This window comes from Streptomyces sp. NPDC091282, from assembly GCF_044757385.1.
GTDB classification, from domain to species: domain Bacteria; phylum Actinomycetota; class Actinomycetes; order Streptomycetales; family Streptomycetaceae; genus Streptomyces; species Streptomyces gramineus.
The window spans coordinates 172,033-283,393 of record NZ_JBIVUX010000007.1 but is presented as its reverse complement, the minus strand read 5'-3'; the positions used below and the strand labels follow the sequence as shown (position 1 = coordinate 283,393).

Annotated in this window: 107 protein-coding genes and 7 tRNA genes (1 of these 114 cut by a window edge); 73 read left to right on the top strand and 41 right to left on the bottom strand. The window is 73.1% G+C overall.

Going from position 1 to position 111,361, the window contains the following annotated elements; genetic code table 11:
* A protein-coding gene (locus ACIQOE_RS30860) for a 5'-3' exonuclease H3TH domain-containing protein (protein WP_401415083.1) crosses the window boundary here: on the bottom strand, window positions 1–820 show its 5' portion. Its footprint begins 125 nt before the window's first position; only the first 820 of its 945 coding nucleotides appear in the window; it begins with the start codon at window positions 818–820; the stop codon falls past the left edge of the window.
* Window positions 821–1,001: 181 nt separating this feature from the next.
* Between ACIQOE_RS30860 and ACIQOE_RS30855 the strand changes: the two genes are divergently transcribed.
* The 4 genes from ACIQOE_RS30855 to ACIQOE_RS30840 all read left to right on the top strand — a co-directional run bounded on the left by ACIQOE_RS30855 (window position 1,002) and on the right by ACIQOE_RS30840 (window position 6,549).
* Entirely contained in the window at window positions 1,002–2,075 is a 1,074-nt protein-coding gene (locus tag ACIQOE_RS30855) for a betaine/proline/choline family ABC transporter ATP-binding protein (protein ID WP_351320382.1), read from the top strand.
* Window positions 2,068–3,855 (top strand): ABC transporter permease/substrate binding protein, encoded by a 1,788-nt coding sequence (locus ACIQOE_RS30850; RefSeq protein ID WP_401414928.1) that lies wholly within the window; start codon window positions 2,068–2,070, stop codon window positions 3,853–3,855. The genes ACIQOE_RS30855 and ACIQOE_RS30850 overlap by 8 nt, the downstream gene beginning before the upstream one ends.
* A 1,408-nt stretch (window positions 3,856–5,263) precedes the next feature.
* Window positions 5,264–5,833 carry an XRE family transcriptional regulator gene (locus ACIQOE_RS30845; protein ID WP_351320378.1) on the top strand — a complete coding sequence of 190 codons (570 nt, stop codon included), beginning with the start codon at window positions 5,264–5,266 and terminating at the stop codon, window positions 5,831–5,833.
* Window positions 5,833–6,549, top strand: coding sequence for a helical backbone metal receptor (locus ACIQOE_RS30840; protein ID WP_399013012.1), 717 nt, complete (start codon window positions 5,833–5,835; stop codon window positions 6,547–6,549). The genes ACIQOE_RS30845 and ACIQOE_RS30840 overlap by 1 nt, the downstream gene beginning before the upstream one ends.
* On the opposite strand, the gene ACIQOE_RS30835 is transcribed toward ACIQOE_RS30840, so the two are convergent.
* The gene (locus ACIQOE_RS30835; protein ID WP_401414925.1) at window positions 6,461–7,579 is read right to left on the bottom strand and encodes a TDT family transporter; all 1,119 of its coding nucleotides are present in this window, start codon (window positions 7,577–7,579) and stop codon (window positions 6,461–6,463) included. The genes ACIQOE_RS30840 and ACIQOE_RS30835 overlap by 89 nt on opposite strands.
* A 70-nt stretch (window positions 7,580–7,649) precedes the next feature.
* On the opposite strand from ACIQOE_RS30835, the gene ACIQOE_RS30830 reads away from it, so the two are divergent.
* Window positions 7,650–8,579 carry a LysR family transcriptional regulator gene (locus tag ACIQOE_RS30830; protein ID WP_351320372.1) on the top strand — a complete coding sequence of 310 codons (930 nt, stop codon included), beginning with the start codon at window positions 7,650–7,652 and terminating at the stop codon, window positions 8,577–8,579.
* Window positions 8,580–9,076: 497 nt separating this feature from the next.
* On the opposite strand, the gene ACIQOE_RS30825 is transcribed toward ACIQOE_RS30830, so the two are convergent.
* A complete protein-coding gene (locus ACIQOE_RS30825) occupies window positions 9,077–9,763 on the bottom strand; it encodes a gamma-glutamyl-gamma-aminobutyrate hydrolase family protein (RefSeq protein ID WP_401414923.1) in 687 nt (228 codons plus the stop codon).
* A gap of 95 nt (window positions 9,764–9,858) precedes the next feature.
* On the bottom strand, window positions 9,859–10,593 hold the full coding sequence (locus ACIQOE_RS30820; RefSeq protein ID WP_351320368.1) for an FCD domain-containing protein: 735 nt from the start codon (window positions 10,591–10,593) through the stop codon (window positions 9,859–9,861).
* 95 nt (window positions 10,594–10,688) lie between these two features.
* Here ACIQOE_RS30820 and ACIQOE_RS30815 point away from each other — a divergent pair, with 95 nt between their 5' ends.
* From ACIQOE_RS30815 to ACIQOE_RS30805, 3 genes are read left to right on the top strand one after another with little or no spacing between them, the layout of a single operon-like run.
* Window positions 10,689–12,047 carry a glutamine synthetase family protein gene (locus tag ACIQOE_RS30815; RefSeq protein WP_351320366.1) on the top strand — a complete coding sequence of 453 codons (1,359 nt, stop codon included), beginning with the start codon at window positions 10,689–10,691 and terminating at the stop codon, window positions 12,045–12,047.
* A gap of 8 nt (window positions 12,048–12,055) precedes the next feature.
* Complete coding sequence (locus tag ACIQOE_RS30810; protein ID WP_401414920.1) at window positions 12,056–13,435, top strand: aldehyde dehydrogenase family protein; 1,380 nt, start codon at window positions 12,056–12,058, stop codon at window positions 13,433–13,435.
* Window positions 13,432–14,223 (top strand): 3-oxoacyl-ACP reductase, encoded by a 792-nt coding sequence (locus ACIQOE_RS30805; RefSeq protein ID WP_351320362.1) that lies wholly within the window; start codon window positions 13,432–13,434, stop codon window positions 14,221–14,223. Before ACIQOE_RS30810 ends, ACIQOE_RS30805 begins: the two co-directional genes overlap by 4 nt.
* A gap of 48 nt (window positions 14,224–14,271) precedes the next feature.
* On the opposite strand, the gene ACIQOE_RS30800 is transcribed toward ACIQOE_RS30805, so the two are convergent.
* Window positions 14,272–15,474 (bottom strand): amino acid deaminase/aldolase, encoded by a 1,203-nt coding sequence (locus ACIQOE_RS30800; RefSeq protein WP_401414918.1) that lies wholly within the window; start codon window positions 15,472–15,474, stop codon window positions 14,272–14,274.
* Window positions 15,475–15,736: 262 nt separating this feature from the next.
* On the opposite strand from ACIQOE_RS30800, the gene ACIQOE_RS30795 reads away from it, so the two are divergent.
* A complete protein-coding gene (locus tag ACIQOE_RS30795) occupies window positions 15,737–17,794 on the top strand; it encodes a hypothetical protein (protein WP_401414916.1) in 2,058 nt (685 codons plus the stop codon).
* Window positions 17,791–18,954, top strand: coding sequence for a type VII secretion-associated serine protease mycosin (mycP, locus tag ACIQOE_RS30790; protein WP_401414914.1), 1,164 nt, complete (start codon window positions 17,791–17,793; stop codon window positions 18,952–18,954). Before ACIQOE_RS30795 ends, mycP begins: the two co-directional genes overlap by 4 nt.
* Before the next feature lie 38 nt (window positions 18,955–18,992).
* Here mycP and ACIQOE_RS30785 read toward each other — a convergent pair whose 3' ends face one another.
* Window positions 18,993–19,994 carry a serine hydrolase gene (locus tag ACIQOE_RS30785; RefSeq protein WP_401414912.1) on the bottom strand — a complete coding sequence of 334 codons (1,002 nt, stop codon included), beginning with the start codon at window positions 19,992–19,994 and terminating at the stop codon, window positions 18,993–18,995.
* A 150-nt stretch (window positions 19,995–20,144) separates the two neighbouring features.
* Here ACIQOE_RS30785 and ACIQOE_RS30780 point away from each other — a divergent pair, with 150 nt between their 5' ends.
* Window positions 20,145–20,876, top strand: coding sequence for an SseB family protein (locus ACIQOE_RS30780; protein WP_351320353.1), 732 nt, complete (start codon window positions 20,145–20,147; stop codon window positions 20,874–20,876).
* A gap of 3 nt (window positions 20,877–20,879) precedes the next feature.
* On the opposite strand, the gene ACIQOE_RS30775 is transcribed toward ACIQOE_RS30780, so the two are convergent.
* On the bottom strand, window positions 20,880–21,254 hold the full coding sequence (locus ACIQOE_RS30775; RefSeq protein ID WP_351320351.1) for a DUF1844 domain-containing protein: 375 nt from the start codon (window positions 21,252–21,254) through the stop codon (window positions 20,880–20,882).
* Between the two features lie 400 nt (window positions 21,255–21,654).
* Between ACIQOE_RS30775 and infC the strand changes: the two genes are divergently transcribed.
* The 10 genes from infC (at window position 21,655) to ACIQOE_RS30725 (ending at window position 32,709) form a co-directional block, all read left to right on the top strand.
* Window positions 21,655–22,311: a translation initiation factor IF-3 gene (gene infC / locus ACIQOE_RS30770; protein ID WP_351320761.1), complete on the top strand. Its 657-nt coding sequence runs from the start codon at window positions 21,655–21,657 to the stop codon at window positions 22,309–22,311.
* Window positions 22,312–22,445: 134 nt separating this feature from the next.
* Window positions 22,446–22,640, top strand: a complete 195-nt coding sequence (rpmI, locus tag ACIQOE_RS30765) for a 50S ribosomal protein L35 (RefSeq protein WP_351320349.1) — start codon at window positions 22,446–22,448, stop codon at window positions 22,638–22,640.
* Between the two features lie 98 nt (window positions 22,641–22,738).
* On the top strand, window positions 22,739–23,122 hold the full coding sequence (gene rplT, locus ACIQOE_RS30760; protein ID WP_018549117.1) for a 50S ribosomal protein L20: 384 nt from the start codon (window positions 22,739–22,741) through the stop codon (window positions 23,120–23,122).
* Window positions 23,123–23,329: 207 nt separating this feature from the next.
* Complete coding sequence (locus ACIQOE_RS30755; RefSeq protein WP_365573550.1) at window positions 23,330–24,184, top strand: RNA methyltransferase; 855 nt, start codon at window positions 23,330–23,332, stop codon at window positions 24,182–24,184.
* A gap of 53 nt (window positions 24,185–24,237) precedes the next feature.
* Window positions 24,238–25,383, top strand: coding sequence for an ATP-binding protein (locus ACIQOE_RS30750; protein WP_351320345.1), 1,146 nt, complete (start codon window positions 24,238–24,240; stop codon window positions 25,381–25,383).
* 152 nt (window positions 25,384–25,535) lie between these two features.
* On the top strand, window positions 25,536–26,657 hold the full coding sequence (gene pheS, locus ACIQOE_RS30745; protein WP_351320343.1) for a phenylalanine--tRNA ligase subunit alpha: 1,122 nt from the start codon (window positions 25,536–25,538) through the stop codon (window positions 26,655–26,657).
* The gene (gene pheT, locus ACIQOE_RS30740) at window positions 26,657–29,170 is read left to right on the top strand and encodes a phenylalanine--tRNA ligase subunit beta (protein ID WP_365573553.1); all 2,514 of its coding nucleotides are present in this window, start codon (window positions 26,657–26,659) and stop codon (window positions 29,168–29,170) included. The genes pheS and pheT overlap by 1 nt, the downstream gene beginning before the upstream one ends.
* A 226-nt stretch (window positions 29,171–29,396) precedes the next feature.
* Complete coding sequence (locus ACIQOE_RS30735) at window positions 29,397–30,515, top strand: PP2C family protein-serine/threonine phosphatase (protein ID WP_401414908.1); 1,119 nt, start codon at window positions 29,397–29,399, stop codon at window positions 30,513–30,515.
* A 225-nt stretch (window positions 30,516–30,740) separates the two neighbouring features.
* Complete coding sequence (locus ACIQOE_RS30730) at window positions 30,741–32,081, top strand: transcriptional regulator (RefSeq protein WP_362643786.1); 1,341 nt, start codon at window positions 30,741–30,743, stop codon at window positions 32,079–32,081.
* An 88-nt stretch (window positions 32,082–32,169) separates the two neighbouring features.
* Window positions 32,170–32,709, top strand: coding sequence for an NUDIX hydrolase (locus ACIQOE_RS30725; RefSeq protein ID WP_351320335.1), 540 nt, complete (start codon window positions 32,170–32,172; stop codon window positions 32,707–32,709).
* Here ACIQOE_RS30725 and ACIQOE_RS30720 read toward each other — a convergent pair.
* The gene (locus ACIQOE_RS30720; protein WP_351320333.1) at window positions 32,706–32,963 is read right to left on the bottom strand and encodes a hypothetical protein; all 258 of its coding nucleotides are present in this window, start codon (window positions 32,961–32,963) and stop codon (window positions 32,706–32,708) included. The two genes, ACIQOE_RS30725 and ACIQOE_RS30720, sit on opposite strands and share 4 nt — an antisense overlap.
* Window positions 32,964–33,173: 210 nt before the next feature.
* A complete protein-coding gene (locus tag ACIQOE_RS30715) occupies window positions 33,174–34,034 on the bottom strand; it encodes a 3-hydroxybutyryl-CoA dehydrogenase (protein WP_351320331.1) in 861 nt (286 codons plus the stop codon).
* A 171-nt stretch (window positions 34,035–34,205) separates the two neighbouring features.
* Between ACIQOE_RS30715 and ACIQOE_RS30710 the strand changes: the two genes are divergently transcribed.
* Window positions 34,206–35,432: a glycoside hydrolase family 10 protein gene (locus ACIQOE_RS30710; RefSeq protein WP_401414905.1), complete on the top strand. Its 1,227-nt coding sequence runs from the start codon at window positions 34,206–34,208 to the stop codon at window positions 35,430–35,432.
* 54 nt (window positions 35,433–35,486) lie between these two features.
* Here ACIQOE_RS30710 and ACIQOE_RS30705 read toward each other — a convergent pair whose 3' ends face one another.
* Window positions 35,487–35,687 carry a DUF1918 domain-containing protein gene (locus ACIQOE_RS30705; RefSeq protein ID WP_401414903.1) on the bottom strand — a complete coding sequence of 67 codons (201 nt, stop codon included), beginning with the start codon at window positions 35,685–35,687 and terminating at the stop codon, window positions 35,487–35,489.
* 13 nt (window positions 35,688–35,700) lie between these two features.
* Window positions 35,701–36,627, bottom strand: a complete 927-nt coding sequence (locus ACIQOE_RS30700) for a DMT family transporter (RefSeq protein WP_365557973.1) — start codon at window positions 36,625–36,627, stop codon at window positions 35,701–35,703.
* On the opposite strand from ACIQOE_RS30700, the gene ACIQOE_RS30695 reads away from it, so the two are divergent.
* The 3 genes from ACIQOE_RS30695 (at window position 36,626) to ACIQOE_RS30685 (ending at window position 39,285) form a co-directional block, all read left to right on the top strand.
* Window positions 36,626–38,071, top strand: a complete 1,446-nt coding sequence (locus tag ACIQOE_RS30695) for a PLP-dependent aminotransferase family protein (protein ID WP_401414900.1) — start codon at window positions 36,626–36,628, stop codon at window positions 38,069–38,071. The two genes, ACIQOE_RS30700 and ACIQOE_RS30695, sit on opposite strands and share 2 nt — an antisense overlap.
* A 57-nt stretch (window positions 38,072–38,128) precedes the next feature.
* Entirely contained in the window at window positions 38,129–38,575 is a 447-nt protein-coding gene (locus tag ACIQOE_RS30690) for a GNAT family N-acetyltransferase (RefSeq protein ID WP_351320320.1), read from the top strand.
* A gap of 116 nt (window positions 38,576–38,691) precedes the next feature.
* Window positions 38,692–39,285 (top strand): histidine phosphatase family protein, encoded by a 594-nt coding sequence (locus ACIQOE_RS30685; protein ID WP_351320318.1) that lies wholly within the window; start codon window positions 38,692–38,694, stop codon window positions 39,283–39,285.
* Between the two features lie 22 nt (window positions 39,286–39,307).
* Here ACIQOE_RS30685 and ACIQOE_RS30680 read toward each other — a convergent pair whose 3' ends face one another.
* From ACIQOE_RS30680 to ACIQOE_RS30670, 3 genes are read right to left on the bottom strand one after another with little or no spacing between them, the layout of a single operon-like run.
* A complete protein-coding gene (locus ACIQOE_RS30680) occupies window positions 39,308–39,805 on the bottom strand; it encodes a DUF6314 family protein (RefSeq protein WP_365573560.1) in 498 nt (165 codons plus the stop codon).
* Between the two features lie 32 nt (window positions 39,806–39,837).
* Window positions 39,838–40,269 carry a carboxymuconolactone decarboxylase family protein gene (locus ACIQOE_RS30675; protein ID WP_351320314.1) on the bottom strand — a complete coding sequence of 144 codons (432 nt, stop codon included), beginning with the start codon at window positions 40,267–40,269 and terminating at the stop codon, window positions 39,838–39,840.
* A 50-nt stretch (window positions 40,270–40,319) separates the two neighbouring features.
* Window positions 40,320–41,222: a LysR family transcriptional regulator gene (locus ACIQOE_RS30670; protein WP_365573562.1), complete on the bottom strand. Its 903-nt coding sequence runs from the start codon at window positions 41,220–41,222 to the stop codon at window positions 40,320–40,322.
* Between the two features lie 81 nt (window positions 41,223–41,303).
* On the opposite strand from ACIQOE_RS30670, the gene ACIQOE_RS30665 reads away from it, so the two are divergent.
* The 4 genes from ACIQOE_RS30665 to ACIQOE_RS30650 all read left to right on the top strand — a co-directional run bounded on the left by ACIQOE_RS30665 (window position 41,304) and on the right by ACIQOE_RS30650 (window position 46,447).
* Window positions 41,304–42,227, top strand: coding sequence for a DMT family transporter (locus ACIQOE_RS30665; protein WP_351320309.1), 924 nt, complete (start codon window positions 41,304–41,306; stop codon window positions 42,225–42,227).
* Window positions 42,228–42,433: 206 nt separating this feature from the next.
* The gene (locus ACIQOE_RS30660) at window positions 42,434–45,037 is read left to right on the top strand and encodes a YfhO family protein (RefSeq protein ID WP_401414897.1); all 2,604 of its coding nucleotides are present in this window, start codon (window positions 42,434–42,436) and stop codon (window positions 45,035–45,037) included.
* Between the two features lie 22 nt (window positions 45,038–45,059).
* Window positions 45,060–46,034 (top strand): glycosyltransferase family 2 protein, encoded by a 975-nt coding sequence (locus ACIQOE_RS30655; protein WP_351320305.1) that lies wholly within the window; start codon window positions 45,060–45,062, stop codon window positions 46,032–46,034.
* Entirely contained in the window at window positions 46,034–46,447 is a 414-nt protein-coding gene (locus ACIQOE_RS30650; RefSeq protein ID WP_351320303.1) for a GtrA family protein, read from the top strand. The genes ACIQOE_RS30655 and ACIQOE_RS30650 overlap by 1 nt, the downstream gene beginning before the upstream one ends.
* Here ACIQOE_RS30650 and ACIQOE_RS30645 read toward each other — a convergent pair.
* Window positions 46,419–48,446 (bottom strand): hypothetical protein, encoded by a 2,028-nt coding sequence (locus ACIQOE_RS30645; RefSeq protein ID WP_401414894.1) that lies wholly within the window; start codon window positions 48,444–48,446, stop codon window positions 46,419–46,421. The genes ACIQOE_RS30650 and ACIQOE_RS30645 overlap by 29 nt on opposite strands.
* A gap of 272 nt (window positions 48,447–48,718) precedes the next feature.
* Between ACIQOE_RS30645 and argC the strand changes: the two genes are divergently transcribed.
* The 7 genes from argC to ACIQOE_RS30610 all read left to right on the top strand — a co-directional run bounded on the left by argC (window position 48,719) and on the right by ACIQOE_RS30610 (window position 55,014).
* Entirely contained in the window at window positions 48,719–49,747 is a 1,029-nt protein-coding gene (gene argC, locus ACIQOE_RS30640; RefSeq protein ID WP_351320301.1) for an N-acetyl-gamma-glutamyl-phosphate reductase, read from the top strand.
* Window positions 49,744–50,895 (top strand): bifunctional glutamate N-acetyltransferase/amino-acid acetyltransferase ArgJ, encoded by a 1,152-nt coding sequence (gene argJ, locus ACIQOE_RS30635; protein WP_365557994.1) that lies wholly within the window; start codon window positions 49,744–49,746, stop codon window positions 50,893–50,895. The genes argC and argJ overlap by 4 nt, the downstream gene beginning before the upstream one ends.
* Complete coding sequence (gene argB / locus ACIQOE_RS30630; protein ID WP_351320297.1) at window positions 50,892–51,794, top strand: acetylglutamate kinase; 903 nt, start codon at window positions 50,892–50,894, stop codon at window positions 51,792–51,794. Before argJ ends, argB begins: the two co-directional genes overlap by 4 nt.
* On the top strand, window positions 51,791–52,987 hold the full coding sequence (locus ACIQOE_RS30625) for an acetylornithine transaminase (protein ID WP_351320295.1): 1,197 nt from the start codon (window positions 51,791–51,793) through the stop codon (window positions 52,985–52,987). The genes argB and ACIQOE_RS30625 overlap by 4 nt, the downstream gene beginning before the upstream one ends.
* 7 nt (window positions 52,988–52,994) lie before the next feature.
* A complete protein-coding gene (locus ACIQOE_RS30620) occupies window positions 52,995–53,540 on the top strand; it encodes an arginine repressor (protein WP_351320293.1) in 546 nt (181 codons plus the stop codon).
* Window positions 53,541–53,690: 150 nt separating this feature from the next.
* Window positions 53,691–54,278 (top strand): sigma-70 family RNA polymerase sigma factor, encoded by a 588-nt coding sequence (locus tag ACIQOE_RS30615; protein ID WP_351320291.1) that lies wholly within the window; start codon window positions 53,691–53,693, stop codon window positions 54,276–54,278.
* Window positions 54,268–55,014, top strand: coding sequence for a zf-HC2 domain-containing protein (locus ACIQOE_RS30610; RefSeq protein WP_365558000.1), 747 nt, complete (start codon window positions 54,268–54,270; stop codon window positions 55,012–55,014). Before ACIQOE_RS30615 ends, ACIQOE_RS30610 begins: the two co-directional genes overlap by 11 nt.
* Here the strand turns inward: ACIQOE_RS30610 and ACIQOE_RS30605 are convergent.
* The 7 genes from ACIQOE_RS30605 to ACIQOE_RS30575 all read right to left on the bottom strand — a co-directional run bounded on the left by ACIQOE_RS30605 (window position 55,009) and on the right by ACIQOE_RS30575 (window position 62,211).
* A complete protein-coding gene (locus ACIQOE_RS30605; protein WP_401414890.1) occupies window positions 55,009–56,823 on the bottom strand; it encodes an ABC transporter ATP-binding protein in 1,815 nt (604 codons plus the stop codon). The genes ACIQOE_RS30610 and ACIQOE_RS30605 overlap by 6 nt on opposite strands.
* A 75-nt stretch (window positions 56,824–56,898) precedes the next feature.
* The gene (locus tag ACIQOE_RS30600; RefSeq protein ID WP_365573577.1) at window positions 56,899–57,078 is read right to left on the bottom strand and encodes a hypothetical protein; all 180 of its coding nucleotides are present in this window, start codon (window positions 57,076–57,078) and stop codon (window positions 56,899–56,901) included.
* Window positions 57,079–57,268: 190 nt separating this feature from the next.
* Window positions 57,269–58,009, bottom strand: coding sequence for an FAD:protein FMN transferase (locus tag ACIQOE_RS30595; RefSeq protein ID WP_351320282.1), 741 nt, complete (start codon window positions 58,007–58,009; stop codon window positions 57,269–57,271).
* 52 nt (window positions 58,010–58,061) lie between these two features.
* Entirely contained in the window at window positions 58,062–58,880 is an 819-nt protein-coding gene (locus tag ACIQOE_RS30590; RefSeq protein WP_401414887.1) for an FMN-binding protein, read from the bottom strand.
* 43 nt (window positions 58,881–58,923) lie between these two features.
* The gene (locus ACIQOE_RS30585) at window positions 58,924–60,306 is read right to left on the bottom strand and encodes a ferredoxin reductase family protein (RefSeq protein WP_351320278.1); all 1,383 of its coding nucleotides are present in this window, start codon (window positions 60,304–60,306) and stop codon (window positions 58,924–58,926) included.
* Window positions 60,307–60,365: 59 nt separating this feature from the next.
* A complete protein-coding gene (locus ACIQOE_RS30580) occupies window positions 60,366–60,824 on the bottom strand; it encodes an FMN-binding protein (protein WP_365573583.1) in 459 nt (152 codons plus the stop codon).
* A gap of 37 nt (window positions 60,825–60,861) precedes the next feature.
* Entirely contained in the window at window positions 60,862–62,211 is a 1,350-nt protein-coding gene (locus ACIQOE_RS30575; protein WP_401414885.1) for a ferric reductase-like transmembrane domain-containing protein, read from the bottom strand.
* A gap of 151 nt (window positions 62,212–62,362) precedes the next feature.
* Here ACIQOE_RS30575 and ACIQOE_RS30570 point away from each other — a divergent pair, with 151 nt between their 5' ends.
* Window positions 62,363–63,103 carry a response regulator transcription factor gene (locus tag ACIQOE_RS30570; protein ID WP_362174339.1) on the top strand — a complete coding sequence of 247 codons (741 nt, stop codon included), beginning with the start codon at window positions 62,363–62,365 and terminating at the stop codon, window positions 63,101–63,103.
* Window positions 63,100–64,584, top strand: a complete 1,485-nt coding sequence (locus ACIQOE_RS30565) for a sensor histidine kinase (RefSeq protein WP_401414882.1) — start codon at window positions 63,100–63,102, stop codon at window positions 64,582–64,584. Before ACIQOE_RS30570 ends, ACIQOE_RS30565 begins: the two co-directional genes overlap by 4 nt.
* Before the next feature lie 25 nt (window positions 64,585–64,609).
* Here the strand turns inward: ACIQOE_RS30565 and ACIQOE_RS30560 are convergent, their stop codons facing one another.
* The 4 genes from ACIQOE_RS30560 to ACIQOE_RS30545 all read right to left on the bottom strand — a co-directional run bounded on the left by ACIQOE_RS30560 (window position 64,610) and on the right by ACIQOE_RS30545 (window position 67,594).
* Window positions 64,610–65,071 carry a pyridoxamine 5'-phosphate oxidase family protein gene (locus ACIQOE_RS30560; protein ID WP_401414880.1) on the bottom strand — a complete coding sequence of 154 codons (462 nt, stop codon included), beginning with the start codon at window positions 65,069–65,071 and terminating at the stop codon, window positions 64,610–64,612.
* A 246-nt stretch (window positions 65,072–65,317) separates the two neighbouring features.
* Window positions 65,318–66,022: a L,D-transpeptidase family protein gene (locus tag ACIQOE_RS30555; protein ID WP_365558019.1), complete on the bottom strand. Its 705-nt coding sequence runs from the start codon at window positions 66,020–66,022 to the stop codon at window positions 65,318–65,320.
* 3 nt (window positions 66,023–66,025) lie between these two features.
* On the bottom strand, window positions 66,026–66,613 hold the full coding sequence (locus ACIQOE_RS30550) for a pyridoxamine 5'-phosphate oxidase family protein (RefSeq protein ID WP_351320274.1): 588 nt from the start codon (window positions 66,611–66,613) through the stop codon (window positions 66,026–66,028).
* A gap of 114 nt (window positions 66,614–66,727) precedes the next feature.
* On the bottom strand, window positions 66,728–67,594 hold the full coding sequence (locus tag ACIQOE_RS30545) for a hypothetical protein (RefSeq protein WP_401414878.1): 867 nt from the start codon (window positions 67,592–67,594) through the stop codon (window positions 66,728–66,730).
* 187 nt (window positions 67,595–67,781) lie between these two features.
* Between ACIQOE_RS30545 and ACIQOE_RS30540 the strand changes: the two genes are divergently transcribed.
* The 5 genes from ACIQOE_RS30540 (at window position 67,782) to ACIQOE_RS30520 (ending at window position 73,821) form a co-directional block, all read left to right on the top strand.
* Window positions 67,782–68,975 (top strand): argininosuccinate synthase, encoded by a 1,194-nt coding sequence (locus tag ACIQOE_RS30540; RefSeq protein ID WP_401414876.1) that lies wholly within the window; start codon window positions 67,782–67,784, stop codon window positions 68,973–68,975.
* A 78-nt stretch (window positions 68,976–69,053) separates the two neighbouring features.
* On the top strand, window positions 69,054–70,487 hold the full coding sequence (gene argH, locus ACIQOE_RS30535; RefSeq protein WP_362643764.1) for an argininosuccinate lyase: 1,434 nt from the start codon (window positions 69,054–69,056) through the stop codon (window positions 70,485–70,487).
* An 85-nt stretch (window positions 70,488–70,572) separates the two neighbouring features.
* Window positions 70,573–71,547, top strand: a complete 975-nt coding sequence (locus tag ACIQOE_RS30530) for an aldo/keto reductase (protein ID WP_351320266.1) — start codon at window positions 70,573–70,575, stop codon at window positions 71,545–71,547.
* Window positions 71,548–71,740: 193 nt separating this feature from the next.
* The gene (locus tag ACIQOE_RS30525; RefSeq protein ID WP_351320265.1) at window positions 71,741–72,292 is read left to right on the top strand and encodes a TetR/AcrR family transcriptional regulator; all 552 of its coding nucleotides are present in this window, start codon (window positions 71,741–71,743) and stop codon (window positions 72,290–72,292) included.
* Complete coding sequence (locus ACIQOE_RS30520; RefSeq protein WP_399012957.1) at window positions 72,289–73,821, top strand: MFS transporter; 1,533 nt, start codon at window positions 72,289–72,291, stop codon at window positions 73,819–73,821. The genes ACIQOE_RS30525 and ACIQOE_RS30520 overlap by 4 nt, the downstream gene beginning before the upstream one ends.
* A gap of 4 nt (window positions 73,822–73,825) precedes the next feature.
* On the opposite strand, the gene ACIQOE_RS30515 is transcribed toward ACIQOE_RS30520, so the two are convergent.
* Together ACIQOE_RS30515 and ACIQOE_RS30510 are read right to left on the bottom strand one after the other, a co-directional pair.
* The gene (locus tag ACIQOE_RS30515; RefSeq protein WP_365558032.1) at window positions 73,826–75,460 is read right to left on the bottom strand and encodes a multicopper oxidase family protein; all 1,635 of its coding nucleotides are present in this window, start codon (window positions 75,458–75,460) and stop codon (window positions 73,826–73,828) included.
* Between the two features lie 162 nt (window positions 75,461–75,622).
* On the bottom strand, window positions 75,623–76,372 hold the full coding sequence (locus ACIQOE_RS30510) for a lysophospholipid acyltransferase family protein (protein WP_362643759.1): 750 nt from the start codon (window positions 76,370–76,372) through the stop codon (window positions 75,623–75,625).
* 242 nt (window positions 76,373–76,614) lie between these two features.
* Between ACIQOE_RS30510 and ACIQOE_RS30505 the strand changes: the two genes are divergently transcribed.
* From ACIQOE_RS30505 to ACIQOE_RS30495, 3 genes are all read left to right on the top strand, one after another.
* Window positions 76,615–77,799 carry a glycerophosphodiester phosphodiesterase gene (locus ACIQOE_RS30505; protein WP_365558035.1) on the top strand — a complete coding sequence of 395 codons (1,185 nt, stop codon included), beginning with the start codon at window positions 76,615–76,617 and terminating at the stop codon, window positions 77,797–77,799.
* 74 nt (window positions 77,800–77,873) lie between these two features.
* Window positions 77,874–78,380, top strand: coding sequence for an RNA polymerase sigma factor (locus ACIQOE_RS30500; protein ID WP_401414872.1), 507 nt, complete (start codon window positions 77,874–77,876; stop codon window positions 78,378–78,380).
* Window positions 78,381–78,424: 44 nt separating this feature from the next.
* The gene (locus tag ACIQOE_RS30495) at window positions 78,425–78,922 is read left to right on the top strand and encodes a GNAT family N-acetyltransferase (RefSeq protein WP_351320757.1); all 498 of its coding nucleotides are present in this window, start codon (window positions 78,425–78,427) and stop codon (window positions 78,920–78,922) included.
* Here the strand turns inward: ACIQOE_RS30495 and ACIQOE_RS30490 are convergent.
* Window positions 78,919–79,335, bottom strand: coding sequence for a hypothetical protein (locus ACIQOE_RS30490; RefSeq protein ID WP_351320254.1), 417 nt, complete (start codon window positions 79,333–79,335; stop codon window positions 78,919–78,921). The genes ACIQOE_RS30495 and ACIQOE_RS30490 overlap by 4 nt on opposite strands.
* Before the next feature lies 1 nt (window position 79,336).
* Window positions 79,337–79,696, bottom strand: a complete 360-nt coding sequence (locus ACIQOE_RS30485; protein ID WP_351320253.1) for a hypothetical protein — start codon at window positions 79,694–79,696, stop codon at window positions 79,337–79,339.
* A 69-nt stretch (window positions 79,697–79,765) separates the two neighbouring features.
* Here ACIQOE_RS30485 and ACIQOE_RS30480 point away from each other — a divergent pair, with 69 nt between their 5' ends.
* From ACIQOE_RS30480 to ACIQOE_RS30440, 9 genes are all read left to right on the top strand, one after another.
* The gene (locus ACIQOE_RS30480; RefSeq protein ID WP_401414869.1) at window positions 79,766–80,413 is read left to right on the top strand and encodes an HAD family hydrolase; all 648 of its coding nucleotides are present in this window, start codon (window positions 79,766–79,768) and stop codon (window positions 80,411–80,413) included.
* 320 nt (window positions 80,414–80,733) lie between these two features.
* Window positions 80,734–81,768: an ATP-binding cassette domain-containing protein gene (locus tag ACIQOE_RS30475; protein WP_351320250.1), complete on the top strand. Its 1,035-nt coding sequence runs from the start codon at window positions 80,734–80,736 to the stop codon at window positions 81,766–81,768.
* Complete coding sequence (locus tag ACIQOE_RS30470; protein WP_362643754.1) at window positions 81,765–82,490, top strand: methionine ABC transporter permease; 726 nt, start codon at window positions 81,765–81,767, stop codon at window positions 82,488–82,490. Before ACIQOE_RS30475 ends, ACIQOE_RS30470 begins: the two co-directional genes overlap by 4 nt.
* 76 nt (window positions 82,491–82,566) lie before the next feature.
* On the top strand, window positions 82,567–83,397 hold the full coding sequence (locus ACIQOE_RS30465; RefSeq protein WP_362643753.1) for a MetQ/NlpA family ABC transporter substrate-binding protein: 831 nt from the start codon (window positions 82,567–82,569) through the stop codon (window positions 83,395–83,397).
* A 153-nt stretch (window positions 83,398–83,550) separates the two neighbouring features.
* Window positions 83,551–84,180 (top strand): GNAT family N-acetyltransferase, encoded by a 630-nt coding sequence (locus ACIQOE_RS30460; RefSeq protein ID WP_365558048.1) that lies wholly within the window; start codon window positions 83,551–83,553, stop codon window positions 84,178–84,180.
* Between the two features lie 113 nt (window positions 84,181–84,293).
* Complete coding sequence (cbiE, locus tag ACIQOE_RS30455) at window positions 84,294–85,520, top strand: precorrin-6y C5,15-methyltransferase (decarboxylating) subunit CbiE (RefSeq protein ID WP_365558051.1); 1,227 nt, start codon at window positions 84,294–84,296, stop codon at window positions 85,518–85,520.
* Between the two features lie 344 nt (window positions 85,521–85,864).
* On the top strand, window positions 85,865–89,419 hold the full coding sequence (gene cobT / locus ACIQOE_RS30450; protein ID WP_401414865.1) for a nicotinate-nucleotide--dimethylbenzimidazole phosphoribosyltransferase: 3,555 nt from the start codon (window positions 85,865–85,867) through the stop codon (window positions 89,417–89,419).
* 395 nt (window positions 89,420–89,814) lie between these two features.
* Entirely contained in the window at window positions 89,815–91,062 is a 1,248-nt protein-coding gene (gene cobA, locus ACIQOE_RS30445) for a uroporphyrinogen-III C-methyltransferase (protein ID WP_351320238.1), read from the top strand.
* 64 nt (window positions 91,063–91,126) lie between these two features.
* Complete coding sequence (locus tag ACIQOE_RS30440; RefSeq protein WP_362643748.1) at window positions 91,127–91,945, top strand: RNA methyltransferase; 819 nt, start codon at window positions 91,127–91,129, stop codon at window positions 91,943–91,945.
* A 14-nt stretch (window positions 91,946–91,959) separates the two neighbouring features.
* Here ACIQOE_RS30440 and ACIQOE_RS30435 read toward each other — a convergent pair whose 3' ends face one another.
* Window positions 91,960–93,282: a protein kinase gene (locus ACIQOE_RS30435; RefSeq protein ID WP_401415080.1), complete on the bottom strand. Its 1,323-nt coding sequence runs from the start codon at window positions 93,280–93,282 to the stop codon at window positions 91,960–91,962.
* A gap of 196 nt (window positions 93,283–93,478) precedes the next feature.
* Here ACIQOE_RS30435 and ACIQOE_RS30430 point away from each other — a divergent pair, with 196 nt between their 5' ends.
* The 4 genes from ACIQOE_RS30430 to ACIQOE_RS30415 all read left to right on the top strand — a co-directional run bounded on the left by ACIQOE_RS30430 (window position 93,479) and on the right by ACIQOE_RS30415 (window position 95,731).
* Window positions 93,479–93,766: a hypothetical protein gene (locus tag ACIQOE_RS30430; RefSeq protein ID WP_351320234.1), complete on the top strand. Its 288-nt coding sequence runs from the start codon at window positions 93,479–93,481 to the stop codon at window positions 93,764–93,766.
* 195 nt (window positions 93,767–93,961) lie between these two features.
* Window positions 93,962–94,138 carry a hypothetical protein gene (locus ACIQOE_RS30425; RefSeq protein ID WP_351320232.1) on the top strand — a complete coding sequence of 59 codons (177 nt, stop codon included), beginning with the start codon at window positions 93,962–93,964 and terminating at the stop codon, window positions 94,136–94,138.
* Window positions 94,139–94,392: 254 nt separating this feature from the next.
* A complete protein-coding gene (locus tag ACIQOE_RS30420; protein WP_399012942.1) occupies window positions 94,393–95,307 on the top strand; it encodes a phosphotransferase in 915 nt (304 codons plus the stop codon).
* Between the two features lie 124 nt (window positions 95,308–95,431).
* Entirely contained in the window at window positions 95,432–95,731 is a 300-nt protein-coding gene (locus ACIQOE_RS30415; RefSeq protein WP_362643746.1) for a zf-TFIIB domain-containing protein, read from the top strand.
* A gap of 55 nt (window positions 95,732–95,786) precedes the next feature.
* Here the strand turns inward: ACIQOE_RS30415 and ACIQOE_RS30410 are convergent.
* The 5 genes from ACIQOE_RS30410 to ACIQOE_RS30390 form a co-directional block, all read right to left on the bottom strand.
* Window positions 95,787–95,858 (bottom strand) — tRNA-Val (locus tag ACIQOE_RS30410).
* A 34-nt stretch (window positions 95,859–95,892) separates the two neighbouring features.
* Window positions 95,893–95,964: transfer RNA gene (locus tag ACIQOE_RS30405), tRNA-Val, on the bottom strand.
* A gap of 34 nt (window positions 95,965–95,998) precedes the next feature.
* Window positions 95,999–96,070 (bottom strand) — tRNA-Val (locus tag ACIQOE_RS30400).
* A gap of 1 nt (window position 96,071) precedes the next feature.
* Window positions 96,072–96,145, bottom strand: a tRNA-Cys gene (locus ACIQOE_RS30395).
* Window positions 96,146–96,183: 38 nt separating this feature from the next.
* Window positions 96,184–96,256, bottom strand: a tRNA-Gly gene (locus tag ACIQOE_RS30390).
* A gap of 178 nt (window positions 96,257–96,434) precedes the next feature.
* On the opposite strand from ACIQOE_RS30390, the gene ACIQOE_RS30385 reads away from it, so the two are divergent.
* The 3 genes from ACIQOE_RS30385 (at window position 96,435) to ACIQOE_RS30375 (ending at window position 99,236) form a co-directional block, all read left to right on the top strand.
* Window positions 96,435–97,478: a chorismate-binding protein gene (locus ACIQOE_RS30385; protein WP_401414861.1), complete on the top strand. Its 1,044-nt coding sequence runs from the start codon at window positions 96,435–96,437 to the stop codon at window positions 97,476–97,478.
* Window positions 97,475–98,296: an aminotransferase class IV gene (locus ACIQOE_RS30380; protein ID WP_401414859.1), complete on the top strand. Its 822-nt coding sequence runs from the start codon at window positions 97,475–97,477 to the stop codon at window positions 98,294–98,296. Before ACIQOE_RS30385 ends, ACIQOE_RS30380 begins: the two co-directional genes overlap by 4 nt.
* A 115-nt stretch (window positions 98,297–98,411) precedes the next feature.
* Window positions 98,412–99,236, top strand: a complete 825-nt coding sequence (locus ACIQOE_RS30375) for a GNAT family N-acetyltransferase (protein ID WP_401414857.1) — start codon at window positions 98,412–98,414, stop codon at window positions 99,234–99,236.
* A gap of 68 nt (window positions 99,237–99,304) precedes the next feature.
* Here ACIQOE_RS30375 and ACIQOE_RS30370 read toward each other — a convergent pair whose 3' ends face one another.
* The gene (locus ACIQOE_RS30370) at window positions 99,305–99,823 is read right to left on the bottom strand and encodes a DsbA family protein (RefSeq protein ID WP_362643742.1); all 519 of its coding nucleotides are present in this window, start codon (window positions 99,821–99,823) and stop codon (window positions 99,305–99,307) included.
* A 238-nt stretch (window positions 99,824–100,061) separates the two neighbouring features.
* Here ACIQOE_RS30370 and ACIQOE_RS30365 point away from each other — a divergent pair, with 238 nt between their 5' ends.
* Both ACIQOE_RS30365 and ACIQOE_RS30360 read left to right on the top strand, forming a co-directional pair.
* Complete coding sequence (locus tag ACIQOE_RS30365) at window positions 100,062–100,508, top strand: hypothetical protein (RefSeq protein ID WP_401414855.1); 447 nt, start codon at window positions 100,062–100,064, stop codon at window positions 100,506–100,508.
* A 222-nt stretch (window positions 100,509–100,730) separates the two neighbouring features.
* Entirely contained in the window at window positions 100,731–100,883 is a 153-nt protein-coding gene (locus ACIQOE_RS30360) for a hypothetical protein (RefSeq protein ID WP_167450005.1), read from the top strand.
* Between the two features lie 146 nt (window positions 100,884–101,029).
* On the opposite strand, the gene ACIQOE_RS30355 is transcribed toward ACIQOE_RS30360, so the two are convergent.
* Entirely contained in the window at window positions 101,030–101,590 is a 561-nt protein-coding gene (locus tag ACIQOE_RS30355) for a CGNR zinc finger domain-containing protein (RefSeq protein ID WP_351320217.1), read from the bottom strand.
* Window positions 101,591–101,858: 268 nt separating this feature from the next.
* On the bottom strand, window positions 101,859–102,272 hold the full coding sequence (locus ACIQOE_RS30350) for an SsgA family sporulation/cell division regulator (RefSeq protein ID WP_004002642.1): 414 nt from the start codon (window positions 102,270–102,272) through the stop codon (window positions 101,859–101,861).
* A 191-nt stretch (window positions 102,273–102,463) separates the two neighbouring features.
* Here ACIQOE_RS30350 and ACIQOE_RS30345 point away from each other — a divergent pair, with 191 nt between their 5' ends.
* The 6 genes from ACIQOE_RS30345 (at window position 102,464) to ACIQOE_RS30320 (ending at window position 105,788) form a co-directional block, all read left to right on the top strand.
* On the top strand, window positions 102,464–102,928 hold the full coding sequence (locus tag ACIQOE_RS30345; RefSeq protein ID WP_351320215.1) for a TIGR02611 family protein: 465 nt from the start codon (window positions 102,464–102,466) through the stop codon (window positions 102,926–102,928).
* Between the two features lie 85 nt (window positions 102,929–103,013).
* Window positions 103,014–103,085, top strand: a tRNA-Val gene (locus ACIQOE_RS30340).
* An 848-nt stretch (window positions 103,086–103,933) separates the two neighbouring features.
* Window positions 103,934–104,380, top strand: coding sequence for an SRPBCC family protein (locus ACIQOE_RS30335; RefSeq protein ID WP_401414852.1), 447 nt, complete (start codon window positions 103,934–103,936; stop codon window positions 104,378–104,380).
* A gap of 39 nt (window positions 104,381–104,419) precedes the next feature.
* Window positions 104,420–104,494, top strand: a tRNA-Val gene (locus tag ACIQOE_RS30330).
* Between the two features lie 116 nt (window positions 104,495–104,610).
* A complete protein-coding gene (locus tag ACIQOE_RS30325) occupies window positions 104,611–105,015 on the top strand; it encodes a nuclear transport factor 2 family protein (RefSeq protein WP_362643739.1) in 405 nt (134 codons plus the stop codon).
* 356 nt (window positions 105,016–105,371) lie between these two features.
* Window positions 105,372–105,788 (top strand): ester cyclase, encoded by a 417-nt coding sequence (locus tag ACIQOE_RS30320; protein ID WP_351320201.1) that lies wholly within the window; start codon window positions 105,372–105,374, stop codon window positions 105,786–105,788.
* Between the two features lie 64 nt (window positions 105,789–105,852).
* Here the strand turns inward: ACIQOE_RS30320 and ACIQOE_RS30315 are convergent, their stop codons facing one another.
* Window positions 105,853–106,578, bottom strand: coding sequence for a 3'-5' exonuclease (locus ACIQOE_RS30315; protein ID WP_351320199.1), 726 nt, complete (start codon window positions 106,576–106,578; stop codon window positions 105,853–105,855).
* A gap of 169 nt (window positions 106,579–106,747) precedes the next feature.
* Here ACIQOE_RS30315 and ACIQOE_RS30310 point away from each other — a divergent pair, with 169 nt between their 5' ends.
* From ACIQOE_RS30310 to thrS, 3 genes are all read left to right on the top strand, one after another.
* The gene (locus ACIQOE_RS30310; RefSeq protein WP_089103211.1) at window positions 106,748–107,314 is read left to right on the top strand and encodes a DUF4365 domain-containing protein; all 567 of its coding nucleotides are present in this window, start codon (window positions 106,748–106,750) and stop codon (window positions 107,312–107,314) included.
* Entirely contained in the window at window positions 107,311–108,537 is a 1,227-nt protein-coding gene (locus ACIQOE_RS30305; RefSeq protein ID WP_362643734.1) for a hypothetical protein, read from the top strand. Before ACIQOE_RS30310 ends, ACIQOE_RS30305 begins: the two co-directional genes overlap by 4 nt.
* A 110-nt stretch (window positions 108,538–108,647) precedes the next feature.
* Window positions 108,648–110,624: a threonine--tRNA ligase gene (gene thrS / locus ACIQOE_RS30300; RefSeq protein WP_351320194.1), complete on the top strand. Its 1,977-nt coding sequence runs from the start codon at window positions 108,648–108,650 to the stop codon at window positions 110,622–110,624.
* A 30-nt stretch (window positions 110,625–110,654) separates the two neighbouring features.
* Here the strand turns inward: thrS and ACIQOE_RS30295 are convergent, their stop codons facing one another.
* A complete protein-coding gene (locus ACIQOE_RS30295; protein ID WP_365558081.1) occupies window positions 110,655–111,338 on the bottom strand; it encodes a potassium channel family protein in 684 nt (227 codons plus the stop codon).
* Window positions 111,339–111,361 lie beyond the last annotated feature (23 nt).

The following is a 111,361-nucleotide window of genomic DNA, read 5'->3' as shown; positions in this document are numbered from 1 at the left end:
GCACGTCACCGGCGACCAGGACCACCTTCGGGGCGACGGCCACGTAGGGCCTGGCCTCGTCCAGCCGCTTGCGCTGCGAAGGCGTGAGCTTCGCCCCGGGATCGTCGACGGCGGCCATGATCCCGGCCAGGTCGCCGAACTCGGCGAGCAGCTTGGCGGCCGTCTTCTCCCCGATGCCCGGCACCCCCGGCAGACCGTCGCTCGGGTCACCGCGCAGCAGGGCCAGATCCGCGTACCCGGCCCCGTCCACTCCGTACTTCTCCCGCAGCCACGCCTCGTCCGTCGTCTGCAGCGTGCCGACGCCCTTGAGCGGATACAGCACCCGCACCCCGCGCGCGTCGTCCACCAGCTGGTAGAGGTCGCGGTCGCCGGTGACGATGTCGACCGGGCCGTCGGCCCGCGCGGTGAACGTGCCGATCACGTCGTCCGCCTCGTAGCCCGCCACGCCGACCCGGGCGATGCCGAGCGCGTCCAGCACCTCCTCGATGACCGGCACCTGCGGGGAGAGGGTGTCCGGCACCTCCTCCTCGTCCGGCCCCGCCGCACGCTCCTCGGCGACCCGGTGGGCCTTGTAGGACGGGATGAGGTCGACCCGCCACTGCGGCCGCCAGTCGGCGTCCATGCAGGCCACCAGCCGGTCCGGACGGTGGTCCTTGACCAGCCGGTCGATGAAGTCCAGCAGCCCGCGCACGGCGTTCACCGGCGTGCCGTCCGGCGCCCTCACCGAGTCCGGGACGCCGAAGTAGGCGCGGAAGTACAGCGAGGCGGTGTCGAGAAGCATCAGTCGTGCGGTCACGCCTCGCATCATGCCGTACGGCACCGACAGCGGCGGGGCGCCGCGGGGCGGACGTGCCGGGGGCCGGGTCGTGGAGACCTCGTGACCTGGGCCACTTGTCCGTTTGACCTGGCCCGGGCAGGGCAGGCGCGGCTCCTGTCCCATGCCCCAGGGGTGCCGGGCCCCCGCGTTCGCGGGTCCCGACGCCTCCGAGAGAGAGGTTCGCGTGTCACCCAGGCTAGAGACCGAGGACCTGTACAAGGTCTTCGGCAGACGACCGGACACCGCCGTGGAACGACTCCGCCAGGGAGCCGACCGGGAGGAACTGCGCGCCGACGGCACCACCGCCGCCGTGATCGACGCCTCCTTCCAGGTCGAGCCGGGCGAGATATTCGTCGTGATGGGCCTGTCCGGGTCCGGCAAGTCCACCCTGCTGCGCCTGCTCAACGGCCTGCTGGAACCGACCGCGGGACAGGTCCGTTTCGACGGCCAGGACCTCACCGCGCTCACCGACCGCGAACTGCGCGAACTGCGCTCCAGGAAGATCAGCATGGTCTTCCAGCACTTCGCGCTCTTCCCGCACCGCACCGTCCGTGACAACGCCGCCTACGGCCTGGCCGTGCAGGGCGTGCCCCGCGCCGAGCGCGTCCGCCGCGCCGACGAGGCGCTCGCCCTGTGCGGCCTGGCCGGCTGGGAGGACTCCTGGCCGGACGAGCTGTCCGGCGGCATGCAGCAGCGCGTCGGCCTGGCCCGCGCCCTGGCCACCGACGCCGACCTGCTCCTCATGGACGAGTCGTTCAGCGCCCTGGACCCGCTGATCCGGCGCGACATGCAGGACCAGCTGCTGGAACTGCAGAAGACCCTGAAGAAGACCATCGTCTTCATCACCCACGACCTCAACGAGGCCATGCGCCTGGGCGACCGCATCGCCGTGATGCGCGACGGCCGTATCGTCCAGACCGGCACCGCCGAGGACATCCTGCTGCGGCCCGCCGACGACTACGTCGCCTCCTTCACCCAGGACGTCGACCGCTCCCGGGTGCTGACCGCCGCCGCCGTCATGGACACCGACGTGGCCGGCGACGAGGCGGACTGCGACTGCGGCACCGCGACCCCGGACACCCCGTTCACCGAACTGTGCGCGCTCAGCGCCCGGTTGCCCCACCCCGTCGCCGTCCTGGACCGGGAGCACGCCGTCGTGGGCGTCGTACCGCAGGAGCGGCTGGTCGGTTTCCTCGCGGAGGACACGGGCGAACCCGTCGTCTGCGACGGCGGGAAGAAGGTGACCGCCCGTGCCTAGGCTGCATCTCGGCGACTGGGTCGACTCCGGCGTGAACTGGCTGGTCGCCCACATGTCCTGGCTCTTCGACGCGATCCGCGCGGTCGTCGAGGGCATGTACGACGGCATCGACGGCGTCCTCACCGCCCCCGCGCCCCTGCTGCTGGCGGGCATCCTGGCGGTCCTGGCGTGGTGGCTGCGCGGGCTGGCCGCGGGCGTCCTGGCCTTCGCCGGCTTCGCCCTCGTGGACTCCCTGGACCTGTGGGACCGCGCCATGTCCACCCTGGCGCTGGTCCTGGTCGCCACGGTGATCGCCCTGGTCGTCTCGGTGCCGCTGGGCATCTGGGCGGCCCGCTCCCGGGCCGTCAGCGCGGCCGTACGGCCGGTCCTGGACCTCCTCCAGACCATGCCGTCGATGGTGCTGCTGATCCCGGCCATCCTCTTCTTCGGCCTGGGCACCGCCGCGGGCGTGATCGCCACCCTGATCTTCGCCCTGGCGCCGGGCGTCCGCATGACCGAGCTGGGCATCCGCCAGGTCGACGCGGAACTCGTCGAGGCCGCCGAGGCGTTCGGCACCACACCGCGCGACACCCTGCTGCGCGTCCAGCTGCCGCTCGCGCTGCCGACCATCATGGCCGGCGTCAACCAGGTCATCATGCTGGGCCTGTCGATGGTCGTCATCGCCGGCATGGTCGGCACCGGCGGCCTCGGCGGCGCCGTCAACGAGGCCATCGGCCAGCTCGACATCGGCTTCGGCTTCGAGGCGGGCGTCGGCATCGTCGTCCTCGCCATCTACCTCGACCGCATGACCAGCGCGCTCGGCACCCAGCTGTCCCCGCTCGGCCGCCGAGCCGCCGCCAAGGTCCGCCCCACTCCCTGGACCTACCGGCCCCGCCCGGCCGTCGCCGTCGTCGGCGTGGTCGTCCTCGCCCTGGTCGCGAGCGGGCTGGGCATCTTCGGCTCCTCGTCCGGCACCGCCCGTGCCTCCGCCTCCGACATCGGCCGGGGCAAGGAGATCAAGATCGGCTACATCCCCTGGGACGAGGGCATCGCCTCCACCTTCCTGTGGAAGGAGCTGCTGGAGGAACGCGGCTTCAAGGTCACCACCACCCAGTACGCCGCCGGTCCCCTCTACACCGGCCTCGCCACCGGCCAGCTCGACTTCGAGACCGACTCCTGGCTGCCCGTCACGCACGCCGAGTACTGGAAGAAGTACGGCAAGCAGCTCGACGACCTCGGCAAGTGGTACGGCCCCACGTCGCTGGAGCTCACCGTCCCGTCGTACGTGAAGGACGTGAACTCGCTGGCCGACCTGAAGGCCCACGCCTCCGAGTTCGGCGGGAAGGTCGTCGGCATCGAGCCCAGCGCCGGCATGATGGGCCTGCTCAAGTCCAAGGTCCTCAAGGAGTACGGCCTCGACGGCAGCTACCAGGTCGTCGACGGCTCCACGCCCGCGATGCTCGCCGAGCTCAAGCGGGCCTACGCGAAGCGGCAGCCCATCCTGGTCACCCTGTGGTCGCCGCACTGGGCCTACAGCGAGTACGGCCTGAAGAAGCTGAAGGACCCGAAGGGCGCCTGGGGTTCCGGCGACGGCGTGCACACGCTGTCCCGCAAGGGCTTCTCCGGGGACAACCCCGAGGTCGGCGCGTGGCTCAAGGACTTCTCCATGACGGAGAAGCAGCTCACCGGCCTGGAGGCGGCGATCCAGAAGGCCGGCCAGGGCAAGGAGCAGGACGCGGTCCGGACCTGGCTGAAGCAGAACCCCGGCCTCGTCGACAAGTGGGCGCCGATCCGGAAGTGACCGGGGCGGGCGCACGCGGCGCGAAGTCCGCCGGGTGCGGCCCGCCGCCCGCGAGGCCGGGACAGGTGCCCGTCACCGCCCCGGCCTCGGCTGTTCCGCCCGGTCCTCGGCCGTTCCGCCCGGTCCTCGGCCGTTCCGCCCGGTCCTCGGCCGTTCCGCCCGGTCCTCGGCCGTAGCGCCCGGCCCTCGGCCGTGTTCTGTCCGGTCCTCGGCCGTTCCGCCCGATCCGTGGCCGTAGCGCCCGGTCCCCGGCCGTGTTCTGTCCGGTCCTCGGCCGTTCCGCCCGGTCCGTGGCCGTGTTCCGCCCGCTCCTCGGCCGCTCGTCGCGGAGCGGGCGCGGGGGCGGGCGGCGGAGCGGTCTTCGCCGACGGGGGCGGGACCGGGCGCACCCGGCCGCCGCCGCCGGGGGGCGTCCCGGCCCGAGGCGGCCCGTTCGTCGGGCGCTCGTCGCGGAGCGGGCGCGGGGGCGGGCGGCGGAGCGGTCTTCGCCGACCGGGGTGGGACCGGCCGCGCCTGGCCGCCGCCGGGAGGATCCCGGCCCGGGGCGCGCGGCGGCGGCCGTCCCGCCGAGGCGCCTGCCGCTCGGCCGTCGCCGCCTCCGCCGGTCCGCGCGCACCCGGCGAAGCCGCCGCGGCCCCGGAACCGGGCCGCCGCTCCCCGGACGGGTCCCCGCCTACGAAAAGGATCCGGCCAACCACATAGCGCTAAGGCATTACCCAAGCCTCGCCGCCGAACCGGCCGGAGCGCTCGGCCGGGCGTGCGGTGCGCCCCGCACGCCGTCCCGCCGGGCCGAGGGCGCCCGGGACCCCGCCGGGGTCCGTGGCGGCACCGCGTGACCCGCCGCCCCCCATCGCGCCCGCCGGGCCGCCGGCCGCCAACTCCGCCCCGGCCTGCGGGACTTCACCCTCCGGAAGGCGTTCGCAGATCAGCGCCCCGAGCAGGACGGCCCGGCCCCGGGACGCCGTGGGGAACATCGGGGGCCGCTCGCGCATTGAACCCATCGGGCGCCCCCTCGTCCCGATCGAGGGCCAGCGCCTGCGTGACGACTTCGGCAGCTGGTCGCCCCGCGTCCACGACCCCGTTCCGGCCGGGCCGACCGGAACGCCCCGCGCACACCCGGCGGCGGCCGCGCCCTCGCCGACCGGTCGGCCACCGCGCTCACCGCCCCGGGCGACCTCGCGGGCCCTCCTGGCCAGCGTCTTCGTCCGGCGGGCGGAGAGCATGCCCGGCGGGCGCGCGCACTGGCGCGAACTGTGAGGGTCGCGCTCACCCGACGTGACGGGGATGTGACGCCCGCCTGAAACGGTTTGCCGAACATGCGTAGGGTGCAGACAACCCGACAGAGGGAGCCCGGCCGAAGCGGGGCCCCCGGTGGACGGACCGACGAGCGAAGGAGGGAGCCGGAGCGATGGGCGACCACAAAGACCAGCAGCCCGTGCGGGTGGGCGCGGCAGTCCGGCGGCGCCGCCGCGCGCTGGAGCTCACCCTCGCCGTCGTGGCCGAGCGCAGCGGCCTGTCGGTGCCCTTCCTGAGCCAGATCGAGAACGACCGGGCCCGGCCCAGCCGCACCTCGCTGGAGAAGGTGGCCGACGCCCTGCGCACCACGGCCGTCGAACTCCTCGCCGCCGCCGACCCGGCGTGCAGCGTGGACGTCGTCCGCGCCGACGCCACCGAACCGGACTTCGCGCGATCGGTGCGCTCCCTGGTGCGCGGCCACCACCAGCTGCACGCCTCGGAGTTCACCGGCGACCACGACGCCGGCCGCGAATTCCAGCACCGCAACGACGAGTTGATGTACGTCGCCGACGGCGCGGTGGAGGTCGAGGCCGAGGGCCGCGCCTACCGCCTGGGCCGCGGCGACACGCTCTACCTCACCGGCGGGGTCCGCCACCGGTGGCGGGCGACGGTACCGGACACCCGGGTGATCGTGGTGGCGGTGGCCGAGCACATCGAGGCGGTCCAGGACCGACCCCGCTGATGCGCGTCGTCTCCCTGGTGCCCTCGCTGACCGAGGCGGTCGCGGAAACGCTGCCCGGAGTCGTCGTCGGGGCCACCGACTGGTGCACCCGTCCGGCCGATCTGTCCGTCGCCCGCATCGGCGGCACCAAGAACCCCCGGCTCGAACGGATCCTCGGCCTCGCTCCCGACCTGGTGATCGCCAACGAGGAGGAGAACCGCGCCCCCGACCTCGACGCGCTGCGGACGGCCGGGGCGCAGGTGCTGGTCACCGAGGTGCGGGAGGTGACGCAGGCCTTCGGCGAGCTGGACAGGCTGCTGACCGCGTGCGGGGCGCGCACCCGCCCGCGCTGGCTGGACGAGGCCGAGGAGGCCTGGTCGGCGCCGGTGCCCGAGCCCCGTACGCGCGCGGTCGTGCCGATCTGGCGGCGGCCCTGGATGGTCCTCGGCCGGGACACCTTCGCGGGGGACGTCCTGAGGCGGCTGGGCGTCGGGAACCTGTACGCGGCCCACTCCGAGCGGTACCCGCGCGTCCCCGTCGAGGAGCTGAACGCGGCCCGGCCCGGCCTGGTCGTCCTCCCGGACGAGCCCTATCGCTTCACCGCCGCCGACGGCCCCGAGGCGTTCCCGGGCCTGCCCTGCGCGCTGGTCAGCGGACGGCACCTGACGTGGTACGGACCGTCACTGGCCGAGGCGCCGCGGGTGCTGGACCGGGCGCTGCGAGCAGCCGCCCGCTGAGCAGTCCGCGTATCGTCCCGGCGGCGGCCGCCAGCCAGCCGGCGACGAGCAGGGCGTACAGCACCGCCGCCAGCCCGTCGTACACCGCGAGCCCGGTGTGCCGGCCCAGCGCGGCGGCGCCCGTGACGCAGGTCCCCACCGGGAAGGTGAACGCCCACCACGTCATGGCGAACCCCATGCCCTGGCGCCGGGCCCGGACCACGTGCGCGAGGGCCAGCGCCAGCCACAGCAGCGCGAAGCCCATGACCGGAACGCCGTAGAGGACGGCGAGGAGGCCGAACCCGGCGGCGTACGGGGCCGGCACCACGCCGGGCGCGAGGTCCGCGAAGGCACCGACGGCGGTCGTGGACTGCCCGAGCGGGCCCAGCACCAGGAAGACCGTGGGGGTCAGCGCGAGCGGCAGCGGACCGCAGGTCACCAGGCGGGCGAAGACGAGCGTCAGCATCAGGAGCGTCGCCAGCAGGCTCAGCCCGAAGAGCGCGAAGCAGCCGTAGAGCAGGGTCGCGCGCGGCTGGCCCGGCGGCAGGTGCGGCACCAGCTTCGGTCCGAGCGCGGCCGACACCATCGGCGCGACCAGCGGCAGCAGCCACGCCGGGCTGGCCTGACCGGGCTCGGCCCGGTGCCGTACGGCCAGCAGGTAGGGCACGGCGACGGCGGCCGCGAGCCCCACGGCCGTACCGGCGGTGAACAGCACCGCGTCCAGGGCCACCGCCGCCGGCTCGCCGATCCAGTCCCGCCCGAGGACGAGGGCACCGCCGCCGACCGCGAGCAGGGCCATGGCGAGGCAGCCGTAGAACGGGGCGAACGCCGGGTCGGCGAGGTGGGCGAGGGCCTGGTCGCGGTGGTGGATCCAGTGCAGGGCACGGGCGGCGAGCAGCGCCAGGAGCTGCAGCAGGGACAGCGCCCAGACGGCGGTGAACAGCTCGCGCCCGCCGTCGCCGGCGACGGCCGCGCCGCCCAGGGCGAGGGCGGCGGTGCCCATGACGGAGGCGTACCAGTTGGGGCCGAGATGCCGGACTGCGGTGATCATGCCTCCACGGTCCCGCGGCCGCGCACCTTCGACCAGGGAGTCCCTCTCTATGAGGACATAAGCTGGTCTTATGAGCGAGACGGACGGGACGGGGGACCGGGCGGCGGGCGGGACGCTGGCGCACCGCGTGCCGGACCTCGGCGCGCTGGAACTGCTGCTGGCGGTGGCCCGGCTGGGCAGCCTCGGAGCCGCGGCCCGCGAGGTCGGCATCACCCAGCCGGCGGCGAGCAGCCGGATCCGCTCGATGGAACGGCAGCTGGGCGTGGCCCTCGTCGACCGCTCCCCGCGCGGCTCGCGGCTCACCGACGCGGGCGCGCTGGTGACCGACTGGGCGCGCCGGGTGGTGGAGGCGGCGGAGGCCTTCGACGTGGGGGCGCAGGCGCTGCGGGACCGGCGGGACTCGCGGCTGCGGGTGGCGGCGAGCATGACCATCGCCGAGTACCTGCTGCCCGGCTGGCTGCTCGCGCTGCGGGCCCAGCGACCCGGTACGGCGGTCTCGCTGCTCGCCGGCAACTCCGCGGCCGTGGCCGAGCGGCTGCTCAGGGACGAGGCGGACCTGGGCTTCGTGGAGGGGCTGACGGTTCCGCAGGGCCTGGACTCGACGGTGATCGCCCACGACCGTCTGATCGTGGTGGCGGCCCCGGCCCATCCGTGGGCCCGCCGCGGGCGCCGGGTGGCGGCCCAGGAGCTGGCGGCCACCCCGCTGATCCTGCGCGAGCGCGGCTCGGGGACCCGGCAGGTCCTCGACGCGGCGCTGGGCGGCCTGGCCCGGCCGCTGATCGAGCTGTCCTCGACGACGGCGGTGAAGGCGGCGGCGGTCAGCGGCGCCGGCCCGGCGGTCCTGAGCGAACTGGCGGTGGGCGAGGAGCTGGCGATGCGCCGCCTGGTGAGCGTCCCGGTGGAGGGCGTCGCGCTCCGCCGCGACCTGCGGGCGGTCTGGCCGACAGGCCACCGCCCAGCAGGACCGGCCCGCGACCTCCTCACCCTGACCCGCGGCTGAACGAGGCCCGGCGCCCGGAGGGGACCGTCCTCGGCCTTCTCCCCCTGGCCCGTGGCTGGGGGAGGCCCGGCGCCCGGTGGGATTGGCTTGCGGCCTTCTCGCCCTGGCTCGCGGCTGGGGGAGGGGTGCCGTCCGGCGGGACCGGCCCGCGACCTCCTCGCCCTGACCCGCGGCTGAACGAGGCCCGGCGCGCGGAGGGACCGTCCGCGGCCTTCCCCCCTGGCCCGCGGCCTTCTCGCCCTGGCTCGCGGCTGCGGGAGGCCCGGCGCCCGGTGGACCGCCCGCGGTCTCCTCGCCCTGACTCGCGGCTGAGCGAGGCCCACCGGCGGACCGGCCGCGGCCTTCTCGCCCTGGCCCGCGGCTGCGGGAGGCCCGGCGCCCGGTGGACCGCCCGCGGTCTCCTCGCCCTGACTCGCGGCTGAGCGAGGCCCACCGGCGGACCGGCCGCGGCCTCCTCGCCCTGGCCCACAGCCGAGGGAGGCCCGGCGTCGGACGGGTCAGGACGCGGCTGTGATCAGGGCCCGCATCACCCGCAGGTCCTCGCCCATCTCCGGGTGCCACTGGACGCCGAGGACCCAGCCCCGGTCCTCGGGCAGCTCGATCGCCTCGACCGTGCCGTCCGCCGCGTGTGCCGAAGGCAGCAGCCCGGTGCCCAGGCGGTCGACCGCCTGGTGGTGGAAGGTGGGGACGGCGGTCTCCTCCGGGACGGTGGCCGCGTACCGGGTGCCGGGAACCGGCTTCACCCCGTGGTGCCCGAAGACGCCGGGCACCTCGGCGTGGCCGTCGACGTGCTGGACGAGCGTGCCGCCCAGGGCCACGTTCAGCAGCTGCATGCCCCGGCAGATGCCGAGCAGCGGTGTGCCCGCCGCCAGCGCCGCGTCGATCAGGGCCAGCTCCCAGGCGTCCCGCTCGCGGGCGGGACGGCCGGTGCGGGGGTCGGGCGCGGCGCCGTAGCGGACCGGCTCCACGTCCGGGCCGCCGGCGATCACCAGGCCGTCCAGCCGGGCCACCGCCGCCGTCGCGTGCCGCGGGTCGTCCGGCGGCAGCAGCGCGGCCAGACCGCCCGCCCGCTGGACCAGACGCGGGTAGCCGGCCGGCAGCAGCGCCGCCTCCAGCTCCCAGACGCCCCAGCGGGTGCCGGCCTCCAGATAGGTGCTCACGCCGATCAGCGGCCGTCCGGCCATGGACCCTCCCCGGTCGTAAAGGTGCTCCCGCACACCTTTATACGCGCACGCGGCCGGGGTGCACCGGTCGGCGGTCGTGCCGGGCGGCCCGGCGCTCAGGCCAGGAACCCCCGCAGCAGCGCCGCCGTCCCCGCGCAGTGCTCGCGCATCATCTCCCGGGCGCCGTCCGCGTCGCCGTCCAGGACGGCCTCGACCAGGGCGGTGTGCTGGCGCTGCGAGTGCTCCAGGTTGCGCACCAGCAGCGGGATGCAGTCCAGGAGGTCGTTGACGGTCGCCCGCACGGCCGCGTACTGGGCGGTCAGCGACGGCGAGCCGCACAGCTCGGCGATCGTGAGGTGGAGCAGCGTGTCCAGGCGCCGGTAGTGCGCGAGCGGCGCCTCGTGGGTGCGGGCCAGCGCGTCGCGCAGCCGGTCCGCCTGCTCCGGCGACAGGCCGTGCGCCGAGCACAGCCCGGCCGCGCCCACCTCCAGGACCTCGCGGAAGCGCAGCACGTCCTCGATGTCGACCTCGGCGATCCGGCGCCGCAGCTCGTCCTCGCCGCCCGCGTCGGCGCGCGCCAGCACGAACGTGCCGCCGTACCGTCCGCGCCGCGACTCCACCAGCCCCTGGTCCTGGAGCACCTTCAGCACCTCGCGCAGCGTGACCCGGCTGATCCCGAGCCGGTCCGCCAGCTCCCGCTCGGCCGGCAGCCGGCCCCCGCCCGGGACCAGGCCCAGCCGGACGACCTGGAGGATCTGCTCCAGCGCCTCCTCGAAGCCGTTGCCCGCCCGTACCGGCCGCAGGACCGGCGTCAACGGGTCGTCGAGGGTGCCGTCCGCATCCGGCGACATAGGGCCGTGCCCCCTTCCCAAGCAATGGTTCTCACCAATACCTTAGAACTCCCGGCCCGGCCGAAGCAGCGCGTTGTAGCCCAAGGAGTCCTCCCGTGGCAGACCGCACACCCCCGCTCAGCGTCGAGGAACTGCACACCCTCGTCGCCGGCGGCGAGATCGACACTGTCGTCCTGGCCTTCCCCGACATGCAAGGGCGATTGCAGGGAAAGCGGTTCGCCGCCCGCTTCTTCCTCGACGAGGTCCTGCGCCACGGCACCGAGGGCTGCAACTACCTGCTCGCCGTCGACACCGAGATGAACACCGTCGAGGGCTACGCCATGTCCTCCTGGGACCGCGGCTACGGCGACTTCGCCATGCACCCCGACCTCGCCACCCTCCGCCGCGTGCCCTGGAACGCGGGCACCGCGATGCTCATCGCCGACCTCGCCTGGAACGACGGCACCCCGGTCGTCGCCGCGCCCCGGCAGATCCTCCGCCGCCAGCTGGAACGCCTCGCCGAACTCGGCTGCACCGCACAGGTCGGTACGGAGCTGGAGTTCATCGTGTTCAAGGACACCTACGAGGCCGCCTGGGACGCGAACTACCGCGGACTGACCCCGGCCAACCAGTACAACATCGACTACTCGGTGCTCGGGACCGGCCGGATCGAGCCGCTGCTCCGCCGGATCCGGAACGACATGGCGGGCGCAGGACTGACCGTCGAGTCCGCCAAGGGCGAGTGCAACCCGGGCCAGCACGAGATCGCCTTCCGCTACGACGAGGCGCTGGTCACCTGCGACCAGCACGCGATCTACAAGACCGGCGCCAAGGAGATCGCCGCCCAGGAGGGCGTCTCCCTCACCTTCATGGCCAAGTACAACGAGCGGGAGGGCAACTCCTGCCACATCCACCTGTCGCTGGCGGACGCGGACGGCGCCAACTCCTTCGCCGCCGAGGACGGCATGTCCGAGCTGATGCGGCACTTCCTCGCCGGACAGCTGGCCGCCCTGCGGGACTTCTCGCTCCTGTACGCGCCCAACATCAACAGCTACAAGCGGTTCCAGCCGGGCTCCTTCGCACCGACCGCGGTCGCCTGGGGCCACGACAACCGCACCTGCGCCCTGCGGGTCGTCGGCCACGGCCGCTCGCTGCGGTTCGAGAACCGGCTGCCCGGCGGCGACGTCAACCCGCACCTCGCCGTCGCCGGCCTGGTCGCGGCCGGCCTGTACGGCGTCGAGCACAAGCTCGAACTCCCCGAACCCTGCCCCGGCAACGCCTACGCCGCCGACTTCGCGCACGTCCCGACCACGCTCCGGGAGGCCGCCGAGCTGTGGGAGAACAGCCCCATCGCCCAGGCCGCCTTCGGCGACGAGGTCGTCGCCCACTACCGCAACATGGCCCGCGTCGAGCTGGCCGCCTTCGACGCCGCGGTGACCGACTGGGAGCTGCGCCGCTCCTTCGAACGCATGTGAGGCCCCACTTGTCGCACCAGTACGCACTCGACGTCCTCGACCCGGCCACGGCGGAGGTGATCGCGACCGTCCCCGGAGCCGTGGCGGAGGACGTCGACACCGCCGTACGACGGGGTGCCGAGGCCCAGCGGCGGTGGGCCGCGCTCGCGCCCGGCGAACGGGCCCGGCTGCTGCGCCGGTTCGCCGTCACCGTCGACGAACACCGCGAGGAACTCGCCCAGCTGGAGGTGAAGGAGGCCGGGCACACCATCGGCAACGCCCGCTGGGAGGCGGGCAACGTCCGCGACCTGCTCGACTACGCGGCCGGCGGCGTGGAGCGGCTGACGGGACGCCAGATCCCGGTCCCCGGCGGCCTCGACATCACCCTCCTCGAACCCCTCGGGGTCGTCGCCGTCATCGCGCCCTGGAACTTCCCGATGCCGATCGCGGCCTGGGGCACCGCACCCGCCCTCGCGGCCGGCAACGCGGTGATCCTGAAACCCGCCGAGACCACCCCCCTCACCGCGCTCCGGCTCGCCGAACTCGCCCTGGCGGCAGGCCTCCCCGAGCACCTCTTCCAGGTGCTGCCCGGCCGCGGCGACATCGCGGGCGAGGCCCTGGTCCGGCACCCCGGCGTCGCCAAGGTCGTGTTCACCGGCTCCACCCGCGTCGGCAAGCGCATCATGGCGCTCTGCGCCGACCAGGTGAAACGCGTGACCCTCGAACTCGGCGGCAAGAGCCCCAACATCGTCTTCGCCGACGCCGACATCGAGGCCGCAGCGGCCGCCGCCCCCATGTCCTTCCTGGACAACTCCGGGCAGGACTGCTGCGCCCGCACCCGCGTCCTCGTCCAGCGCTCCGTCCACGACCGCTTCCTGGAACTCCTCGCCCCCGCGATCGCGTCCGTCACCGTCGGCGACCCGGCCGACGAGAAGACCGACATGGGCCCGCTGATCTCCAAGTCCCAGCTGGACCGCGTCCGTTCGTACGTCGGGACCGAGGCACCCGGCATCCGGGGCACGGCTCCCGACGGCCCCGGCTTCTGGTTCCCGCCGACCGTCCTGACCGGCGTCGACCCCCGGGCCCGCGTGGCCGTCGAGGAGGTCTTCGGCCCGGTCGCCGTCGTCATCCCCTTCGACGACGAGGCCGACGCGGTCCGCCTGGCCAACGACACCGACTACGGCCTCTCCGGCTCGCTGTGGACCCGGGACGTCGGCCGCGCGCTGCGCGTCTCCCAGGCCGTCAGGGCCGGCAACCTGTCCGTCAACTCCCACTCCAGCGTCCGCTACTGGACCCCCTTCGGCGGCTACAAGCAGTCGGGGATCGGCCGGGAACTCGGCCCGGACGCGCTCACCGCCTTCACCGAGACCAAGAACGTCTTCATCAGCACGGAGGGCCCCGCACAGTGACCGCATCCACCGAAGAGACCGTCTGCCGCCGACTCGTCGGCCGTACCGCCGTCATCACCGGAGCCGGCAGCGGAATCGGTCTCGCCACCGCACGGCGGCTCGCCTCCGAGGGCGCCCACGTCGTCTGCGGCGACGTCGACGAAACCCGCGGCAAGGCCGCCGCCGAGGAGGTCGGCGGGATCTTCGTGAAGGTCGACGTCACCGACGCCGAACAGGTCGAGACGCTCTTCAGGACGGCCTTCGACACCTACGGCAGCGTCGACGTCGCCTTCAACAACGCCGGCATCTCGCCCCCCGACGACGACTCCATCCTGGAGACCGGCCTGGAGGCCTGGAAGCGCGTCCAGGAGGTCAACCTCACCTCCGTCTACCTCTGCTGCAAGGCCGCCATCCCCTACATGCGGCGCCAGGGCAAGGGCTCCATCATCAACACCGCGTCCTTCGTGGCCCGGATGGGCGCCGCCACCTCGCAGATCTCCTACACCGCGTCCAAGGGCGGAGTGCTGGCCATGTCGCGGGAACTGGGCGTCCAGTTCGCCCGCGAGGGCATCCGCGTCAACGCGCTGTGCCCCGGACCGGTCAACACCCCGCTCCTGCAGGAGCTGTTCGCCAAGGACCCGGAGCGGGCCGCCCGCCGCCTGGTCCACATCCCGCTCGGCCGGTTCGCCGAGGCCGACGAGATCGCCGCCGCCGTCGCCTTCCTGGCCAGCGACGACTCCTCGTTCGTCAACGCCAGCGACTTCCTGGTCGACGGCGGGATCTCCGGGGCGTACGTGACCCCGCTGTAGCGGCCGCCGGGTCCCTCGGCGGTCCAGGACCGCCGAGGGACCCGCAGGTCAGAGGAAGGTGTGGCCCTCGCCCCGGTACGTCGGCACGGTCGCCGTCACCCGGTCGCCCTCGACCAGGTGCAGCTCGGCGAAGCGCTCGCACAGCTCACCCGCCTTGGCGTGCCGGAACCACACCTTGTCACCGATCAGCAGATCGTCCGCCGCGGACCCCAGCAGCGGGGTCTGCACCTCGCCCGGCCCCTCCTGCGGGTCGTACGAGAGCCCCTGCGGGAGGTACGGCACCGGCAGCCGGTCGGGCCCCGCGGCACCCGAGGCCGGATAGCCGCCGCCGAGGACGGTCACGACGCCGACACCGGGCCGCCGGACCACCGGCATCCCGAACAGCGCGGCCGGACGGCCGGTGAACGACGTGTAGTTGTCGAAGAGCCGCGGCACGTACAGTCCCGACCCGGCCGCGATCTCGGTGACCGCGTCCTCGGCCGCCGTGCTCTGCACGCTGCCGGTGCCGCCGCCGTTGACGAACTCCAGGTCCGGCGCCACCGCCCGGACCGCCCGCACCACCGCCGCGCGCCGCTCGGCCAGTTCACGACGGGCGGTGGCCTGCATCAGGCGGACCGCACGGGAGCGCAGCGGCCGCCCGGCGACCTTGTCGCCGACCCCGGCGACATGCCCCTCGTACGCCATGATCCCGACCAGCCGGAAGCCCGGCCGCCGGGTCACGGTCCGCGCCAGCTCGGCGAGCTGGGCGGGGGAGTGGAGCGGCGACCGCCGGGCCCCGACCCGCACCCGGCCCCCGAACAGCTTCAGCGAGGTGTCCAACTCCAGGCAGACCCGGACCACTTCGCGCCCGCCGTCGCGGGCCGCGTCGATCAGGTCGAGGTGCGCCGGGTCGTCGATCATCACCGTCACGGCGGCGGCCAGCTTGGGATCGGCGGCCAGTTCGGCGAACCCGGTCCGGTCGGCGGACGGATACGCCAGCAGGACGTCGTCGAACCCGGAGCGCGCGAGCCACAGGGACTCCGCGAGCGTGAAGGACATGATCCCGGCGAAACCGTCCTTCGCCAGGACCCGTTCCAGCAGGTGCCGGCAGCGGACGGACTTGCTCGCGACCCGTACCGGCTTGCCGCCGGCCCGGCGCACGAGATCGTCCGCGTTGGCGTCGAAGGCTTCCAGATCGACGATCGCGAGAGGGGCGTCCAGGTGGGCGGTGGCCCGGTCGTAACGGGCCCGGTCAGCGGCGCGCGCAGTCATGAACGAAGCCTGCCAGACAGGATTACCGCAGGGTAGGGGGACGATACGGGCAGATGCCCCGCGGTCGTGGACTGGTTCCCGTCCGCCCTCGCGCAACCCGTAGAGTGACGCGCACGTACGGCGGAACGACCCCGGTCGCCCGACCGTCGCGGGGATGTGGATCCGTGTGCGCGGGTATGCCTGGCCGGAGCGGAAGTCGCCGTGCCGGGGAGCCGCCCGGCCCGTACGCGGAATCGGCCCGGGCAGGAGGAAACGGGGGCGCATGAGCACGGAAGCGCGGCACGCCCCGGTCCCGCGACGCCCCTCGTCCGGCCCCGCGCCCGCCGCGGACGGCCAGGACGGCGCACCGGACGGCACCGACGTCACCGGCCGGACCGACGGGCCGGGATTCTTCGAGCGGCCGACCCGGGTGAACCGCGCGCACCGGTCCGACGTATCCACGGACAGCACCGACACCACCGGGCAGGACCAGCCGCCGGGACCGTCCGGTGCGCAGCTGGGACGTGAGGACCGGACGAGTCGGGGCGGTGCGGTGGCGCAGGGCGAACAGGGCACGGAGGAGCGGCCGGCCGGCCGCCCGGCACCCGCCGAGCGCATCACCCGCCCCCGCCACCCCGACCTGCGCCCCCCGCAGGGCCCGTCCACCGCACCCCCGCCTCCCGCCTCGGCCCGTTTCCCCGACACCCCGCCCGCCGGCACCGCCGTCCGGCCCGACCGGCCCGCGCCGGCCGCGTCCCCGGTACGCGAGGACCGCCGGGCCGAGCCGTTCGCGCCGTCCGGCCGGGACGGCGGCGGCACCCCCGCCGCCGCTCCCGGACGGGGGAGCGACCGGACCGGACCGCGCGCGCCCGCCGGACGGGAGGACCGCGGGACGGAACCCGAGCCCGCCGTCGGCCCGCAGGACCGCGGTACGGAGCCGAGGTCCGTCTTCGACCCGCAGCACCGCGGTACGGAGCCGAAGTCCGTCTTCGACCCGCAGCACCGCGGTACCGAGCCGCACGGAGCGTCCGGCGGAGCCCGCCGGGTCGGAGAACCGGTGTCCTTGGGCGGGGAGAGCGGCCGCGGCACGCCGTCCCGGCCGCCCTACCGGCTCGGAGCGGCGGGCCGGCGGCCCGGGTCCGTCCCGGAACCGCCCGCCCCGCGCCGCGCCCCCGGTGCCGCCGACGGACCGCGGACCTCCCCGGACACGGCCGGAGCCTCCTCCGCGATGCCCGGCGGCAGGCGTCCCGAGGGGCCGCGTGACGTCCCGGCCCCGCTCGGCACCCCGGAACCGGGTGCCGCGTGGAGCCCGCACCACCGGACGTTCCCGGTGCCGACAGCCCCGCCGCGCCCCGCCGCGCCTCCGCAGGCCGCGCCGCCGCCCCGCCCGGCGCAGCCTCCCGCGCCCGCGTCCCCGCCGCTCCCGCCCCGCCCCGTGACCCCGCCGCCCACCGGCGGCCCGCTGCCGGACCCCGCGATGTCCTGGACCGCCGCCGTGGGAACTCCCGGCCGCAACAGGCCCGTTGTGACGTTCGGCGAGCCCGAGGGGTACGACGAGCGAGGCTGGGGGCGGTCCTTGGTCAGACGGGTGGCGCCCCGGACCGCCGCTGCCGCCGCCTGCGTGGTGCTCGGGCTCGGACTCATCGGCGGCGCGGTGACCGGCAGTTGGCTCGTCGACGACGACACCGCCGTGAGCGCCGCCACCAGCTTCGGCTCCGCCGCCGGACTCTGGCACGACGTGCCCGTCGACGAACTCTTCCCGCCCACCGTCCAGGGCACCGGTGCCGGCCCCGGCGGCGCCGACCGCACCTGGACCCGGATCGCCGTCGCCCCGGCCACCGGGTGCGCCGGCGCCTTCGACCCGCTGCTGCGCAAGGCACTCGCCCCCGTCGGCTGCCGCCGCCTGATCCGGGCCACCTACACCGACGCCACCCAGAGCTACGTGACGACCGTCGGGCTGCTCTTCACCAACGCCGAACCGGCCGGGATGACCGCCCTCGCCAAACGGTTCGAGGCCGAGCACCTGGACCGCCGTACCGACCTGATGCCGCTCCCGTACGCCGCCAAGGGCACCGCCGCCGAGCGGTTCGGCAAGCGGCAGCGGGCCTCCTGGACGATCTCCGTGCTCACCGACGCCCCGGTCGTCGCCTACGCCGTCTCCGGCTGGGCCGACGGCCGCACCGTCGACACCCCGCAGTCCGCGGCCGACGCGGAGGCGTCCGGCGCCACCACGGCCGCCGCCCAGGCGGGCCTCGGCAACGAGGCACAGGGCCTGGCCGACCGCATCGAACGGCGACTGCGGCAGAACACCGCGGGCACGGCAACGGAGAAGCCCTCATGAAGCGTCGCGCGACCGGGGCCGCGCTGAGCCTGCTGATCGCCGGCTCGCTCGCCCTGCTGCCGTCCACGACGGCCTACGCGGACAGCATCCGCGCCCAGCAGTGGGGCCTGTCCGCGCTGCACCTCGACGAGGCCTGGCGGACCACCAAGGGCAAGGGCGTCACCGTGGCCGTCCTGGACACCGGCGTCGAGGCCGACCATCCCGACCTGGCCGGCAACGTCCTGCCCGCCAAGGACATGATCGGCTTCGGTGCCCGGCAGGGTCAGCGCGACTGGGCCCGGCACGGCACCGCCATGGCCGGCATCATCGCCGGTCACGGCCACGGATACGGCAACGGCGAAGGCGTGATGGGCGTCGCGCCCGAGGCCAGGATCCTGCCCGTGCGGGTCATCCTCGAGGACGGCGACAGCGCCCGCGGCAAGGCCCGCTCCACCCGCGGCAACGCCCTCGCCGAGGGCATCCGCTGGGCCGCCGACCACGGCGCCGACGTCATCAACCTCTCCCTCGGCGACGACTCCGACTCCGCGCACCCCGAACCCAGCGAGGACGAGGCCATCCAGTACGCCCTGAAGAAGGACGTCGTGGTCGTCGCCTCGGCCGGCAACGGCGGCGACAAGGGCGACCACATCTCCTACCCGGCCGCCTATCCCGGCGTCATCGCCGCCACCGCGGTGGACAAGTTCGGCACCCGCGCCGCCTTCTCCACCCGCCGCTGGTACGCCACGGTCAGCGCACCCGGCGTCGACATCGTCATCGCCGACCCGGACCACAAGTACTACGAGGGCTGGGGCACGAGCGCCGCCTCGGCGTTCGTGTCGGGTGCGGTGGCCCTGATCAAGGCCGCCCGTCCCGGCCTCACCCCGGCGCAGGTCAAGAAACTCCTGGAGGACACCGCCCGGGACGCGCCGTCCGGCGGCCGCGACGACTCCCGGGGCTTCGGCATGATCGACCCGGTGGCGGCGATCAAGGACGCGGCGGGGCTGAGGACGCAGGACCTGACGTCGGCGTCGTACGGCCGGAAGTACTTCGGTCCGGGCCCGGACACCGGGGGGACGGCGACCAGCGCGAAGGACTGGGCGGCCCCGCTGGCGGGCGGTGCGGGCGGCGTGCTCCTGGTCGCGGCGGTGGTCCTGTGGCGCACCCGCCGCCGGATCACCTGACCGAACGCCCTCACCCGGCCGCGGCCGTACCCCTGCCCCTACGGCGCGTCCGAGGCGGACGCGGACGTGCCGCCCCACGCGAACGATCCCACCGCCGCCTTCGCCGCCGCCTCCACCAGCGCGATCCCCGCCGCCTGGCTCACCGTCCCCTTGGACAGCACCGCGACCAGGTACACGGTCCCGCCCGCGGTCACCCGGCCGATGCTGTTGACGTCCCACAGCCCCGTCGAACTCCGCGCCAGCCAGCCGTTCTTCAGCGCCGACCCCGACCCGTCGGCGGCGGCCGAGACCCCCCACCGCTGGTCGGCCTCGACCGTCCCCATCAGGCCCCTCAGGTACGACCGCGAGGCCTCGCTCAGCTTCGACTCGTCCCCGAACACCTGCCGGAGCAAGGTGAGCTGGTCCGCCGCCGTGGTCTGGGTCAGCCCCCACAGCGCCCCCTCGCCGCCCTCCGTCCCGGTCAGCCCGAAGCGCCGGTTCGCCGCGTCCAGACCGGCCGCCCGGCCGATGACGTCCCACAGCGCGGACGCGGACGCGTTGTCGCTGACCTCGATCATCTTCACGGCGTACGCCTTCTCCGCCGCCGTCAGCCGCCGCCCGGCGTCCTGCGCCCGCAGGAGCAGCGCCGCCAGGATGTCGACCTTGACGATGCTCGCGGTGTCGAACGCGCCGTCGCCGTGGACCGCGCTGTCACCGGAGTCCAGATCGAGGACGGCCGCCGACACCTTCGCCCCCGAGGGCACGGTCACCGTCCTCATCGCCGTGTCCAGCAGGGCGTTGCGGTCCACGACCGGTTCCGTCACGGGTTCCACCGACGCCTCCCCGCCCGCCGGTGCCGAGGGAGTGGAGGAGGGCGCCGGCGACCCGGCCGAGGATACGGCGCCGCCGTCGCCCGCGTGCGCCTTCACGTACACGGTGCCCACCGCGGTCGCGCCGACGACGGCGGCCGTGGCGAGGCAGACGTGGAGCAGGAACCGGCGCCGGGGCCGGGCACGGCGGCCGCCCCGCCGGGAACCTGGGGTGGCTCTGGAGGACTCCATGCCCGCGATGCTCGGGGCGCGGACTGTGCGGTCCGTTTGCCGGAGGTTAGAAGCAGGTCAGGGATGTCTGAGAATCCCGTGAAAACGGTGTCGGGCCGGTTTCGGGGGCCGCACAACCGCAGCAGCATCCCCCCGATAGGGTCGGGGACCGTGGCGAACAAGAACATTCCCGACTCCGGCTACTCCGCCGACGACGGCTCCGCAGACCCCCGGCTGGCCGCGGCCCTGGCCGCCTGGGCCGAGGAACGCACGGCGGTGGGACCGGTCCTGGCGGCCCTGAAGGACGCCCGGCTGCTCGTCCCGGTGGTCGCCGTCCTGGGCGAGGTGGAGGAGGACGAGAACGGGCTGCGCCGCGAGAAGACCAGCGACATGGCGGTCCCCACCCTGCGGGCCGGCGCCCGTACCGCGCTGCCGGCGTTCACCTGCACCGAGTCGCTGGCCCGCTGGGACCCGGCGGCGCGGCCCGTCGCCGTACCGCTGCACCAGGCGCTGCGGGCCGCCGCGCACGAGAAGGCGGACACGGTGGTGCTGGACCTCGCGGGGCCGGTGCCGTTCGAACTGACCGGACCGGTGCTGCTCGCGCTCGCGGAGGGGCGTACGACGGCCGACCCGCTGGCCGACCCGGCCGTGATCGAGGCCGTCCGGACGGTGGTGGCCGCCCAGCCCGCCGTGCGCCGTGCCCACCTCGGACCGGGCCGGGCCGACGGCACCCTGGCCCTGGTCCTGGACGAGACCGCGCCGGCCGCCGAGACCGCGCGGGCCGTCGCCGAGCGGCTGGCCGCCGACGAGACACTGCGGGCCCGCCTGGTCGGCGGCCTCGACCTGGCACTGCTGCCGGCCGGGACCACGCCCCCGGGCGAGCCCTTGTACGTGCGGAACTGACCGCTAGCCGTAGATCGGCCCGGTGTACTTCTCACCGGGCCCCTGGCCGGGCTCGTCCGGGACGAGCGAGGCCTCGCGGAAGGCCAGCTGGAGCGACTTCAGGCCGTCGCGCAGCGGGGCCGCGTGGAAGGAGCTGATCTCGGTGGCGGACGCGTCGAGGAGGCCGGCGAGGGCGCTGACCAGCTTGCGGGCCTCGTCCAGGTCCTTGTACTTGTCGCCCTCCTCGGTCAGACCGAGCTTCACGGCCGCGGCGCTCATCAGGTTGACGGCGACGGTCACGATCACCTCGACCGCGGGGACCTCGGCGATGTCGCGGGTCATCTCGTCGAAGTCGGGCTGGCCGGCGTCACCGGCACCGGGAAGGGGCGTCTCACTCATGACGCACACGATAGGCGCAGCGGGGCCGGGGCTCCGACCTGGCCCCAGGACGTCCCGATTGGTCCTCTCCCGGCTTTGCTGCTAACCTTGTGTGACGACCGGCCGGAGAGGTATGCCTAGCGGCTCACCCACCCGGCCCACAAGTGGAGGCTTCGAACTCCCACCTGACCGCCCTTTAGGGCGGCGGGTCACCGGTCAGACGGTCGCTTCGCCTTTTCGGCGACGGCGCTCCGTCCGATAGTGCGCCCCGCGATCCCAGCGGCGGTGCTCCGGTAGTTCGAGGAGCCCTGCCTGTGATCGTCCGGGGCATTTTTTGTGCTTCGGTGCGGTTAGGTCTTACGAACAGACACGTTACGCGGCTGTCCGCCAGACCGTCGCGTGGTGCTACCGAGGAGGATCCATCAGCACCGAGCCCCGCATCAACGACCGGATTCGCGTTCCCGAGGTGCGACTTGTCGGTCCCAGCGGCGAGCAGGTGGGCATCGTCCCGCTCGCCAAGGCGCTGGAGCTTGCGCAGGAGTACGACCTCGACCTGGTCGAGGTCGCGGCGAGCGCCCGCCCGCCGGTCTGCAAGCTCATGGACTACGGCAAGTTCAAGTACGAGTCGGCCATGAAGGCCCGTGAGGCGCGCAAGAACCAGGCGCACACGGTCATCAAGGAAATGAAGCTCCGGCCGAAGATCGACCCGCACGACTATGACACCAAGAAGGGTCACGTCGTACGGTTCCTCAAGCAGGGCGACAAGGTCAAGATCACGATCATGTTCCGTGGTCGCGAGCAGTCCCGGCCCGAGCTGGGCTACCGGCTGCTGCAGCGTCTCGCGGAGGACGTCCAGGACCTCGGTTTCGTCGAGTCGAACCCGAAGCAGGACGGCCGGAACATGATCATGGTTCTCGGTCCGCACAAGAAGAAGACCGAGGCGATGGCCGAGGCCCGGCAGGCGCAGGAAGCCCGCAAGGCCGACGCGAAGGCCAACCCCGGCAAGTCGCAGAACGCTGCCGAGCTGGATGCCGAGGCGCCCGTCGAGGAGCCTGCCGAGGAGCCTGCAGAGGCGTGATCCCGGGGCAACCGCCCCAGGTCAGCACCCAGGGGCGCGAGTCCCAGGATGTAACCGATACAAGAGCGACGTTCCACCGTGCCCGGTTTCGCGACCGGGCACCGGAGCGCCATCGACGAGGAGATAACGGCGCTATGCCGAAGAACAAGACGCACAGCGGTGCCAGCAAGCGCTTCAAGGTGACCGGCTCCGGCAAGGTCCTGCGTGAGCGCGCCGGCAAGCGCCACCTGCTCGAGCACAAGTCGTCCCGCGTGACGCGCCGCCTCACCGGCACCGCCGAGATGGCCCCGGGCGACACCGCGAAGATCAAGAAGCTTCTCGGCAAGTGACCCCCGGGCGCCCGCCGGCGCCCTGAAGTCAGATCCGGGACCCAGTCGTTTCCGGGCCGCGTGAGTCCAACCGCGGCCCCGCTACAAGGAGTTAACAAGTGGCACGCGTCAAGCGGGCAGTCAACGCCCACAAGAAGCGCCGGGCGATCCTCGAGGCGGCCTCCGGCTACCGCGGTCAGCGTTCGCGCCTGTACCGCAAGGCCAAGGAGCAGGTCACCCACTCGCTGGTCTACAACTACAACGACCGCAAGAAGCGCAAGGGCGACTTCCGTCAGCTGTGGATCCAGCGCATCAACGCCGCTGCCCGCGCCAACGGCATCACGTACAACCGCTTCATCCAGGGTCTGAAGGCCGCGAACGTCGAGGTCGACCGCAAGATCCTGGCCGAGCTGGCCGTCAACGACGCCGGTGCGTTCGCCGCGCTCGTCGAGGTCGCGCAGAAGGCCCTGCCGGCCGACGTCAACGCGCCCAAGGCCGCGTGACGCTGGCGCTGGCTCTGGCCGACGTGACTTGAGGACCCGCAGGCTCCAGGGCTTGCGGGTCCTGTTGTTGGGGTCCGCAGGCCCTGTGTCCGGCCGCGGGCCGGCGGGGGGTTGCCCGCGCCCGCGCGGCGGCAGCCGCAGATCAAGTACAGCCCCGCGCCCCTGTCGGGGTGCCTTTCGTCGCGTTACTCCGAAAGTGATCCTCACATGCCCAGCCCCGAGCTGATCTCCCCCCGTTCCGCACGTGTCGCCGCCGCCCGGCGGCTGGAGAAGCGGAACTTCCGGGGCAAGGACCGGCTGTTCCTCGCCGAGGGGCCGCAGGCCGTGCGGGAGGCCGCGGGGCACCGGGTCGGTGATCTGCCGACGCTCGTCGAACTGTTCGTGACCGTCGAGGCCGCGGAGCGCCACGCCGACATCGTCGGTGCCGCCCGCGACGCCGGCGCCCGGATCCACCTGGCCTCCGACGAGGTCATCGCGGACATCTCCACCACCGTCACCCCGCAGGGACTGGTCGGCGTCTGCCGGTTCCTCGACACCCCCTTCGAGGACGTCCTCGCCGCCCGCCCGAAGCTCGTCGCCGTCCTCGCCCACGTCCGCGACCCCGGCAACGCCGGGACCGTGCTGCGGTGCGCCGACGCGGCCGGAGCCGAGGCCGTCGTCCTGACCGACGCCTCCGTCGACCTCTACAACCCGAAGGCCGTGCGCGCCTCCGTCGGCTCGCACTTCCACCTGCCGGTCGCCGTCGGCGTGCCCGTCGACCAGGCCGTCGCCGGACTGAAGGCCGCCGGCGTGCGGGTCCTCGCCGCCGACGGCGCCGGCACCGACGACCTCGACGACGAACTCGACAAGGGCACCATGGGCGGGCCCACGGCCTGGGTGTTCGGCAACGAGGCCTGGGGGCTCCCGGAGGAGACCCGCGCGCTGGCGGACGCCGTCGTGCGCGTCCCGATCCACGGGAAGGCCGAAAGTCTGAACCTCGCCACCGCCGCCGCCGTATGTCTCTACGCAACGGCCCGTGCACAGCGCGCCTCCGGAGGGTGCCGTTCCGTCACCGAGAGCTAGTAGGGTGACCAGCTCGGGGGCCTGCTGCGCCGTCTGAGAGGTGGAGTACGGGGATGAGTGTCGGCACCAGCAACGCGCCGGGCGGCCGCGGCACCCGAGGCGTGCCCGCACCCCGGCAGACCACCCTCACCGGGCTCGGCGTCGACCCCGACGACCTGCCCGACGGCCTGGTGGTCGCCGACGAGCACGGCGTCGTCGTCTGCTTCAACGCCGCCGCCGCCCGGATCACCGCGACCGCTCCCACCGACGCCCTCGGACAGCGGCTGGAGAAGGCCCTGCCCCTGGAGGACCTGGAGGGCAGGCGCTGGTGGCAGCTCACCGACCCCTACGGCGGACTCGCCATCCGGGTCGGCCAGCCCGAGCGGAACCTGCTGCTGCCCGGCGGCCGGGAGATCCTGGTGAGCGCCGCCTACGTCCGCGCGGAGCCCACCGGGCCGGTCCACCGCGTCGTCGTGTCGCTGCGGGACACCGAGGCCCGCCGCCGCACCGAACGCAGCCACGCCGAGCTGATCGCCACCGTCGCCCACGAGCTGCGCTCCCCGCTGACCTCCGTCAAGGGCTTCACCGCCACGCTGCTCGCCAAGTGGGAGCGGTTCACCGACGACCAGAAACGGCTGATGCTGGAGACGGTCGACGCGGACGCCGACCGGGTCACCCGGCTCATCGCCGAGCTGCTGGACATCTCGCGGATCGACAGCGGACGCCTGGAGCTGCGCCGCCAGCCCGTGGACATCGGGGCGGCCGTCGGCCGGCACATCCAGGCGTACGTCGCCGCGGGACAGCCCGCCGGCCGCTTCCTGCTCCGCATCGAGCAGCCGCTGCCCGCCCTGTGGGCCGATCCCGACAAGGTCGACCAGGTCCTCAGCAACCTCATCGAAAATGCGGTGCGCCACGGCGAGGGAACCGTCACCATTGACGTCACGCCGTCGGTGTCCCCCCGCGAAGGGGACGACCTCGACAACACGGCCACGTCGGTCACCGTGAGCGACGAGGGCCCCGGCATCCCGGAGGAGTCCATGAACCGCGTCTTCACCCGCTTCTGGCGGGGCAGCAAGCGCGGTGGCACCGGCCTCGGGCTGTACATCGTCAAGGGCATCGTCGAGGCCCACGGCGGCACGATCACCGTCGGACGCGCCGCGAGCGGCGGCGCCGAGTTCCGATTTACCCTGCCCGTGAGCACTCCGGCGTATCTCGCCTGACGGCCCACGGGCTCTTCGTACACCTCCACCCCGTTAGACTCGGCCTTTGGCACCTTTGTGTCCTTCACACGGCCCGTCAACGGTCGCGGGGACCATCCGCCTGGGGGCACCTCCCAGCGTCAGCTGGGGGACAAACGGAAGCACGGGAAGAGATGTCGGCACCCAATAAGTCGTACGACCCTGTCGAGGTCGAGGCGTTGAAACCGGAAGAGATCGAGCGCATGCGGGACGAGGCGCTCGCCGCCTTCGCCGCCGCGGGCTCCCTCGACGCGCTCCAGGAGGCCAAGGTCGCCCACACCGGGGGCACCTCCCCGCTGGCGCTCGCCAACCGCGAGATCGGCGCCCTGCCCCCGCACGCCAAGGCCGCCGCCGGAAAGCTGGTCGGCCAGGCCCGCGGCGCCGTGAACAAGGCGCTCGCCGGCCGGCAGGAGGAGCTGGAGGCCGAGCGCGACGCGCGCGTGCTGGTCGAGGAGGCGGTGGACGTCACGCTGCCGCACGACCGCGTACCGGCCGGCGCCCGCCACCCGCTGACCACGCTGTCCGAGCGCATCGAGGACATCTTCGTGGCCATGGGCTACGAGGTCGCCGAGGGCCCGCAGGTCGAGGCCGAGTGGTTCAACTTCGACGCCCTCAACATCGGCCCCGACCACCCGGCCCGCGGCGAGCAGGACACCTTCTTCGTGGCCGGCCCGGACGGCGGCACCGAGTCCGGCGTCGTGCTGCGCACCCACACCTCGCCGGTCCAGATCCGCTCGCTGCTCGACCGTGAGCTGCCGGTCTACGTGATCTGCCCCGGCCGCGTCTACCGCACCGACGAACTGGACGCCACCCACACCCCCGTCTTCCACCAGGTCGAGCTGCTCGCCGTGGACGAGGGCCTGACCATGTCCGACCTCAAGGGCACCCTGGACCACATGGTCCAGTCGCTGTTCGGCGAGGGCATGAAGACCCGGCTGCGGCCGAACTTCTTCCCCTTCACCGAGCCCAGCGCCGAGATGGACATGCTGTGCTACGTCTGCAAGGGCGAGTCTGTCGGCAACCCCGACCGCCCCTGCCGTACCTGCTCCTCGGAGGGCTGGATCGAGCTGGGCGGCTGCGGCATGGTCAACCCGCGGGTGCTCACCGCCTGCGGCGTCGACCCGGAGAAGTACAGCGGCTTCGCCTTCGGGTTCGGCATCGAGCGGATGCTGATGTTCCGCCACAACGTCGAGGACATGCGAGACATGGTCGAGGGTGACGTCCGGTTCACCCGGCCGTTCGGGATGGAGATCTGATGCGGGTCCCGCTTTCCTGGCTGCGGGAGTACGTCGACCTGCCGGCCACCGAGACCGGCCGTGACGTGCAGGCCAAGCTGATTTCGGCGGGCCTCGAGGTCGAGACCGTCGAGCAGCTCGGCGACGGCCTCAAGGGCCCCCTGGTCGTCGGCCGGGTGCTCACCATCGAGGAGCTGGAGGGCTTCAAGAAGCCGATCCGCTTCTGCACCGTCGACGTCGGCACCGCCAACGGGACCGGTGAGCCGCAGGAGATCGTCTGCGGCGCCCGCAACTTCGCCGTCGGCGACAAGGTCGTCGTCGTGCTGCCCGGGGCCGTGCTCCCCGGCGGGTTCTCGATCAGCGCCCGCAAGACCTACGGCAAGACCTCCCACGGCATGATCTGCTCCAGCGACGAGCTGGGCATGGGCTCCGACGGCACCCACGGCATCATCGTGCTGCCGCCGGAGACCGAGGTCGGCAAGGACGCCATCGAGCTGCTCGAACTGGTCGACGAGGTCCTGGACATCGCCGTCACCGCCAACCGCGGCGACTGCCTGTCCATCCGCGGCGTGGCCCGCGAGACCGCCATCGCCTACGGCCTGCCGCTGCGCGACCCGGCGCTGATCGACGTCCCCGGGCCGAACGCCTTCGGGTACCCGGTCCAGGTCACCGAGCCGATCGGCTGCGACCGCTTCACCGCGCGGACCGTCACCGGCCTGAGCCCCGAGGCCCGCTCCCCGATCTGGCTGCAGCGCCGTCTGCAGAAGGTCGGCATGCGCCCGATCTCGCTCGCCGTCGACGTCACCAACTACGTGATGATGGAGCTGGGCCAGCCGCTGCACGCCTACGACCGCGGTCTGGTCCAGGGCACCATCGGGGTGCGCCGGGCGGCCGAGGGCGAGAAGATCGTCACCCTCGACGGCGTCGAGCGGAAGCTGCACGCCGAGGACCTGGTGATCACCGACGACCGCGGCCCGATCGGCCTCGCGGGCGTCATGGGCGGCGCCGACACCGAGATCGCCGACCACGACGACGTCGAGAAGGCCACGTCCGACGTGGTGATCGAGGCGGCCCACTTCGACGCCGTCGCGATCGCGCGCACGGCCCGTCGGCACAAGCTGTCCTCCGAGGCCTCCCGCCGGTTCGAGCGCGGGGTCGACCCGCAGGCCGGGGCGGCCGCCGCGCAGCGCACGGTGGACCTGCTGGTGCTGTTGGCCGGCGGTACCGCCGAGGCCGGCGTCACCGAGGTCATCGCGCCGTCCGCGCCGCACACCATCACCGTCGCCGCGGACCACCCCGACAAGGTCGCGGGTGTCGAGTACGGCCGGGAGACCGTCGTGCGCCGCCTCCAGGAGGTGGGCTGCGACGTCTACGGGCAGGACGAGCTGATCGTCACGGTGCCGTCCTGGCGGCCCGACCTCCTCGAACAGAACGACCTGGCCGAAGAGGTCATCCGCCTGGAGGGCTACGAGAACCTGCCCTCCACGCTCCCCAGGCCGCGGTCCGGCCGGGGACTGACCCACCGTCAGCGGCTGCACCGCCGGGTGGGCCGCGCGCTCGCCGGGGCCGGTTACGTCGAGGCGCCGAACTACCCGTTCGTCAGCGAGCAGGTCTTCGACCAGCTGGGGCTGGCCGCCGACGACCCGGCCCGCCGTGCCGTCCGGCTGACCAACCCGCTCAACGACGAGGAGCCGGCGCTGCGCACCTCGCTGCTGCCGGGCCTGCTGGGCGCGCTGCGCCGCAACGACGGGCGCGGTGCGCACGACCTGGCGCTCTTCGAGACCGGCCTGGTCTTCCTGCCCCGCGAGGAGCAGGGCGTCGCCGGTCACCTGCCGGTCGACCGCCGTCCGACCGACGCGGAGATCGCCGCGCTGGACGCCGTCCTGCCCGAGCAGCCGCGCCATGTCGCCGTCGTCCTCGCGGGCGCCCGCGAGCAGGCCGGCTGGTGGGGCACCGGCCGGCCGGCCGACTGGGCCGACGCGGTCGAGGCGGCCCGCACGGTCGCGCGGGAGGCCGGCGCCGAGCTGATCGTGCGGTCCGGCCAGTACGGCCCGTGGCACCCCGGCCGCTGCGCCGAGCTGGCGGTCGTCGCCGACGGCACCGAGCGGGTCGTGGGCCACGCGGGTGAGCTGCACCCGCGGGTGGTCAAGGCGCTGGGACTGCCCGCGCGCACCTGCGCGGCGGAGCTGGACCTGGACGCGCTGGAGCGGGCCGGCGACGGTGTGCCGCAGGCGCCGGGCATCTCGGCGTTCCCGGTGGCCACGCAGGACGTCGCGCTCGTGGTGGACAAGCCGGTCCCGGCCGCCGAGGTCGAGGCCGCGCTGCGTGAGGGCGCGGGTGACCTCCTGGAGGCCATCCGGCTGTTCGACGTGTACGTCAACGACGAGCACCTCGGCGACGGCAAGAAGTCGCTGGCGTACGCGCTGCGGTTCCGCGCGGCGGACCGGACGCTGACCGTGGACGAGGCGTCGGCCGCGCGCGACGCGGCCATCGCCCTGGCCGGGGAGCGCACGGGAGCGGTGCTGCGCGGGTAGGCGTCACAGGGGACCGCCGTCGGCCGGCCGCGGGTCCGCCGCGGCCGATCGCGCGGTTCCCCGCGCCCCCTGACGGCGCCTCCCGGAGGCGTCCTGAGATGGATCACTCATTCGGGTGAGATCCATCTGAGACATGGCCTTTCGGGCCATGCCGTCGACAGAATCGGACCGGCCTTTCGGGGTCGGTCCGTCTGTTCTGTCAGGGCCTACTTGAGGGGCCATCGGCATGATCCGCATCAAGGCTGGGGTCCCCCACGGAAGGCGGCCCCGGACCAGTTCTCGGCCCTCGCGCTGCGCGCTCACCCTGGGGCTGCCCACGGCGTGGGGCGCCGTCGCGGTCTCCTACAAGTTCGGCTGCCCGCTGGCCGAGCAGGACGGCCTCGGCGCGCGCATCGTCACCAGCGCCGTGTTCTTCGCGGTCGGCACCGGCCTGATACTCCATGTCCGAAGGGCCCTGCTGCGGGAGTTGCGGCAGGCCCGCAAGGTCGCCGGCGCCGCGCAGAGCGTGCTGCTGCGGCCGCTGCCGCCCCGCCTCGCCGGGCTGAACGTGGCGGCGGCCCAGCTCTCCGCCGACCGGGGCGCGGCCATCGGCGGCGACCTCTACGAGGCGGTCGCCACCGAATACGGCGTCCGGGTCGTGATGGGCGACGTGCGCGGGCACGGTCTGGCCGCCATCGGCACCGCCGCCGTCGTCCTCGGCAGCTTCCGCGAGGCCGCCCACGACGAACCGGAACTGGGTCGGGTCCTGGGCCGTCTGGACCGCGCCCTGGCCCGGCACCTGCGAGAACGGGCCAGGGCCGAACACCCCGCGAGCGGCCTTGACCCGGAGAACCCGGTCGCCGAGGAGTTCGTCACCCTGCTGCTCCTGGAGATCGCCGGGGACGGCGGCGTACGGGCGATCAACTGCGGCCACCCGTGGCCCTACCGGGTCAGCGGGGCGGGCGTGGAGACCTTGTCGCAAGCCGATCCGCTGCCGCCCCTCGGGCCCTTCCCGCTGCCGCCGGACCTCGCCGCCGTCCCCTGCGGTCACCTGCTCCGCGACGACTCCCTGGTCCTGTTCACGGACGGCGCGGAGGACGCGCGAGACGCCCGCGGCCGCTTCTTCTCCCTGCCGCAGGCCCTTTCGGACGCCGTACGGGACCGGTCGGGGTCCCCGCAGAGCATGCTCGGGGCGGTCTTCACCGCGCTGTTGCGGCACACCAACGGCCGCCCCACGGACGACATCGCGCTCATGGTGCTCCGCGACGGACGCCGGCAGCGAGTCGCCTCGGGGGCACGCGGACCCGCGCGGCCGTGCGCCGCGCCCCCGCAGCCGACGGATCACCTCCCGCAGCGCCTTCCCTAGCAACCTCCGGTCTTCGAGCCGTCCTGCCGGGCCGACTGCCGGGCCGCCGCACTGTACGAGGGGGGAGCCGGCGGCCCGGCCGGCCTCTTGCGAGGCAGTTCAGTCAACCCGCCCGACACGCTCCGCGACAGCGCGCGCACGCTGCGGATCCGGGCACTCCGTTCACACCCCGTGTGAACACCCACGCACTACGCTGACGACACCAGGCCACTCGGGGGGCATGTCATGCAGCCCAACTCTCTGCTCGACGCGATCCTGGACGAGGCGGGGATCTCGCACGCCGGTCTCGCCGCCCACGTCAACCAGGCGGGCCGGGCCCGCGGACTCGCGCTCCGCTACGAACACACCGCGGTGGCACGCTGGTTGAAGGGCCAGCGGCCGCGCGGCCAGGTGCCCGACCTGATCTGCGAGGTGCTCGCGGCCCGCCTGCACCGCACCGTCACCCTCGACGACATCGGCCTCGGCGTGCCCGGCGAGCCCAGCGTCCCGCACACCACCTCGCTCTCCGGCTTCGTCGAGCGGGCCACCGCGCTGTGGCGCTCCGACGAACAGCAGCGCCCGCACATACTGGGCGTGCCCGCCGTCACCGGCACACCGGCCGTGATGCCGGTGTGGGAGTGGGAGAACCCGCCGGAGGACGTGGACGTCTCGCGCGGCGGACGGCACCGGGTCACCCCGGCCGACCTGGAGATGCTGCGGGCGGCCCGCGCCCACTACGAGCAGATGTACCGCAAGGCCGGCGGCATGGCGACCCGTACCCGGGTGGTCGGCTTCCTCAACGCCGAGGCGGCACCGCTGCTGCGCGGCAGCTACACGGACGCCACGGGGCGTCAACTGCACCGGGCCACCGGCGGGTTGGTCGCCATCGTCGGGATCTGCGCCTACGACTCCGACGCGCACGGCCTGGCCCAGCGCTACTTCCACCAGGCGCTGCGCCTGGCGAAGGCGAGCGGTGACCGCGGCCTGGGCGCCTACGTCATCGCGCTCCTGGTCAACCAGGCCCTGTTCCTGCGGGAGTTCCGGCAGTCCGTCGCCTTCGCGGAGGCGGCCCTGCGCGCGGCCGGCAAGCACATCACCCCGGCGCTCGCCTCCGACCTCTACGCGATGCAGGCCAAGGCGTACGCGCACCTCGGCGACGGCACGAGCGCGCTGTCCTGCATCCGGCGGGCGGAGACGGCCGCCGAACGCATCCGGCGGGGCCATGAACCCGACGAGACCGGCTATGTCCAACCCGGCCTGGTCAACGTGCAGGTGGCCGAGGCGCTGCTCAGTCTCGGCGAGCTGGCCGCGGCCCGGGAGCACGCCGCCGCGGCCGTCGACAACCCGGCCCACGACCGGGGGCGGGTGCACCGGCTGGCCATGCTGAGCACCATCGAGCTGCGCCAGGGAAACGCGGACAACGCGGTGGCCACGGCCGTGCAGATGGCCGAACAGGCCCGCGGGATGGAGTCCCAGCGCCTGCGCGACAGACTCCGGGCGGTGCGCGAACACCTGGTGCGCAGCGGTTCGGCCGGCACCGCGGAGGCCGCCGAACTCATCGACAGCGCACTGCGCGTACCGCTGTAGGCCGCGCTCCCGCCGGGCCCGGCGCGCTGTAGGCCTGAGAAGTCCCTGCTGCGATATTGCCACTTACTCGGCGGAAGGTGGCAGAACCGTGCAGTGGACGAAACTGAACGAACAAACTGTGTACGAAAACCGCTGGTTCAGCGTCAATCTCGCAGATGTCGCGTTGCCGGACGGCCGGCATCTCGACCACTTCCTGATACGGCTGCGTCCGGTGGCCGTGGCGACCGTCGTCAACGAGGCGGGCGAGGTCCTGCTGCTGTGGCGGCACCGTTTCATCACCGACAGCTGGGGGTGGGAACTCCCGGCCGGAGTGGTCGAGGACGGCGAGGACATCGCCGTCGCGGCCGCCAGGGAAATGGAGGAGGAGACCGGCTGGCGGCCGGGAACCCTGCACCACCTCATGACCGTGGAGCCGTCCAACGGCCTCACCGACGCCCGGCACCACATCTACTGGTCCGACGAGGGCGAGTACGTCGGACACCCCGTGGACGACTTCGAGTCGGACCGCCGGGAGTGGGTCCCTCTCAAGCTGGTCCCCGACATGATCGCCCGCGGGGAGGTCCCGGCCGCCAACATGGCGGCCGCGTTACTCCTGCTGCACCACCTGCGCCTGGCCGACCGTCCCTAACGGGCCAGCGCCTGCCAGACGGTGACGACGAGGGCGCCCAGTGCGGTGAGCGCGGCGATCGAGGGCAGGGGCCAGCGGGCGTTCTCCAGCAGGGCGAGACGGGCGTTCAGGTCGTCGAGCTCCTTGGCCGTCTCCTTGGTGCGGTGGCTGAGCAGGTTCAGCCCGCCCTCGACCCGGGCGTAGGCCACATCGAGGCGGCGCCGTAACTCTGCGAGTTCTCCTTGGACCACGGGATGCTCCGGTTCGGTGGCCACGGGTCCACTCCTTTGCGTAGTCGAAGATGTCGTTCCGCATCCCTTTGCATGCGCATGAAGAGTGAACTCGCCTGGTGAGCGCGTGGGGAGAGTGTGCGCAGGGCATATGCGTGCCCTGCACGCACACGGCGTGTGAAAGACGCGGGCCCGGCACCGAGGAACGGTGCCGGGCCCGTAGAGCATCGCTCCCCGTAGTCGCCGCGGGTGTGCTCAGCCGTACGTGTAGAAGCCCGAGTTGGTCTTCCGGCCCAGCCGGCCCGCCTCGACCATGCGCTGGAGCAGCGGGGGAGCGGCGTACAGCGGCTCCTTGTACTCGGCGTACATGCTGTTCGCGATGGAGACGATGGTGTCCAGGCCGATCAGGTCGGCCAGCTTGAGCGGACCCATCGGGTGGGCGCAGCCCATCTCCATGCCGTTGTCGATGTCCTCGCGGCTCGCGATGCCGGACTCGAACATCCGGATCGACGAGAGCAGGTAGGGCACCAGCAGCGCGTTGACCACGAAGCCGGAGCGGTCCTGGGCGCGGATCGCGTGCTTGCCGAGCACCTTCTCGGCGAAGACCTGGGCGCGGCTGATGGTGCCCTCGGAGGTGGTGAGCGCCGGGATCAGCTCGACCAGCTTCTGCACCGGGGCCGGGTTGAAGAAGTGGACGCCGATCACGTGGTCGGGCCGGGAGGTCGAGACCGCGAGCTTCACCAGCGGGATCGAGGAGGTGTTGGAGGCCAGGATCGCGTCCGGACGGGTCACCACCTGGTCCAGCACCTGGAAGATCTCCGTCTTCACCTGCTCGTTCTCCACGACGGCCTCGATCACCAGGTCGCGGTCGGCGAACTCGCCGAGGTCCGTGGTGAAGCTGAGCCGCGCCAGCGTGGCGTCGCGCTCCTCCTCGCTGATCTTCCCGCGCTCGGCGGCCTTGGCCAGGGAGTTGAACAGCCGGGTACGGCCGATCTCCAGGGCCTCGCCGGTGGTCTCGGCGACCCTCACGTCCAGGCCGGAGCGGGCGCACACCTCGGCGATGCCCGCTCCCATCTGGCCGCAGCCCACGACTCCGACCTTCTCGATGTCGGTCACATCGTCCCTTTCGCTGATCTACGGGCGGCCGGCAGGTCCTCCGGATCCGGTGCCTGCTCCGTTCGTGCACGTTACCCGTAAGTATCGATGATCGATCGTGCGGGTGCGGGCATCCTGTGGCGCGGAGGCGATCCGTGACCGGGCGGATCCGGAGAGTAAGAGGGTCTTACGATGGCGCAAGTGTCTCGCAGGGCGTTCACGGCGGCGGCGCTGGCGACGCTGGCGTCCGCGGTACCGGGCGCGACGGCGGCGGCCCGGCCCCGGCGCGCGGCCACCGAGATGCGGGGCATGTGGCTGGCGACCGTCTCCAACCGCGACTGGCCCTCGCGCACCGGCCTGTCGGCCTCCGCCCAGCGCAAGGAGCTGACCGCCCTCCTCGACAAGGCGGTCGACTACCGGCTCAACACGGTGATGCTCCAGGTGCGGCCGACCGCGGACGCGTTCTGGCCCTCGGCCCACGAGCCCTGGTCCCGGTACCTCACCGGCACCCAGGGCAAGAACCCCGGCTGGGACCCGCTCGGCGTGGCCGTCGAGGAGGCGCACGCCCGCGGCCTGAGCCTGCACGGCTGGTTCAACCCCTACCGGATCGCCACCGACACCGACACCGGCAAGCTGGTCGCCTCGCACCCCGCCCGCAAGCACCCCGACTGGGTGGTGCGCCACGGCGGCAAGCTCTACTACAACCCGGGCATCCCGGCCGTGCGCGCCTTCGTGGTGGAGGCGATCCTGGACGCGGTCGCCAAGTACCCCGTGGACGGCGTCCACTTCGACGACTACTTCTATCCGTACCCGGTGGCCGGGCAGACCTTCGACGACGACGACGCCTTCGACGCCCACGGCGGCGACTTCTCCTCGCGCGCGGCCTGGCGCCGGGACAACATCGACAAGCTGGTGACGGAGACCGCCGCCGGCGTCAGGAAGCTGCGGCCCGGCACCCTGTTCGGCGTCAGTCCGTTCGCGGTGTGGCGCAACGCCACCACCGACTCACGGGGTTCGGACACCAAGGCGGGCGTGGAGACCTACGACGACCTGTACGCGGACACCCGCAAGTGGGTGCAGAAGAACTGGATCGACTACATCGTCCCGCAGGTCTACTGGCAGATCGGCAACGCGGCGGCCGACTACGCCAAGGTCGTGGACTGGTGGGCCGGCGTGGCCAAGGGCTCGGGAACCCGGCTCTACATCGGCGAGGCGCTGTACCGGGCCGGAGGCAAGGGCGAGCCCTCGGCCTGGCAGAACCCGGCCGAGCTGTCCCGGCACCTGACGCTGGCCGCCCAGTACCCGCAGGTCGGCGGGCACGTCTTCTTCGCCGCGCGGGACGTGGCCGCGGATCCGGTCGGCGCGCTGTCCCGCGTGGTCGCCGACCACTACCGGCAGCCGGCGCTCCCGCCGGGCTGATCGGCACGCGGCCGGCGATCGTCTCGTAGCGGACTGCAACCGCTGAGTCGCGGACTACATCTGCTGATGGGTCTCCCGGTGCCTGACCTGGCAGTCGGGGCCGGGCGACATGACGGCCTCGTGGCCGTCCTCGAAACGGACCCGGTAGGGCGGGTTGCCCCCGGGGCCCAGCACCTGGACGATCTCCGCGACATGGTCGTGCTGTCCGACCACCCTGCCGTGCTGGACAAGCTGGTCGCCCTCGGCTGCACGCATCTCCAGGGCCTCCTCACGATCGCGATCGTTGGGTGACGGCGATGCACACGAGGACGGCGGCGGCCGTGAGTGGAGCGGCCGCGGTGAGGTGCTCGCCCAGCAGCAGCACCGACCACACCAGTGTGAGCAGCGGCTGGGCCAACTGCAACTGGCTGGCCCTCGGGACGCCCACGGCCGCCATCCCGCGGTACCAGACCACCAGGCCGAGGAACTGCGAGCCCACCGCCACCCACAGCACACCGGCCACCCCGTGGGCGTTCCAGGCGACCGGCTCGTACGACAGCGCGACCACCGCGGCCGGCACCGTCAGCGGCAGGCAGCACACCAGCGCCCAGCCGATCACCTGCCAGCCCGGCATGACCCGGGCCAGCCGGCCGCCCTCGGTGTATCCGGCCGCGCACACCAGGAGCGCCGCGAAGAGGTAGCCGTCGGCGGTGGTGAGCGCCCCGCCGCTCTGGGCGACCGTGAACGCCAGCACGGCCGCCGCGCCCGCGAGGGCCGCCGCCCAGAAGGTGCGGGAGGGGCGGACGCCCGTGCGCACGGCCGAGAACACGGCGGTGGTCAGCGGCAGCAGGCCCACCACGACGGCCGCGTGCGCGGTGGTGGAGGTCTCCAGGGCGAGGGTGGTCAGCAGCGGGAAGCCGACCACGACGCCGGCCGCGACGACCGCCAGCCCCGCCCAGTGCCGGCGCTCGGGCAGCGGGACCCGCAGGAACAGCAGGCAGCCGCCCGCCAGGGCCGCCGCCAGGACGCTGCGCACCGCGACCAGCGCCCAGGGCCCGAACCCCTCCAGGCCCCAGGCGGTGGCCGGGAAGGTGAGGGAGAAGGCGACGACACCGAGTGCGGCCTGCAGGGTGCCGGCCCGGTGGGAGGCGGGCGCCGCCGGGGGAGTGCCGACCGCTATCGGAGTCGGTGCAGTAGCGCTACTCTGTACTCTCATGCAAGAGCGTAGCAGTGTCGGTGCACTGGCGGAACGGCTGCGGCGGGACCTCGACCGCTACTCACCGGGAGGAAAGCTCCCGTCGAGCCGGGCGCTCGTCGAGCAGTTCCGGGTGAGCCCCGTGACGGTCTCGCGGGCACTGGCCCAGCTGGTCGCGGAGGGACTGGTCGTCACCCGGCCGGGCGCCGGCGCGTTCAAGGCCCGGCCGCGGCCCGCGGCCGGGCCCGCCGGGGACACCTCCTGGCAGGAGGTGGCGCTCAGCGCCGACGGCGCCCTCGACGTCGTCCCGCGCACGGTCGACGCGTCCGGGGTCACGGTCTGCCTCGCCGTCCCGCCGCCCGGCGTCCTGGAACTCAGCGGCGGCTACCTGCACGCCTCCCTGGAACCCGAGCGCGCGATGGCGGCGGCCCTGGCGCGGGCCGGCCGACGGCCCGGAGCGTGGGGGCGGCCGCCGCTGGACGGGCTGCCCGAGCTGCGCGAATGGTTCGCGCGCGACATCGGCGGCGCGGTCACCGCCGCCGAGGTGCTGATCGCGAACGGAGGCCAGTCCGCCCTCGCCACCGCCCTGCGCGCACTCGCCCCGCCCGGCGCCCCGGTCCTCGTCGAGTCCCCCACCTACCCCGGCATGCTCGCCATCGCCCGCGCCGCCGGCCTGCGCCCGGTCCCGGTCCCGGTCGACCCGGACGGCGTGCGCCCGGACCTGCTCGCCGACGCCTTCCGCGCCACCGGCGCCCGGGTCTTCGTCTGCCAGCCCCTCTTCCAGAACCCGACCGGTGCCGTCCTCGCCCCCGACCGACGCGCCGAGGTGGTGGCCATCGCCCGCCGGGCCGGCGCCTTCGTGATCGAGGACGACTACGTACGACGGCTGGTGCACGCCGACGCCGGCCCGCTGCCCCGCCCGCTCGCCGCCGACGACCCGGACGGAGTCGTGGTCCACGTCGGCTCGCTGACCAAGGCCACCTCGCCGAGCTTCCGGGTGGCCGCCCTCGCCGCCCGCGGCCCGGTCCTGGAACGGCTGCGCGCCATCCAGATCGTCGACACCTTCTTCGTCCCCCGCCCCCTCCAGGAGGCCGCGCTCGAACTCGTCGGCTCCCCGGCCTGGCCCCGCCACCTGCGCGCCCTGTCGGAAGCGCTGCGGACCCGCCGGTCCGTCCTCACCGGCGCCCTCGCCCACCACCTGCCCGAACTGGCCCTCCCGCACATCCCCGCCGGCGGCTACCACCTCTGGCTCCGCCTGCCCGAGGGCGTCGACGACGGCACCCTGACCGCCGCGGCCCTGCGGGCCGGAGTCGCCGTCACCCCCGGCCGCCCCTACTTCAGCGCCGAACCCCCGGCCGCCCACGTCCGCCTCAGCTTCGCGGCGGTGGCGGGGACGGGCGAGCTGCTGGAGGGCGTACGGCGGCTGCGGACGGCCTGCGACGAGGTGCCGCGCGCCGGATCCTGAACGCCGGCACCGGAAATCCGATCGACGCGGATCCCGCGCACCGGCGAGGATCCCCGCATGACCGACACACCCAGCCTCCCCGACGGCTACGAGTTCTCCGCGGACACCGCCCGGGTGGACGTCGAACGCGTCCACCGCTGGCTGTCCACCGACGCCTACTGGGCGACCGGCCGGCCGCTGCCGCAGCACCGGCGGGCCATGGAGGGCTCCCTCAACTTCGGCGTCTACGACACGGCCGGCGGGGGACAGGTGGCGTACGCGCGCGTCGTCACCGACCAGGCCCTCTTCGCCTGGCTCGCCGACGTGTACGTCGACCCGTCGGTGCGCGGCAAGGGCGTCGGCACGGCGCTGGTCGGGGCGATCCGCGAGCACCTGCGGCCGTACGGCATACGACGGGTGCTGCTCGCCACCCACGACGCCCACGGGGTCTACGAGAAGCTCGGGTTCGCCCCGCTCGAACACCCGGACCAGTGGATGGCGCTCTACTACGAGTCGCCGAAGTGACGTTCAGGCCGACTTGTCGGACACCTCCTGACCATTGGGTAACGTTTCCCCCTCGTCGTGCAATTCACGTATCAAGAGCCCTTGACCTGCGCACTTGAGCGTCACACCATCGCCGCATGTCACTTCGGGTCACGTTCGTGGCGTCCGCACGCAGCGCACCGCTGCTCGCGGAGCGCTTCGAGGACGCCCGCCCCCTGGACCAGGCGGGCTGGGACGAGGTGCAGCGCGTCGCCGCCGATCTGCTACCGCTCGCGGCGGCCGAGCTGCGTTACTGTTCGCCGACGCCGCGCAGCCGCGCGACCGGCGAGGGTCTGGGCTACGCCCCGCTGGTGCAGCTCGCCCTGCGCGACTGCGACATGGGCCGCTGGCGCGGCCTGACGCTGGGCGAGGCGATGGCCAGGGAACCGGACCAGGTGGACGCCTGGCTCGCCGACCCGCGGGCCACTCCGCACGGCGGGGAGTCGCTGCTGTCGTTCATCTCCCGGGTCGGCGGCTGGCTGGACACCCGGCCGGTGGACGACGGCGGCCGCATCGTCGCCGTGGCCGAGCCGTCGGTGATCCGCGCCGCCCTCGTCTACGCCCTCAAGGCGCCGCCGTCGACGTACTGGTACATCGACGTACGTCCGCTGTCCACGGTGACGGTGACGGGGCGCGGCGGCCGCTGGAACCTGCGGTTCGACCTCTCGCCGTCCCAGGCCGCGCGCTCCTGAGCGGTCGCCGGGCGGGCCGCCGTCAGTCCTCGCGGACGTAGTCGGTGGTCAGGACCAGGTCCTTGGCCGGGCCGCCGACCCGCCACACCGTCCGCCAGTGGTCGGCGTCCCGGACGGTGAACTCGCCCCGGTAGAGGTCGGCCGCGCACGGATGGTCGGCGATGTACCGCCCGGAGGCCAGGTCCAGGTCGTGGAAGGGCCGTCCGTCGGCGAACCGGACGTCCGCCGTGCCCGGCCGCGGCCCCGGCAGGAACCGCAGCGTCCGCTCGGCCGGCCGCGCCACCCCCTGCCAGGTGAACGTCCCCGACTCCTCGTGCAGCAGGCCGCCCCCGTCCAGGGCCCGGAACACCGTGCCGCCCTCGAACCGTCCCTCGGTCCCGCCCGCCAGGTCCCGCACGGTCCGCTCGACGCGCCACCGTCCGGCCAGATGTGCCAGCACGTCCGGCACCGGCCAGAACCCGCCCTCGTGCCGTTGGGCGGGGTCCTGGCGGCGGCTCCCGGAGGGCGGCGGCGTCTGCATGCCCCGACCCTACGCCCGCCCCGCAGGCGGGCTCACGCCCCCGGTTCGACCGGCAGCAGCCCGCGTTCGGCGAAGACCTTCTTGGCGACCATGGTGGCGTTGAGCGCCCTCGGGAAGCCGCAGTACCCGGCGGAGTGCAGCAGCGCTTCGACGATCTCCTGCGGGGTGAGTCCCGCGTTCAGGGAGAAGTTGATGTGCACCTCCAGCTGGGGCTCGCAGCCGCCCAGCGCGGTGAGCATGCCCAGGGTCACCAACTGCCGGTCCCGGGGCGCCAGTTCCGGCCGGGAGTAGATCTCGCCGAAGCCCCAGGCGACGACCTGGTGGCCCAGCTCGGGGCTGATGTCGGCCAGGGACCCGAGGACCTGCTCCCGGAGCCCGCCGTCGACCTGGCTCATCACGTCGAGGCCGCGGGCGAAACGCTCGTCACGGGTGGTGCTCTCGCTCTTGTCAGCTCGTGCGTCCATGGCAGCACGCTAGGAGTTCGAGTGTGCTCCAGGTCAAGCCGGGCTCGCGGTCAGTTCCCGGCGCGGACGGTCTCCGCGGCGGCCCGCAGCTCGTGGAGCACGGTCCGTACCGCCCGGCGGGCCGCGCGCTCGGGGCGGTGGAGGACGTCGATGTGGCGGTGGGCCTCGATGCCGTCGAGGGGTCGGAGGACGACGCCCGGATGCGGGCGGGACGTCCACCGGGGCATCAGCGCGATCCCGCCGCCCGCGGCGACCATCTCGGCCACCACCGAGGTCTCGTTGACGCGGTGGACGATGTCGAGCCGGTGCCCGGCCGCGGCGGCGATGGCCTCGACGGTCGCCAGCAGCGGGAAGCCGTCGTGCACGGTGATCCAGGGCTCGCCGGAGACGTCCCGGGCGGTCAGGGCGGTCCGCGCGGCCAGCGGATGGCCGGCCGGCAGGGCGATGTCGAGGGGTTCGCGCAGCAGCGGGGTGGCCGTGGCGGTCCGCGGCCAGGGCGGTGCGTGGTCGAGGCGGTGGGCGAGGACCAGGTCGTAGAGGCGGGTCAGCGGCGGGAAGCCGGCTTGGGCCACGTCCTCGTCGTGCAGGGCGAGCCGTGGGGACCCGGCACCCCGCAGCCGTCCCAGCAGCAGCGGATAGAACGCGGCGGCCCCGCTGTGGAAGGCCGCCACCGACACCGTGCCGCCGGGGTCGCCCACGTACTCCTCGACGGTGTGCCGGGCCCGGGCCAGCGCGGTCTCCACCCCGATCGCCGCGTCCGCGAGCGCCTGCCCGGCGGCCGTGAGCACCAGCCGGCGTCCGGAGCGCTCGGTCAGCGGCACCGGCAGGGACCGCTGGAGCAGGCGCAGCTGCTGCGAGATCGCCGAGGGCGTCACCCGCAGCGCCTCGGCGACCGCCGTGACGCTGCCCAGTTCGCCCAGCTCCCGCAGGACGCGCAGCTGCCGTTCGTCCACGCCGTGAGTGTAGCTCCGCTACAAGGTTGTTTGAGCAGGTCGCCGTTTACTTCACGGTGCGGCGCAGGGATCGTGAACGGCATGCCGACCACCCGTCGTACCGATGCGGTGCTCCTGGCCCTCGCCGTCGTCTGGGGCTCCAGCTACCTGACGGCGAAGACGGCCACGGACGCCCTGCCCGTGCCGATCGTCCTCTTCCTGCGCTACGCGATCGGCGCCCTCGTCTGCCTCGCCGCCCTGCGCGGGGCCGGCGCGCTCACCCGGGACGAGCGGCGCTACGGCTCGCTGCTGGGCCTCACCCAGGCCGCCGTCCTCGTCCTGGAGACCTACGGCGTCGCCCACACCAGCGCCGGGAACGCGGGGCTGATCATCAGCCTGACCCTCGTCCTCACCCCGGTCCTGGACCGGGGCCGGCTGCCGGGACGGTTCTTCCTCGCCGTCGCGGTGTGCGTCGCCGGCGTCGCGCTGCTGGTGTCGGGCAACGGGCTGCGCGCTCCCGGCGCCGGTGACCTGCTGATGCTCGGGGCGGCCGTGGTCCGGGCCGGGCACGTGGTGCTGGTGGGGCGGGTGACCGCGGGCCGGGCCGTGCGGCCGTTCCAGGTGACGGCCGTGCAGACCGTCGTCGGCGCGGTCCTCTTCCTGCTGCCCGCGGCGCCCGGACTGCCGGTGCTGGCGCGGACCGGCGCCGTCACCTGGGTCCAGCTGGTCTACCTGGCCCTGGCGTGCGGTCTGGGCGCGTTCCTCGCCCAGACCTGGGCGGTCCAGCGCACCTCCGCGACCCGGGCCAGCCTGCTCCTGGGCACCGAACCGGTGTGGGCCCTGCTGGCCGGCGTCTGCCTCGGCGGCGAACGCCTCACCGCGCTCGCCGTGCTGGGAGCGGCGCTGATCGTCGCGGGGACCTACGGGGCCCAGTCCGTCGAACGCGCCCTGCGGACGGCCTCCGCGGCGGCGGTGCCCGGCACCGCACCCGACCGCGCGGACACGGACCTGTCCCGGGCCCGTTAACCAGGAAAACACCTTCCTGAAATCTTCGGTTTCCTTTGAGGTCGCGAATTCTTTCCGATATCACCTGCGGATTCGGAATCCGACTTATTACTTCGCGCGCGAAACACAACCGTCAGGAACTTCTGCCCGTCTAAGTCGGCGAATCACCGACCGACGGGGAGTACACCCCCGTATTTCTCTGGGGGCCGCACCGCATGAATCGCACGATGTCGACCGGGCGCGAACAGGAGGTGAAACCGGCGCAGGACGACGAACGGGGAATACGCCCCGTACGACGTCCCGCCGATCCGCGCCGGGCGGCGGCCCTGCTCGCCGCGCTCCTCACCACCGCCACGCTCTGCGCCGCCGACGTCGTGGCCGGCAGCTACCCCTTCGGCTCCCGCACGCGTGACGTCAACGACCTCGGCAACCAGTACGTGCCCTTCCACGCCCACCTGTGGGACCTGCTGCACGGCAGGGCCGACGGCGGGATCCTCTTCAACTGGCAGTCCGGCTACGGCTCCAGCTTCCTGCCGGACGTCGGCACCTACCTCAGCAGCCCCTTCGCCCTGCTGGTCGGGGTCTTCCCGCGCGACGAGATCGACCTCGCGGTGTACGTGATCACCGTGCTGAAGACGGCGGTCGCCGGCGCCGCCATGGCCTGGCTGCTGCTCAGCCTGCGACGCGGCCACTGGTGGGCGGCCGGGATCCTCGGCACCTCCTACGCCCTGTGCGGCTGGAGCCTCGCCCTCGCCTCCTTCAACCCCATGTGGCTGGACGGGCTGATCGCACTGCCGCTGCTCTGCCTGGTCGGGGAGTGGACCCTGACCGGCCGGCGCCCGCTGCTCGGCGTCCTGGTCGTCGCGCTCGCCTGGACCGCCAACTTCTACACCGCCTACATGGCCACCCTCGGCGCCGCCCTGGTGCTGCTGCTCCGGCTGGTGCTCGCCGCGCCGCCCCGGCGACGCGCCCTCGCGGTGGCGGGCCGGGCCGCGGCGACCGTCGCACTGGGCGCCGGCCTGGCCGCGCCGCTGGTGCTCGTCGTCTACTACGGCACCCGGCACGCCTACCCGGGCCGCGCGGGCCGCTTCGCCCCGGTCGGCACCGAGGACCTGCTGGCCCGGCTGCTGCCGACCACCTACAGCTACAACTCCCCGGCTCTCTACGTCGGCATCACCGCGCTGGTCCTCGCCCTGGCCCTGCCCTTCCACCGGAAGGTCCCGGTCCGGGTGCGGGCGGGCTGGACCGCGCTGGTGCTCGCCGTGGGCCTGTCCCTGCAGTGGGCGCCGACCAGCCTGGCCTGGCACGCCTTCGCGGCCCCGAACGGCAGCTCCTACCGGCAGGCCTTCGTCCTGTGCGCCCTGCTGGTGATGGCCGCCTGGCAGTCCGTGGCGCACGGGCTGCCGGACCGGCGGGCCCTCGGCGCGGCTGCCGTCCTCCTGGCCCTGCTCACCGCCGTCGCCGGCCGCAGCCCGCTGACCCGGCACCACTCCCACCACACCTGGCCGGTGCTGCTGCTGGCGGTCGCCGGCGCGCTCGGCGGGCTGGCGCTGCTGAGCCTCAAGGGCGGCCGGCCCGCCGTCGCCGGAGTCGCCGTCGCGCTGCTGATCGGCGGCCAGGTCGGCGAGGCCGCCGCCACCGCGGCCGTCGACACCGGCGCGCGCCTGGGCCAGATGGACGACTACGCGCCCTGGGGAGAGCGCCAGCAGCGGGAGGCGGACGCCGTCGCCGGGGCCGACGCCTGGCCGGGATACCGCACCGAACCCGGCCGCTACCAGACCGTCGCCAACGACCCGATGGCGGTCGGCGGCCAGGGCTCCCAGTACTACAGCAGCCTCACCTCCGACGTCCTCAGCCGTACCCTCACCGCGCTCGGCGGCGGCTGGACCTCGCGCGGCCGCAGCCTGCAGAGCCTCGACAACCCCGTCACCGACGCGGTCTTCTCGGTGGGCGCCCGGGTGCACAACCCGCCGGACCCGCACCAGAAGTGGCTGCCGCAGGGCGGCGGCCCGTCGACCGTCACCCGCGAGGACGTCCCGCCGCTGGTCACCGTGCGCCCGGCCGCGCCGCGCAGCACCCCGGCGAGCTTCGGCCCCTCGCCGTACCGCAACCAGGAACTGCTGCTCGGCGCCCGCGTCTACACCCTGCCCCGCACCACCCTCAGCGGCACTCCCCGCGGCGACGCGGCGCGCGGCCTGCTGATCGGCAGGGACCGGACGCTCACCGCGCGGTGCAGGCCGGGCAGCGAGGCGTTCCTGTGGGCGCCGCACTACTCCGGTACGGCACGGGCGGACGGCGGCGAGCAGCAGCTGTACCGGTCCGACGCCCAGGGCACGAAGATCGCCGCGATGCAGCCGCTCGGCACGGTCCCGGCCTCCGGCGAGGTGCGCGTCGCCCTGACGCCGGACCGGCTCTCCCGCGTCCCGGCGCGGGGCGCGGTCGGCTGCCTGGACACCGCGAAGCTGCGCGCCGCCGTGCGGGGACTGAAGGCGACCGGCGCCACCGAGGTGACCGTCGGCGACGGCACCCTGCACGCCCGGCTCCCCGCCGGCAGCACCGGCACCGCCGTCGTGGCCGCACCGCGGATCGCCGGCTGGCGCTGCTCCACCGGCGGCGCCGAGACCGCGGCCGGCGAGTTCCACGGCCTGATCGCCGTCCCGCTGCCCGCCTCCGCCACCAGCCTCACCTGCACGTTCCACCCGCCCGGCCTGCGCCTGGGCACAGCCGTCGGCGGCGCCTCGCTGCTGACCCTCATCCTGCTCGGCACCGTCTCGGCCGTACGCCGCAGATCCGCCGTCCGCTCCGGCGAGCGCATGACCACCGCTCACTGACCCGTCCCCAGGGGGAGAACCCATGCTGATATCGATCGTCGCGCCCTGCTACAACGAGGAGGACGTCATCGAGCGCTTCCACGAACAGGTGCAGAAGATCGCCAACGAACTCCTCCCGCTCGGTCACGACATGGAGTTCGTGTACGTCGACGACGGCAGCCGCGACCGGACCCTGCCCCTGCTCAGCCGGATCGCCGACGGCGACGCGCGGGTCCGGTACGTCTCCTTCAGCCGCAACTTCGGCAAGGAGGCCGCCCTGCTCGCCGGCCTGAAGCACGCCTCCGGCGACGCCGTGATCGTCATGGACGCCGACCTCCAGCACCCGCCGTCGCTGATCGGGCGCATGGTCGAACTCCGCGGCGAGGGCTACGACCAGGTCATCGCCCGGCGCACCCGGCAGGGCGACCGCCTCACCCGCACCTTCACCGCCCGCCTCTACTACCGGCTGATCAACCGGCTCGTCGACGTCGAACTCGTCGACGGCGTCGGCGACTTCCGGCTGATGTCGCGCCGGGTGGTGGACGCGGTCGTGGACCTCACGGAGTACAACCGGTTCTCCAAGGGCCTGTTCGCCTGGGTCGGCTTCCCCAGCACCACCTTCGAGTACGAGAACGCGGTGCGCGAGCACGGCACCAGCTCCTGGTCGTTCCGCAGCCTGCTCAACTACGGGCTCGACGGGCTGCTCTCCTTCAACAACCGGCCGCTGCGCGCCGCGCTCCACCTCGGCATGACCCTGCTGGCCCTGGCCGGCGCGTACACGGCGTGGATCGTGGGCGGAGCGATGATCAACGGCGTCCGGACGCCGGGCTATGTCACCATCATTACAGCCGTCACCGCCCTGGCCGGCGTACAGATGATCATGCTCGGGGTCATCGGCGAGTACACCGGCCGGATCTACTACGAGGTCAAGGGGCGTCCGCACTTCCTGGTGAAGGCGACGAACGTGCACCGAACGGACGACCGCACCCGCGGCACGACGAAGGACCTCATCCCCTGATGCCGAACGCCCTGGCGACCACCGGACCCACCCGCCCGATATCGGGCCAGATCATCACCTTCGCGGTGATCGGGGTCATCAACACGGCGACGTACTACGGCCTCTACCTGCTGTTCCTGATGTATTTGCCGTATCTCGCAGCCCATATTCTCGCGTTTTTGCTGAGCATGATCGGTTCGTTCTTCCTCAACGCGAAGTTCACTTACCGAATACGGCCCACCTGGCGTAAATTCCTGCTGTTCCCGCTCACCAACGCGACGAATTTCGTGATCACCACGGTGGGCGTGTACGTGATCGTCGACGTCCTGCACGCCGGCAGCCGCTTCGCCCCGCTGCTCGCGTCGGCGACGGCGATCCCGGTGACGTTCGTGGTGTCGCGCTGGGTCATGCTGCCGAAGGTGGAGGCGGCGTAGGCGGGGCGAGGATCTCGTCGATCGCGGACCGGATCTCCTCGTCCTCCAGGAACGCGCGGTGGTCCCGGTGCGGAGACAGCCGCCGGTCGGCCTTCCGGGCCGTGTCCAGGGCGGCCCGCACGACCGGTGAGACCGTGCCGACGCGGGCGAGGGCGCGCAGTGCGTCCAGCGAGTGGGCGCAGGAGAAGTCGCCTCCGGCGACGGCCAGGACGATCCTCTCCAGGACGGACCGGCTCGGCTCCGTCCCGCCCGTGATCGACCACAGGGCGACCGCCGCCTCCGCCGCCTCCGTCGCTTCCCAGGGACGGGTGCCGGAGTCGGCCATGAGCTGCCGTACCCGCTCGGCATACGGCAGGGCCGCCGCGCCGAAGCCGCCGAGGAGGCGGACGGTGCCGTACGACCAGTCCCCGGACAGCGCCGCCTCGCCGACGAGCCGCAGCACGGTGTCCCGGTCGCCGGTGAGGCGCCAGGCGGCCCATGCCACCCTCCTGCGCTCGCCGGGATGCTCAAGGACCGTGCAGCCGCGCACGGCGGGCTCGGCGGGCGCCGCGGCCGGTCCCATCGCCGCCAGGGCGTCCACCGCGTCCAGCGAGTTCCGGGCGTCGTTCACCAGGGCCGCCACCTCCGGCAGGGCGGGCGCCGCGGCGGGCCCCCAGGCCGTCAGGACCTTCAGGAAGGCGCGGGTGAGCGGGCCGTCCGCGCCGTCGCCGCGCAGCAGCGCGCGTATCGCGGGCAGCAGGCTCGCCGCGTGCGCCGCCAGCGGGGCCAGCACCTCCTCGGCCTCCGGAAGACGTGGATCACCCATGGTGTACGAGCGGTACCCGTCCCGGTGCGGCGCGTGGAGGCGCTCGACCAGTCCCGGCAGGGCGCGGGGGTCACCGATGCGGGCCAGCGCCCAGCGGGCGTGATCACCGACGGTGCCCTCCATGGCATCGGGCTCGTCGGCCTCGCCGGGGTCGTCCCGCAGCCCGGCCAGGGTGTCCGCGTAGGGGGCCGACCGCTTTCCCAGGACCGCGAGCAGGTGGGCCGCCCGGTAGCGCACACCGGCGTCCGGGTCGCCCAGCAGCTCTCCGGCGAGGGGCAGCAGCTCGGCGGCCGCGGAGGGCCGCACCACCAGCAGTCGCCAGGCCTCGTCCAGCGCGGCCCGGCACAGCGGCGCGTCGCCCGTCCGGCGCGCCGCGCCGACGAGCCGGACGAGGAAGCGGAGGGCGGGCGGCCGGGCGTCGTCGAACAGCGCGGCGGACCAGGCGACGAGGTCCCGGCGACGGAAGGCGTCGTCGATGTCCGGCACGCACCAGACGTCCTCGAACCGAGGGTTCAGGGACGGGTCGGAGAGGGTGCCGACCAGCAGGTCCAGCTCCCGGACCGGCGCCTCGGTGTCGAACTCGGCCCAGGCGTGCACGGCCGCGACCCGCATGACGTCGGGGCCGGTCCGCAGGACCTCCCGCACCACGGCGCGCACCCGGTCCACGGCCTCGGCGCAGTGCCCCGCGGCGGTGCCCAGCGCGAGCAGCAGGGGCAGTCGCACCGTCAGGTCCGTCTCGGCCTCCCACCGTTCCAGCAGCACGCCGACCCCGTCCGCGAGGGGCAGTGCCTCCCTCCGCACCACGGGATCGGGGTCGGTGAGCAGTCTCCGCAACGCCGGCCGCAGGCGCCCCCACGTCTCGTGCCACCCCGGATCCGTCCCGTCCGGTTCGGGCGCCGCCGTCCTGGACAGGTGCACCAGCAGCTGCACGAGCCGGTTCCGGGCGCCCAGGGCCGGATCGCCGGCGAGGGCGGCGATGCAGGGCAGGGCGGCGGTCGAGGCGGACGTCAGGCCCTCGGGGCGGGGCGCGATGTGCTCGTACAGGGCGTCGCAGTCCTCTTCCGTCGCCGCTCCGCCCTTGTTCCTCAGGTGCAGGAGGCCCCGTCGCATCTCCGCGGTGAGACGATCCCAGCCGGCGGACCCCACGGGGCCCCACGGTGCGGTGTCGAACGCCTCGGCCGTCGTGTCGGTCATGCCCTCCCCTGCGATCCCGGCGGTCCGGCCCCCCGCCGGACTCCCCGCCATCGTAGGGCGGCCGCGGGTCCCGGCGGGATCACCGCGGCGGGCCCGGCCCGGACTCCTCGTATCTCCTGGACGCGAGGTGGACACCGGGAGGCCACGGGGAGGACGTTCTCCGGTGCCGGCTCCTGGGCATCATCGCCATGCCGCGCTCCGTCGCACGACAGGGCTCCGTTGCATAAAAGTGCATGGAACCGTATAGTCATGCCATCTTGAGGAGGATGGACATGGCGGTACGTGCGGCGGTTGCCGGAGCGAGCGGATATGCGGGCGGAGAGGTCCTGCGACTGCTGCTCGCGCACCCCGAGGTCGAGATCGGTGCCCTGACCGGCAACTCCAACGCCGGGCAACGCCTGGGCGCGCTCCAGCCGCACCTGCTGCCGCTGGCCGACCGGACGCTGACCGCGACGACCGCCGAGGCCCTCGCCGGGCACGACGTCGTCTTCCTCGCCCTGCCGCACGGCCAGTCCGCCGCCGTCGCCGAACAGCTCGGCCCGGACGTCCTCGTCATCGACATGGGCGCCGACTTCCGGCTGCGCGACCCGGCCGACTGGGAGCGTTTCTACGGCTCCCCGCACGCCGGCACCTGGCCCTACGGCCTCCCCGAACTGCCGGGTGCCCGCGCCGCGCTGGAGGGGTCCAGGCGCATCGCGGTACCCGGTTGCTACCCCACCGCCGTCTCCCTCGCCCTGTATCCGGCCTACGCCGCCGGCATCGCCGAGCCCGAGGCGGTGATCGTCGCCGCGTCCGGCACCTCCGGCGCGGGCAAGACGCCCAAGCCGCACCTGCTGGGCAGCGAGGTCATGGGCTCCATGACCCCCTACGGCGTCGGCGGCGGCCACCGGCACACCCCGGAGATCGTCCAGAACCTCGGCGCGGTCGCGGGGGAGCGGATCGCCGTCTCCTTCACGCCGACCCTCGCGCCGATGCCCCGCGGCATCCTCGCCACCTGCAACGTCGCCGCGCGCAGCGGGGTGACGGCCGAGTCCGTGCGGACCGCCTACGAGAAGGCCTACGCCGACGAGCCGTTCGTCCGCCTGCTCCCCGAGGGCCAGTGGCCCGCCACGGCGTCCGTCCACGGTTCCAACGCCGTTCAGGTGCAGGTCGCGTACGACGACGCCGTCGGCCGCATCATCGCGATCAGCGCCATCGACAACCTGACCAAGGGCACCGCCGGTGGTGCCGTCCAGAGCATGAACCTCGCCCTGGGTCTCGCCGAGACCACCGGGCTGACCACGATCGGAGTTGCGCCGTGAGCGTGACGGCAGCGAAGGGATTCACGGCCGCGGGCATCGCCGCCGGGATCAAGCAGAACGGCAGTCCCGACCTGGCCCTCGTGGTCAACGACGGACCCCGCCGTGCCGCCGCGGGCGTCTTCACCTCCAACCGCGTGAAGGCCGCGCCGGTGCTCTGGTCCGAGCAGGTCCTCAAGAGCGGCCAGGTATCGGCCGTCGTCCTCAACTCCGGCGGCGCCAACGCCTGCACCGGCCCCAAGGGCTTCCAGGACAGCCACGCCACGGCCGAGAAGGCCGGCGAGGTCCTCGGGCGCGGCGCCATCGAGATCGCCGTCTGCTCCACCGGCCTGATCGGCGTGCTGCTGCCCATGGACAAGCTGCTGCCGGGCGTCGAGACCGCCGCCGCCGCGCTCAGCGAGCACGGCGGCGAGAAGGCCGCCATCGCCATCAAGACCACCGACACCGTGCACAAGACGTCCGTGGTGACCAAGGACGGCTGGACCGTCGGCGGCATGGCCAAGGGCGCCGGCATGCTCGCCCCGGGCCTGGCCACCATGCTGGTCGTGCTCACCACGGACGCCGTCGCCGGGGACGAGGTCCTGGACAAGGCGCTCCGGGCCGCCACCCGCACCACCTTCGACCGCGTCGACTCCGACGGCTGCATGTCCACCAACGACACCGTGCTGCTGCTCGCCTCCGGATCCTCCGGGATCACCCCGGACTACGAGGAGTTCGCCGAGGCCGTACGGCAGGTCTGCGACGACCTCGGCCAGCAGCTGATCAGGGACGCCGAGGGCGCCAGCAAGGACATCAAGGTCGAGGTGGTCAACGCGGCCAGCGAGGACGACGCCGTCGAGGTCGGCCGCTCCATCGCCCGCAACAACCTCCTCAAGTGCGCCATCCACGGCGAGGACCCGAACTGGGGCCGCGTGCTCTCCGCGATCGGCACCACCCGGGCCGCCTTCGAGCCCGACCGACTCAACGTCGCCATCAACGGCGTCTGGGTCTGCCAGAACGGCGGCGTCGGCGAGGACCGCGACCAGGTCGACATGCGCTACCGCGAGGTGCACATCGTCGCCGACCTCGCGGCCGGCTCCGAGACCGCCACGATCTGGACCAACGACCTGACCGCCGACTACGTCCACGAGAACAGCGCCTACTCCTCATGAGCACCACGCGAAAGCACACCGCGCTCCCCAAGGCGCAGACCCTCATCGAGGCGCTGCCCTGGCTGGTCCGTCACAACGGCAGGACCGTCGTGATCAAGTTCGGCGGCAACGCCATGATCGACGAGGAACTCAAGGCGGCCTTCGCCCAGGACGTCGTCTTCCTGCACCACGCCGGCCTCAAGCCGGTCGTCGTGCACGGCGGCGGCCCGCAGATCAGCGCCGCCCTCGACCGGCACGGCATCGTCAGCGAGTTCAAGGCCGGCCTCAGGGTCACCACCGAGGACGCCATGGACGTCGTACGGATGGTGCTCGCCGGACAGGTGCAGCGCGAGCTGGTCAACCTGCTCAACCAGCACGGCCCGCTGGCCGTCGGGCTGACCGGCGAGGACGCCCACACCATCAGCGCCACCAAGCACACGCCCGAGATCGACGGCGAACGCGTCGACATCGGGCGGGTCGGCGAGATCACCGCGATCGACACGGGCGCGATCGAGGCCCTGCTCGCCGACGGCCGGATCCCGGTCGTCTCCTCGATCGCCCGCTCCCAGGACGACGGACATGTCTACAACGTCAATGCTGATACGGCGGCTGCGGCACTCGCTGCTGCGCTGGGCGCCGAGACCCTCATGGTCCTCACCGACGTCGAGGGCCTTTACGAGGACTGGCCGCACTCCGACGAGGTGATCAGCCGCCTCACCGCTTCCCAACTGGAGAAGCTGCTGCCGGAACTCAGCTCCGGCATGGTGCCGAAGATGGAGGGCTGCCTGCACGCCGTACGCAACGGCGTCACCACCGCCCGCGTCATCGACGGCCGGGTCCAGCACTCGATCCTGCTGGAGATCTTCACGGACGAAGGCATCGGCACGATGGTCGTGCCCGACCCGGAGGGGGAGTCATGAGCAATGAGGAACTGACCACGCGCTGGCAGGGCGCGCTCATGAACAACTACGGCACGCCGCGGCTGCCCCTGGTGCGCGGCGAGGGCGTCAGGGTCTGGGACACCGAGGGCCGGCCCTACCTCGACTTCGTCGGCGGCATCGCCACCAACGCCCTCGGCCACGCCCACCCCGCGATCGTCGAGGCCGTGAGCGGGCAGATCGCCTCCCTCGGCCACATCTCCAACTTCTTCATGGCCGAACCCACCGTCACCCTCGCCGAACGGCTGCTCCAGCTCTTCGGCCGCGACGGCCGGGTCTTCTTCTGCAACTCCGGAGCCGAGGCCAACGAGGCCGCGTTCAAGATCGGCCGGCTGACCGGGCGGACCCACATGGTCGCCACCGACGGCGGCTTCCACGGCCGCACCATGGGCGCCCTCGCGCTCACCGGCCAGCCCGCCAAGCAGGACCCGTTCCGCCCGCTGCCCGCCGACGTCACCCACGTGCCCTACGGCGACGCGCAGGCGCTGGCCGCCGCCGTCACCGAGGACACCGCCCTGGTCGTCATCGAGCCCGTGCAGGGCGAGAACGGCGTGGTCGTGCCGCCGGCCGGCTACCTGAAGGCGGCCCGCGCCATCACCGCCGCCACCGGCGCGCTGCTCGTCCTGGACGAGGTGCAGACCGGCATCGGCCGCACCGGCACCTGGTTCGAGTACCAGGCCCACGAAGGCGTGCTGCCCGACGTCGTCACCCTCGCCAAGCAGCTCGGCGGCGGGCTGCCGCTCGGCGCCACCGTGGCCTTCGGCCGCGCCGCCGACCTCCTGGGGCCCGGCCACCACGGCACGACCTTCGGCGGCAACCCGGTCGCCTGCGCCGCCGGCCTCGCCGTACTCGACACCATCGAGAACGAGGGCTTGCTGGAGAACGTCAAGCGGCAGAGCGAGAGGTTGCGGGACGGAATCGAGGGTCTCGGCCACCGGTTGATCGATTATGTCCGGGGCGCGGGTCTCCTCCTGGGTATCGTGCTCACCGAGCCGCTGGCGGTCCAGGTGCAGCAGGCGGCTCAGGAGGCCGGGTTCCTGGTGAACGCGCCCGCCCCCGACGTCGTACGGCTGATGCCCCCGCTGAACCTTCGCGACGACGAGGCGGACGCCCTGCTGCGGGCCCTGCCCGGCATCCTCGACGCAGCGAGCGGGGACGGACGATCCGGAGAATGAGACGACGATGAGCCAGGCGCAGGAGTTCGACCAGTCCGGCGGGGCGGGGCCCGCGGTACCGCAGACCCGGACCGCCCGGCACCGCCGGATCGTGGACATCCTCAACCGGCAGCCGGTGCGGTCCCAGAGCCAGCTCGCCAAGCTGCTCGCCGACGACGGACTGACGGTCACCCAGGCGACGCTCTCCCGGGACCTCGACGAGCTGAACGCGGTGAAGATCCGCAACACCGACGGGGAACTGATCTACGCGGTGCCGAGCGAGGGCGGTTTCCGCACCCCGCGGGCACCGCTCGGGGAGTCGGCGAAGGAGGAGCGGATGCGCCGCCTGTCGCAGGAGCTCCTGATCTCCGCGGAGGCGTCGGCGAACCTGGTCGTCCTGCGGACCCCGCCGGGAGCCGCGCAGTTCCTCGCGTCGGCGATCGACCAGGCGGAGCTGCAGGACATCCTGGGCACGATCGCGGGCGACGACACGCTCCTGCTCATCAGCCGCGAACCCACCGGCGGCCAGGCGCTGGCCGACCACCTGCTGCGGCTGGCCCAGAACGGGCACTGACCGCGCCGGGCGGCACCAGCGGCCGTCCGGGCCGCAGCCGACCCGCGTGCGGGGCCCGGTCCCGCGGCGGACAATGGCCGTGTGATCTTCCGCGGCGAGCGGTCAGGCGGGCGGGCAATCCCCTGGCGGCCGTCGAACGTACCCAGGGGTGTGTCGGGAATCCGGTTCCCAGTCGGCCGTCTCCCGGACGAGGCCCTGCTGTCCGGGCTGGCCACCGGAGACCCGGAGCTCGCCGAGGTCTTCGTACGAAGGTTTCAGCGCCGGGTCTTCGGGGTCGCGATGGCCGTCACCGGGGACCAGCAGCTCGCGGAGGACGTCGCCCAGCAGACGTTCGAACGCGCGTGGCGGCATGCCCAGATCTACGACTCGCGCCGCGGCTCGGTCGGGACCTGGCTCACCACGATCGCCCACAACCTCGCCGTCGACGCCGTACGGGCCCGGCGGACGGAGCCGATGGCACCCGAGGACCTCGATCCCCTCCTCGACGCCGTCACCGACACCCCCGAGCGGTGGGCCCTGGCCGACGAGGCCTCCACCCAGCTGCGGGCCGCGCTGGCCCGGCTGCCGCGCGAGCAGGCCCGGGCCCTGATGATGGCCGGCATCTACGGCATGACGGCCCAGCAGATCGCCGACGTGGAGCGGATCCCGCTGGGCACCGCCAAGACACGGATCAGAGCCGCGATGGCGAAACTGCGCACCGCGCTCGCGTCCCCGAAGGGAGGCGGCCATGCCCGGTGACGCGCCCTGCGCGAAACTGCACGACGTCGGCGCCGAACTGGCGCTGGGCGTCCTGCCCGGCCGCGAGCGGGCCGAGGCGGTCGCCCATCTGGACGGATGCGCGGACTGCCGGGAGTACGTGCGCCGGCTCACCGGCATCGGCGACCGGCTGATCGGCCTGCTGCCGGAGAGCGACCCGCCGCCCGGCTTCGCGACCCGGGTGGCGCGGAGCCTGGCCGAGCAGGCGGACGGGCCCCGGCCGGCCCGCGCCGCCCAGGGCCGGTCCGGCCGCGTCCGGCGGCTGCGGCTGCGGCTCGCCGCGGTCGCCACCGCCGCCGTGGTCGCGGTCGGCTTCGCCGGCTGGGCCGTCGGCAGCGCCGTCGAGGGCGCCGTCACCGCCTCGGCACCGCCGGCCGAGTCCGAACCCGTGCTGGTCGGGGACATGATCCCGGCGGGCGGCGGAGAACCCGTCGGCGAGATCTACGCCCATCCCGGCAGCCCCGCCTGGATGTTCGTCTCCGTCGCCCTCGCCGGCACCTCGTACACCGGCCGGGTCACCTGCCTGCTGGCCCGCGCCGACGGCACGACCACTCGGATCGGCGACTTCTCGCTGCGGAACGGCCGCGGCAGCTGGGGCGCGGCCGCCCCCGTGGACTTCACCCGGTACGCGGCCGCGCACCTCGCCAAGTCCGACGGCTCCGTCCTCGCCACCGCCCGGCTGCAGAAGGGCGAGGTGGTGACCCCGGAAGGGTCATGACAGCACGGCCCCCGAACCGAGCCGGTGCAGCAGGGCGTACGGCCCCTGCCGCCCGAGGAGATCCGCGTGCGTGCCGTCCTCCACGACCCGGCCGCGGTCGAGCACCACGATCCGGTGGGCGTCCCGGACGGTCTGCAGCTGGTGCGAGACGATCACGGTGGTCCGGCCGGCCATGAGCCGCCGCAGCGGTTCCATGATCCGCCGCGCCGACCGGATGTCCAGCCCTGCGGTGGGCTCGTCCAGCAGGAGCACCGGCGCGTCCCGGATCATCGCGCGGGCGATCGCCAGCCGGCGGCACTGCCCGCCGGAGAGGGTCCGGCCGCGCTGTCCGACGAGCGTGTCGTAGCCGTCCGGAAGCCGCTCGACGAACTCGTGGGCGTCCGCGGCCCGTGCCGCCGCGACGATCTCCGCCTCCGTGGCGGCGGGCCGGCCGTAGGCGATGTTCTCCCGCACGGTGCCGTGGAAGACGTACGTCTCCTGGAGCACCACCGCGATGTTCTCCCGCACGTCCGCCAGGCTCAGTTCGCGCAGATCGGTCCCGTCCAGCCGGACCGCGCCCCGGTCCGGGTCGTAGAACCGCACCTGCAGTTTCGCGAGCGTGGACTTGCCCGACCCGCTCGCCCCGACCAGCGCCAGCGTCCGGCCGGGCTCGGCCCGGAACGACACGTCCGACAGCGCCCAGGCCGACGTGCCGGGATAGCGGAACCACACGCCGTCGAACTCCACGCCGCCCCGCGCCCGGCGGAGCCGGCGCGCGCCGGCCCGCTCGGTCACCTGCGGCCGCTCGTCGAGCAGTTCGATGATCCGCTCGGCGGCGGCGGACGCCGTGTAGAAGGCGGTGCCCAGCCCGGACAGCCCGTGGACCGGGCTGTACAGCTTGCCGATCAGCGCGAGGAAGACCAGCAGCCCGCCGAGCGTGAGCTGGCCCTGCGCCAGCTTCCAGGTGCCGAGGGCCAGCACCGCGAGGCCGCCGGCCACCTCCACGAACTCGACCGCGGGCGCGTACACGGCGTGGATGCGCGCCGAGGCCATCGCCGCCCGGAACCGCCCCGCGTTCTCCCGCTCGAACCGGTGCGCCTCCCAGGCCTGCCGGTTGTAGGCCTGGACGAGGGCGGCGTTGCCCAGCGACTCCTCGGCGATCGCGCCGAGCGCCCCGCCGCGCCGCCTGCGCTCCCGCGAGGCGTCCCTGACCAGCCGCGAGAAGTACCGGGCCGCACCCCAGAACACCGGGACGACGACGAGGGCGAGCAGCGTCAGGTCCCAGCGCAGGTAGACCAGCATGCCGAGGTAGATGCCGAGGCTGACCACGTAGTACAGGGCGTCCGCGACGCCCGAGAGCAGGAAGGTCTCCACCGCGTCGACGTCGCCCGTCACCCGTGACAGCACGTCACCGAGCCGACGGCGCTCGAAGAAGCCGAGCGAGAGCCCCTGGACGTGCCGGAAGACGTCGGCGCGCAGGGCGAGCAGGAAGCGTTCGCCGACCCAGGTGGAGGTCACGTCGTCGGCGAAGCCGAGCACGCCGGAGCACAGGACCAGGCCCAGGTAGGCGGGCGCGATCCACAGGAACGGCCGCAGGTCCCGGCCGACGAGCACGTCGTCGACGACGAACTTGAAGAGCCAGAGCTCCGCGGCGTCGACGGCCGGACCGGTCAGGCTCAGCAGGACGAGCGGCAGGAGCCAGCGCCGGCCGCCTCGGGTGTACGGCCAGAACCGGCGGAAGACCGCCCGCGGGGAGACGCGGGGGGCGGCCGCGACGACGGTGTCCGAGGGGTCGGCGGCCGACAGCAGACGCCGCAGGACGTGTGCCATGAGAGGGATACCTCGGAGAACACCGGCGGAGCGGACCGGCTGACCCGGCGCCGGTCCGCTCCGCCTTCGGTGTGGTCAGTAGCGGTCGCCGTGGTCGTGCCGGTCGCCGTGGTCGTGACCGCGTCCGCGCCGGTCGCCGCGGTCGTGGTCGTGATCGCGGTCGTGCCGGTGCCCGTGCCGCGAGAAGTCGTCGCGGTCGCGGTAGTGGTCGTTGCGGCGGTTCCTGAACGGCATCAGATTGCTGAAGACGGCCATGGTGTTCCTCCCGAAACTTGCGTCACAGGGGGTACGGCCAAGGGAGCGATCGGGATCGCCATTTCCGGGACGAATCGGGAAAGTTTCTCGGCCGCGGGCCGGTGGGGGCCGAGCGTGCCCGCGCGGCGGCAGCCGCAGATCGAGGACAGCCCCGCGCCCCCGCGGGGCGCTTCGTGACCGCACCCGGGCCTCAGCCCAGACGCGCGGCCAGCCCCCCGGTGCACCGCACCTCGTCGCCCGCGGTGATCAGCAGCGCCTCCACGCCCGGCAGCGACTCCAGCCAGGCCAGCCCGGCCCGCGACCCCATCGCGAACGCCGCCGTGGCCCAGCAGTCAGCCCACGTCAGACGCGGCCCCACCACCGTCACCGCCACCAGATCCGTCACCGCCGACCTCCCGGTCCGCGGGTCGACGATGTGGGCGCCCCGCTCCGCCGTACCGGACGTGGCGACCGCCAGCTCCGCCGCTCCCGCCGCCGAGATCACCGCCGCCAGGCCGCCCGGCCGCAACGGGTCGGCGATCCCGACCCGCCACGCCCGCGTCGGCTCCGGCGCGCCGGTCATCTGGACGTCGCCGCCGCCGTTCACGCTCACGCCGCTCACCCCGGGCACCCGCGCCAGCGCGCGTGCGGCCCGCTCGGCGGACCAGCCCTTGACGATGCCGGTGGGATCCAGCAGCCCCCGGTAGCGGGTGCTGAACCAGCCGTCGCTCACCCGCTCCGCCTCGGCCGCCAGCTCCAGCACCTCGGCGACCTCGGGATCGCAGTCGCCGACGCCGATCTCCTCACGGGCGAGCCGGGACACCTGGCTGTCCTCGCGGTACGTGCTGAACACCTCGTCGACCCGGTGCAGGCCGGCGACCGCCGCGCCGAGGGCCGCCCGCACGGCGTCCGGATCCCCGCCACGGACGTCGAAGGAGAAGACGGTCCCCATGACCTCCTCCGCATGACGCACCGCGGCGGGAGCCTCCGCGTCCGCCACCGTCTCAGCCACCGGCCTGGTCCAGCGCCGACTGCAGGGACTGCTTGTAGCCGGTGCTGGTGTAGGTGGCCCCGGAGACGGAGTCGATGTCCGCGCTCCCGGCCGCCACCGCCTCCTGGTTGAGCTTCGGCACGGACAGGGCGGTCTTCTGGTCGCTGGTGCCGCCCTTGGGCGCCTGGACCGCCTCCGCCTTGGTGATCTTCCCGCCGGAGACGGTGATCCGGACCTGCACCGGCCCGTACTGGGTCTGCGCGACCTGCCCGGTCACCGTCCTGGCCTGCGCCTGCGCGGAGCCCGACGCGGCACCGGAGGACGAACCCGACGACGAACCCGACGACGAACCGGACGACGAGGAGGAGGAGGAATTCTGCGCCTTCATCCTGTCCAGCGCGGACTGCAGCGACTGCTTGTAGCCGTTGCTGGTGTAGGTCGCGCCCGACACCGCGTCGATGTCCGCGCTCTGCGCCGCCACCGCCTCCTGGTTGAGCTTGGGCACGGACAGGGCGGTCTTCTGGTCGCTGGTGCCGCCCTTGGGCGCCTGGACCGCCTCCGCCTGCGTGATCCTGCCGTTCGCGACGGTCAGCCGCACCTGCACGATCCCGTACTGGGTCTGGGTCGCGTCACCGGTGACGGTGGTGGCACCGGCCGCCCCGGTACCGCCCTGCGGCGACTCCTGGCCCGCGGCGGCGGCCGACGGAGCCGCGCCCGCCGCCGCGGCCGACGCCGGGTCCGACGACGGCTTCAGCGACAGCAGCAGCACGACACCGGAGACGGTCGCCGCGGTGGCCAGCACCACACGCCTGACGGGGTGACTCTTCCTCATCGTTTCCGAACTCCCGATTCCCTGGATTCCGTGGTCCCGTCGCTCACATCTCGAACGACTCGTGATGGATGCGGCGGGCGGGAACCCCCGCGCCGCGCAGCGCCTCGTACACGCCCTGCGCGAACCCGGGCGGGCCGCACATGAAGACGTCGTGGTCGTCGATGTCCGGGATCTTCCGCTGGAGGTTCTCCGCGGAGATGTCCGGCCGCTCGCCCTCCGGGCTGTTGACCGCGTACATCAGCCGGGCGCCGCGCTCGTTGGCGATCTTGGCCAGCTCGTCCCAGAGCGCCAGGTCCTGCGTGGTGTTGGCACGGTAGAGCAGCGTCAGGTCGCCGGCCGCGCCGGGCAGTGTCTCGAACAGCGCCCGCATGGGCGTGATCCCGACACCGCCCGCCACCAGCAGGACCTTGCCGCGGCTGCGCCGGGACGCGGTCATCGCGCCGTACGGCCCCTCGGCCCACACCTTGGTCCCCGGCCGCAGTTCGCGCAGCCGCGCGCTGTGGTCGCCGATCGCCTTGACGGTGATCCGCAGCATGTCCGGGCGGGGCGCCGCCGACAGCGAGTACGGATGCGAACTGAACCGCATCCCGGGCGCCATGAACCGCCAGCGGAAGAACTGGCCGGCCTCCGCGCCCATCCGGTGCAGCTTGCGCCCGCCGATCAGCACCGACACGATGCCCGGCGTCTCCTCGATGACCGCCTCGACCCGCATCCGGTGGCGCAGGTTGAGCCGGATCGGGGTGAGGATCCGGTACCAGACCACCAGCGCGGTGACGGCGCCGTACAGGCCGTACCAGAACGTCTTGGCGATCGGCGTGAGGGCGAAGTCGTTGCCGGTGGTGATCTGGTGCCAGAAGGTCAGGAACACCGCCGCGTAGGTCAGCAGGTGCACGTGGTACCAGGTGTCGTACGGCATCCTGCGCCGCACCGGGCCGATCGACGTGAGGCCGATGACCACGAACAGGCCGGTCCCGATGGCCGCCTTGCCCATGTCGGGCAGCTGGTTCACGGAGTCGACGGTCTGCTGGACGATGTCGTTCAGCGTCTTGCCGGCCTGCAGCGCGTAGCCCCACATGATGAGGAAGACGTGCGCGAGGACCAGGCAGAGCGTGTAGCGGCCGCTCATCGCGTGCCAGCGCGCGACACGGTCCGAGCCGACCCGCCGCTCCAGCGCCGGCACCCGCGCCATCTGGAGGACGACCAGGGCCATCAGGTATCCGGCCAGCAGACCGGTGATCCGGCCGGCGTTGAGGATCTTGCCGTTCTGGTCGGCGATGGACGGGGTGTTGTGCCACCACAGCCACAGCACGGCCGCCGCGCCGGCCCATACGGCGAGCAGCAGCGGTACGGCCGGGGAGCGGCGCGGGCGGATGCGGCGCATCGTCTGTCGTCGGGCGGCACGTCCGCCTGCGAGCGTGGTGGTCACGGTTCCTCCGTGGGGACTTGACCCTTGGCCCACAGGTACGTGGCGTACCGCCTGAGCGTTCACAGTCCCGCGGAATCCAGTGCGGACTGGAGCGACCGCTGGTAACCCCGGCTGGTGTAGGTGGCCCCGGAGACGGTGTCGATGCGCGCGCTCTGCGCCGCCAGCGCCTCGCGCCGCAGCTCGGGGAGGGCGTACCCGGCGATCTCCCGGTCCCGTGGATTGTCCGTCGGGTACCGGACCGCCGTGACGTCGGTGATCCTGCCGCCCTCGACGGTCACCCGCACCTGGACCGGGCCCCAGCGGGTGGGGACGGTGTCCCCGGTGACGGTCCTGGTACCGGTGCCGCCGCTTGCGGAGCCGCCGGGCGCGCCCGCGGCGGCCGACGGTGCGGGGGCCGCGGAGCCGGTGGCCGGGGCGGTGTGCGGCTTCAGCGCCGGCAGCAGCACCATCGCGGAGACGGTGGCGGCGCTCGCGAGCACGATGCGCCGCAGCGGCCGGTTCCTCTTCAGTGCGTGCACGACGGTGTCCTCGCAGCTCTCGCGGCCTTCATGGCTCTCACAGTTCGAACGACTCGTGGTGGATGCGGCGGTCGGGCACCCCGGCCGCGCGCAGCGCCCCGTACAGCTCCCGGGCGAAGCCGTGCGGACCGCAGAGGTACACGTCGTGACCGGCGAGGCCCGGGAAGGCCGCCCGCAGCGACTGTGCCGTCAGGTCCGGGCGCTCGCCCCGCGGGCCGTTCAGGGCGTAGAGCACCCGGGCCCCGCGCCGGCGCGCGATCGCCTCCAGCTCGCCGCCCAGCGCCAGGTCCCCGGCCGTACGCGCCCGGTAGAGCAGCGTGACCTCGCCGGGCAGCGTCTCGAAGAGCGCCCGCAGCGGGGTGACGCCGACGCCCGCCGCGATCAGCAGGGCCCGGTGACGCGTGGCCCGGTCGGCGGTGAAGGAGCCGTACGGGCCCTCGGCCCACACCCGGGTGCCGGGGCGCTGCAGCGGCACGGCCGCGCTGTGGTCGCCGAGCGCCTTGACGGTGATCCGCAGGCGGTCGCCGCACGGCGGTGCCGACAGCGAGTACGGGGTCGACGTCCAGGCCGTGCCGTCACCGTCGAGGAACCGCCAGCGGAAGAACTGCCCTGACCGCGCGCCCAGTTCCCCGATCCGGCGGCCCTGGACGACCACCGAGTGCACGCCCGGCGCCTCCTGCCGCACGGAGTGCACCCGCAGCCGGTGACGGAGGTTGAGTCGCACCGGAACCAGGATCCGGAACCACAGCACCAGCGCCGCCGCCCCCAGGTACAGCGCGTACCAGAAGGCGGTGGCGGCCGGCCTGCCGGCGAGGTCGTTCCCGAGCGCCAGCTGGTGTCCGAAGGCGAGGAAGACGGCCGCGTAGGTGAGGAGATGGACGTAGTACCAGAACTCGTGGGCGGTACGGCGGCGCACCGCCCGCACCGAGGTGATCCCGACCGCGAGGAGGAGCACCGTGCCCGCGGTGGCCTTGAGCATCTCCGGGTAGTGGAGGACGACGTCGGCCGTCTCGTGGACCAGGGAGGCGTGGTCCTGGGCCGCGTACCCGGCGACGATCAGCACGACGTGCGCCACCAGCAGACAGACCGTGTACCGGCCGGCCATCGCGTGCCAGCGGGCCGTCCGGTCCGAGCCGATCCGCACCTCCAGCAGCGGGACCCGGGCCATCAGCCCGACGAGCACCGCGCAGGAGTACCCGCACAGCAGCCCGGCGATCCGCCCGGCCGCGGTCAGCCGGCCCGCCGCCCCGACGACGGAGCCGGTGTCCGACCACCACAGCGCGAGCACGGCCGCGGCACCGGCCCAGAGCACGGCGAGCACCGCGGCGGCGGGGGAGCGGCGCGGGTGCACGGCGGGCGCCGTACGGCGTTCGTCCACGGTCGTCATGGGCGGTGTCCTCTCAGCGGTCGGTGCCGCCACTGTGCGGGGCGAACCTCTGAGCGGCCTCTCAGTCCCCGTCGGCCCGGCGCACTCAGAGGAAACTCAGAGGGACCGGGGTGCCCGCACGCCGTCGGCAGCAGCGATGCTGGGAGACGCGATGAACACGACCCGCTCCGGCCGCCCCGCCCTCACCAGACCCGACGGCACCCAGCTCCGCGTCCTCGTCGTCGACGACGACCCCGACCTCGCGGAGGTCCTCACCGGCGCCCTGCGCTACGAGGGCTGGAACGTCCGCGCGGCCGCGGACGGCGCGAGCGCGCTGGCGGCGGCCCGGGAGCTGCTGCCGGACGCGGTGGTCCTGGACGTGATGCTCCCGGACACCGACGGCTTCGCCGTGCTCCGCTCCCTGCACCGGGTCAAGCCCGACGTCTGCGTGCTCTTCCTCACCGCCCGGGACGCCGTCGAGGACCGGATCGCCGGCATCACCGCGGGCGGCGACGACTACGTCACCAAGCCCTTCAGCCTGGAGGAGGTGGTCGCCCGGCTGCGCGGCCTGCTGCGCCGGGCCGGCATGGCCCGTCAGCAGGAGGAGGGCCCGCGCCTCGTCGTCGGAAGCCTCACGATGGACGAGGAGGCCCGCGAGGTGACCCGCGAGGGCGAGCTGATCGAGCTCTCCCCGACCGAGTTCGAACTGCTGCGTTTCCTGATGCGCAACCCGCGCCGCGTCCTGAGCAAGGCGCAGATCCTGGACCGGGTGTGGTCCTACGACTTCGGCGGCCGCGCCCATGTCGTGGAGCTGTACATCTCCTACCTGCGCAAGAAGGTGGACGCGGGCCGCGAGCCCATGATCCACACGGTCCGCGGCGCCGGGTACGTCCTCAAGCCGGCGGCCGGATGAACCCGCCACGACGGCCGCGCCGCCTGCCCCGCCCCCGCACGCTCCGCGCCCGGCTCACCGCGGGCCTGCTGGTGCTGCTCGCGGCGAGCTGCGCGGCCGTCGGCGGCGCGGCCGTGCTGGAACTGGACGGCTTCCTCACCGGCCGCCTCGACCAGCAGCTCCAGCAGACCGGCCCGAGCTTCCCGCAGTCCCTCGAACACGGCACGTACAAGCCCAGCGACCGGGACGGCGACGAGCACGGCGACACCCGCCGTCAGGCCGCCGGCACCTTCGGCGCCCGCCTGCTGGACGGCCGGGTCACCAACGCGGCCCTGATCCCCTCCGGCACCGACCCGGACCTCACCGTCGGCCTCGGGGCCCGCGACCGCGCGGTCCTCGCCGCACTCCCGGTGGACGGCCGCGGCCACACCGCCCGCCTCGCCTCGATCGGCGCCTACCGGCTGCTGGCCTGGCCGGGCCGTGACGGCGACGTCCTGGTCACCGGCCTGCCCCTGGAACCGGTACGGGCCACCGTGCACCGCCTGGAACTGGTCGCCACCGCCGTCCTCGGACTCGCGCTGGCCGTGGCCGGAGTGGCCGGCGCCCTCTGGGTCCGCTGGTCCCTGCGGCCCCTGAGCCGCGTCGCGGACACCGCCACCCGGGTCAGCGAACTCCCGCTCGCCAGCGGCGAGGTGGCCCTGCCCTCCCGCGCCCCCGCCGCCGACCCCCGCAGCGAGGTCGGCCGCATGGCCACCGCCTTCAACCGGATGCTGGGCCACGTCGAGGACGCGCTCACCCGACGCCACGCGAGCGAGGAACGCCTGCGCACCTTCGCCGCCGACGCCAGTCACGAGCTGCGCACCCCGGTCGCCTCGGTCCGCGGCCACGCGGAACTGGCACTGCTGCACCCGGGCCCGGTGCCGCCCGAGGTCACCCGCGCCCTGGAACGCATCGCCGCCGAGTCCTCGCGGATGGGCGAGATGGTCGACGACCTCCTCCTCCTGGCCCGGCTGGACGCGGGCCGCCCCCTGGAGAGCCACCCGGTCGACCTCACCCGCCTGGCGCTGGACGCGGTCACCGACGCGCGGGCCGCTGGCCCCGGCCACCACTGGACCCTCGACCTCCCCGAGGAACCGGTGACGGTGACCGGCGACGCCCACCGCCTGCACCAGGTGCTGGCCAACCTGCTCGCCAACGCCCGCCTGCACACACCCGCCGGCACGAAGGTCACGGTGACCCTGGAGACGACCGACGGCGGAACGCTCCTGCGGGTCCACGACGACGGTCCCGGCATCCCGCCGGACATCCTCCCCGGCGTCTTCGAACGCTTCACCCGCGCCGAACACCGCCGCCGCGCGGACGCCTCCGGCGGCGGAGCGGGCCTGGGCCTGTCGATCGTGGCGGCGGTGGCGGAGGCGCACGGGGGAACGGTGACCACGGAGAGCCGCCCGGGTTCGACGACATTCACCGTCCGGCTCCGTCCGGGGGCACCCGCCTGGTAGTCGAGCCTTGGATCAGGGGCGGCCGCTATTCCAGCCACGTCCCGTCGCGCATGATGACCCTGCCGCGCAGTTCCGGTTCGCCGCGCCAAGCGCGCACGCTCGTCGGCACCACACGCACGTACAGGAAGGAACCTTCCTCCGCACGCGGGTCCCACCCGAACCTGGCGGCGAACGCCTCGGCCGCTTCTCCGGGCACGTCCTGGTCCAGGAAGCATTCCGCCTCACCCTGGAGAAGCACCACGTCGAAGGTGTCCGGCAGCGCCAGGCGCACGCGCGGCTGCGCGCGGACGTTCCGCGCGGTCGCGGAAGTGGCACTGGTGCACATCCACACGGCTCGCCCATCCCACACGAACCACAGCGGCACCTGGTGCGGCCCGTGATCGGGATGTGCTGTCGACACCCATACATCCCGCTCGGTGACGAGCCGTTCCAGCGTGTCGCGCCTGCGCTCCGCCGCCTGGCGGCGAACAATCCCCGTGGTCTGCATGAGTGCCGACCATAGCCAGCAGGCTCAGAGCGCGCATGAGGCGAGGGACCTACGCCCGGCGACCGATGAACCCTCGGCCTCTGACTCGGGACGGCGAGTACAGGCCGGCTGACAGACGGGTACGGCCACCGCTGATCATCGTGTGCTGTGTGGACGGACGAAGAGACGGGTGGCCGCGGATCACAGCGCGAACGCCGCCCGCCGGCAGGAGGTGTTCGAGGTCCTGCAACCAGATCCAGCGCCCGTTCAGTACCGGATGATCGCCGTGTCCCCGCCCGTCGTTCCGATGGCGATGTGCGGTTTCTTGCGCGGGTCCGTCCACTGCAGGATCCGCTGCATCGCCTCCTCCGGCACCGATACGCAACCCGCCGTCGCGCCCGAGCCGTTGACGTGCAGGAAGATCCCGGCGCCGCGTTTGTGCACGGGGCGTTCGTAGTTGAAGCCGATCACCAGGGCGTGCGTGTACTGGGTCGTGTACGAGGACAGCTTCTCCGACTCGGCGGCCCGGCAGTCGGCCGGCAGCGGTTCGACCCAGCGGTTGTAGGAGGCCGAGTCGTTGTCCTCGCACCACCACGAATCGGCCTTCACCGCGCGGTAGTCGACCGACGTCCCGGCGGGCGCCGGCTGGATGCCGAACCCGAACGGCAGGTCGTACAGGCCCGTCGGGGTCGTGTTCGTGCCCTGCTGCCGGGCGGTGCCCTCGACCAGGCCCTTCGCGCCGAACCGCGCGGGCGCCGTCCCCACCTGCGCCCACTGCCCGTCCGTGCGCTCCCACCAGGTGACGGTCCCGGAGGTCGAGGCCGTGGTGGGCGCCTCGGCGGTGATCAGCTGGTCGCCGCCGCCCGTGTCGGCGAGCCGCGCGGGCAGCGGTGCGGTGTCCCCGTCGCCCGGTGCCGCACCGAGCAGCAGCAGGGACGTGGAGACAAGGGTGACGACGACGCCTGGACGCATGGCTCAGACGCTAGACGGCGGCAGCGGCAACGGCAGCCCGGGTAGGCCGTCCAGGCTCACCGCGATGTGGTCCTTTTTCTCGAAGTACGCGCTGAGCGAGGCGTCGTCCTCCCGCGCGAAGCGCTTCCCGTGCAGGTCGCGGTCGGTCTCGTAGGCCATGTGGGGGACCGCGTAACCGCAGCTGTCGCGGATGAGTTCGGCGTGGACGACGATGACCGCGCGCAGGCCGTGCGGAGAGGGGTCGATGTCCGGGAAGCGGGCGAGGAGGTCCGCGAAGCGCGGGTCGTCGCGGAAGACCGGCTCGCCGCGGCCGTGCACCCGCACGATGTTCGGCGGGCCCTGGAACGCACACCACATCAGGGTGATGCGGCCGTTCTCCCGCAGGTGGGCGATGGTCTCGGCGTTGGAGCCCGCGAAGTCCAGGTAGGCGAGGGTGAGTTCGTCGAGTACGGCGAAGGAGCCCCGCAGGCCCTTGGGGGAGAGGTTGACCGTGCCGTCGCCCGCGAGCGGGGCGGTGGCGGTGAAGAACAGGGGCTGCTCCTCGATGAACGTGCGGAGCCTGCCGTCGATGCGCTCATAGGTCTTTCCCATACCGGGAAATTATCGGCGCCCACCCGCCGGACGTCCGGGCGTTTCCGGCATCCGGACACCACTGTGGCCGCCCCGGCCGGCGCTGTCACGGGGCGGCCACAGCTGCCTGTCACGTCACTGGGTGAGCGTGCAGGCGGCCAGGGAGTCGAGGCCTTCCGGCTTGGCCGAGGTGCGGCCGATCGCGATGGCGATCCGGTCGATCGTCGACTTCCGCTTGTCCGCGAGCGGGCCGAGGATCGCGTTGTTCACGAAGTTCGGCCCGCCCTGGCCGACCGTGTCCGCCAGCCGCTGGTTCGCCTCCTGGATCTGCGTCCGCAGGAGAGTGAGGTTGCGGTCGACCTCGGCCTGCGCGGAGGCGGGCACCGCGGGCAGCCGCGGGGCGACGTCCGGGCAGCTGACCGCGCCGACGCCGGCACCGACCGTGCCGCCCGCCGGCTGCGCGGTCGCCGCCGCGGTCGCCGCTGCGCTCGGCGCCGCCGAGGACGTGCCGGTCGCCGTGCCGCCGCCGGTGTCCGTGCCCGTCCCGCCCGCGTCCAGGGCGCACGGCGCCAGCGCGTCCAGGCCGGCCGGCCTGGCGGCCGTGCGGCCGATCGCGGTCGCGATCCGGTTGACGGTCGCCACCCGCTTGTCCTTGAGGGGGCCGAGGATCGCGTTGTTCACGAAGTTCGGCCCGCCTTGGCCGACCGTGTCCGCCAGCCGCTGGTTCGCCTCCTGGATCTGCGTCCGCAGGAGCGTGAGGTTGCGGTCGACCTCGGCCTGCGCGGAGGCGGGGACCGCCGGGAGCCGGGAGGCGACGTCCGGGCAGGTGATGGTGCCGGATGCGGCGGCGGCGAGGGTGCGTGCGCCGTCCGTGCCGCTGCTCCGGTCGGGCGTACCCGCGAGGGCCGAACCGGCGACGATCGCGCCGGACAGCGCCACGGCGGCGGCACCGCCGATGAATGCCACGCGACGCTTGTTGTACTTCGGGAGAGCCCTGGACATGCGGTTGCCTCACTTGGGTCGGAGGAGGGTCTGGACGCGGCGCCGGCGTTCAGCGAGGGGTACGAGTAAGCGGTTTCATTTGTTCAACCCTTTTTCGTATCGGTCGGAGGAACCCGACCGGATTGACGAATCATGCAGACCTCTGCATACTCATGCATAGGGAGTGGATGTACGTGAGGAGGGACCCATGACCGAGCGCGTCGTACTCGCCTACTCCGGCGGGCTGGACACCTCCGTCGCCATCGGCTGGATCGCCGAGGAGACGGGTGCCGAGGTCATCGCCGTCGCCGTGGACGTCGGCCAGGGCGGCGAGGACCTGGACGTCATCCGCAAGCGCGCCCTCGCGTGCGGCGCCGTCGAGGCCGAGGTCGCCGACGCCAGGGACGAGTTCGCCGAGGAGTACTGCCTCCCGGCGGTCAAGGCCAACGCCCTCTACATGGACCGCTACCCGCTGGTGTCCGCGCTCTCCCGGCCGGTGATCGTCAAGCACCTGGTCGCCGCCGCCCGCAAGCACGGCGCCGGCACGGTCGCCCACGGCTGCACCGGCAAGGGCAACGACCAGGTCCGCTTCGAGGCCGGTATCGCCGCCCTCGCCCCCGACCTGACCTGCATCGCGCCGGTCCGCGACTACGCGATGACCCGCGACGCGGCGATCGCCTTCTGCGAGGCGAAGCGCCTGCCGATCGCGACCACCAGGAAGTCCCCGTACTCCATCGACCAGAACGTCTTCGGCCGCGCCGTCGAGACCGGCTTCCTGGAAGACATCTGGAACGGCCCGATCGAGGACATCTACGAGTACACGCGGAACCCGGCGACCCCGCGCGACCCCGACGAGGTGGTCCTCACCTTCGAGGCGGGCGTCCCGGTCGCGATCGACGGCAGGCCGGTCACCGTCCTGCAGGCGATCCAGGAGCTGAACGAACGCGCGGGCGCCCAGGGCGTCGGCCGGATCGACATGGTCGAGGACCGCCTGGTCGGCATCAAGTCCCGCGAGGTGTACGAGGCACCGGGCGCGATCACGCTCATCACCGCCCACCAGGAACTGGAGAACGTCACCGTCGAGCGCGAACTCGCGCGCTACAAGCGGCAGGTGGAGCAGCGCTGGGGCGAACTCGTCTACGACGGCCAGTGGTTCTCCCCGCTCAAGCGCGCCCTGGACGGCTTCGTCGAGGAGGCGAACCGGCACGTCACCGGGGACATCCGCATGACGCTCCAGGGCGGCCGCGCGGTCGTCACCGGCCGCCGTTCCGACACGTCCCTCTACGACTTCAACCTCGCCACCTACGACAGCGGCGACACCTTCGACCAGGCCGCGGCCAAGGGCTTCATCGACATCTACGGCCTGTCGTCGAAGATCGCGTCGAAACGGGACCTGGCCTAACCAGTAGCGTGACGACCGCCTCCCCGTTCATGGCCGGGGAGGCGGTGCCACATCCGTATCTCTCTAGGAGCAACGCAAGTGAGCAGCAACAGCGGTGACGTCCGTCTCTGGGGCGGCCGGTTCGCCGACGGTCCCGCCGAGGCCCTGGCGAAGCTGTCCGCGTCCGTCCACTTCGACTGGCGGCTCGCGCCCTACGACATCGCCGGTTCGCGGGCCCACGCGCGCGTGCTGCACCAGGCCGGCCTGCTCACCGAGGACGAACTCCAGCGCATGATCGCGGGCCTCGACCTGCTGGAGGCCGACGTCGCCGCCGGCACCTTCGTCGGCACGGTCGCCGACGAGGACGTCCACACCGCCCTGGAGCGCGGCCTGCTGGAGCGCCTCGGCCCCGACCTCGGCGGCAAGCTCCGCGCCGGCCGTTCCCGCAACGACCAGGTGGCGACGCTCTTCCGGATGTACCTCCGGGACCACGCGCGGATCATCGGCGGCCTTGTCGCCGACCTCCAGGACGCCCTGACCGGCCTCGCGGAGGCCCACCCGGACGTGGCCATGCCCGGCCGCACCCACCTCCAGCACGCCCAGCCGGTGCTCTTCGCCCACCACGTCCTCGCCCACGTCCAGTCCCTGACCCGGGACGCCGAGCGGCTGCGCCAGTGGGACGAGCGCACGGCCGTCTCGCCGTACGGCTCCGGCGCCCTCGCCGGTTCCTCGCTCGGCCTGGACCCGGAGGCGGTGGCGAAGGACCTCGGCTTCGAGCACGGCAGCGCCGCGAACTCCATCGACGGCACGGCCTCCCGTGACTTCGTCGCCGAGTTCGCCTTCATCACGGCGATGATCGGCGTCAACCTCTCCCGGATCGCCGAGGAGGTCATCATCTGGAACACGAAGGAGTTCTCCTTCGTGACCCTGCACGACGCGTTCTCCACCGGCTCGTCGATCATGCCGCAGAAGAAGAACCCGGACATCGCCGAGCTGGCGCGCGGCAAGTCCGGCCGCCTGATCGGCAATCTGACCGGCCTGATGGCCACCCTCAAGGCGCTGCCGCTCGCCTACAACCGCGACCTCCAGGAGGACAAGGAGCCGGTCTTCGACTCCTGCGACCAACTGGAGGTCCTGCTCCCGGCCTTCACCGGCATGATGGCCACCCTCACCGTCCACCGCGAGCGCATGGAGGAACTGGCCCCGGCCGGCTTCTCGCTGGCCACCGACATCGCGGAGTGGCTGGTCAAGCAGGGCGTCCCGTTCCGGGTGGCGCACGAGGTGGCGGGCGAGTGCGTCAAGGCGGCCGAGGCCGAGAACAAGGAGCTGGACGAGCTGACGGACGAGCAGTTCGCCAAGATCTCGGCCCACCTGACCCCGGAGGTCCGCACCGTCCTCAACGTCCCCGGCGCCCTGGCCTCCCGCGACGGCCGCGGCGGCACGGCCCCGAGCGCGGTGGCGGTCCAGCTGGCCGAGGTGAAGGCGGACGTGGCCCGGCAGCACGAGTGGGCCCGGGCGAAGCGACAGGCCTGAGCGGGCCGGGGGAGGAACGGCGCGAGGAGCATCGCGGGTTACGTTGGTCGGCAGCCCGACGCAGCCGACCGAAACGGAGCCCGCGATGCCCTTCGCCCGACTGGCGACAGCGACGACCCCCACCTGCCACATCGGCCTCGGCCTCGCCGCGGTCGGCCGCCCCGGCTACATCAACCTCGGCCGCGAGGAGGACCTCGGCGAGGACCGCAGCGTCGACGCCCTGCGCACCCGCACGCACGAACTCCTCGACGCCGCCTACGCCCAGGGCGTCCGCTACATCGACGTGGCCCGCTCCTACGGCCGTTCCGAGGAGTTCCTCGCCGCCTGGCTGGACGCCCGTCCCGACGCCGCCGCCGAGGTCGTGGTCGGCAGCAAGTGGGGCTACACCTACACCGCCGGCTGGTCCGCGGACGCCGACACGCACGAGGTCAAGGACCACGGCGTCCGGACCTACGACCGCCAGCGCGCCGAGAGCGCCGAACTCCTCGGCGGCCACCTCGACCTCTACCAGATCCACTCGGTGACCCCGGACAGCCCGGCCCTCACCGACAAGGAACTCCACGCCCGCCTGGCGGAGGCGGCGGCCGGCGGTCTCACCGTCGGCTTCTCCACGAGCGGCCCCGCCCAGGCCGACGCCGTCCGCGCCGCCCTCGCCGTCACGGTCGACGGCGAGCCCCTCTTCCGTACCGTCCAGTCGACGTACAACGTGCTGGAGACCTCGGCCGGCCCCGCCCTCGCCGAGGCGCACGACGCCGGGCTGACGGTGATCGTGAAGGAGGGCATGGCCAACGGCCGGCTCGCCGCGCCGCACGCCCCGGACGCGCTGCGGGCGGTGGCCGAGGAGGCCGGTGCCGGCTGCGACGCCGTGGCGCTCGCCGTCGTCCTGCGGCAGCCGTGGGCCGGTGTCGTCCTGTCCGGCGCGGCGACGCTCACCCAGCTCGCCTCCAACCTGCGCGCGGCCGCGGTGGACCTGGACGAGGACCAGCTGGCCCGCCTCGCCGCGCTGGCCGAGGAGCCGCACGCGTACTGGGAGCGCCGCGGCAGCCTGCCCTGGCACTGAGGCACCGACCACCCGGCCCCGGCACCGAGGCACCGCCCACCTGACGCGCCGGCCGCCTGACGCACCGCCCGCCCGGCGCACCGAGGCGCCCGGGTGCCGACGCACGGACACGGAACCGTCGCCGACCCGCGGCGGGTGACGCACGCATGCCCACGGTGAGACAAAGATGTCTCACATGGGTTACTCTTGTCTCATGGCCCTCGACCGTGAGCAGGTGCTGCGCAGTGCAGCCGCGTTGCTGACCCGCAAATCCACCGCGACCATGGACGAGGTGGCCAAGGCCGCCGGGATCAGCCGGGCCACCCTGCACCGGCACTTCGCGGGCCGGGACGCCCTCGTCCGCGCGCTGGAGGCGCTCGGCATCGAGGAGTGCGAGGCGGCCCTGGACACGGCCCGCCTGGACGAGGGCCCGGCGGCCGACGCCGTGCACCGCCTGGTGCGCGAGATCGAGCCGTCCGCCGGGCTGCTGGCCTTCCTCTACACCGAGAACCAGCTCTTCGAGGGCGAGCAGCAGAACCAGGGCTGGACCCGGATCGACGAGCGCATCGCGGCCCTGTTCCGGCGCGGCCAGCAGACCGGCGAGTTCCGCATCGACCTCACCCCGGCCTGGCTCACCGAGGCGCTGTACGGGCTGCTGGCCTCCGCCGCCTGGGCGGTGTCGGAGGGCAGGGTCGCACCCAAGGACTTCACCCACATGATCGTCGAGCTGCTGCTCGGCGGTGCACGACGGAGAGAGGAATCATGACCAGCACCGTGCGGCCGGCGTTCGCCACGGAGACGGAGGAGAAGCGCCCGGGCCGCTGGCTCGCGCTCTCCGTTCTCGTGCTCGCCGTGCTGCTCGTCGCCGTGGACGCCACCGTCCTCGGTCTCGCGACCCCGTACATCAGCGAGGATCTCGAACCCTCCGGCACCCAGCTGCTCTGGATCGGCGACGTCTACTCGTTCGTCATCGCCGGTCTGCTGGTCTCCATGGGCAGCCTCGGCGACCGCATCGGCCGCAAGCGGATCCTGCTCGGCGGCGCGACCGCGTTCGGCGCGATATCCGTCCTGAACGCGTACGCGTCGACCCCCGGCACGATGATCGCGGCCCGCGCCCTGCTGGGCGTCGCCGGCGCGACCCTGATGCCCGCCACCCTCGCCCTGATCCGCAACCTCTTCCACGACCCGCGCGAGCGCAGCCTCGCCGTCGGCATCTGGGGCGCCACCGCCTCCGCGGGTACCGCCGTCGGCCCGATCGTGGGCGGCTTCCTGCTCGAACACTTCTGGTGGGGCTCGGTCTTCCTGATCAACCTGCCGGTGATGGCGGTCCTGGTCCTCGTCGGCATCAGGACGCTCCCCGAGTCCCGCAACCCGGACCCCGGCCCCTGGGACCTGGCCAGCGTCGTCCTGTCGCTGGTCGGCATGATCGCGCTCGTGTACGCGGTGAAGGAGGCCGCGACCCACGGCCTCACCCCGGTCACCGCGGGCACCGCCCTGCTCGGCGGCGCGGCCCTGTACGGCTTCGTCCGCCGTCAGCTCACCCTGCCCAAGCCGCTGCTCGACATGCGGCTGTTCCGGCGGCGCGGCTTCAGCGGCGCGGTCCTCGCCGACCTGCTGACCGTGCTCGGCATGTCGGGCCTGGTGTTCTTCCTCTCCCAGTACCTGCAGCTGGTCCAGGGCAGGCACCCGTTCGAGGCCGGCCTGGCCGAGGTCCCCGCGGCCGTCGGCGCGGTGGCGGCCGGTCTGGTGGCCGGCCGGGCGGCCCGTCGGTTCTCGGTGCGCGCGGTGGTCTCCGGCGGCCTGGCGGCCGTCGGCGTGGCCCTCGCGGCGCTGACCACGCTCTCGCAGTCCACCGGCTACCCGGTCCTCGGCACCGCCCTGCTCGTGGTCGGCGTCGGCGCCGGCTTCTCCTTCACGGTCACGGCGGACGTGATCCTCTCCAGCGTCCCCAAGGAGCAGGCCGGCGCCGCCTCGGCGGTCTCCGAGACGGCGTACGAACTGGGCGCGGCCCTCGGCATCGCCCTGCTCGGCTCGATCGTGATGGGCGTCTACCGCGGTTTCCCGGCCCCGGCCGGCACCCCGTCCGCCGCCCGCGAATCGCTGGGCGCGGCCGTGCAGGCGTCGGCGGACCTGCCGCCGCGGACCGCGGACGAGATGCTCGCCGCGGCCCGTGACTCCTTCGTGCACGGCCTGCACCTGGCCTCCGGCGCGGGCGCCGCGGTCCTGCTCGCGACGGCGGTGGCGGCCTGGTTCCTGCTCAGGGGCCAGAAGCTGGACGACTCCCTGCCGGTGTGACGGCTCACTTCTGGTAGCCGAGCACCGTCATCATGCCGCTCTCCGAGTGGTACTGGTTGTGACAGTGGAGCATCCACAGCCCGGGGTTGTCGGCGTCGAAGTCGAGCACCAGCTTGCGGTGCGGGAGCACGATCGTGGTGTCCTTCCTGGCGCCCTGCGAGTTCAGGCCGGCGACCGCGAAGGTGTGCCCGTGCAGGTGCATCGGATGCCACATGTCGGTCGCGTTGATGAGCGTCAGCCGCACCCGCTCACCGGCCCGCACCGCGTGCCGCTGCCGCACGTCGTACGCCCTGTGGTCGAACCCCCAGTCGTACTTCTGCATGGTGCCGGTGATCCGGATCCGCAGCTCGCGGTCGGTCTTGCGGTTGTCCATGCGGACGGAGTCGGCCGGCACCAGGCGGCGGGCCGAGACGATCTCGCGGTCCAGCTCGCCGGGGCGGACATCCGGAGACGGAAGGTTTTTTCCCTTGTTGGTGCGGAGGACCGCGAGCCCCTTGCCCGGCTTGCCCTCGGCCAGCGCGACCAGCGGGAAGACGCCGTCCTTGGCGGTGACCAGCACGTCGTACCGCTCGGCCATGCCGATGAGCAGGGCGTCGGTCGTCTGGTGCTTCACCGGGTAGCCGTCGGTGTGGGTGACGGTCAGGGGGTGGTCGCCGAGCGCCACTCGGAAGGCCGTCTCGGAACCCGCGTTGATGAACCGGATCCGGATGCGGTCACCGGGGCGGCACTGGAAGACGGAGGGGTTGGTCCGCACCCGTCCGTTGATCAGATAGTGCGGGTAGGAGACGTTGCCGCCCTCGCCGTGCAGCAGGGCGCTGTGGGAGTCGCGCAGCACCCGGTCGGGACCCAGGCCCTTCGTGGACTTCGGCGACGCCGGGGGCGCGCTCGTCGACCGGTGCGGGCTCGGGCTGCCGGGCCCGGGACCCATGCCCATGTGCATGTTCATCGCCATGGAGCCGCCGGGCTTGAGCTGGTCGAGCACGTGCTCGGGGTTGGAGCCGTCGATGTCGTCGACCCAGTCGTCCAGGACGACGACCCACTCCTGGTCGTACTTGAGGGGCTCCTTCGGGTCGTCGACGACGAACGGCGCGTACAGCGCGCGGTCCGGCTGCATACCGACGTGCGAATGGAACAGGTAGGTGCCCGGGTGGGCGGCGGCGAAGCGGTAGACGAAGTCCGTCCCCGGTTCGATGCTCGCCTGGGTCAGGTCCGGAACACCGTCCATGTCGCAGCGCAGCCGTACCCCGTGCGCGTGCAGCGTGGTCTTCTCCTTCAGCCGGTTGCTGAGGGTCAGATTCAGGACGTCACCGCAGGTGACCCGCACCAGCGGACCCGGAACCGACTCGTTGTACGCCCAGCTGTGCACCGTCCGCCCGCCCAGGTCCAGCTTGCTCTCGGCGGCCGTGAAGGTGACCGTGCGGACGGGCCCCGCACCGCGCTTCCGCTCGGTCGCGAGCACCTCCGGGTCCGACGGATTGACAAACCCCTTGGGCCCCTGCGGCACGAATTTCGCCGTGCCGGCCGTGTGCTGCGGGCCGGAGCGCGAGGGGGAGTCTGCGTCGGAGCAGGAGGCCAGGAGCCCCGCGCCGGCGACAGCGAACGGAGCACGGAGCAGGGTACGCCGAGAAGGTTTCTGCATATCTGAATAAGACATGCTGTGTGCTCATATGGCGGGTAAATACGCGGGAATGACCGAAGTGTCGGGCCAGATTCCACCGCCAGGCGGACGTGGACCGATGTCAGGCGGATGGCAGACAGAAGGGCACGGACCCCAGGTCCGTGCCCTTGCGCCGAAAGGGTGTCAGGCGGCCTTCGCCTTCGTGGCGTACATGTCCACGTACTCCTGCCCGGACAGCCGCATGACCTCGGCCATCACCGAGTCGGTCACGGCCCGCAGCACGTAGCGGTCCCGGTCCATCCCCTCGTACCGGGAGAACTCCATGGCCTCGCCGAACCGGACGGTGACCTTGCCCGGCCGCGGCATGCCCGAGCCGCCCGGCTGCAGCTTGTCGGTGCCGATCATCGCGAACGGCACGACCGGCGCGCCGGTCATCAGCGTCAGCCGCGCGATGCCGGTGCGGCCGCGGTACAGGCGGCCGTCGGGGGAGCGGGTGCCCTCCGGGTAGATGCCGAAGATCCGGCCCTCGTCCAGGATCCGCTTGCCGGTCATCAGCGCGGCGACACCGCCGCTCGCGCCGTCCCGGTCCACCGGGATCATGCCGACCCCGGTGAAGAACCAGGCCATCAGCCGGCCCTTGAAGCCCTTCCCGGTGACGTACTCGTCCTTGCCGATGAAGAACACCTGCCGCCTGCTGACCAGCGGCAGGATCATCGAGTCGATGAACGTGAGGTGGTTGCCCGCGAGGATGACCGGGCCGTCCCCCGGGATGTTCTCCACGCCCTCCACCCGGAGGCGGAACATCAGGCGCATGATCGGTCCGAGCGCACCCTTGATGAACGCGAAGCGGGACAACGGGTCCTCCGATGTCGAGGGTCGGTATGAGTCTGTGCAGGTGAGGACATTACTCGCGGCCCCAGGGGGAGCGCACATCGACTACGGCCGGTTCACCGAGGTCTTACGCACTGTTGACGCTGGTTTACCTGCGGTGCAGCCCGGTGGACAACTTGCGGCCCGGCCCCGGCGATGTGACGGAAGTCGCCGACGGACCGTCACGACGCGCCGTGCATCAGCCATACGGCGTCATCCGGCCGTTGGGCCGGCGGTCTCCCGCCGGTCACCACCGCAGCCCTACGATCGGCCGGCATCCAAGGGCGAAGGTCAGGAGAGCGCTCATGAACACGAACGGTTCGGACGAGCGGACACAGGTGAACGGCACGACCGGACGGCGGGCCCTGCTCGGCGCCGCGGTGCTCGGCGCGGGCGGAGCGGTCCTCGGACTGCCCGGCGCGGCCAGAGCGGCCGAGGCCCGGCAGTCCGGCCACGGCCACGGCGGCCTCAAGAGCCTGCCGAAGCCGACGATCATCGGCCACCGCGGAGCCAGCGGCTACCGCCCGGAGCACACCTTCGGCTCCTACGAGCTGGCGCTCGACCTCGGCGCCGACATCGTCGAGGCCGGCGACCTCGTCCCCACCAGGGACGGCCACCTGGTCTGCCGCCACGAGCCGGAGATCGGCGGCACCACGGACGTCGCCGACCACAAGGAGTTCGCCGGCCGCAGGACCACCAAGGTGCTGGACGGCGTCCCCACCACCGGCTGGTTCACCGAGGACTTCACGCTCGCCGAGCTGAAGACGCTGCGCGCGATCGAGCGCATCCCGGCCAACCGCCCGCACAACACGCTCTACAACGGCCACTGGGAGATCCCCACCTTCGAGGAAGTCCTCAAGTGGCAGGACGAGCAGACCCGCAGGCGCGGCCGGCAGGTCTGGATCTACCCCGAGACCAAGCACCCCACCTACTTCCGCAAGCTGGGCCTCGGTCTCGAGGAGCGCGTGGCCAAGCTGCTGCGCAAGTACGGCAAGGACAAGCGGAACTCCCCGGTCATCCTGCAGTCCTTCGAGCCGACCAGCATCCAGCGCCTGAACACGCTCGTCGACAACCCGCTGGTCGTCCTGCTGTCCGCGGCGAACACCCAGCCCTACGACTTCGTCGCGACCGGCGACCCGCGCACCGTCGCCGACCTGATCACGCCGAAGGGCCTGCGGGAGATCGCCGGCTACGCGCAGGGCATCGGCCCGACCCTGGACCTGGTCATCCCCAAGGACGCGAACGGCGACTTCACCACGCCGAGCACGCTGGTCGCGGACGCCCACAAGGTGGGCCTGATCCTGCACCCGTACACCATGCGCAACGAGAACCCCTTCCTGCCGCCGGCCTACCGCAAGGGCAGCGACGTCACCGGGTACGGCAACGTCTTCCCGGTCTTCCAGGCGTACTTCGAGACCGGCATCGACGGCGTCTTCTCGGACAACGCCGACACCGCGGTCCTCGCCCGCGAGGCCTTCGTCAACGGCTGAGCCACCGCACCCCGTTCGGGGTGTCCCGCGGCCGCCCCGGCAACCTCGCCCGGGGCGGCCGCGTCGTTCCGCATGTGACGGACGACCTGGTTGCCGCCCTGCGCCCCCTGCTCACCGCCGAGGCCTCGGCCGAGGCACACGCCTGCGGAAGCGACCCCGGCGACCTGGAACAGACCGTCTGGCTACGCCTCCTGGAGCGGCTGGAGACCCACGGCCCGCCCCGGTCCCCGGCGGACTGGCTGCGCAGGGCCGTCCGCGCCGAGTCCCGCCGCACCCGCCGCACGGCACACCGCGAACGCCCCTACGGCACCGAACCCACCGACCCCGCCGCGCCCACGCCCGAGCAGCGCGCCGTCGCCGCTGCCCGGCACCGCGCCCTGCGCGAGGCGGTCGCCCGCCTCCCCGGCCGCTGCCCCCGCCTCCTCGCCGCCCTGTTCTCCCCGGAGGACCTGACATACCGGGAGATCGCGGGGGAGTTGGGTATCTCACAGGGAAGTCTGGGACCGGAACGTTCCAGATGTCTGGGATGTCTGCGCAGATTGCTGGCGCCGGAGGTTGCGTCCCGCGAAGCGCGGGGATAGGAGTGAGAACAACAGGCGATCAGGTGAGCGGGAGGCGTGCGCACATGGGCATGAGCGTGACCATCTCGGTGGCGACCGAGCAGGACGCGGAGCAGATCTTCAGGCTCCAGTACCTGTGCTTCCAGAGCGAGGCGGCGCTGTACGGCAACTACCGCATCGACCCGCTCGTCCAGAGTCTCGACTCGGTCCGCCGGGAACTCGCGTCCGACTGCGTCTTCGTCGCGCGGCTCGGCGAGGAGGTCGTCGGCTCGGTCCGCGGCTCGGTCACCGAGGACGGCGCCGCCGCCATCGGCAAACTCTGCGTCCACCCGCGGCTCCAGGGCCACGGCATCGGCGCCCGGCTGCTGCGCGCGGCCGAGGGCGCGCTGGAGGAGGAGCGCGGCGCCAAGCGGTTCCGCCTCTTCACGGGCCACCGCAGCGAGGGCAGCCTGCGCCTGTACCGCCGGGTCGGCTACGAGACGGTGGGCACCTCCGAGGGCGCGGACGGCGTCACGATGATCGTCCTGGAGAAGCCGGCCGGCACGTACGCGACGACCGCCTAGCCCTTCGGCGTCCCGTTCCTGCGCAGCCAGTACAGCGCGGAGAGGGGCAACAGCACCGGGATGAACACGTACCCCATCCCGTAGTCCGACCACACGGTCGCGTCCGGGAACGCGGACGAGTCGACCAGGGTCCACGTACCCACGATCAGCACCCCCGCGAGTTCGGCGGCGCAGCACACCTGCGCCGCCCGGCGCGCGGTCTCGCCGCCCCGCACCAGCGTGTACGTGATGAACGCGTACACCAGACCTGCCACCGCCGACAGCGAGTACGCGAGCGGCGCCCGGTCGAACTCGGTCGCGATCTGGTAGACGGACCGCGACACCGCGCCGACGACCATCACGCCGTAGAACCACACCAGAAGCGTGCCCGGCCCGCTGGTGAGCCGCTTCGGGCCCTGCTCCACGGTCGTCATCTCACCCTCCCCAGATGTCATAGAGCCGCACCTCCAGCACGGCCAGCACCACACCGCCCGCCGCGACCGTCACGGAACCCCACCGGGTCCGCTCGGCCAGCGACATGAACCCCGCCGCCGGGACGCACGCGAAGGCGCCCAGCAGATACGACACGAAGATCGTCGTGCCCTGCGCCGGCTTGTCGCCCCCGGCCAGCAGCACGATCCCGGCCACCAGCTGGATCACCGCCAGCACCGACACCACGGCCATCCCGATGAAGTGCCAGTCCTTCGTCGGCTGGTCCCGGTACGCGGCCCAGCCGCACCACGCGGCGAGCAGCAGCGCGGCGACTCCGGTCACCAGCAACAGGGCATTGAGCATGCGGCGACCTTATTACGGCGGAAACGGGCCCACGCCGTCGCCCCTGCTCAACGCCGTAGGGTCGAGGTCATGACGATCCACGCACAAGCCCTGCTCTTCGACAACGACGGCACCCTGGTCTCCTCCCTCGACTCCGTGGAGCGCTGCTGGGCCCGCTGGGCGGCGGAGTACGGCGTCACGGACGGGTACGCCCGAGTCGAACTGCACGGCAGGACCGCCGCGGACATCGTCGCCGACCTGCTCCCCGCCCACCTCGTCCCGGAGGCCGTCGCCCGCGTCGAGCAGCTGGAGGTGGAGGACGTGCCCAACGGCGGCGTCCGGCTGCTGCCCGGCACCGTGGCCCTCCTGGACGCCCTGCCCGCCGAGCGCTGGGCCGTCGTCACCTCCGCCACCCGCCGGCTCGCCGAGGCCCGCCTGGACGCGGTCGGGATCCGGCCCAAGACGCTGATAGCCGCCGACGACATCACCCGCGGCAAGCCCGACCCGCAGCCCTACCTGCTCGCCGCCCGCCGGCTCGGCGTCGACCCGGCCCGCTGCGTGGTCTTCGAGGACGCTCCGGCCGGCCTCCAGGCGGGCCGCGCCGCCGGGATGACCACCGTGGCGTTGGCCACAACCCACCCGGCGCACGAGCTGGACGCGGACCTCGTGGTGCCCGACCTCTCGGCCTTGTCGGTACTGGTCACCGACCACCTCGTGGAGATCTCCGCACGCCGCTGACCCCTGTCCGCCGCTGTCCAGCATGCGGACAGCGGCGGCCTGTCAGGACCGTCGGTCTGGTTTACTGATCGCATGACCACGACGAGCGAACGCACCCCTGCGACCGAGGCGACCATGACGCCCGGTGCTCGTTGTATGTGTCGAATGTGCGCCTGTTAGAGGGCCCCCGCACCACCCCAGAGCCTCGCGCCCCGAAGCGAGCCGCCGCCGTGGCCCGTCCGTACGCCCTGAGCCGTACGTGACCCGGCTGCCCCGCGCACATTTTCCCTCCCGTACCAGGGCACACCCACGCCCGCGTACTCAACAGTGACGGAATCCCAGTGATCACGACAACGGGCCTGACCAAGGTCTACCGCTCCCGCGGCCGTGAGGTCACCGCCCTCGACGGCGTCGATCTGCACGTCCGCGAGGGCGAGGTGTACGGCGTCATCGGACAGTCCGGCGCCGGCAAGTCCTCGCTCATCCGCTGCGTCAACCTCCTGGAGCGTCCCACCGCCGGCACCGTGACCGTCGACGGCCTGGACCTCACCGCCCTCGCCGGACGCGGTCCGCGGGCCGGCCGGGAGCTGCGGCAGGCGCGCAGCCGTATCGGCATGGTCTTCCAGCACTTCAACCTGCTCTCCTCCCGGACGGTCCAGGACAACGTCGAGCTGCCGCTCGAAATCCTCGGCATGTCTGGGAAGGAACGTTCCAGCAAGGCGCTGGGGCTGCTCGACCTGGTCGGTCTCGCCGACAAGGCGAAGGCCTACCCGGCCCAGCTCTCCGGCGGCCAGAAGCAGCGCGTCGGCATCGCCCGCGCGCTCGCCGGCGACCCGAAGGTGCTGCTCTCCGACGAGGCCACCAGCGCCCTCGACCCGGAGACCACCCGCTCCATCCTGCAGCTGCTGCGCGACCTGAACCGGCAGCTCGGCCTGACCGTCCTGCTCATCACGCACGAGATGGACGTCGTGAAGTCGATCTGCGACTCGGCCGCCCTCATGGAGAAGGGCCGGGTCGTCGAGTCCGGGACCGTCAGCGAACTCCTCGGCACCCCGGGGTCCGAACTGGCCTCCGCGCTGTTCCCGGTCGGCGGCGAGGCCTCCGGCGACGACCGCACCGTCCTCGACGTCACCTTCCACGGCGAGGCCGCGACCCAGCCGGTCATCTCCCAGCTCTCCCGCACCTACAACATCGACATATCGATCCTCGGTGCCGCCATCGACACCGTCGGCGGCCTCCAGATCGGCCGGATGCGCATCGAACTGCCCGGCCGCTACGAGGACAACGTGGTGCCGATCGGCTTCCTGCGCGAACAGGGCCTGCAGATCGACGTGGTGGGCCAGGAGCCCGTGCTGGTGAAGGAAGGTGCCAAGTGAGCTGGTCCGAGATGCAGCCGCTGCTGTCCCAGGCGTGTTGGGACACGCTCTACATGGTCGGCTGGTCCACGCTGATCGCCGTCGTCGGCGGACTCCCGCTCGGCGTCCTGCTCGTCCTCACCGACCGCGGCGGACTGCTGCAGAACGTGCTGGCCAACAAGGTCATCGGGCAGGTCGTGAACATCGCCCGCTCGATGCCGTTCATCATCCTGATGGTCGCGCTGATGAACTTCACGCGCTCGCTCACCGGGACGACCATCGGCCGCGAGGCCGCCATCGTGCCGCTCGCCATCGGCGCGATCCCGTTCTTCGCGAGGCTGGTCGAGACGGCCGTCCGCGAAGTGGACGGCGGGCTGGTCGAGGCCGTGCAGTCGATGGGCGGCAACACCTGGACCGTCGTGCGCAAGGTCCTCGTGCCCGAGTCGCTGCCCTCGCTGATCTCCTCCACCACGACCACCATCGTCGCGCTCATCGGCTACTCGGCGATGGCCGGCACGGTCGGCGCCGGCGGCCTCGGCGACATCGCGATCCGCTACGGCTACCAGCGCTTCGAGACCGAACTGATGTGGATCACGGTGGCGATCCTCGCCGTCGTCATCTCCCTCATCCAGTTCGCCGGCGACTTCGCCGCCCGGTCCCTGCACCGCCGCGGCGGCCACTCCGGGCCCGTGCCGAGGCTGCGGCTGCTGAAGGCCGCCACGGCCACCGGCAAGACCGTCTGAGCCCTCCGGGCCCCCTCCGGATTTCCCCGCACCACCCACCGCGGGGTCGCTCCACCCTTAAGGAAAGGCACTTTTCGTGCGTAACACCGCCAAACTCACCGCCGCCGTCCTCGCCGCCGGAACGCTCGCCCTCGGGCTCACCGCCTGCGGCTCGGACAAGGACTCCGCCGCCGCCGACTACAGCGGTCCGCTCGTCGTCGCCGCGAGCCCCACCCCGCACGCCGAGATCCTGAACTACGTGAAGGACAACCTGGCGAAGAAGGCCGGACTCGACCTGGAGGTGAAGGAGTTCCAGGACTACATCGTGCCGAACACGGCGACCGAGGACGGTTCGGTGGACGCCAACTACTTCCAGAACCAGCCGTACCTGGACGACTTCAACAAGAAGCGCGGCACCCACATCGTGCCCGTCGTCACGGTGCACCTGGAGCCGCTCGGCCTCTACTCCCACAAGGTGAAGAGCGCCGACGCGCTGAAGAGCGGCGCGACCGTGGCCGTCCCGAACGACGCGGTGAACGAGGCGCGTGCCCTCAAGCTGCTGGCCGCCAACGGGCTCATCACCCTCAAGGACGGCGTCGGCACCGAGGCGACCCCGCAGGACATCACCAAGAACCCGAAGAACCTGAAGTTCAAGGAGGTCGAGGCGGCCCAGACCGCGCGCTCCCTGGACGACGTCGACGCCGCCGTCATCAACGGCAACTACGCCATCTCGGCCGGCATCAAGCCCGCCAAGGACGCCCTCGTCCTGGAGTCCGCGAAGAACAGCCCGTACGGCAACTTCCTCGCCGTGAAGAAGGGCAACGAGAAGGACCCGCGGGTGAAGAAGCTCGCCAAGCTCCTCACCTCGCCCGAGGTCAAGAAGTTCATCGAGGACAAGTACCAGGGCTCGGTCATCCCGTCCTTCTGAGGTTCTTTCCGGCGGCACGTATACGGCGTATCGCCACGCACGGGCCCCACTCGCTCACCGCGGGTGGGGCCCGTCGTCCCGTTCAGTGGTTTCATGCTGCATGCTGGGCAGTTCGCACACCCTGCAGGATTTCCGAAGGTTACGGAGTGGCGCATGACTAGCACCTTCCCCAACATCTCCATCAGCACGGAGCGGTTGGTGCTGCGCGCCCTCGACGAGGACGACGTGCCCGCACTGACCGACATGATGAACGACGAGCAGGTGGGCGTCTGGACCGGCGTCCCGCAGCCGTACGGCGAGGACAGCGCCCGGCGCTGGATCACCGACCACGCCCCCGCCGAGCGGCTCGCCGGCCGGGGCGTGGACCTCGCGGTCACCGAGTTCCTCACCCAGCGCCTGGTCGGCGTCATCCGGCTGGCCAAGGCCGACTGGCGCATCCGGTCCGCCGAGTTGTCGTACATCGTCGCGCCCTGGGCACGCGGCGAGGGCTACGCCTCCGAGGCCGCGCTCGCCACCGCCCAGTGGTTCTTCGGCGACCAGAAGTTCGAGCGCATCGAGCTGCGCACCGCCGCCGACAACACCGCCGCCCAGCAGGTCGCGCAGAAGATCGGCTGCATCAGCGAGGGCGTGCTGCGCAACGCCTGCATAGTGCACGTCCGTACCGAGGACGGCACCTGGGCGGACATGCGGACCGACTACATCGTGTGGAGTCTGCTCCCGGAGGATCTGGAGGGCGGCGGCGGGGATCTCGGCGGCGACGACGGCTTCACCTCCTGGAACTGACGACGGCGGGGCCCGCCCCGTCATCCGCCCGACAACTGCACCAGGTACCCTCACGGAGCCCGCCACGGGCACCGGCCCCTGACGACCTGCGACATCCCTGGAGACTGACGACGATGGCCGACCGGGTCACGGTGATCGGCTGGGACGGCTCGCCGCTGACCGCCGCGGGACGCGGGGCGCTCGGCGCCGCCACGCTCGTCGCGGGTGCGGCCCACCATCTCGCCCTCCCCGACGTGCCACAGACCGCCGAACGCATCCGCCTCGGCAGCGTGGGCCTCGCGGCCCGCCGCATCGCTGGCCACCGCGGCACCGCGGTGGTCCTCGCCGACGGCGACCCCGCCTTCTTCGGGGTCGTACGGACCCTGCGCGCGCCGGAGTTCGGGCTGGAGGTCGAGGTCGTCCCCGCCGTGTCCTCGGTGGCGGCCGCGTTCGCCCGCGCCGGCATGGCCTGGGACGACGCGCAGGTGGTCGTCGCGCACCGGCGCACCCTGCGACGCGCGGTGAACGTGTGCCGCGCCCACCCCAAGGTCGCCGTCCTCACCTCGCCAGGCGCCGGTCCTGCCGAACTCGGCCTGCTGATGGAGGGCGTCCACCGCACCTTCGTCATCTGCGAGGAACTGGGCACCGACCGCGAGCAGGTGAGCGTCGTCACCTCCGACAAGGCCGCCGACCACAGCTGGCGCGACCCCAACGTCGTCATCGTCGTCGGCGGCTCGTCCGCGGCGGTGCCGGCGGGCGAGGGCACCGGCTGGATCGCCGGGCGGGACCCGGCGGCCGGTCCGCGCGGCTGGGTGCAGCCCGACGCGGCCTACGGCGAGGGAGTCGTGCTCGGCGAAGGGGAGACGGATCTGCTGCGGGCCGCCCAACTCGCCCGGCTCGGCCCGCGGGTGGGGGACCTGGTCTGGGACATCGGCTGCGGCAGCGGGGCGTTCGCCACCGACGCGGCCCGTGCCGGGGCCGCCGTCATCGCCGTCGACCGGGACCTCGCGGCCTGCGTGCGCAGCGACGCGGCCGCCCGCGGGTTCGGCGTCCAGCTCCAGATCGTGCACGGCGATGCTCCGCACGTCCTGGAGAACCTGCCCGAACCGGACGTCGTCCGGGTCGGCGGCGGCGGAGCGGCCGTGGTCGGCGCGGTCGCCGACCGGCGTCCGCAGCGCATCGTCACGCACGCCGCCACCCGCGACGCGGCCGAACTCATCGGACGTGACCTGACCGAGCACGGATATCAGGTCGAATGCGCCCTCCTGCAGTCCGTGGAACTCGACACCAGGGCCTGGACGGAGACCGAGCGGAACGTAGCGTTCCTGCTCAGCGGCGTACTGCCCGACCGTGCCCCGTGATCCTGTTGTCATATTGCGCGCGGTAGGCTGGCCGATCGCTGCACCGCACCGGTGGCCCGGAAATTCGTTCGTCAATATCCGGAAAACGCGCTCCTTTTGGGGCGGGTGTGGTACGGCAGAACCGGGGACGCGCAACGTGGCGCAGTCCACAGCGGGCTGTCGCGGATCACGCTGCCGCGACGGTCGAACGGCCGGGACAATGCCACTGAATGGCTTTGTCGCCTTTTCCGGCGGGTCGTTCGTGCCGCTGGGCACGCACGCTCGTTCTTCACTGCGAGGCGGTCGGTGCGCCGCCCCGAGCGAGCTGGTCGTAGAAGGCACTAACCGATGGGCGAGGGGTACGCATGACGGACACCGGCCAGGTCCCGGGCGAGGGACTGCCGGAGAGCGCAGGCATGGTGGAACAGCCGGGCGTCCCCGCCCACGGCGCGTACACCTACCTCTCCGAGTCGCCCGCCGAGGACGAAGACCTGCTGCTCCCCGGCGCACAGGGGGCCTGGGGCAATGAAGTCCCGCCGCCGCCCCCGGAGCCGGTCGTCGAGACCGTCCACGAGCCGGGCCCGCACGAGACGGACGGGCGCAACAGCGGCTCGGTCGACCTGACCGCCGTCCGGCTGCCCAACTCGGTGCCGGCGTCCCCGATCCTGTCGGTGCCGCACGACCCGGCCACCGCACCGGCCCCGCGCCGCCCGCTGCACCTCGGCCCGCCGATCCCCGACGCCTCCGCCAGCCCGGTCCGCTCGCTCGCCGACCGCGGCCCGGCCGGCGCACCGGCCGCCCGCCAGCCCGGCCTGCCGACGCCCGGACCCGAATACCTCGACGCCCAGCCGCAGGCCGAGGCCGCGCCGCAGCCCGCCGCGCCCTGGGGAGCACCGCAGGCCGCCCCGCACACGGCCGTCCAGCAGGCGCCGCCGGTGGCACAGGTGGCCGCACAGGCCCCGGCTGCCGAAACGGTTGTTCCGGCCGCCCCGGCACCCGAGGCGGTACCCGCCCCGGCACCCGTCGCCGTCGCGGCCGCCGCCCCCGCGCACCCGGCGGTCGCCACCGCCGTCACCGCGGAGCAGCAGGCCCCGGCCGGTCCCGGAGTCTGGCCCGAGAGCGCGTACGGCCCCGAGGGCGCGGCCCAGGCGTCCGAGGCGGGACCCGCGATGCCCGCGGCCGCGCCCGCGGCGCCCTGGGCTGCCGCGGCACCGGACGCCGCTCCGGCCCCGCTGCCCGAGCCCGCGCCGCCGGTCGCGGAAGCCCCGCAGGCCGGGCTCGTCCCGCCGGTCCCGGACGCCCCGCAGCCCGCGCCGGTCCCGCTGGCCCAGGAGGCGCCGCAGCCTTCGGCGGAGCAGGAGGCGGCGCCCGGTGCCGGCCCTGCTCCCGACGCGGCGGCCGAGCCCGTGGGCCCGCCGGCGGACGCGGTGGCCGTGGAACCGGCCGCCACGGCCGAGCCGGCGCAGCCCCTGCCCGTCCCGCCCGCGCCGCCGGTCGCACCGGAGCCCGAGGCCCCGGAACCCGCCGCCGAGCAGGTCGCGGCGCCCGTCGCGCCCGAGCCGCTCCCGGCGCCGGAGCCGGTCCTGCCCGAGCCGGTCCCGGCCCCGCAGGCCGTCCCGGCGCAGCCCGCCGAGGAGATCGCCGAGGCGCCCGCCCCCGAGGCCGTCGCCGAGACCCCGCAGCCGCCGGAGCCCCTGGCCGCCCCCGGCCCCGAGCAGCCCGCGGTCCCCGCGGGCTTCCCGGCCGCTGCCGTCGTACCGCAGGCCGAGCCCGCCGTCGCCCCCGAGACGCTGCCCGCCCAGCCGCCCGCCGGCCCCCAGATCCAGGACGCGGCGCCCGAGGCCGGGCCCGAGGAGACCGACGCGCCCCAGGAGCCCATGGCCGCCGAAGCCCCCGCGCACCCGGCGCCGGGCCAGCCCCTGGGCGAGTTCGTCGCCGTCGACGGCCTGGTCCCGACCACCCCGCACCTCGCCCCGACCCCGCCGCACCCGCTCGTCCTGCCCGCCCAGGACCAGGGCGAGAACGCGCCGGAACAGGCCGCCACTGTGCCCGCCCCGCGCGAGGCCGAGCCCGGCCCGCAGGCGGAGCCCCGCCCCGACGTCGTCCAGCACGCGGAGGACCTGGAGACCAGGGCCGCCGAGCAGGAGGAGAGCACGGCCCCCGCGGCGGAAGCACCGCAGTCCACCGGCCCGGCCGCGCCCGCCTACGACGACGCCGAGCGCGAGGCCGTCCTCAAGGTCATGCGCGAGCGCCGGGACATCCGCAACGGCTTCCGCGGCGACCCCATCCCGCACGAGGTGCTGCTGCGCGTCCTGGAGGCCGCCCACACCGCGCCCTCCGTCGGCCACTCCCAGCCGTGGGACTTCGTGGTGATCCGCTCGGCGGACACCCGCCGCTCGATGCACGAACTGGCCATGCGCCAGCGCGACGCCTACGCCAAGTCGCTCCCCAAGGGCCGCGCGAAGCAGTTCAAGGAACTGAAGATCGAGGCCATCCTCGACACCCCGGTCAACATCGTCGTCACCGCCGACCCCACCCGCGGCGGCCGCCACACCCTCGGCCGGCACACCCAGCCGCAGATGGCGCCCTACTCCGCGGCCCTCGCCGTCGAGAACCTCTGGCTCGCCGCCCGCGCCGAGGGCCTCGGCGTCGGCTGGGTGAGCTTCTTCGACGAGCGCGAGATGGTCCGCGCGCTGGGCCTGCCCGAGCACCTGGAGGTCATCGCCTACCTGTGCGTCGGGTACGTCGACGAGTTCCCGGACGAGCCCGAGCTGATGCAGGCCGGCTGGTCCAAGCGGCGCCCGCTGTCCTGGGTGGTCCACGAGGAGACCTACGGCCGCCGCGCCCTGCCCGGCGAGGACCCGCACGACCTGCTCGCCGAGACCGTCGCCGGGATCCGCCCGCTGGACGCCAAGGCGCTCGGCGAGGCCTGGGAACGGCAGAAGCGGATGACCAAGCCGGCCGGTGCGCTCGGCATGCTGGAGATCATCTCCGCCCAGCTGTCCGGCCTGTCCCGGCAGTGCCCGCCGCCGATCCCGGAGCCCGCGGCCGTCGCGATCTTCGCCGGCGACCACGGGGTGCACGCCCAGGGCGTCACCCCCTGGCCGCAGGAGGTCACCGCGCAGATGGTGGCCAACTTCCTGGGCGGGGGAGCGGTCTGCAACGCGTTCGCCTCCCAGGTGGGCGCCGAGGTGTGCGTGGTGGACGTCGGTGTCGCCTCCGAGCTCCCGGCCACGCCCGGCCTGCTGCCCCGCAAGGTCCGCGCGGGCACCTCCGACATGACGACCGGCCCCGCGATGACCCGCGAGGAGGCCAAGCAGGCCATCGAGGTCGGCATCGAGACCGCCCGCGACCTGGTGGCCGCCGGCAACAAGGCGCTGCTGACCGGCGAGATGGGCATCGCCAACACCACGGCGTCCGCCGCGCTCATCTCCGTCTACACCGGCGCCGATCCCGCCGAGGTCACCGGCCGCGGCACCGGCATCAACGACGAGACGCTGGCCCGCAAGACCGAGGTCGTCCGCCGCGCCCTGGACCTCCACCAGCCGGACCCGGCCGACCCCATCGGCGTCCTCGCCGCGATCGGCGGCTTCGAACACGCCGCGATGGTGGGCCTGTTGCTCGGCGGCGCGTCCCTGCGCACCCCGGTGATCCTGGACGGCGTCAGCGCCGGTGCCGCCGCCCTGGTGGCCCGCGCGATCGCCCCCGAGGTCCTCGCCGCGTGCATCGCCGGCCACCGCAGCGCGGAGCCCGGCCACGTCGCCGCCCTCAACAAGCTGGGCCTGCGCCCCCTGGTCGACCTCGACCTGCGCCTCGGCGAGGGCACGGGCGCGCTGCTGGCCCTGCCGCTGGTGCAGAGCACGGCGCGGGCCATGCACGAGGTGGCCACGTTCGACTCGGCGGGCGTGACCGAGAAGTAGCACGGGAGCACGGGAGCACCGCACGGGCCGGGAGCCGGTCCCGGCCGCGCGGTGCGCCCCGGACCGGTTCCGGCCCGTGCGGCACGCCGTGCCCCGTGCCGGTCCCGGCCGGGACTGACTCCGCGTGCCGTCCGCGACCGGAGGTCGGCTGCGGACCGTGCGCGTCCCGGCCGTGCGCGTCCCGGCCGTGCGCGGGCGTTCCGCGCGGCGGAGCGGACGGCCGCCGGGGCGGGCCGGACACCCGTGCGGGCCGTACGTCCGCACGCGGCCGCCGGGCCCACCGCGGGGCACCGGAGTCCGCCCGGCTCCGGGCGCCGTCCCGCCGTATCCGCCCGGCCCGTAAAATCTGCACGTCAGGGCATCGCATCGCCGCCACACCAGGGAGTCGCACCCTCATGGCCGAACACCCCGCCTACCCCGTAGGCCTCCGCCTCACCGGCCGCAAGGTGGTCGTGCTCGGCGCCGGTCAGGTCGCCCAGCGCCGGCTCCCCGCGCTCATCGCGGCCGGCGCCGACATCACCCTCGTCTCGCCCCGGGCCACCCCCTCCGTCGAGGCGATGGCCGACGCCGGCGAGATCACCTGGGCCAGGCGGCCCTACCGGGACGGCGACCTCGCCGACGCCTGGTACGCCCTCATCGCCACCGACGACGCCGACGCCAACAACGCCGCCTCCGCCGAGGCCGAGCGGCACCGCGTCTGGTGCGTCCGGTCCGACGACGCCGACCGGGCCACCGCCTGGACCCCGGCCACCGGCCACAGCGAGGGCGTCACGGTCGCCGTGCTCACCACCGACGCGCGGGGCCGCGACCCCCGCCACACCGCCGCCGTCCGGGACGCGGTCGTCGAGGGCCTGCGCGACGGCACCCTGGTCGCCCCGCACCACCGCACCCGCACCGCGGGCGTCGCCCTGGTCGGCGGCGGCCCCGGCGACCCCGACCTGATCACGGTCCGCGGCCGCCGCCTGCTCGCCGAGGCCGACGTGGTGATCGCCGACCGCCTCGGCCCGCGCGACCTGCTCGCCGAACTCCCGCCGCACGTCGAGGTGATCGACGCGGCGAAGATCCCGTACGGCCGCTACATGGCCCAGGAGGCCATCAACAACGCCCTGATCGAGCACGCCAAGCGGGGCAGGTCGGTCGTACGGCTCAAGGGCGGCGACCCCTACGTCTTCGGCCGGGGCATGGAGGAGGTCCAGGCGCTCGCCGAGGCCGGGATCCCCTGCACGGTCGTGCCCGGCATCTCCAGTTCGATCTCGGTCCCGGGCGCGGCCGGCATCCCGGTCACGCACCGGGGCGTCGCGCACGAGTTCACCGTGGTCAGCGGCCACGTCGCACCGGACGACGAGCGCTCGCTCGCCGACTGGCCGTCCCTCGCGAAGCTCACCGGGACCCTGGTGATCCTGATGGGCGTCGACAAGATAGGCCGGATCGCCGAGACCCTGGTGGCCCACGGCAAGTCCCCGGACACCCCGGTCGCGCTGGTCCAGGAGGGCACCACCGCGGCCCAGCGCCGCGTCGACGCGACCCTGGCCACGGTGGCGGAGGTGGTCCGCGCGGAGGACGTGAAGCCCCCGGCGGTCATCGTCGTCGGTGAGGTCGTGAACGTCGGCCCGCTCCCGTCCGCCGGACGCACACCGGCGTAACCCCGGGTAACACAACCCGTCCCAGCCCGTTGGCACCACACCCAGGACAAGGCAGTATCACCCTGTGGCCGATCTCATCACCGTCGAGGACCCCGACGACCCGCGCCTGCGTGACTACACGGGCCTGACCGACGTCGAGTTGCGCCGCAAGCGCGAACCGGCGGAGGGCCTGTTCATCGCGGAGGGCGAGAAAGTCATCCGCAGGGCGAAGGACGCGGGCTACGAGATGCGTTCGATGCTGCTCTCGGCCAAGTGGGTCGACGTCATGCGCGATGTCATCGACGAACTCCCGGCCCCCGTCTACGCGGTCAGCCCGGAGCTTGCCGAGAAGGTCACCGGCTACCACGTGCACCGCGGCGCGCTCGCCTCCATGCAGCGCAAGCCGCTGCCGACGGCGGCCGAACTGCTGCGCACCACCCGCCGGGTCGTCGTCATGGAGTCGGTCAACGACCACACCAACATCGGCGCGATCTTCCGTTCGGCGGCGGCCCTCGGCATGGACGCGGTGCTGCTCTCCCCGGACTGCGCCGACCCCCTCTACCGCCGCAGCGTGAAGGTCTCGATGGGCGCGGTCTTCTCCGTGCCGTACGCCCGTCTCGACACCTGGCCCAAGGGGCTCGACTCGGTCCGCGAGGCCGGGTTCACGCTGCTCGCCCTCACCCCGGACGAGAAGGCCCGCAGCCTCGACGAGGCCGCGCCGCACCGCATGGACCGGGTGGCGCTGATGCTCGGCGCGGAGGGCGACGGCCTCTCCACCCAGGCCCTGGTCGCCGCCGACGAATGGGTCCGCATCCCGATGTCCCACGGCGTCGACTCGCTCAACGTCGGCGCGGCGGCGGCGGTCGCCTTCTACGCGGTGACCGCGGGCCGCCCGCAGGACTAGGCTCGCGAACCGCGCTACTCCCTGGCGGCCGCAGGCTGCCCGGACACGGTCCCGCCGGGGACGCCCATGGAGTGCGCGGGGCCGGAACAGCCCTGGGCCAGCGCGATCCCCAGCGCCACCAGCAGCGTCACCACGACGAACACGAACAGCCGCTGGCGCAGCAGCCGGGGGTTGGCCGGACGCCGTCCGGTGCCCGTGGGGCGCGGTGCCGGACGGCCGGTGCCGCTGCGCGGCCCGGACCGGTTCGCGCCGGCGCCCGACGGCCTGCCGCCGTTGCCGCGCGCTCCGGACGTGGGACGCGAGCCACCCGGACGGGACGGCGCACCGCCGTTCGGCCGGGGGCCGCTGCCGCCGCGCGAGGGCGCGTTGCCCCGCACCGGCGTGCCCGGCGAGGAGTGCGGCGGGCGGCGCTGGATGCGCTGCGACTCCGGGTAGGTCTCCGCGAGCCGCCCGGTGGGCCGGTCCGCCTCCGCGGCACGCGGCGCCGGCGGCCGTACGTCCGGCAGGCCCTGCGCCTCGCGGGCGGCGATCTCCTTCAGCCGGAGCGACAGCTGCAGCGTGCTCGGCCGCTCCTCCGGGTCCTTCGCCAGGCAGGCCCGCACCAGCGGGGCCAGCGCGTCCGGGACACCGTGCAGGTGCGGCTCCTCGTGCACCACGCGGTAGAGCATCACCTCGGAACTGCCGTGCCCGAAGGGCGAGTCGCCGGTCGACGCGTACGCCAGCGTGGCGCCCAGCGAGAAGACGTCCGTGGCCGGCGTGACGGCCGCCCCGCGCACCTGCTCGGGCGCGAGGAACCCGGGGGAGCCGACGGCCGTACCGACGTGCGTGAGGGTGGAGGCGCCGGTGGCCCAGGCGATGCCGAAGTCGATGATCCGCGGCCCCTTCGGGGACAGCAGGATGTTGGACGGCTTGAGGTCCCGGTGGACGACCCCGGCCTCGTGGACGGCGACCAGGCCCTCGGACAGCGCCGCCCCGACCGCCGCCGCGTCCGCCGCGATCAGCGGGCCGTCGTCGGCGACCTTGTCGTGCAGCGAGGGCCCGGGAACGTACTGGGTGGCGAACCACGGCCGCTCGGCCTCCAGGTCCGCGGCGACCAGCCGGGCCGTGCAGCCGCCCCGGATCCGCCGGGCCGCCGAGACCTCACGGGCGAACCGCGACCGGAACTCCTGGTCCTCCGCCAGGTCGGGCCGGATGACCTTCAGCGCGACCCGCTGCCCCTTCTTGTCGGAGCCCAGGTAGACCACGCCCATGCCGCCGGCGCCGAGCCTCCGGTGAAGCCTGAACGAGCCGACGACGCGCGGGTCCTCGCGCCTCAGGCGCATCATCGCCATGTTCATCCCCGCTGCCCGGTCCGTGTGACGTGGCACAGCTTACGTTTCCACGGCCGCCCGCGCGCAGAGGCCGCGCCCTCTCGGCCCGACGGATTGTCAGTGCCGGGTGGGAGACTTGAGGAGTGGTCAGGAAGGCGCCGCAATGGGCGCCTTTGACCGCATGTCCGCTCCAACAAGCCGTCACAGAAGGGGGATTGAGGCTGTGAAGGGTGACCGGGTGGAGATAGTCGTGGACGCCGGTGACACGACCCGCACCTACGAGGTGGTGGCCAGCAGGGCGGGCCGCCGGGTCGAGACGGCGGTGCGACGAGGGGTGGTGGAAGTGAGCGAAGTCACGCGAAACGGCAGTGTTGTCCGTACGGCCCGATTCATGGCGACCCGGGTGCTCGCCCTGGTCGAGCAGCCCGTGCCCCGCGAGGACAGCTCGGAAAAACCGGGAAGGACCGGGCACCCCCTCCGGGAAGACCCCGAGGCCCAGGACGAGGCGTAGGACTCGTCTCCACCCAGGGGAGTAGAGCGCAGGTCACGGCTCATCCTCTCGGAGGCCCGGGATTCGGTACGAGGGCATGACGTCCCCGGGACGCCCCGCCCCTAGATTTGAGGTCAAGCGGCGGGTGCAGCACTCGTCCCCCGAGGTCAGACACCCGCCGCTGCCAACGACAACTGAACGGTCAGGAGAGGGACCATGGCTCTTGCGGCACAGCGGACACGCACCACCCGCCCCCGCCGGCAGGGCCGCCGCCACCCTTTGGTGGCGACGCTGATGGCCCTTCCCCTGGCGGCCCTGCTCCTGCTCGTCTTCGACGGCTGGGAGACGGTGGCCACACAGGCGTCGTCCGTGGGAGTGATGCTGGGGCGCTGAGCGGCGACCTCAGGCCCGGAAGAGCGGTCCGGGCGGGGACATCCACCCATGAAACCCCGTGGGGACGGGGGTGCGGCGGACGGCACAAATGCCGGCGCAGCTGGGGAGCTGCGCCGGCATTGCTTTTCCCCGGCACCGGCCGCCCGGCACCGGCGCCCGCGCGCCGCCCGAGAGCGGTGCCCCGGCCACCCGGACCCCTGCGCACCGCGCCCGCGTACCCTCACCGCAGCACAGCCGCACCTCCCGGGGGACCCATGACCGCAGACGTACTGCCTCAGCTGACCGCCGAGGTCAGGGCCGCCGCCCACCCCGGCGCGGCCCCCTGCACCTGCGGCACCACCACCCTCGCCGACCGTCCCGACACCACGGTCCTGCGCCACGCGGAGACCGTGGCCAAGGCCCACGCCCCCGGCACCGACCCCGCCGACCTGGCCCGCCGCCTGGCCACCGCCGCCCATCTGCCCGGCCTCCTCCTCGCCCCGCTCACGGCCACCCCCGCGACCGTGCTCGGCACCCGTCCGGTCACCCTCTGGCCGTACGGCCGTCCCGTGGACCCCGACGCCCCGGACGCCGCTCCCTGGGAGGCCGCCGCCACCCTCCTCGCCCGCCTGCACCGCACTCCGCCGCTGCCCGCCACACCCGTGATGCGCGGTCCCGCCAAGGCCGCCCACGCGATCGCCCGCCTGCGCCGCGCGCTCGCCGCCGCGCCGGGACACCCCGCCGCCGCGCCCGTCCTGCGTGCCTGGTCGGCGCTGCCGGCCTGGGCGCGCGCCGACGCCCCGATGCCCGGTGCACCCGCCCTCTGCCACGGCGACCTGCACCTCGGCCAACTGGTCCGGCATCCGGCACCTGACGGTCCCTGGCGGCTCATCGACGTCGACGACCTCGGCGTCGGCGTCCCGGCCTGGGACCTGGCCCGCCCCGCCTCCTGGTACGCCTGCGGCCTGCTCCCGCCCGAGGAGTGGACCCGCTTCCTGGCCGCCTACCGCGCGGCCGGCGGCCCGGCCGTACCGGAGGACGGCGATCCGTGGCCGGCCCTGGACGTGCCGGCCCGCGCCCTCACCGTGCAGACCGCGGCCCGCTACCTGGCGAAGGCGCTCGCTGCGGACCGGGCCTTGGACGAGGTCGAGCGGTCCCTGATCGACGCTTGTGCCCGTATGGCCCCGTAATGTCCCCGGCGCCCGCCCGGTTGGGCCTCGATTTCCCGAAGTAGGGTGCAACCGACCGGGGTCGGACGGAGTCTGTCCTGGGAGAACGTGAAGCAGTTCTGACCGGCGAGGAGTTGAGCCGACCATGCAGTGTCCGAAGTGCCATGCGCCGATGCACACCTACAACCGCAACGGCGTCCAGATCGAGCAGTGCAGCGGCTGCCGGGGCATCTTCCTCGACTACGGCGAGCTGGAGGCGCTGACCCAGATGGAGGCCCAGTGGGCGAAGCCGGTCCCGCCGGCCCCGCAGGCCTACCCGGCGCCGCCGGCACCGGCCTGGGGCGCCCCGCAGCAGCACCACGGCGGTCACTACGGCGGCCACGGCGGCCACCACGGCGGGCATCACGGTCACAAGAGCTGGGCCCACATGCTCTTCTCCAGCTGAGACCACGAAGAAGCCCCCGGCCGTACGAGACGGCCGGGGGCTTCCTGCTGCGGTGTGGACGATACTGGGATTGAACCAGTGACCTCTTCCGTGTCAGGGAAGCGCTCTCCCGCTGAGCTAATCGTCCTCGGGACCGCGATCCGAAGATCACGGGCACTGCGTGCGCGATACTGGGATTGAACCAGTGACCTCTTCCGTGTCAGGGAAGCGCTCTCCCGCTGAGCTAATCGCGCGGGACAGATCCAGAGCCTCGCGGCCAGGATCCAGTGGACGATACTGGGATTGAACCAGTGACCTCTTCCGTGTCAGGGAAGCGCTCTCCCGCTGAGCTAATCGTCCTTGGAGGTGGAGACGGGATTTGAACCCGTGTAGACGGCTTTGCAGGCCGTTGCCTCGCCTCTCGGCCACTCCACCAGGAGTGTAGGGGATCGGGAAGACCCCTCATTCCTTCGAGCGGACGACGAGGCTCGAACTCGCGACCTCAACCTTGGCAAGGTTGCGCTCTACCAACTGAGCTACGTCCGCCTGTCGTTTCGGTCCGCTCTCGCGGCCCGGCGACGTGTTGAACTCTAGCGGATTCCGGGGCCAGCACAAAAACGCGTTTGCGCAGCGTGCTGCGCCTGACCCGGCGGACCACGTGGTCAGGGGCGCCTCGACGACATGCCCGGGTCACCCCCAGGACACCCGCCATAGACTCGACGACGTGCTCCATCACCCTCCTCTCGCCCGGTTCGGCGCCCGTCTCGCCACCGGCCTCCTCGATGTCACCAGCGATCCGGCGGCCCTGGACAGCGCCGGTTTCTGGGCCGTGTGCGCCGACTTCGAGGGCCGGCTCACCTGCGCCCGGTTCGGCGACGTACGGGAGGAGGCGGTGCCCGCGCCGGTACCGGGGCGGTGGCGCGGACCGGCCCTCGGTGACTGGACGTCGTCCCTCGACCGCGCCGCGTACACGAGCGCGGTGCGCCGGATCCGTGCGCACATCGCGGCCGGTGACGTCTACCAGGCCAACCTGTGCCGCGTGCTCTCCGCGCCGGTCGCCCCGGACGCGGACGTCGACGCCCTGACCGCGCTGCTGGCCCGCGGCAACCCGGCGCCGTACGCAGGAACGATCCGGCTGCCCGGACAGGGCGTGGAGGCGGCCACCGCCTCGCCCGAGCTGTTCCTGCGCCGGACGGGACGGACCGTGGAGAGCGGGCCGATCAAGGGCACCGGACGCACCGAGGCGGACCTCCTGGAGAAGGACTACGCCGAGAACGTGATGATCGTCGACCTGGTCCGCAACGACATCGGGCAGGTCTGCGCCGCCGGCTCGGTGACCGTCCCCGACCTGTGCGTGGTGGAGAAGCATCCCGGCCTCGTCCACCTGGTCTCCACGGTCCGGGGCGAGCTGTCGGCGGACGCGGGATGGGCGGAGCTGCTGGCCGCGGCCTTCCCGCCCGGATCCGTCACCGGCGCGCCGAAGTCGAGTGCCCTGCGGATCATCGAGGAGCTGGAGACCGCGCCGCGCGGCCCGTACTGCGGCGGCATCGGCTGGGTCGACGCGGACCGGGGCGTCGGCGAGCTGGCCGTGGGCATCCGCACCTTCTGGATCGACCGGGACGCGGGCGAGCTGCGGTTCGGAACCGGCGCCGGCATCACCTGGGGGTCCGACCCCGAGGGGGAGTGGCGGGAGACCGAGCTGAAGGCCGCCCGGCTGCTCGCGGTAGCGTCGGGTGCGTACCACCTGAACGAAGGGGATCTCCGGTGAAGATCTGGCTGGACGGCGGGCTGCGGGAAGCCGAGGAGGCGCGTGTCTCCGTGTTCGACCACGGGCTGACCGTGGGGGACGGCGTCTTCGAGACGGTGAAGGCGACCGAGGGCCGGCCTTTCGCGCTCACCCGGCACCTCGACCGGCTGAGCCGCTCGGCCCGCGGCCTCGGCCTGCCCGACCCGGACCACGACGAGGTGCGCGGGGCCTGCGAGGCGGTGCTGGCCGCCAACCCGATGCCGCTGGGCCGGCTGCGCATCACCTACACCGGCGGCCACGGCCCGCTCGGCTCCGACCGCGGTGACCGCGGACCGACCCTCCTGGTCGCCGTCTCGGAGAGCGACCGCCGCGCCGACACCACCGCCGTCATCACGCTCCCGTGGACGCGCAACGAGCGCGGCGCGGTCACCGGCCTGAAGACCACCTCGTACGCCGAGAACGTGGTCGCCCTGGCCCGCGCCCGCCAACACGGCGCCTCCGAGGCGCTGTTCGCCAACACCGTCGGCCGGCTCTGCGAGGGCACCGGCTCCAACGTCTTCGTCGTCCTGGACGGCGAGATCCACACCCCGCCGCTCGCCTCCGGCTGCCTCGACGGCATCACCCGCGCCCTGGCGGTCGAGTGGACCGGCGCGAAGGAGACCGACCTGCCGCTGGACGTCCTGGAGCGGGCCGACGAGGTCTTCCTCACCTCCACCCTGCGTGACGTCCAGGCCGTGCACCGGGTCGACGACCGCGAACTCCCCGGCACGCCGGGCCCGGTCACCGCGAAGGCGATGCGGATCTTCGACGAGCGGTCGGGGCACGACCTGGATCCGTGAGCGGCCCGCTCCGGTGACGTCGGCGGCCCGTTCCGGCGACGTGCCCGCGCCTTGACGGGACGTGCGACGCCTTAATGAGCTGACGCGGGAGTCCGTGACGGGTAGAACACCTCTGATGACCACCACCCTGCGGCCGGCCGAGCCGCTCCAGCACGATGCCGACGGGGCGCGATCGCGCCGGTACCAGGTATGCGTGAACAGCCGTCCCGTCGGCACGGTCCACCTCGCCATGAGCCCGGACGCCGAGGACCCGGTGGGCCGGATCCTCGACCTGGGCATCGAGGAACCGGACCGCCGGCGCGGCCGGGGCACGGTCGCCGCGCTCGCCGCGGAGGAGGTGCTGCGCGGCTGGGGGTGTAACCGGATCGAGGTGTCGGTGCCCGTGGAGGCGGAGGTGGCCCTGAGGGGGGCCGCCGCCCTCGGGTACCTGCCGCGCAACCGGCACATGCGGAAGGCGCTCGGCGACACCCCGCCCGCACTGCCCGACGGCAGCCGGGGGCGGCCCATGACGCCGGCGGAGTTCGGACCCTGGCGGGAGGCGCACCGGGAGGACTACGCGCGGAGCTGGACGGAGCGCGGGGTGCCCGAGGCGGCGGCCAGGGCCAAGGCGCTGCGGGACACCGCGACCGCGCTGCCCGACGGCCTGGCCTCCCCGGACATGGTCCTCAGCGTCCTGGAGCACGACGGGACCCCGGTCGGCTCACTCTGGACGGGCACCCGCGAGGACAGGGCCTTCGTCTTCAAGGTCGAGACCGACGCGCGCCACCGGGGCAGGGGCCACGGCCGCAGCCTGATGCTCCTCGCGGAGGCGCAGGCCATCGAGGCCGGCCACCCCGCGATCCTGCTGAACGTCTTCGCGGGCAACACCCCGGCCGAGCGGCTCTACGAGTCCCTCGGCTACGAGACGATCACCCACCACCTGTACAAGAACCTGCTCTGAGACACGGGTACGCGGGAATCCGCTCCGCCGCGGTTCAGGCGCGGAGCGGACGCGGGACGAGTCCGGGATCAGTCCCCGGCGGCCAGCAGCCGGTCCGCGATCTCCGTCACCCGCTCGCGCAGGCCTTCCTGGCTCTTGCCGCCGTCGAGGCGTTCACCGCCGATGACGTAGGTCGGGGTGCCGGTCACGCCGATGGCCTGGCCCTCGGCCTGGTCGGCGTCGACGATCAGGATGTGCCGGCCGTCGACCAGCGCGGTGTCGAACTCCTCGGCGTCCAGACCCAGTTCACGGGCGACCTCGACCAGGAACGGCTCGCCCTCGCGGTCCAGTTCCCCGACCCGGCCGAGGACCGCCTCGACGTACTCCCAGCCCTTGCCCTGCTCCTGGGCCTCCTCGGCGGCCTGCGCTGCGGCGAAGGCGTGCTTGTGCTTCTCCAGCGGGAAGTGCCGCAGCCGCAGCTCCAGCCGGTCGCCGTACCGGGCACGCAGGGCGCGGAGGTCGTCCAGGGCGTCGCGGCAGTCGGGACACTGGAGTTCGCACCAGACGTCGAGGACCGGGGCGCCGGGGCGCGCGGGGGAGTCGTTCATGGCGACCAGTCTTCCAGGCCGGACTGCGTCGACCCAATCGTGACGGTGGGCGGCGGCCGGTGGCGGGCAGTGATCAGGGCTCGTACCTGGGGTGGAGGCGACCCGGAGAGGACCCCGAGATGCCCCTGATTGTCAGGCCCGGGCATGGATCGCGAGGGGTCGGGCGGTGCACGATGGAGGGGGCGGGACGCAGCGTGCGTCCGCCGCCCCGCCCGCCCGAGCCCGCCAGGAGGACCGGATGATCGCCGAGACAGTCTGTTCCGCCGCGTCCGCGGCAGGCCTGGGCATCGCCGTGGTGACCGCCTACCGCAAGCGGTACCTGGCGGCGGTCAGGATCGCCGCCTACTCGCTCGTGCCCGTGGGCCTGGTCATGACGGGAGTGGTCGGCTGGCTCGCCGACACCGCCTTCAGCCCCACCGCCTGGGCGGGCTTCGGAGTGCTCGGCGTGGCCTGGCTGCTGTTCGCCTCCACGCGCGCCGTGGAGCGCCGGCGCGGCTCCACGCGGGCCGAGCGCAAGGCGGCCGCCCGCGGCGAGCGCGGGAACACCGTCGCCCCCACGGCCTCCGCCCCGTCGCTGGGCGCCGGCACCCGTCCGGCGGCCAAGCCCGCCGCCGCGCCCCGGAGCACCGGATCCGGCGACGACCTCAGCGACATCGAGGCCATCCTCAAGAAGCACGGCATATGACGCTCCGCGGGAGCGGGCCCGACGCTGGTCGGGCGGGTCTTCGGCGGATGTGTACGACAATCACCTGAGGCATTGAAACGACACAGTCGATCTCCCGCGTGCGCGGAAGCGTTCACCGGGCGGACGCAAGCGAACCGGACATCACGGAATCCGGCGAACTCCCGCCCATTCCGGGCGTGTTGATCGCGCGGCGGATGCCTGCTGGGTCATCATCGCCGCGAGATGCTGGACACGAAACAGAGCGAGGCCGCGCCGCCGAAGGACGAGCCGCGCGGGTGCCTCTTCGCCCTTTCCCAGCCACCGCTGATGATCTTCCTTGCGGTGATCGGGTGTCTGCTCCTCATGGCTGCGCTGCACGACCTGCTGTGGCTGTGAGCCGTACCCGCCCGTCCCGGCGCCACCCGCCGGGACAGGCGTCGGCATCGACGAACCCCAGGGCCCGCTCGCGACCGGCTCCTGCTCCTCTTCCCGTGCCAACCGGTCCCGGGGCGCCTGGACCGGCCGGCGGGCGGGCGGATGCGTCAGCCCGCCGACTCCTTGCGGCGGGCCCGGTAGGCGGCCACGTGCAGCCGGTTCCCGCAGGTCCTGCTGTCGCAGTAGCGGCGCGAACGGTTGCGGGAGAGGTCGACGAACGCGCGCCGGCAGTCCGGGGCCTCGCAGCGCCGCAGCCGGTCCTGCTCCCCGGCGACGACGAAGAACGCGAGCGCCATCCCGCAGTCGGCGGCGAGGTGGTCGGCCATCGAGGCGCCGGGTGCGAAGTAGTGCACGTGCCAGTCGTAACCGTCGTGGTCGGTGAGCTGCGGGGTGGTGCCCGCGGCCGCGACCAGCTCGTTGATCATCCCGGCGGCGACCCGGGCGTCCGGGGCGGCGAAGATCGCCGCGAACCGTCCGCGGACCCGGCGCACCGCCGACAGATCGAACTCGGAGAGCACGCCCACGCCGCTCATGTCGTGGTTTCGTACGAAATTGTGGAGCGCCGCGACATCGGGCAGCCCGTCCGGCGCCGTGTCGTCCTCCGGCGCGGTGTTCACCAGGTCCACCACGGCATCTAGGGAACACCGGGTGTCGTGGGTGATCAGCACGTTTCGCTCCCTGGCCTGAGGGTCGGGCGGGCGCCCGCCGATGGTGGCCGATCGTAGCGACATACGGCTCCACCGCACCGTGCTCTGCCCCACTCGTCGCCGTCCTGTAGAACGCGCACCGCCCGGCGGTGGTTCCCAGGACACGCGGACACACCGGAGCCGCCCCGTGACCTGACACGGTGCGGCACCGGTGCTGCCGTATGCGGTTGTCTAGGCCCGAGCCGTCTCCCCGAGTGGACGGCGCCGGGCGGCTTGGTGGGGCGTCGCCCTAGCTCTCCGCCAGAATGTGCGAGAGCTCCTGATCGAGATCGAAGTGCCGGTGTTCCGTGCCGGGCGGCACGGCGGCGTCAGTGCGCTTCAGGAAGGACTCCAGAGCCCGCGCCGGGGCTTCGAGCAGTGCTTCGCCCTCCGGAGAGCTCAGGGCGATGCACACGACGCCCTGACCGTGGCTGCGGGACGGCCAGACGCGGACGTCGCCGGTGCCGGTGGGGCGATGCAGCCCCTCGGCGAGGAGGTCGCGGGCGAACACCCACTCGACGGTCTCCTCGGCTCCGGTGTGGAAGGTGGCGTGCACGGCGTAGGGGTCGGCCGTGTCGTACCGCAGGCCTGCGGGGACAGGCAGGGATGACTCGCTCGACACAACGAGGCGCAGGTGCAGCTCGCAGCTGACCGTGGTGTTCATAAGCGCCAGGGCCTTTCGCTCAGTGTGCGCTCGGGGATTCGCACGTCGGCGAAATCGACATGCCACCTACGGTGCCGTTGTAAACCCCTCTGAGGGTTTTGCGTGTGTTTACGTAACTCTTCCGGCCGAGAAGATCGGCGCGATCTACGACCATTCCGGTGACCGGAATCGCTCAGGTAGGGTTTGGTCGTATGAATACGGGGAGTAACGAACCGGGCGAGGTCGCCGTGGCCTCGGACGGGAGCCAGGTGGACGGTACGGGGCCGGACGGGGCGCGTGACGAGCGGGGACTCGGATCGCGGGCGCCCGAGTTCGTCAGGGCTCGCCGAGTGCTGCACCTGAGCTGGCAGGTCGGGGTCTTCGCGCTCGGTCTGGCGGTGGTGGTCGTGGGCATCGTCCTGCTGCCGCTGCCCGGACCGGGCTGGGTGATCATCTTCGGCGGCATGGCGATCTGGGCGACCGAGTTCGTCTGGGCCCAGCTGGTGCTGCGCTGGACGAAACGCAAGGTCACCGAGGCGGCACAGAAGGCTCTCGACCCCAAGGTGCGCCGCCGGAACATCACGCTGACCGTGATCGGCCTCGTGGTCGTGGCCGGTCTGGCCGGGGTCTACCTCTCCCGGTTCGGCATAGTGATGCCCTGGAAGATCGAGGAGTGACACGGCCGGCGGCCCCGGCCCCGGCGCGACCCCGGAGACTGGTCGGGGGCACCCCCTGACATGGGGTAATGTTCTTCCTGCGTCCGGGCGATTAGCTCAGTGGGAGAGCGCTTCGTTCACACCGAAGAGGTCACTGGTTCGAACCCAGTATCGCCCACCCGGAACCACGGCCCACCTGCGAAACAGCAGGTGGGCCGCGGTCGTTTCCGAGGCGCTGCGGCGCTGCCCGTCCGCAGGCGGCGGCGCGATCGGCGGTGCGCGGGGGTGCCGGCGAGGCCGCGGGTGATCTTCGCGGACCGGCGGGCGGACGTGATCCGGCGCCCGGAGACCGTGGCCGTCCGAGGCCCCGAGGGGACGGAATGGTCGGAGGTGTCCACTCGCCGTCCGTCCCCGGAGCTGCCGAAATCGATCCCTCCGTGATCGGGCCACGGCCTCGCGGGCCCGCGCTTGGAACGATTCACGCCGGGCGCCGGGCTCGTCACCGCGGCCGGGAGGGGAGCCGACGTGGTTCCAGGGAGGGGACGGTGACGTTCCGTTACGTGCGGCGAGTCGATGAGGGTGCGTCACGGAGATCGGTCGCACCGTCGGGCACCCCGAGAAGAACTGCCCAAGATCGCGGTCAAGACGGACTTCCGGACATATCAATCGATCCCGGAGAAGTGCCGGACGCGGGCGGCGGGCCGCCTGCGGAAATCTCCCGGTCCTTTTCCATAATGCCGTCACCTTTCTTCAGAAGTACGACAAGCGAGGAATTCTCCCCGGCCTCAAGTCGCACGTCCGGGCAGGCGATCTGAGCCCGGATCACCTCCGGGCCGCGGAGACCGAGGAGGGCCCGGCGGCGGACTCGCGTCCGACGGGACGGACCTGACGGAGCGGCGGGCCGGCGCGGCGGCCGGCAGGCAGGGGGAGCGCGGGAGACGGCGCTCGCCTCCCGCGTGCGGTCCGGGCCACGGCGAACGGCATGAGCCGGCGTACTCGGATCCTCCCGCCGGGCAGACTCCGCCCATGGACTGGACCCACTACCGCTTCTGCAGCCTGTGGCCCCTGCCCTTCGGGAGCGCGGCCGTCTACCGAGCCCTGGAACGGGTCGAGGAGTACCCGCGCTGGTGGCCCCAGGTGCGCACGGTCAGCCGGCTCGACGACACCACCGGCGTCATCACCATCCGCTCGGTCCTGCCCTACGACATGACGTTCACCGCACGCGAGACCCGCCGCGACCCGGCCGCCGGGATCCTGGAGATCGCGATGAGCGGCGACATCGAGGGCTGGGCCCGCTGGACGGTCACCGCCGACGGCACCGGCACCCTGGCCCGCTACGACCAGGTCGTCGACGTCACCAAGCCGCTGCTGCGCCGACTGGCCGTCCCCGGAAGGCCGTTCTTCCGCGCCAACCACCGGCTGATGATGCGGTCGGGACGGCGCGGACTGCGCGGGCACCTGCAAGCGGTTTGAACGTAACCCGCCGGTCCCTGTATTGTTCGGTGCGTTCCCGGGCGATTAGCTCAGTGGGAGAGCGCTTCGTTCACACCGAAGAGGTCACTGGTTCGAACCCAGTATCGCCCACCACCGGGAAGGCCGGTCCGCCTGTGCGGACCGGCCTTTTTTGCGTGCGACCCGGCCGAACGGCGGACCCTGCGGCGGTGTGCCCGCGGCCCGCCGCCTCCGCTGCCTAGGGTGGCGCCATGGATGCCGATTCCCTGATCAGGGCCGCGATCGAAGAACACTGGCGGGCGTCGGAACGCGGTGACGTCGAGGCGGAGCACGCCGTCTACGCCGAGGACGCGATCCTCGACTACCCGCAGTCCGGCGAGCGCTTCCGGGGACGCGAGACGATCGCGGCACAACGCGGCGGCCACCCCGCGGACCGGCACTTCACCGTCCGGCGGATCACCGGCCACGCGCACCTCTGGGTGAGCGAGTGCGTCATCACCTACGACGGCGTGCCGTCGTACTCGGTGAGCATCATGGAGTTCGACGGCCGGCACGTGGTGCACGAGACCCAGTACTTCGCGGGCCCCTTCGGCACGCCGGCCTGGCGCGCCGCGCTCGCCGAGCCGATGCCGGGACGCACCGTCACGGAAGCCTGACGTCCGCGGCGCCCGAAGCGCCGACGGCCGAGGACGCGCCCGGGGCCGTGGCCGTGCCCGCGCCCGGGGCCGGGCTGACGGCGCTCCTGGGGGACGGGCACCCGGATGCCGGCGGTGCTGGGCCGGGAGCCCGGTGCGCGGCCCCGGCCGGGCGACGCGGGCCCGTACCGCCGTCGCCTCCGCGCCCGCCGACGCCGGACGCACCCGCGCGGCCCCGGCCCGGCGGCGCCCGCGGGGGCCGGGCCGCCGGGTGGGCATGCCGGTGACCGGCGGCGGAGGTACGGTCGACAGACGGCGCAGAGCGGGATCTCTCAGCCGACGCACGGGCCGGTGCCCGAGACGCGCCGGGAGGGCACATGAGTCAGCAAGCGAACATCACCGCGCAGACCGCCTTCGGCGAGGCCGTCGTCTCCGGGAACTTCGACGCCTTCGACGAGATCGTCGCGGCCGATTCGGTCGACCACGATCCCGCCCCGGGACAGGGACCGGGACCCGACGGGTACAAGGGCATGTTCGGCGAGTTGCGGGAGGCCTTTCCCGACCTGAACGTCCAGGTGGAGCATCTGCTCGCCACCGACGACGAGTTGGCCTTCGCCTACGTCATCTCCGGTACCCACCGCGGGCCGTTGATGGGGCATCCCGCGACCGGCCGGAAGGTGAGCTACCGCGGCATGCAGATCAGCCGTTTCGACGGCGACGGCAGACTCGTCGAACGCTGGGGCAGCAGTGACGAACTCGGCATGCTGCGGCAACTCGGCCTCACCGTGACGTGAGGCCCGGGAGCCGGGAGACGTAGCGATGAAGGGGCGGGGCGCCGGGCTGCCGGCGCCCCGCCCCTCACGCCGCCGCCGGCAGTTCCGGCCGCAGCGGCCAGTACGTGTTCACCGTCTCCGGTGTGCCGCTGCGCGCGAACCACGCCTGCAGTCCGCGTGCCTGCGCCGCGTGCCACGTCGTCTGCAACGTGTGCAGCTCGGCGGGGCTCAGGCGCTCCAGCCGGGCCGCGAACCTGCGGCCCAGCGCCCGTACCAGATCCAGTGAGGCCAGCGCGTCGGCGGCCGCGTCGTGCGCGCCCTCCAGGCTGACCTCGTAGTGCGCGCAGAGGTCGGTCAGGGTGCGCCGGCCCTTGCGGTAGCGGTCCAGATGTTTGTCCAGGACCCGAGGGTCGAGGACGAGCAGCGGGCTCGCCTCGAACCAGCGGTCCAGCGCGGACGCCCGGTGCCGCCGCAACTCGCGGTCCAGCAGCGTCAGATCGAACGGCGCGTTCATCACCACCAGCGGGCGGTGCATCGCCGCGTGCTCGGCCAGATGCTCGGCTATCTCGTACATCACCGGAGCCGGCCAGCGGCCGTTGCGCTGCAGGTGTTCGTCCGTCAGCCCGTGCACCGCCGTCGCCGCTTCCGGCACCGGCATGCCCGGGTTGACCAGCCAGCGGGTCACCCGGGGCCGGGTGCCCGGGGCGTCCTGGACGACGACCGCGGCGGACACGATGCGGTCGGTCTCCACGTCCACGCCCGTGGTCTCCGTGTCGAAGGCCGCCAAGGGCCCCTCGTACCAGCACGTCATGCCAATACAACTCCTTGTTCACCCACGGCAGCTGACGTTCCGTCTTCTGCCTGTTTGGTGATACCCGGGCCGTTTGCGGCGTACGCCGGAAGGACACAACAGGAGTGCGGGTCTTTGCAGTTCAGCGGCCCGCCACGGGGAAACTCTTTGGCTGGGAAGGCTGTTGGTCATGGCGATAGCCCAGCCCGAGCGGGGCGGGCTGCTGCCCGAACGCACGGGCCCCCATCGCGGCACACTCGCCACCACCGCCTGCATGGAGACACTGCAGGTGGGATATCTGCACGCCGTCGCCGCGGCGGCCGGCTGCTCGCTCTCGCAGCCGTTCCCTGACAACGGCATCGACTGGCACGTCAGCCACGGCTCGCCCGGTCACACCGTCGACGACGAGGTGACGATCAAGGTGCAGCTCAAGTGCACGTACCAGATCGCACCCAACCCGCCGGGACGTTTCTTCTCCTTCACGCTGGACAACGACCACCTGCGCAAGCTCGCCCGCACACCGGTGTCGGTGCACAAGATCCTCGTGGTGATGCTGGTCCCGCGCTCCCAGGACGACTGGCTGCGCGCCAGCCACGACCGCCTCGATCTGCGCCACTGCTGCTACTGGGTCAACCTGGCAGGGCATCCGATCACCGGCCGGAACCGGACCACCGTGCGGATTCCGACCTCGCGCATCTTCGACGACCGGGCGCTCTGCGAGATCATGACGCGGGTCGGGACGGGAGGACGACCATGAGGCACCGTCCGTACGAGGAGCAGCTGCGGGAAGTCCGGCCGCATCCCGTGGACCCGCACTGGAACCGTCCCCCCGAGCCCACCGACGTCGACCCCGCGGTGCTCGGCGCCCTGCTGCGCCGGCACGGCTGGCAGCGGCGCGGCGGAGCCCCGGGACGCTACGGCCGCTGGACCCCACCCGGGCCGGGCAACACCGGCACCAGCCTGCTGGTACCCGAGAACCGCGCCTTCCCGGACAGTGACGACCTGCTCGGGGAGGCGCTCACCGCTCTCGTGCGCAGCGGGACGCCCGCCGCACGCGAGGTGCTGGTCGGGCTGGCGGTGCCGAGCGACGAGATCCGCTGGTGGCGGGACGTGCCCGGCGGGCCGGCGGACACCGCTCCCTGGACGGTCGAGGAACAGCTGCGCACCGCCGCCCGGCAGACCCTGCTGGCCGGTGCGCTCGCCACGCGCGCGCGTGCCGGCTACTACGGCGCCCGGCACAAGCGTGCGGCCGCCGCCCTGCTGGACTCCGTCCTCGTCGGCTCCGCGGAGGGCGGCCGGGGACTGACCGCCTTCGTGCCCGTGGGCACCGGACGGCCGCTCGCCGTACGCCTCCACCAGGCCCTGTACGCCGCCCGCGAGGCCATCGACTACCAGCGGGCCACCGGCGGCATGGACGCCTTCGACGGAGCCGTCGAGGCGGGCGTGAGCCGTGAGCTGACCGACGCCCTGGTCACCCTCGTGCGCGGGACCGAGGGCGCCCGGATCTCCGTCGAGTGGGCGCCGGCCGCCGGGGTCCCCGACGACTGCGCCGCCACCGCCGAGCCCGTCGAGTTCTCGCCCGGCGACCTGCCCGTGCTGCGCGAGGCGGGCGCCCGCTTCCTGCGCGACGAACCCTCCGTGCCGGTCCGGATCACCGGCACCGTGGTCCGGATGCGCCGCGCGGAGCCGCGCGGCGACGGCGCGGTACGGCTGCGGGTCATCGCCGGCGCCGAGGTGCCCTACGTCCGGGTCACCCTCGACGAGGAGGACTACCGCATCGCCGGACAGGCGCACCTGGTCGGGCTGCCGGTACGGGTGCACGGGCGGCTGGAGAGCCGGGGCGGGTTCCGGCGGCTGTCCGGCGCCACCGGGGTCGTACCGGTCCAGGTCGACGAGGCCGAGCGGGACCGGCTGATGAAGTCGCTCCAGGAGAACCTGGACTTCTTCGAGGAGGCCTGCACCGGGGACGACTGCGACTGACCGGCGACTGCGGGTAACCGTTTAGCGGTCGGCGGGGCCGGGTCGGTACGATCCGGTATTGCGCGCGCTCCTGGTATGGCGCCGCATCCACCTTCAGGCAGGAGAGACCGGTGTCAGACGTCCGTGTGATCATCCAACGCGATTCCGAGCGGGAAGAACGCGTGGTGACGACGGGCACTACGGCCGCCGACCTCTTCGCCGGCGAGCGCTCGATCATCGCCGCGCGGGTGGGCGGCGAGCTGAAGGACCTCGCGTACGAGCTGAAGGACGGCGAGACCGTCGAGGGTGTCGAGATCTCCTCCGAGGACGGGCTGGCCATCCTGCGCCACTCGACCGCGCACGTCATGGCCCAGGCCGTGCAGGAGCTGTTCCCGGAGGCGAAGCTCGGCATCGGCCCGCCCGTCAAGGACGGCTTCTACTACGACTTCGACGTCGAGAAGCCCTTCCACCCCGATGACCTCAAGGCCATCGAGAAGAAGATGCAGGAGATCCAGAAGCGCGGGCAGAAGTTCTCCCGCCGCGTGGTCACCGACGAGGCCGCCCGCGAGGAACTGGCCGACGAGCCCTACAAGCTGGAACTGATCGGCCTCAAGGGCTCGGCCTCCAGCGACGACGGCGCGGACGTCGAGGTCGGCGCCGGCGAGCTGACGATCTACGACAACCTGGACGCCAAGACCGGCGAGCTGTGCTGGAAGGACCTCTGCCGCGGTCCCCACCTGCCCTCCACCCGTCTCATCCCGGCGTTCAAGCTGATGCGCAACGCGGCCGCCTACTGGCGCGGCAGCGAGAAGAACCCGATGCTCCAGCGCATCTACGGCACCGCCTGGCCGTCCAAGGACGAGCTGAAGCAGTACCTCGACTTCCTCGCCGAGGCCGAGAAGCGCGACCACCGCAAGCTGGGCAACGAGCTGGACCTGTTCTCCATCCCGGAGCAGATCGGCTCCGGCCTCGCCGTCTTCCACCCCAAGGGCGGCGTGATCCGCCGGGTCATGGAGGACTACTCGCGCCGCCGGCACGAGGAGGAGGGCTACGAGTTCGTCTACACCCCGCACGCCACGAAGGGGAAGCTCTTCGAGACGTCCGGGCACCTGGACTGGTACGCCGACGGCATGTACCCGCCCATGCAGCTCGACGAGGGCGTGGACTACTACCTCAAGCCCATGAACTGCCCGATGCACAACCTGATCTTCGACGCGCGCGGCCGCTCCTACCGTGAACTGCCGCTGCGCCTGTTCGAGTTCGGGACCGTGTACCGGTACGAGAAGTCCGGTGTCGTGCACGGCCTGACCCGGGCCCGCGGCTTCACCCAGGACGACGCGCACATCTACTGCACCAAGGAGCAGATGGCGGAGGAGCTCGACAAGACGCTCACCTTCGTCCTGAACCTGCTGCGCGACTACGGCCTCACCGACTTCTACCTGGAGCTGTCCACCAAGGACCCGGAGAAGTTCGTCGGCTCCGACGAGGTCTGGGAGGAGGCGACCGAGACGCTCCGTGCGGTCGCCGAGAAGCAGGGCCTCCCGCTCGTCCCCGACCCGGGCGGCGCCGCCTTCTACGGCCCGAAGATCTCGGTGCAGACCAAGGACGCGATCGGCCGCACCTGGCAGATGTCCACGGTCCAGCTCGACTTCAACCTGCCCGAGCGGTTCGACCTGGAGTACACCGCCGCCGACGGCTCCAAGCAGCGCCCGGTGATGATCCACCGCGCCCTGTTCGGCTCCATCGAGCGGTTCTTCGCGGTGCTCCTGGAGCACTACGCGGGTGCCTTCCCGGCGTGGCTGGCGCCGGTCCAGGCGGTCGGCATCCCGATCGGCGACGGACACGTCGAGTACCTGCAGAAGTTCGCGGCCGAGGCCAAGAAGAAGGGCCTGCGGGTCGAGGTCGACGCGTCGTCGGACCGGATGCAGAAGAAGATCCGCAACGCCCAGAAGCAGAAGGTGCCCTTCATGGTCATCGCGGGCGACGAGGACATGACGGCCGGTTCGGTCTCCTTCCGCTACCGCGACGGCTCGCAGGAGAACGGCATCCCGTTCGAGGAGGCCATCGCCAAGATCGCGCAGGTGGTCGAGGAGCGGACCCAGGTCTGACCCCGCCCGCCGCCGAGAGGCCCCCGCGGTTCACTCCCGCGGGGGCCTCTTCGCCGTCCGGCCCGCCGCCAGGTCCTCCTCGCCCTCCAGCGCGAACCGCTGCAGCAGCATCGAGGAGAACGAGCCGGTGACCGCGCCGAGCAGGGCGATCCCGCAGGCCATCAGCCCCACCGCGACGGTCCGGCCGAGCGTGGTCACCGGCGTGACGTCGCCGTAGCCGACCGTCGAGAGCGTCGAGCAGGTCCACCACACGGAGTCCCCGAAGGTACGGATGGTGGCGTTCGGGGCGCCGCGCTCGACCTGGTAGACGGCGAGCGCCCCGGCGAAGCCCAGCAGGGCGATCGACAGGCTCGCGTAGAACATCACGCGGGCGTGCAGCGCCAGCCGCGGGCGCCCGTGACGGCGCTGCATCGCCTCGTAGGTGCGGACGATCTGCACCGGCCGCAGCAGGGGCAGCAGCACCACGAGCGTGTCCAGCCACTGCCGTGTGACGAAACGCGGGCCCGTACCGCTGATCCGCCAGCGCACCCCGTAGTCGACAGCGAACAGCCCCCACGATCCGTACGTCAGCGACAGGAACCCGAGGTGCACGGCCCTGGGCAGGCCGGGCGCCAGCACGTGCACCGCGTACGCGCCCAGGAAGACCAGGGAGGCGATGCCGAGCGGAAGATCCGACCGCCGCTCCCAGCGGTCCAGGCGGCTTTCGTCGTCCATCCGCCCAGCTTCGCCGCCCGCCG

Bases quoted from the DNA above. Each gene is read 5' to 3' on its own strand.
- ACIQOE_RS30350 (WP_004002642.1), bottom strand. From the start codon at position 102,272: ATGAACACCACGGTCAGCTGCGAGCTGCACCTGCGCCTCGTTGTGTCG.
- ACIQOE_RS30335 (WP_401414852.1), top strand. From the start codon at position 103,934: ATGGACTGGACCCACTACCGCTTCTGCAGCCTGTGGCCCCTGCCCTTC.
- ACIQOE_RS30360 (WP_167450005.1), top strand. From the start codon at position 100,731: ATGCTGGACACGAAACAGAGCGAGGCCGCGCCGCCGAAGGACGAGCCG.
- ACIQOE_RS30370 (WP_362643742.1), bottom strand. From the start codon at position 99,823: ATGAACGACTCCCCCGCGCGCCCCGGCGCCCCGGTCCTCGACGTCTGG.
- ACIQOE_RS30435 (WP_401415080.1), bottom strand. From the start codon at position 93,282: ATGAACATGGCGATGATGCGCCTGAGGCGCGAGGACCCGCGCGTCGTC.
- ACIQOE_RS30560 (WP_401414880.1), bottom strand. From the start codon at position 65,071: ATGCAGACCACGGGGATTGTTCGCCGCCAGGCGGCGGAGCGCAGGCGC.
- ACIQOE_RS30660 (WP_401414897.1), top strand. From the start codon at position 42,434: ATGTCGACCGGGCGCGAACAGGAGGTGAAACCGGCGCAGGACGACGAA.
- cobT (WP_401414865.1), top strand. From the start codon at position 85,865: ATGACGGACACCGGCCAGGTCCCGGGCGAGGGACTGCCGGAGAGCGCA.
- ACIQOE_RS30795 (WP_401414916.1), top strand. From the start codon at position 15,737: ATGAGCACGGAAGCGCGGCACGCCCCGGTCCCGCGACGCCCCTCGTCC.
- ACIQOE_RS30485 (WP_351320253.1), bottom strand. From the start codon at position 79,696: ATGCTCAATGCCCTGTTGCTGGTGACCGGAGTCGCCGCGCTGCTGCTC.
- ACIQOE_RS30755 (WP_365573550.1), top strand. From the start codon at position 23,330: ATGCCCAGCCCCGAGCTGATCTCCCCCCGTTCCGCACGTGTCGCCGCC.
- ACIQOE_RS30310 (WP_089103211.1), top strand. From the start codon at position 106,748: ATGGCGATAGCCCAGCCCGAGCGGGGCGGGCTGCTGCCCGAACGCACG.
- ACIQOE_RS30825 (WP_401414923.1), bottom strand. From the start codon at position 9,763: ATGGCCGGACGGCCGCTGATCGGCGTGAGCACCTATCTGGAGGCCGGC.
- ACIQOE_RS30830 (WP_351320372.1), top strand. From the start codon at position 7,650: ATGAGCGAGACGGACGGGACGGGGGACCGGGCGGCGGGCGGGACGCTG.
- ACIQOE_RS30415 (WP_362643746.1), top strand. From the start codon at position 95,432: ATGCAGTGTCCGAAGTGCCATGCGCCGATGCACACCTACAACCGCAAC.
- pheT (WP_365573553.1), top strand. From the start codon at position 26,657: ATGCGGGTCCCGCTTTCCTGGCTGCGGGAGTACGTCGACCTGCCGGCC.
- ACIQOE_RS30345 (WP_351320215.1), top strand. From the start codon at position 102,464: ATGAATACGGGGAGTAACGAACCGGGCGAGGTCGCCGTGGCCTCGGAC.
- ACIQOE_RS30845 (WP_351320378.1), top strand. From the start codon at position 5,264: ATGGGCGACCACAAAGACCAGCAGCCCGTGCGGGTGGGCGCGGCAGTC.
- ACIQOE_RS30495 (WP_351320757.1), top strand. From the start codon at position 78,425: ATGGGCATGAGCGTGACCATCTCGGTGGCGACCGAGCAGGACGCGGAG.
- ACIQOE_RS30785 (WP_401414912.1), bottom strand. From the start codon at position 19,994: ATGGAGTCCTCCAGAGCCACCCCAGGTTCCCGGCGGGGCGGCCGCCGT.
- ACIQOE_RS30835 (WP_401414925.1), bottom strand. From the start codon at position 7,579: ATGATCACCGCAGTCCGGCATCTCGGCCCCAACTGGTACGCCTCCGTC.
- ACIQOE_RS30325 (WP_362643739.1), top strand. From the start codon at position 104,611: ATGGATGCCGATTCCCTGATCAGGGCCGCGATCGAAGAACACTGGCGG.
- ACIQOE_RS30305 (WP_362643734.1), top strand. From the start codon at position 107,311: ATGAGGCACCGTCCGTACGAGGAGCAGCTGCGGGAAGTCCGGCCGCAT.
- ACIQOE_RS30695 (WP_401414900.1), top strand. From the start codon at position 36,626: ATGCAAGAGCGTAGCAGTGTCGGTGCACTGGCGGAACGGCTGCGGCGG.
- cbiE (WP_365558051.1), top strand. From the start codon at position 84,294: ATGGCCGACCGGGTCACGGTGATCGGCTGGGACGGCTCGCCGCTGACC.
- ACIQOE_RS30730 (WP_362643786.1), top strand. From the start codon at position 30,741: ATGCAGCCCAACTCTCTGCTCGACGCGATCCTGGACGAGGCGGGGATC.
- ACIQOE_RS30540 (WP_401414876.1), top strand. From the start codon at position 67,782: ATGACCGAGCGCGTCGTACTCGCCTACTCCGGCGGGCTGGACACCTCC.
- ACIQOE_RS30320 (WP_351320201.1), top strand. From the start codon at position 105,372: ATGAGTCAGCAAGCGAACATCACCGCGCAGACCGCCTTCGGCGAGGCC.
- ACIQOE_RS30295 (WP_365558081.1), bottom strand. From the start codon at position 111,338: ATGGACGACGAAAGCCGCCTGGACCGCTGGGAGCGGCGGTCGGATCTT.
- ACIQOE_RS30490 (WP_351320254.1), bottom strand. From the start codon at position 79,335: ATGACGACCGTGGAGCAGGGCCCGAAGCGGCTCACCAGCGGGCCGGGC.
- ACIQOE_RS30550 (WP_351320274.1), bottom strand. From the start codon at position 66,613: ATGGGAAAGACCTATGAGCGCATCGACGGCAGGCTCCGCACGTTCATC.
- ACIQOE_RS30775 (WP_351320351.1), bottom strand. From the start codon at position 21,254: ATGAGTGAGACGCCCCTTCCCGGTGCCGGTGACGCCGGCCAGCCCGAC.
- ACIQOE_RS30685 (WP_351320318.1), top strand. From the start codon at position 38,692: ATGTCACTTCGGGTCACGTTCGTGGCGTCCGCACGCAGCGCACCGCTG.
- ACIQOE_RS30700 (WP_365557973.1), bottom strand. From the start codon at position 36,627: ATGAGAGTACAGAGTAGCGCTACTGCACCGACTCCGATAGCGGTCGGC.
- ACIQOE_RS30650 (WP_351320303.1), top strand. From the start codon at position 46,034: ATGCCGAACGCCCTGGCGACCACCGGACCCACCCGCCCGATATCGGGC.
- ACIQOE_RS30690 (WP_351320320.1), top strand. From the start codon at position 38,129: ATGACCGACACACCCAGCCTCCCCGACGGCTACGAGTTCTCCGCGGAC.
- ACIQOE_RS30655 (WP_351320305.1), top strand. From the start codon at position 45,060: ATGCTGATATCGATCGTCGCGCCCTGCTACAACGAGGAGGACGTCATC.
- ACIQOE_RS30555 (WP_365558019.1), bottom strand. From the start codon at position 66,022: ATGCGTCCAGGCGTCGTCGTCACCCTTGTCTCCACGTCCCTGCTGCTG.
- ACIQOE_RS30505 (WP_365558035.1), top strand. From the start codon at position 76,615: ATGAACACGAACGGTTCGGACGAGCGGACACAGGTGAACGGCACGACC.
- ACIQOE_RS30570 (WP_362174339.1), top strand. From the start codon at position 62,363: ATGAACACGACCCGCTCCGGCCGCCCCGCCCTCACCAGACCCGACGGC.
- ACIQOE_RS30600 (WP_365573577.1), bottom strand. From the start codon at position 57,078: ATGGCCGTCTTCAGCAATCTGATGCCGTTCAGGAACCGCCGCAACGAC.
- ACIQOE_RS30460 (WP_365558048.1), top strand. From the start codon at position 83,551: ATGACTAGCACCTTCCCCAACATCTCCATCAGCACGGAGCGGTTGGTG.
- ACIQOE_RS30800 (WP_401414918.1), bottom strand. From the start codon at position 15,474: ATGACTGCGCGCGCCGCTGACCGGGCCCGTTACGACCGGGCCACCGCC.
- ACIQOE_RS30625 (WP_351320295.1), top strand. From the start codon at position 51,791: ATGAGCAATGAGGAACTGACCACGCGCTGGCAGGGCGCGCTCATGAAC.
- ACIQOE_RS30375 (WP_401414857.1), top strand. From the start codon at position 98,412: ATGACCACCACCCTGCGGCCGGCCGAGCCGCTCCAGCACGATGCCGAC.
- ACIQOE_RS30750 (WP_351320345.1), top strand. From the start codon at position 24,238: ATGAGTGTCGGCACCAGCAACGCGCCGGGCGGCCGCGGCACCCGAGGC.
- pheS (WP_351320343.1), top strand. From the start codon at position 25,536: ATGTCGGCACCCAATAAGTCGTACGACCCTGTCGAGGTCGAGGCGTTG.
- rpmI (WP_351320349.1), top strand. From the start codon at position 22,446: ATGCCGAAGAACAAGACGCACAGCGGTGCCAGCAAGCGCTTCAAGGTG.
- ACIQOE_RS30665 (WP_351320309.1), top strand. From the start codon at position 41,304: ATGCCGACCACCCGTCGTACCGATGCGGTGCTCCTGGCCCTCGCCGTC.
- ACIQOE_RS30590 (WP_401414887.1), bottom strand. From the start codon at position 58,880: ATGAGGAAGAGTCACCCCGTCAGGCGTGTGGTGCTGGCCACCGCGGCG.
- ACIQOE_RS30545 (WP_401414878.1), bottom strand. From the start codon at position 67,594: ATGTCCAGGGCTCTCCCGAAGTACAACAAGCGTCGCGTGGCATTCATC.
- ACIQOE_RS30315 (WP_351320199.1), bottom strand. From the start codon at position 106,578: ATGACGTGCTGGTACGAGGGGCCCTTGGCGGCCTTCGACACGGAGACC.
- ACIQOE_RS30605 (WP_401414890.1), bottom strand. From the start codon at position 56,823: ATGGCACACGTCCTGCGGCGTCTGCTGTCGGCCGCCGACCCCTCGGAC.
- ACIQOE_RS30680 (WP_365573560.1), bottom strand. From the start codon at position 39,805: ATGCAGACGCCGCCGCCCTCCGGGAGCCGCCGCCAGGACCCCGCCCAA.
- mycP (WP_401414914.1), top strand. From the start codon at position 17,791: ATGAAGCGTCGCGCGACCGGGGCCGCGCTGAGCCTGCTGATCGCCGGC.
- ACIQOE_RS30420 (WP_399012942.1), top strand. From the start codon at position 94,393: ATGACCGCAGACGTACTGCCTCAGCTGACCGCCGAGGTCAGGGCCGCC.
- ACIQOE_RS30675 (WP_351320314.1), bottom strand. From the start codon at position 40,269: ATGGACGCACGAGCTGACAAGAGCGAGAGCACCACCCGTGACGAGCGT.
- ACIQOE_RS30565 (WP_401414882.1), top strand. From the start codon at position 63,100: ATGAACCCGCCACGACGGCCGCGCCGCCTGCCCCGCCCCCGCACGCTC.
- ACIQOE_RS30610 (WP_365558000.1), top strand. From the start codon at position 54,268: ATGCCCGGTGACGCGCCCTGCGCGAAACTGCACGACGTCGGCGCCGAA.
- ACIQOE_RS30710 (WP_401414905.1), top strand. From the start codon at position 34,206: ATGGCGCAAGTGTCTCGCAGGGCGTTCACGGCGGCGGCGCTGGCGACG.
- ACIQOE_RS30820 (WP_351320368.1), bottom strand. From the start codon at position 10,593: ATGTCGCCGGATGCGGACGGCACCCTCGACGACCCGTTGACGCCGGTC.
- ACIQOE_RS30425 (WP_351320232.1), top strand. From the start codon at position 93,962: ATGGCTCTTGCGGCACAGCGGACACGCACCACCCGCCCCCGCCGGCAG.
- ACIQOE_RS30510 (WP_362643759.1), bottom strand. From the start codon at position 76,372: ATGTGCGCTCCCCCTGGGGCCGCGAGTAATGTCCTCACCTGCACAGAC.
- ACIQOE_RS30735 (WP_401414908.1), top strand. From the start codon at position 29,397: ATGATCCGCATCAAGGCTGGGGTCCCCCACGGAAGGCGGCCCCGGACC.
- ACIQOE_RS30520 (WP_399012957.1), top strand. From the start codon at position 72,289: ATGACCAGCACCGTGCGGCCGGCGTTCGCCACGGAGACGGAGGAGAAG.
- ACIQOE_RS30645 (WP_401414894.1), bottom strand. From the start codon at position 48,446: ATGACCGACACGACGGCCGAGGCGTTCGACACCGCACCGTGGGGCCCC.
- cobA (WP_351320238.1), top strand. From the start codon at position 89,815: ATGGCCGAACACCCCGCCTACCCCGTAGGCCTCCGCCTCACCGGCCGC.
- ACIQOE_RS30595 (WP_351320282.1), bottom strand. From the start codon at position 58,009: ATGGGGACCGTCTTCTCCTTCGACGTCCGTGGCGGGGATCCGGACGCC.
- ACIQOE_RS30705 (WP_401414903.1), bottom strand. From the start codon at position 35,687: ATGCGTGCAGCCGAGGGCGACCAGCTTGTCCAGCACGGCAGGGTGGTC.
- ACIQOE_RS30575 (WP_401414885.1), bottom strand. From the start codon at position 62,211: ATGACGACCGTGGACGAACGCCGTACGGCGCCCGCCGTGCACCCGCGC.
- ACIQOE_RS30530 (WP_351320266.1), top strand. From the start codon at position 70,573: ATGCCCTTCGCCCGACTGGCGACAGCGACGACCCCCACCTGCCACATC.
- ACIQOE_RS30515 (WP_365558032.1), bottom strand. From the start codon at position 75,460: ATGCAGAAACCTTCTCGGCGTACCCTGCTCCGTGCTCCGTTCGCTGTC.
- argC (WP_351320301.1), top strand. From the start codon at position 48,719: ATGGCGGTACGTGCGGCGGTTGCCGGAGCGAGCGGATATGCGGGCGGA.
- ACIQOE_RS30480 (WP_401414869.1), top strand. From the start codon at position 79,766: ATGACGATCCACGCACAAGCCCTGCTCTTCGACAACGACGGCACCCTG.
- argB (WP_351320297.1), top strand. From the start codon at position 50,892: ATGAGCACCACGCGAAAGCACACCGCGCTCCCCAAGGCGCAGACCCTC.
- ACIQOE_RS30620 (WP_351320293.1), top strand. From the start codon at position 52,995: ATGAGCCAGGCGCAGGAGTTCGACCAGTCCGGCGGGGCGGGGCCCGCG.
- ACIQOE_RS30840 (WP_399013012.1), top strand. From the start codon at position 5,833: ATGCGCGTCGTCTCCCTGGTGCCCTCGCTGACCGAGGCGGTCGCGGAA.
- ACIQOE_RS30525 (WP_351320265.1), top strand. From the start codon at position 71,741: ATGGCCCTCGACCGTGAGCAGGTGCTGCGCAGTGCAGCCGCGTTGCTG.
- ACIQOE_RS30365 (WP_401414855.1), top strand. From the start codon at position 100,062: ATGATCGCCGAGACAGTCTGTTCCGCCGCGTCCGCGGCAGGCCTGGGC.